Genomic DNA, 115,343 nt, shown 5'->3' on the forward strand with positions numbered 1-115,343 from the left:
TTTTGCATACTAAATAAATGCTTTATGGTCGATAGTCAAATGGTTGATAGACTGCTTACTCAGAATACTTGACTAAGAACTATTTGCCATGAAATTATCAACTCAAAATTAAAAGGCCATGGCCAGTTTTATATACTCCTAACCATAGACTTCTGACTCCGGACTTCCGACTTCGGACTAACTAAGGTTTATCATCTGTTAATTCAAAACCCCAGGTTTTCCCTTTTTCTGTTGCCGGAATTCCACTGGTCATCCAGGCAGGAGCTTTGGCACCTTTTAAATAATAATCGAAAAATTGCTGTTCACGGATTTGAATATCCTTACGGTTTTGGCGTTGAACCAGATTATGCGCTTCGCCATTATAATTTAACATCCAAACCGGTTTGCCCAGGCGGCGTAATGCGGTAAACATTTCGATACCCTGATACCACGGCACGGCTCCATCTGCATCATTAGCCATAATCACAACGGGAGTATTGACCTTCGGAAGCATAAATAAGGGAGAATTCTCGATATATAACTCTGGTTTTTCCCAAAGTGTTGCACCAATACGGCTTTGTGTTTTTTCGTACTGGAACTGGCGGTTCATACCGGTTTCCCAACGGATGCCACCGTAAGCAGAAGTCATGTTAACAACCGGTGCACCTGCCCAGGCGGCAGCATACATATTGTTTTGGGTGATGAGGTAAGCCACCTGGTAACCACCCCAGCTTTGACCCTGGATACCAATTTTACTGCCATCTACCCAACTGTTTTTCTTTAGGCTTTCTACACCCGAATTGATAAATTCAACTGCAGATTTACCCGGATGCCCTGTTTCGTAGCTGATATCTGGTGCAAAAACCAGGTAGCCATTACTCACGAAATAGGAAATATTTAAACGGGATGGAGTAGGAGCAGGTGCCTGATACGTATATAACCCGTCTGTTAGTTTTTCATAGAAATAAGCAATCATCGGATATTTCTTGTTCGGATCGAAATTTTCAGGTTTGTAGAGAATACCTTCGGCTTTATAACCTTTTGGCGTAGTCCACTTTACCAATTCAGCTGTACCCCAATTGTAGTCTTTTTGCTGAGGGTTGGTATTGCTTAATTTGGTTTCCGTTTTGAAATCGGTAGTGAGGTAAACATTTGGCGATTCTACATAATTGGCTTTGTCGTAGATGTAAATGTCTGCATCTTTAGCTTTTATCAGATCAGAATACTTAAATTTTGCCATTACTACCAGTTCCGGTGCTTTAGCAACACCTACATTTGTGCGGTAAAAGCCGTTTTCTTTAGTCAGATTATTAAAAGCAGACAACCAAACCAATTCATTTGCTTTAACAAATTTACTGGCGTTTCTGTCTGCTCGGTCTGGCCGTACGTTTTCGTAACGGAAAGTGATGTTGTTAGCCCTTCCGAAACCGGCAGTGATATTTTTAGGTGCCGATTTTCCATCTGGTGAGAACGACCAGATATCATATTTATCATTAATCAGCACCGCTTTATCACCTTCTGTCCAGGTGGCTAGGCCATAAGCAGAAGGCAGGTCCGGTACATCATTCTCCTCATCGACAAATTTTTCGGTTAAACCAGCGGTTAAAACGGTAACCTTTCCTGTGGCGATATGATAGCTGTTCCAACTGCCCTGTTTCCGATCGAAGTAAAGGATATAATTTCCCGCCGGTGAGGCCATGGCATAGCCATTAAGGTTTTCGATGATCTTCTTTTTCTGACCGTTTTTGGTGTCAACCAGGTAGTAATCTTTCGAGGTTGAACCGCTCCACTGGGATTCTATCCGCCGGCCGTAATCAGTAGAAGCCAAAACCTGTGCTACATCACCTTCCGCCATGATATTGGCATCAGGTAATTTTACATCTGTTAGTGGAACTACTTTTGGATCGCTGCTGTAAACGTCGATCACCGCCAGGTAACTTTTTTTGCTGTCTCTTTCTGCATTTTTAAGCTGCATAGGCTGTAAATAATCGTCTTTATAATTCCATACATCAACTTTAGCCACCTCAAAATCAACAATAGTGGTATCTTTTGGTTTTTTAACAGGGGATATGCCAAAAAATAATTTCTTGCCATCTTTACTAAAAGTAATTTTACCATCTCCATTAACCGACCATTTATCCGGTAATCCGGGCATATCAAAATCAACCAGGATCTGAGCCGTGTCCAGGGTTAACGAGTTGTAATAAATGTTGTAATTTTTTATTTCCTGTTTCTCCGGACTTTGTTCGCCTACAAAGGCTACATGTTCGCTTTCTTCATCAAAAGTAAAGTTTTTGAAACTTCCCTTGCCCTTAATCAGCGTTTTTAAGTTTCCTTTTTCGGTGTTGAGTAAGAAAACGCCTTGTGGGGCCGTTTTGTCTTTTTTAGATCCGCTGCAGGCAAAAACCAACTGTTTGCCATCTTTGCTGAAAAAGTAATCAGTAACAAATTTATAGGTCTGATCCGTACCTGTTAAAAGGTTTTTCACAACCAGATCTGTTCCTTCTTCTGTTTTACCTTTTCCGGCAGGTTCATCGTCAGCAAAATCAATTTCACTGTCTTTTTTTTCTGCTGATTTCGTGTTTTTTTGCGCGGTATCGGGCTTTTCAGTTAAATAAGCCAATACACCGGTACCATCTTCGGGAAACTTAAAAGATTTTACCCGTGCAACTTTGGTTACCGTATGGCTCGTGAGGTTGGCTATGCCCAATGAATCTTTAGGTAACTCGTCTGGCTTTTTCTTTTTTATTTTTGCCTGGCGCAGATCTTTATTGAGTGGACGGATGTTAAAAACCGCAAATTTGGAATCATTGCTGAATTGCGCATTCATCCCTCTGGGAACGTTAATCTTGGTATTTGTTTTAATATTGGTAAGATATAATTGCGCATCTCCTTCCTGTTGTAAGATGCTATACATCGCCCATTGTCCATTATTTGATAATTGCTTTGCTCCTATAGATTCCCAGGTATCATATACCGAATGATTTAAGGGCTTTTTTTGTGCGAAGGCAAAGCTGACAACGAAAAACAGAATAACAGTTAATCTCTTTTGCATTTTAAGTTAATTTGTTGGTTGAATTTAATCTTCTAAAATTGGAAATTTTTAGCTTATTAAGAAACTTGTATGCCAAATATTACAATTAAAGAAGGAATTTGTAAAATTTAGAGTGGAAATGAAATTTGTGAGGAATCATAGATTTAGCAATGAACGCTCAACACCAACACTAAACGCATTGCCCAAAACAGAAATCCCCGATCACTTTAAGTAACCGGGGATGCCGTATGGTGAAAAAGCAAAATTACCTTTTAGTTTGTTGTTGTTGTTGCTGCTGACGCATATAGTCATCTAAACGCTGTTGGAATTTAGATTTTTTCTTTTTCTCGTCAGCTGGTCTGGCTTTATTTTGTTGGATTAAAGCATGGATTTTGTCATCATCAACCATTTTACGGATCAGGAACTGCTGCCCGAAAGTCATTAAGTTAGCTAAGAAATAATAGTAGTTTAATCCGGCAGGGTAGCTGTTTAATACCCCTAAGAAAATGATTGGCATAATATAACCAATGTATTTCATCTGTCCGGTAGCGCCGGAAACCTGGTTATTGAAATAAGTCATAATCAGTGTGGACACGGTCATCAATACACACATTAAACTTAAGTGATCGCCAATAAAAGGGATTTTTACGCCAAATTTGATAAATTCATCATAGGTTGATAAATCTTTCATCCAAAGGAAACTCTCACCCCTTAACTCAAATAGGTTAGGGAAGAAGAAAAAGAAAGCCATTACCAAAGGCAATTGTAACACCATTGGCAAACAACCACCCAACGGGTTTACACCTGCCTTTTTGTACAGTTTTAAATATTCCTGCTGAACCAGCGTGGGGTTATCTTCACCTACTTTAGCTTTTATTTCGTCCATTTCTGGTTTCAATACCCGCATTTTGGCCATTGACAGGTATGATTTATAAGTAAGCGGCGATAAAGCAACCTTTAATAAAATGGTCAATACCAGAATGATTAAGCCATAATTCCAGCCAAAACTGTTTAAAAAATTGAATACGGGTAATACAATAAAGCGGTTAATGTACTTTAAAGGCCAGTAGCCCATATCAACCTGTTGTTCTAAATCATATCCCTGTGCTTTTAAGGCAGAAAATTTGTTGGTGCCAAAATAAAACTCCATTTCGTAAACCTGGTTTGCACTATGCGTATATGGCAATTGCATATTGGCATCATAAAACTTCACCTGGCCCGGAGCGGTTGGGATTTTTACTTCTAAACTCCCTTTTTCAAAAGCCTGTTTGGCAATTAGCGAAGCCGAGAAAAAGTGCTGTTTGAAAGAGAACCATTGGATTTTGCCTTTTGTTAACTCTTCTTTCTCATCTTTTGAAACACTTAAATGGTTTACATCACCATCTAAGTATTTGTAATATGGTGCAGAGTAACGGTGTTCGCTTTCGATCGATTTTTCTTGTTGCAATAAAGTAGTTTGCCAGTTCAGGCCGATGCTATTGCCAGCAATTACCTGCTGTAAGCCAACCAGATTAATGTTAAAAGCAACTTTATTACTTAATGCTTTTAAATCATAGACATACTCTACATAAGCATTTGCGCCATAATTGGCACGCATGGTAACCGTATTACCGGTTTTAGTTGGGGTAAAATATAAATCGTTGGTGTTAATTACTTTGCCGGCAGCATTAAGATTCAGGCCAAATTTATTCTGGTTACCATCAAATAAAATAACCGGTTTACCGGTAAATGTTTTTTGCCCTTTAACTTCAACCGATGTAATTTTACCACCTTTATTGCTCAGGGTAATTAGTAAATTCTCATTTTCAAGAACGGTATTGGCTTCGGTACCGTTTAAGGCGGTACCAAATGGACCTTTTAAGGCTGCAGAATCTGCAGCAGGGTTGCTTACGGCAGCTGTTTTGGTGGTATCTTTTTGTAGCGGTGTAACACCGGCTTTTTTCAAAGAATCTAAACGTTCCGTTTCTTTGGCTTTTTTGATCTCGGCCTCGTTCGGCTTCAAAAAGTAGAATGATCCTGCCAAAATGATCATAATCAGGAACAGTCCTGTAAAGGTATTTCTATCCATTATTTATGTATGTACTGCTTTTAATTCGTTTTCTTTTTTGCAAACTCCATTGCAGCGGCGACAAATTTAACAAAAAGTGGGTGAGGATTAGCAACTGTTGATTTTAATTCCGGGTGAAATTGTCCGCCAACAAAAAACGGATGGTTTTTAAGCTCTACGATTTCCACTAAATTGGTTTGAGGATTGATGCCAGATGCCGTCATCCCTGCATCTTCATATTGCTTTAAATAATCATTATTAAATTCATAACGGTGACGATGGCGTTCGTTGATATGCGATTTACCATAAATAGAAAAAGCTTTTGTACCTTTTTTGATATCGCAAGGGTAAGAGCCTAAACGCATGGTTCCACCTTTATTGGTAATCTTCTTCTGCTCTTCCATCATATTGATGACCGGATTTGCCGAATTTTCTTCAATTTCTGTAGTATGTGCATCTTTTAAACCCAAAACATTACGTCCGAATTCAATTACAGCGCATTGCATACCCAAACAGATGCCAAAGAAAGGAACATTATTTTCGCGAACATATTTGATGGCATCAATTTTACCCTCAATACCACGACTACCAAAACCTGGTGCAACTAAAACACCTTGTAAGTGACCCAATTTTTCTTTAACGTTATCTGGAAAAATACCTTCAGAGTGGATATACTCTACCTTAACCTTACACTCATTTTTCGAACCTGCGTGTACAAAAGATTCAATAATTGATTTGTAAGCATCAGGCAGCTCTACATATTTACCAATCAAGCCGATTTTTACCTCAGCAGTTGGGTTTTTCAAACGGCCCAAGAAATCTTTCCAGCTTTCCATATCCGGATCGTTTTTGGTAGGCAGTTTTAATTTCGATAAAACGGTTTTATCCAGTTGTTCTTTTAACATTAACAAGGGCACATCATAAATAGTAGACGCATCCATCGATTCGACAACTGCATTGATGTTAACGTTACAGAACAAGGCAATTTTTTTTCTCAGGTCAGCACTTAAATGATGCTCGGTACGGCAAACCAATATATCCGGCTGTATACCATATTCCAGTAAGGCTTTAACAGAGTGCTGTGTTGGCTTGGTTTTGAGTTCACCTGCCGCGGCTAAATAAGGCACCAGCGTTAAGTGGATTACAATAGCATTGGTACTGCCTTCTTCCCATTTAAACTGACGCACAGCTTCGATAAATGGTAATGACTCAATATCACCAACCGTTCCGCCTAATTCGGTAATTACGATATCATATTCACCACTCTCGCCCAGAATACGCATATTGCGTTTAATCTCATCGGTAATATGGGGAACTACCTGTACTGTTTTGCCCAGATATTCACCTTTGCGTTCTTTACTGATTACATTTTGATAAATGCGGCCAGTGGTGATGTTATTGGCTTGCGAAGTTGGAACGTTAAGAAAACGCTCGTAATGACCAAGATCCAGGTCGGTTTCAGCACCATCTTCAGTTACAAAGCACTCGCCATGTTCGTATGGATTTAAAGTTCCCGGATCGATATTAATGTACGGATCGAATTTTTGAATGGTTACACGGTAGCCCCGTGCCTGTAAAAGTTTAGCTAAAGATGCGGAAATGATGCCCTTACCCAAAGAGGAAGTTACACCGCCCGTAACAAAAATATACTTTGTCATGATTGATAATTTGTGATATTAACCAGGCTTTATGGGCCTGTTTAATTGTTTTTGTACGGGATACAAAGGTAAGAAAAATAATTGCGGCTTTTAGGTTGTGGTTAGAATATTTTTTGTTGATATTATTTAGTTGATATTGAAAGTTTTAACGAAAAATATTGGTTTAGAGAGTGAATGAATAAAGTTCCTTTTTGATGTCTTCTATCTTTCTGGGGTTCTTTTTATCATCATAACGCGTATAAAGATCAATCAGTTTTTTGAAATCCTTTTCTGTATCGGTTCTCTTTCCCTTGGTTGGAGGAGCGATGTTTAAGATCGGGACGTTTTGCGCTTCTAATTTAGTGGCAAACCAGGTGGTGTTATAACGTGGTATGGCTAAACCCAAAATCATTCCCGGTAAACCGGTAAAACCCTCTGGGCCACCTTTCAATAAAATCTCATCGGTATAAAAGGCTACAACAGTAACGGTATCGTTGATCGTAGCGATTGCTTTTCTGCATTCATAACCGGCAATTTTACGCAGATCATGCATGATTTTCCATTTCAGACGTGGGATACTGTCTTTCAGGATAAAATCATCACCCATTATGCTTTTTCTTTTCACACGGTTGCCTTTCGCAAAATTTGTAAACAGCTCATCGGTATTGTCAGAACTGAAGAAGAAGACGTTGTCGCCTAAATTTTCCTTTGGTTTAGCCCGGTAAACCGAGGTGCTGTCATTAAAAGTATATTCCCAGTTGGTGGTGCGGTATTTACCCATTTTCTCTTTGGCCTCGTCGTTCAGCCATTTGTTATTGGCGAGTTGCTCTTTAATGTTCACCTTTTTCTCAAAAGTAATCTTCGCGCTTTTGATGAATACCGTTTGAGCGGAAGTCGGCTGAAGGCCCAGCCATATGCTGAAGATCATGCTGAAAAAACAAATGTTATTTCTTTTCATTTTTAATAAAATTGCCGTTTAAATTATAAACTACACCTACCAACACATATCTCGGAATAAAACTGTAAGTGCTTTCGCCTACGCTGTTCCCATTTACATAACGGTTATAACCAACCCTTTGGCCAAGGATATCGGAAATGGAAACTTTGATCTCCATTTCTTCGGCCTTTAACATCCTTTTAGACAGATAGGCGTTCCAGATGGCGATGTCTACCGGAAGGGCAAATGAAGCATTGGCCGGCTGGTAAGACAAGGACACCGAAGTATTAAATTCGGTATGGTAGGGGAGATTGATGTTACCTGAAATCTCGTGATCATGACTGAAGTTCCTGCCATCATTCACCGTACCGATAGTAGAACGGCTTTTGGAAAAGTTTAGCGAAACGTTGTATTCCAGGCTAAACTTATCATGATAGATACTCACCCGTGGTCTTAAGGTCATGCTGTTACGGCTGGTTTTATTCAATTCTTTATTCAGAATAGAAACGTCTTCGCTAAAATTATAATTAAAACCCATATTCGTGTTCAGGTGGATTTTGCTGAAACTTTTCCCGATACTTCCTCCTGCATAAAGGCTTTTGCCACCATTCAGGTTGACAAAAGTGGTTACCGTCTTATTGGATTGGTCGACCGTTGTACTCGCTGAAACCGCATTTTGTACGAAGTTGTAGCTCAGGTAACTATAGGCATAAATTTCAGATTTCTGCTGGTAAGTATTGATGTTCAGGTTAAAGTTATTATTGAATGATGGCCTCAGGTTTGGATTACCGATTAACTGGTATAACGGACTGTTCACCTGCCTTAAAGGCTGCAGCTGCTCAATATCCGGCTGATCGGTACTGCCATTGTAACTCACTGATATACTGCCACTGCGACCCAGCTTATAACTCACGCTGGTTTCCGGTGCCCAGTTCACATACGAACGGTTCACCTGACGGTTCCGGTCTAGATCATCCAGGTGAAAGGTGGTCTGAATGGCCCGGGTTCCGCCCCGTAGCGTAAACCTTTTGCCTTTATATTGTAATACCGCATTCCCTACATTGGAGAAGTTATTGAATTTAAAAAAGTTACTTAATGAGTCGACCTTTTGCCGGCCCAGGTCCTGATTATAAGTATACTTTTGACTGCGGGAACGGATCGTTTTAAAACTATAGCCTGCCTGTAGGGAGAGTCTTTTGCTCAGGGGTTCGGTATAAGAGATTCGTGAAGCCAGTGATGTTTTACTCGCCTGGTCATCATTAAGGTAATTCCGGCGATCGGGAGTTAACATCACACCCGTTGAATCAAAGAGGTTGGTCTGGTTCAGGCTATTCCGTTCGTTATTATTGTGGTTGTTTTCCGGCTGTAGGTCGACCGTTAAAATCCGTCCTTTAGTTTTAAACTTCTTCACGTAGCCTATATTTCCATTAAAGGCGTCACTCCGTCCGTTAGCATCCCCATTTTCGCTGTTGCTATTTACCATAATACCACGTCCGTTTCTCGTTTCGCTGTTGCTGAAACTGTTCGCCGAATTGCGTTGCTGGCGCCCGGAAAAAGAAATCTTCAGGTTCGAAAGCGAATCCAGTTTCAATTCGACACTTCCCCGCAAACTCTGACCGGTGGTACGGTTTTCCTGGCGGCCGGACCCCTGGCTCAAGAAATTAGTCCCGTTAGGAATCAACGACTCATTACGACTGGTACTTTCGTTAAACGAACTGTTATCCGCACCTTTAAAATTCAGCTTCATGCCCACTTTGTTATCTTTCCATTTATTGGAGAAGTGACCGCCATAAGTGGTGATGTTTGGGATCCCTCCCCCGGATCCGAAATTTTCATCTTCGTTATTGCCATAACTGATCATGACGGAGCTGCCATCATCGCCAACCTCGATCACATCATATTCATCACCCTTCAGGCGGCTCATGGCATTGTTGGTTTTGGATTCGGTATTGATGTTGTTATTAAAGCCAAATGCTGCCACCTTCATTTTATTCTTATAAATCCCGGCCATGGCACCCACATTGCGGTATTTATTCAGGTCGCTACTGGCTTCTGTAGTACTGATATAGCCATTTTTGGCATTCTCCTTCAGCTTCACGTTGATCACCTTTTCCTTGGCATCTTCCTCCTTAATGCCTGTTAGTTCTTCGTTTTTACTCTTTTTATCATACACCTCTACCTCGTTCACTGCATTGGCTTTCAGGTATTTTGAGGCCAGTAAAGGATCGTCCCCAAAAAATTCTTCACCATCTACCAGCAAGGTATTTACATCCTTACCGCCGGCTTTGATGGCGCCGTTTTTATCAACCTCAATTCCAGGTAACCGCCTTAAAAGATCCTGTAAGTTGGCATGCGGCTTTACTGCAAAACTATCTGCCTGGTACGTGATCGTATCGCCTTTCATGCTAATAGCTTGTTTTTGTGCCTTAATTGTCACTTCATTCAAAAGTGTGGCCTTGCTATCCATGGCAATAGCCCCCAAATTAAACTTTGATGAATCTGACAACCGGATATCTCTGATAAAATCGGCCATTTTAGGGTAAGTGATGACTAGCGTATAATTGCCGCTTTTTAAGTTTGCCAGCTCAAAGCCGCCATTTGCTTTGGCCCTGATACTTTCAACCAAAATGGAATCTTTGCTGTTGATGAGCAGTATTGAACTGTTTGAAAGATTTTTCTTTTCTACAGTGTCGATAACAACACCTTTAATACTGGCCCTTTGAGCTAAAGCAGGAAGAAATAATACCGATAAGATAAAAACGGAGAGAAAATTTCTGAGCATGTATAGAGAAAACGTTGATAAATAGTTGTTTGGTTTTGGTGCGTGAAAATACAACTATTCGATTAGTTTAATTAAACTACGCGCAATATTTTTTTAAAGAATTGACTTTCATCATCAACTTATATTCGGTTTCGTTTTTTAGGTGAATTTTCTGATCAATACGATCTGACCCAAATGGTAATAACTGTGTTCAATGACACCTTCTATATTTCTAAGATAGGTGCCGTACTTTTCATCTACAAATACCTCATCTAATTTTTCATCCGGCATTTTTTCCACTTCATCGGCAAAAGCGGCAGAATGAGCTAAAAATGCTTCTAACAGTTTCTTCCAGTCAGTTTCAGAATGTATCGGGGGCAGATCGAAACTGTATTGATCTCTAATTTCCAGCAGACCTCCGTGAAATACGTTTAAAATACCCGATAGATAATAATTAATGTGATAGGTTAATGCAGCAATCGTATTTAAGTCTTCTATTTGATGAATGGCCTGTTCCCAGTTGATGTTTTCCAGTTGATCTTTATAGTTGGTATTGGCAATCCAATACCCGTTCAGAAAAATCTCCCTTAAGCGCTTTGCAAGTAAAGCTGATCTTTTCATCGCTAATTTTTAATTATTCAGATTAGCAGCAATTATAGTAAATCTTCACTTTTTGTTCTTTTTCACTCCAGGCAATGTAAATATTGTTTTCCTTTCCTAAACGATACTTAAAGCCGTTTAATCCCGATTTTTTTAATTCTTCGTAAAGCAATTTGTCTGGTGTATACTGGTCGGCCTTATCTTCTGGCATTACCGCAGGCTCTAGAAAATTGTCATCGCTAAAAAAATCATTTGCAATGGTTTTTAAGAAAACAATCTGGTCTTTTTCTTTTGAAAGATCAACATTTGGATCGGTGTTGCCCAGCAAATCAGCGCCTTTGATCTTTGTATTGTATATTTCTTTTCCATCGGCATTTCTGATCGTAAAATTCAACACCATTTCTTCGGGTTTTCTGCCGGTAAGTTCAATCTTAAAGGTATCCAGACGTTTCAAATCTGAAAAAGATTTAGCGATGCGCTGGTTAACATTTTTAAATTCAATAGTATTGGTTTCCTTTTTGTTTTTCGAATTGCAGGCTGTTAACAATATCAAACAGGTGGCAGCAAGGAGCGCTATATTTCTCATATCCAAAACTACAAATTTTATGTTTTAGTTCATATTCCTACATTTTATCATCATCATATTTAGAAAGAATAACCGATAGACAGCCATAGCTGAAAGTCAAAGTAACCACCAGGCAGCTTATTTTGTAAATTATTCTGAACATGATAATAATCTCCATAGCCCAGGCCCGTTATACCCTCTAAAAGGAAATGTTTTCCGGGAATAAAGGATACACCAAATGTTCCGCCATAACGTAACGAATTCGCTTTGAAATCCCGGTCATGACCCCAGCTAAAAAAGCCGGTATTATCTACCTTGCCATGTGAAACTACTGTTTGATTCAGGTTTCCAAAATAGGCACCATAAAAAGCATTAGCTTCTTTATTTTTAACAGGCCTGATGTATTTTTTCGCCCGGAGTAAAAAGCCATCATAATGGTAATAGTCGCGATAACCAAAATTTGTGAGTTCGCCAGAAGTATAAGCTGCTTCCAGTCCATAAAGATCAGCAAAGGTTTTTTCTAATGAAAGGGTAGGCCTTTTAGCCACCAAATTTAAAACATTGGTTTTTACAATCCATCCAGCCCTTTGCTGGGCAAAAATCGCTTTACTATATAAAATGGCGAGAATTAAGAGTGTGTGTTTTGACATAGACTAAAATACGAAATACAGCACCATTTTATATTGGATAATAAGATTATGTTTTTATATTTGCGTAACTGATTACGTAAATAGCTTTATTATGAATTTTTTTGAGGAGACTGGTAAGGTAGCCATCGGCAGTAGGCTAAGAATGTTGACGGATAAAGTAACTGAAGACGCTGCACAAATTTATAGGTTGTATCATATAGAGATGCAGCCAAAATGGTTTCCGGTATTGCATACGCTGAACAGGGAGCGGGAGAAAACAATTACCGAACTGGCTAAAGCTATTGGCCATTCTCACCCTTCAGTGAGTAAGATCATAAGTGAGATGTTGAAAAAAGGTTATGTTACAGAAAGTAGGGATAAAGCCGATGGACGTAGAAATGTAATAAGCCTTTCGAAAAAAGGGATGAAAATTTCAGAAGAATTAAAAGATCAGCTCATAGATGTAAACGCGGCAATTGAAGAAATCTCGGCACAGACACAGCACAAACTTTGGGAAGCAATAGGCGAGTGGGAATTTTTATTGGGGCAAAAAAGCTTGTTGAGAAGGGTAATGGAAAAGAAAAAAGAGAGAGCTAGTTTGAAGGTTGAAATTGTAGATTACCAACCCCAATACCAGGAAGTTTTCAGATCGCTAAATGTAGAGTGGATTTCGAAGTATTTTATCATGGAAGAATCTGATTATAAGGCGCTGGATGATCCTCAGGGCTATATTTTAGATAAAGGAGGGGTTATATTGGTTGCGCTTTACGAAGGTGAAGCCCTGGGTGTTTGTGCGCTAATTAAGATGAATGATGTTGAATATGATTTTGAACTGGCCAAAATGGCCGTATCGCCAAAAGCACAGGGAAAAAATGTAGGCTTTTTATTGGCAAATGCCATCATTGATAAAGCAAAATCATTAGGTGCAGCTAAAATTTATTTAGAAAGCAATACCATTTTGAAACCGGCCATTAACCTTTACCATAAGCTGGGTTTCCAAAAAGTGGCAGCTAAACCTACACCGTACGAGAGATGTAACATTCAGATGGAACTAGTGGTAAAATAGTCCGAAGTCAGTAGGTCGGAGAAGATTGATCGCAAGTTATTAATACTTGGCATGAACAAATGATCAATGACCAATGACTAATGACCAATAAACCTTACTCTTGCTTCAGTGCCACCAATAGCTTATTCAACTTCAATAAATCTTCTGGTGTATCAATAGCAACTGTTTCTAAATCAGTTACTTTTGTTTGGATATAAAAACCATTTTCAATCCAGCGTAATTGCTCCAGGCTTTCGGCAATTTCCAACGAAGAAGGCGGTAACTGGGTGATGGCTTTTAAGGCTTCTGTGCGGTAACCATAAATACCAATGTGTTTATAAAACTGGTGTTTTTCTGCCCATACGCCTGGTTCACCATTTCTGATAAAGGGAATCGGGCTTCGGCTAAAATATATGGCGCGCCCGTTTACATCAATTACCACTTTTGGACTGTTGGGGTTATAAATGCTTTCCTGGCTCTGAATCGGTTTAATTAATGTAGCCAACTCTACTTTGTCTGCTACAAAGCAGCTGGCCAGCAAATCGATTTGAGCAGGTTCGATAAAGGGTTCATCGCCCTGAACATTAATAACCACATCAAAACCAGGCATTTGTCCGATTACTTCCGCGCATCGATCAGTTCCGCTTTGGTGATGGGAAGCGGTAAAGGCATATTCTCCACTAAATCTTTTTACTTCGTTGGCAATCCGCTCATCATCAGTGGCTACCACTACTTTTGATAAACTTTTTGCTTTCAGAGCCTGTTCATACACCCGCTGAATCATCGTTTTCCCGGCAATATCAACCAAAGGTTTTCCCGGAAACCGGGTAGAGGCATAACGTGCAGGAATAATCCCTATCGCTTTCAGGTTTTTGTTGTTCATATGCCGTACTGATAAAACTGGTAAAAAACAAAAGTAAAAATCAATGCGGTAATGATGCAGGAAAAGGGATTGGCAAAATTAAATGTCCAGCCCAGTATTTTTATACGTTTGGGAACAACTAACCTATGGTCATTTTTATTGAAATAAAAAATACCCCATTTCCAGTTTTCCGGATTTTCATGCCCGAAATCTTTTTCCATATCTATCGCATTAAATATTAAACCATTTATCACGAATTCAACTTCCCTTTGGGGAAGGGATTAAAACAAACCGTTAATCTCCGCCTCTATAGATTGGATTACCGTACCTAAATCTTCAGGATTATTGGTGAAATCGAGTTTATCTTTATCCAAAATCAATAATTTGCCAAGTTTATATCCTTTAATCCAGGCTTCATATTTTTCGTTCAGTTTAGAAAGGTAATCGATTCGGATCCCTGCCTCATACTCCCGGCCACGGCGTTGGATATTGTTCACCAAAGTAGGTACCGATGCGCGCAGATAAACCAATAAATCGGGCGGTTTGATAAAAGAGGTGATATTATCGAAAATAGCCCTGTAATTATCATGATCACGGGTGGTCATTAAAGCCATATCATGCAGGTTTTCCGCAAAAATATGTGCATCCTCATAAATGGTTCTATCCTGGATAACATTACGTTTATTCACCTCGATATCAGTAATCTGCTGAAAACGGCTGTTCAGGAAATAAATCTGAAGGTTAAAACTCCAGCGTTTCATATCGCTGTAAAAATCTTCAAGATAAGGATTATTGTCAACGGCTTCGTACAAAGCTTCCCATCCGTAATTCTTGGCCAATAAGCCTGTTAAGGTAGTTTTACCGGCACCAATATTTCCTACAATTGCTATGTGCATATGTCCTTGCGTTTTGCGTTAGGCGTTGCGTTAGGCGTTGTTTCGCCAAACGCTAAGCGCTTACCGTAATATTAATTAAAAACTTTTAAACCCGATTAAACTACGGATTTCTCTGATGGTTTTTTGTGCACTTTCACGGGCCTTTAGTGCACCATGTTTAGCTACTTGTCTCAAATAAGCATCATCCCTGGCAATATCCTGTATACGCTCACGCATCGGTGCAGTAGCCAAAATCATATCTTCTGCCAGTTGTTTTTTGAAATCTCCATAACGGATCTGCATTTTGTTATATAAATCTTCAAAATGTGACAGTGTATCCGTACTTGATACCACTTTCATTAAATCAAAAAGATTCTGGATCGGTTCAGGTTTTGGCTGGTTTTCTACTGTCGGGCCACCATCACTAACCGCGCGCATTACTTTTTTACGGATGGTTTCGGGATCATCAGAAAGGTAAACAGCATTGGCCTCACCTTCTGATTTGCCCATTTTGCCTTTTCCGTCTAAGCCAGGTACTTTAACCAATTTATCCGTGTAGCTAAAAGCGTAAGGTTCAGGAAAATATTCCGTATGGTATAATCTGTTGAAACGGTTTCCGAAAGTGCGGGCCATTTCTAAATGTTGTTCCTGATCTTTTCCAACAGGTACTTTGGTAGCCTTGTGGATTAAAATATCGGCAGCCATTAATACCGGGTAGGTCAATAAACCTGCATTTACATTGTCCGGGTTGGCACGTACCTTATCTTTAAATGAAGTACTGCGTTCCAGTTCACCCATATAGGCATTCATATTCAGGTATAAATATAGCTCCGCAACTTCAGGTACATCACTTTGTATATAAATGGTGCTATTTTCCGGATCTATTCCACTGGCCAGGTATTCAACCAGAACATGTTTAATGTTTCCATGTAGGTCGGCTGGAGTAGGGTGTGTAGTTAAGGAATGTAAATCAGCAATAAAAAAGTAGCAGTTGTAATCGTTCTGCATTTGAACAAAGTTTTTAACTGCGCCGTAATAATTGCCTAAATGTAATTTTCCTGTTGAGCGGATACCGCTCACCACTGTTTCTTTCATAATGGCACGAAATTAAAAATAAAATGCAAGCAATCCACAAGTCGGCTCAATTTTCATCCGAAGATTTTTTCTAATGACACCTTATTATCAAAATTCGGTTATGTGATCGTCATTAATGCTTGTGTTTTGTACCACAACGACCGCAGGTAAGGTTTATGAAACTGAGAACTGCTAACTTAAAATTGCAAATTATTCTATGGCCGAAGTCGCCGCGACCGCTGTGAAGAGTTCTTTCTTTTTTGAAAATAAAAGTCAGTGTTTCGGGAACTGTAGTCCTTCTTTCCGTTGCTAGTCCTCGCTCGTACCTCGCTCCGGGCTATCCACTGCAATAAGGTTTATGAACCATGGCAGTGCAAATCATGCTGCCAACTGAAAACTGTAAACTGGCAACTATTCCGTCTAAGTGCTTGGTGTCGCAGCGACCGCTGTGAAGATTTCATTCCTCATTTGAAAATGAAAGCCAGTGGTTCATTGGGAACTGTAGTCCTTCTTTCCGTTACTAGTCCTCGCTCGTCCCTCACTCCGGGCTATCCACTGCAATAAGGTTTATGAACCATGGCAGTGCAAATCATGCTGCCAACTGATAACTGTAAACTGGCAACTATTCCGTCTAAGTGCTTGGTGTCGCCGCGACCGCTGTGAAGAGTTCTTTCTTTTTTTGAAAATAAAAGTCAGTGTTTCGGGAACTGCAGTCCTTCTTTCCGTTGCTAGTCCTCGCTCGTCCCTCACTCCGGGCTATCCACTGCAATAAGGTTTATGAACGAAGACCGGTGCAAATCATGCTGCCACACGATAACTGTAAACTGGCAACTGCCAGCTATTCCATCTAAGTGATTGGTGTCGCAGCGACCAGCTGATGATTTGATGTCTTTTTTGAAAATAAAAGTCAGTGTTTCGGGAACTGTAGTCTTTCTTTCCGTTGCCAGTCCTCGCTCGTTGCCTCACTCCGGGCTATCCACTGCAATAAGGTTTATGAACCATGGCAGTGCAAATTATGCTGCCAACTGATAACTGTAAACTGGCGCCTGTCAGCTAAAAACTTTAGTTTGAAATTTCAAACAATTTTATATTTTTGGTATATCTATGATCAACTTTTTAAGGCAAGTACACCGGACATGGTTTCTGTTCTGGATACTGTTTTTTTTCGCGCTCTTTTATCCATTATATTACGTTACTTCACGTAATGAGAAATATTACAGCACCCTTAACTTTTTCAGGAAAGCCAACAGCTTTTTATGTAGTCTGTTTTCAGGTATTTTCTTTCGTTATCGATATGAAGAAAAGTTGGATCATAAACAAACCTATATTTACTGTGCAAATCATACGTCAAACCTTGATATCATGATTTTTTGCATCATGGGCCATGGTAAATTCCATTTTATGGGCAAAGATGAGCTGCTAAACAATCCCATATTAAGTATTTTCTTTAAAACCATCGATATTTCTGTAAACCGCGACAGTAAGATTTCTGCTTTTAAGGCTTTTAAAAAAGCTGGCGAAAATCTCGAAAAAGGGATGAGCCTGATTATTTTCCCGGAAGGTAAAATTGACGACCATTATCCACCAAAGTTGGCCGAATTTAAAAATGGTCCTTTCCGTTTGGCTATTGATAAAAATATTCCGTTAGTGCCTGTAAGCATCGTGGATGTTTGGAAAATAAATTGGGATGACGGTTCAAAATATGGAAGTAAGCCGGGAATTTGCGATATTTACGTCCACAAACCGATCAATACCGCAATATTAGCTGATGTTGATGCTGATATATTGAAAGAAAAGGTTTACAGATTGATTGATAGTAAGTTGATATAGATATGAATTTAGACGCAAAAACCATCCATAAAATAGCCGATCTCGCCCGGATTCATATTGATGAAAAGCAGGTGGATACCTTGATTCCGGAAATGAATAAAATTCTATCTTTCATGGAAAAGTTAAATGAATTGGATACCTCAAATGTAAAACCTTTGGTTTACATGAACGAATCGGTAAATGTTTGGAGAGCGGATGTAGTGAAGCAGGAAATAACTACCGCTGATGGTTTGAAAAATGCCGCAAAACATACCGACCAGTTTTTTATGGTGCCAAAAATTATTGAAAAATAAAAGCTTATCGTCATACTGGTCCGATAACCATCCTCGTTATTCGGTATCCTTAAGCGTAACAGTTGTTTAATTTTCAACCCTCTTGTAACATCTTAACCATTACGCCTGTCTAAAAAAGAAAAAACATGGAGAAACCACTCATCACGATAAAAGAAATTGGCCGGAAATATGTAATTGGATCTGAAGTGATTCACGCTTTAAAATCAGTTTCTTTAGATATTTATAAAGGCGAATTTGTAGCATTGATGGGGCCATCTGGTTCTGGAAAATCAACCCTGATGAATATTTTAGGCTGTTTGGATACCCCATCAAGCGGCACCTATGTTTTAAACGGAACCAATGTGAGTCAAATGAGTGATGATGCCTTGGCAGAAGTGCGCAACAAGGAAATCGGTTTCGTTTTTCAGACTTTTAATTTATTGCCGCGCTCTACATCATTGGATAATGTGGCTTTGCCATTAATTTACGCTGGAACAAGTAAAAGGGACAGGGACGCAAGGGCGGCCAAAGCATTGGAAAATGTGGGTCTGGGAAACCGTATGGATCATAAGCCTAATGAATTATCCGGCGGTCAGCGTCAACGGGTGGCAGTAGCCAGGGCTTTGATCAATAACCCTTCTATTATTTTGGCCGATGAGCCAACCGGTAACCTGGATACCAAAACTTCGATTGAAATTATGGGGCTATTAGAAGAAATCCATAGTAAAGGCAATACCATCATTCTGGTTACACACGAGGAAGATATTGCGCAGCATGCCCACCGTATTGTACGTATGCGTGATGGTTTGATTGAAAATGATTATTTAAATACAGATATCAAAAATGTATCTCCACGTTTGCAGGCATTGAAAGAGACTGGCAGCGATTGGGAGAAAATTAATTAAGGCAGAAGGTTTTACCTTCAACCCGACACCCTTAACCTTTTTAAATGAAAATCTATACAAAAACAGGCGATAAGGGTCAAACATCACTGATTGGTGGTACCCGTGTTCCGAAATATCATCTACGTATTGAAGCTTATGGAACGGTTGATGAGTTAAACGCTCATATCGGTTTGATTATGTGTCAGGATATTGATGAATACGAACAGAAATTACTAAAAGAAATTCAGGACAGGTTATTTACCATCGGTGCATTACTTGCTGCAGATCCGGAAACTTCTAAAATGAAGATTCCCGATCTGCATGATGCTGACATTACCTTATTGGAGAAGGAGATGGATCTGATGAACGAAAAGCTGCCTGCTCTAAAACACTTTGTGTTACCTGGTGGAAACACTGTAGTGTCTTACTGCCATATTGCACGTTGTGTTTGCAGAAGGGCTGAACGTTTGACAGTAGCACTTGCAGAAAATAGCTTTGTAGATGAGCATGTAACCATTTATTTGAACCGTTTAAGCGATTATTTGTTCGTTTTGGCACGAAAACTGACCATACATTTCAAAGCGGAAGAAAACATATGGGTTCCGAGGGTGTAATAGTGGAAAAATAAGTTTGTTTTGCTCAAAAATTTTAATATAATTTGCGCAATAATAAGAACAGGAATTTAATTGAATTGACGATATGTATTGGACATTAGAATTAGCATCGCACTTGGAAGACGCACCATGGCCTGCAACTAAAGATGAATTAATTGATTACGGTATCCGTTCCGGCGCCCCGGTAGAAGTGATAGAAAACTTACAGGCGCTCGAAGATGATGGCGAACCTTACGAAACCATTGAGGAAATTTGGCCTGATTACCCAACCAAAGAAGATTTCTTCTTTAACGAGGACGAATACTAAAATTTAAAACAGATAAAAGGACCTTTCAGTAATGCTGGAAGGTTTTTTTATTTTGTTTAATTGATATTGTAAATCAGTATGATAACTAAAATATTTACATTTTCTAAACAAAAGCTTAAAACGGCGTGTTAATAATGCAAAAATATAAACTTGCTAAAAAATTAACACTATGGGAAATTTATTGTACTTAGTCGCAGTAGTATTGGTTATACTATGGGTGATCGGATTTATATTTCACGGCTTCGGCGACGTTGGCGGTATAATCCATGTTTTATTGGTAATTGCAGTTATTGCCATCTTACTAAAAGTGATCGGCAGGGCTGCGTAAGCGCTATCTGCCAGTAGTATTCATTCCTTTTAGAAGTTGTGGAAATACTGTGAATAGATGAATTAAAAGGAATTCCATTTTTGGGATTCCTTTTTTTATGATACCGGTGTGCAGAATAAGGTTTGTTAACCTGGAAGATATTATACTTTGATAACTTCGGCTGGCTTTTAGCGTAAAGTATTCCTCGCCCCGAACCTGGCTTTGGCGTACATACGGAAAGTAATATCATGGTTATTTTTTGCTACATAGATAATGACGATTCGCTCCAAAGCAGTGGGAACACTACGTGTGCCCGTCAGTTAAATCAGATCGCTATCGGTTCGATATGGCGAATTGTTCTGATCATTTCGTTTAGAACGGATTTCAGGCTGTCAGCTTTTTACTTCGCTACAGATCAGGCTAACGACCTTACGTATTCTGCAGCGTACACATGTCTGTCTATTTTTATCGAAATCAGGTTTCTAATTTTTTAACAACAGTTCTGCAAGCTCGAGATCAATCGGGTAGGTGATTTTAATATTTGCTCTTTCTCCCTCAATGATATTGATTTCTTGCCCGATGCATTCTACCACACTTGCATCATCCGTGAAATGAGTATTGAATTCCTGATTGTAGGCTTCCTTGAGAATGCTAAGGCTAAAAGTTTGTGGGGTTTGTACTAAATAGATTTCATCGCGTTTTAAAGCCGATGTTTTGTTGTTTTTGAGCAAACGTACGCTATCGCTTGATTGTACAGCTGCAATAACATTACCCTGTTTTGCGGCTTCACTATAGCAGCTATCAATTAATTTTTTTGAAACAAGCGGACGAACGGCATCGTGAATGGCCACATAACCCTCTTCTTCAATCGTGTAAACGGCATTTTTAACTGAGTAAAAACGTTCTGTACCGCCGTCGATAACCTCGTGGGGAATATGAAAATTAAATTCTTTACATAACCTGGCCCAATAGGCTTGTTGATCTTTATTTAAAACCAATAAAATTTTAGGTTGCGTATCACTTGTTGCGAAAGCTTTTATGGTGTGCATTAAAACCGGAAGGTTTTTAAGCAGTAGAAATTGTTTTGGGGTTTCTGTTTGCATCCGATTGCCAGAACCGCCTGCTACAATTATAGCGTAATGTTTCATAGGTGAGCGTTTAGGGCGTGGCGTTTAGCGCTAAACCGCTAAACGCCAACCTCAAAACTTATATAATTAGCATGGCATCGCCATAGCTGTAAAATTTATATTTTTCTTTCACTGCAACTTCGTAGGCGTTCATTACATTTTCATATCCGCCAAATGCACTTACCATCATCAATAAAGTAGATTCTGGTGTATGGAAATTGGTGATCATAGAGTTTGCAATGCTGAAATCGTAAGGGGGGAAGATAAACTTACTGGTCCAGTCGTTAGCTGCTTTTAGTGTTCTGTTAGCAGAAACAGCCGATTCGATCGCACGCATTGACGTAGTTCCTACCGCACAGATTTTTTTTCTGTCTTCTATTGCTTTGTTCACGATGTTGGCATCTTTTTGTTCGATGATGAACTGCTCAGAATCCATTTTATGTTTGGTCAGGTCTTCCACTTCAACCGTTCTGAAGGTCCCCAAACCAACGTGCAATGTTACTTCTGCAAATTCTACACCTTTAAGTTCAAGACGTTTCATTAGCTCGCGACTGAAGTGTAAACCTGCAGTTGGAGCAGCTACTGCACCTTCGTGTTTGGCGAAAATGGTTTGATAACGCTCTTTATCTTCGGCGGTAGCTTTGCGTTTAATATATTTAGGAAGTGGAGTTTCGCCTAAAATTTCAACATTTTTTCTGAATTCTTCGTCAGTACCCTCAAATAGGAAACGGATCGTACGTCCGCGTGATGTAGTATTATCTACAACTTCGGCAACCAATAGGTCATCGTCTCCAAAGTATAGCTTATTGCCAACGCGTATTTTACGTGCAGGGTCTACCAGTACATCCCATAAACGTAATTCCTTATTTAATTCACGTAGCAAGAAAACCTCGATGGTTGCACCGGTTTTTTCTTTATTGCCATATAAACGGGCAGGAAAAACCTTGGTGTTGTTTAATATCATGACGTCTTTGTCATCGAAATAACCTAAAACGTCTTTGAAAATTTTATGTTCAATTTTACCGCTGTCTTTATGTAAAACCATTAAGCGGGCTTCGTCGCGTTGTTCTGCCGGATTGTTGGCTACTAAAGATTCAGGTAAGTTGAATTTGAATTGTGATAATTTCATTCTTGATGAATTTTTTGAGGTGCAAAAATACGAATTTAATTTTTCTTTTTCGTATTTTATCAAACGCAATTTGTGTACATTATGTTTTGATCATTTAAAATCAAATTATACAATACGATTCATCTGTTAATAGACATAAAATTAATTAGTTTTGAAGATAAACTGTAACCTTTTAAAAGGCTTTGCATCTAACCTACAATTATGATCATCTTTAGGCTAATAGGCGAGAGTTTCCGTTTTGCATTTGATGCGTTGCGCCAGAATAAATTACGCACCATGTTATCGCTTCTAGCCATAACAATCGGTATATTCACTATTATTACTGTATTCTCGGCAGTAGATACCTTTCGTGGTAAATTACAGGCCAGTGTAGATAAGTTGGGCTCCAATACCATTTATATTCAAAAATGGCCCTGGAGTTTTGGCGATAATTATCCTTGGTGGAAATATATGAACCGCCCTCAGCCCTCGCTGCGTGATTTTGGCTCACTGCGGGAGAGAATTGAGCATGCACAGGGGGTTACATTTGAAATATCAAGTAGTAATAGGACCATTAAATATAGAAGTAATTCGGTAGAAGGCATTACGGTATGGGCAGCATCGCACGATTTTAACAAAACCTGGAATTTCGAGCTTCAGGACGGCCGCTATTTTACTGAAAATGAAAGTAGAAACGGATCGCCGGTTTGTATTTTAGGTGCCGACGTGGCTGAAGGGCTTTTTGATGGAGACACACCTGTTGGTAAACAGATTCAGATTTTGGGGAGAAGATTAACAGTTGTAGGCGTATTTAAAAAAGAAGGTGAGGATATGTTAGGTACTTCGCTTGATAAAAACGTAAATATCCCCATTGCTTTTGCAAAAGGAATTTTAGATATCCAAAACGAACGCTATGGTCCGCAAATTACCGTTCGTGGCAACGATGAAGTGAGCCTGGAAGAGGTAGAAAGCGAATTGAGAGGTTTAATGCGATCAATTCACAGGATTAAGCCTGGTCAGGAAGAAGATTTTGCATTAAATAAAACTACCATTATCTCTAACCAGTTAGATTCGATGTTTAAGATGGTAAATATTGCCGGCTGGGTAATTGGCGGGTTTTCGATTTTGGTTGGAGGTTTTAGTATTGCCAATATCATGTTTGTATCGGTTAAGGAGCGCACCAATATTATTGGAATCCAGAAATCATTGGGTGCAAAAAACTATTTTATATTACTTCAATTCATTTTCGAATCAATCTCACTTTGTATTTTAGGTGGTTTACTTGGTTTGTTACTGGTGTTTCTGCTCGCACTGGCCATAGGTGCAGCCACCGATTTCCATATTATACTCGGCCTGAACAATATTGCATTGGGTATTGGAATATCGATTATTATTGGTACTATCTCTGGTTTTTGGCCCGCGTATTCCGCTTCAAAACTAGACCCTGTTGAGGCGATCAGGAGTTAGAACAGTTTGCATTTGCCATTTTACAGTTATCAGGTGGCAGCATGCTTTGCACCGGTCTTCGTCCATCAACCTTATTGCAGTGGATAGCCCGGAGCGAGGCACGAGCGAGGACTAGTAACGGAAAGAAGGGCTACAGTTCCCGGTGAAATGCTGGCTTTCATTTTCCAAAAAAGAATGAAATCTTCATAGCGGCCGCTGCGACACCAATCACTTAGATGGAAAGCTGGCAGTTGCCAGTTTACAGTTATCGTGTGGCAGCATGCTTTGCACCGGTCTTCGTTCATAAACCTTATTGCAGTGGATAGCCCGGAGCGAGGCACGAGCGAGGACCAGCAACGGAAAGAAGGACTACAGTTCCCGATGAAATGCTGGCTTTCATTTTCAAAAAAAAGAAATAAAATCATCTATTAGTCGCTGCGACACCAACTTAGATGGAATAGCTGGCAGTTGCCAGTTTACAGTTATCATGTGGCAGCATGCTTTGCACCGGTCTTCGTTCATAAACCTTATTGCAGTGGATAGCCCGGAGTGAGGCACAAGCGAGGACTGGCAACGGAAAGAAGGACTACAGCTCCCGATGACACACTGGCTTTCATTTTCAAAAAAGACATCAAATCATCAGCTGGTCGCTGCGACACCAATCACTTAGATGGAATAGCTGGCAGTTGCCAGTTTACAGTTATCGTGTGGCAGCATGATTTGCACCGGTCTTCGTTCATAAACCTTATTGCAGTGGATAGCCCGGAGTGAGGCACGAGCGAGGACTAGTAACGGAAAGAAGGGCTACAGCTCCCGATGAAATGCTGGCTTTCATTTTCAAAAAAAGAAATAAAATCATCTATTAGTCGCTGCGACACCAAGCATTAGGATGGAACAGTTGGCAGTTGCCAGTTTACAGTTATCGCGTGGCAGCATGCTTTGCACCGGTCTTCGTTCATAAACCTTATTGCAGTGGATAGCCCGGAGCGAGGACTGGCAACGGAAAGAAGGGCTACAGCTCCCGATGAAATGCTGGCTTTCATTTTCAAAAAATAAATAAAATCATCAGGTGATCACTGCGACAACCAAGCACCAGGATGGAACAGTTGCCGGTTTACCATTTGCAGATGCACCGGTCTTCGTCCATAAACCTTATTGCAGTGGATAGCCCGGAGCGAGGCACGAGCGAGGACTAGTAACGGAAAGAAGGGCTACAGCTCCCGATGAAACACTGGCTTTCATTTTCAAAAAAAGAAATAAAATCATCTATTAGTCGCTGCGAAACCAAGCACCAGGATGGAACAGTTGCCGGTTGCACCGTCATTGGTTCAGATTAAACCAATAAAAATCCCCGGTTGAATTTAATAAACCGGGGATTTTCCTATATGCGGTTAACGAAAAGCTGTTAACTGATCATTGCTAATTATTAACTGATTAGGCTAATTTACCTAAAGCTTCCTTAATTCTTCTTAAAGCTTCAACTAAACTCTCGTCTGATGCAGCATAAGATAAACGGATGTAATTATTGTTTCCGAACGAATCGCCTCCTACAGTAGCTACGTGACCAACGTTTAATAAATATAAAGCCAGATCTGAAGAATCTTTGATTACATTTCCATCGGCATCTTTTTTACCAAAGAAAGAACTGATTTCAGGAAAAAAGTAAAATGCCCCATCAGGAAGGTTTGTTTTTACTCCGGGAATCTCATTTAACAGGTTGTAAACGAGTTCTCTGCGGCGTAAAAATGCTTCTTTCATTTCTAAAACGCTTGCCAAACCTTGCTCGTAAGCCACAATTCCGGCTCTTTGTGCAATGGAACAGGTACCAGAAGTTGTTTGTCCCTGTAATTTATCGTTAGCGGCAGCAATTTCTTTATTTGCTGCAATGTAACCCAATCTCCAGCCTGTCATGGCAAAAGCTTTGGAGAAACCGTTAACAATAATTACGCGATCTTTAATACTATCAAACTGAGCGATAGACTCATGCTTATCTATAAAGTTGATATGCTCATAAATCTCATCAGAAAGGATGTAGATGTTGGGATGTTTTTCGAAAACGGCCACTAAAGCCGCTAATTCTTCCTTACTATAAACCGAACCTGTTGGGTTACACGGCGAAGAAAACATAAATAGCTTTGATTTCGGAGTAATGGCTGCTTCTAACTGTGCAGGCGTAATTTTGAAATCGCTTTCAATATCTGTATCGATAAAAACAGATTTTCCTTCTGCCAGAGTAACCATTTCCGAATAAGAAACCCAGTAAGGTGTTGGTATAATCACCTCATCGTCCGGATCGATCAAGGTTAAAATAACATTTGATAAAGATTGTTTTGCACCGGTTGAAACAACGATCTGCGAAATATCATAATCCAGGTTATTTTCGGTTTTCAGCTTGTTTACAATAGCCTGGCGAAGGTCTGGATAGCCCGGTACTGGTGAATAACGGGTGTAATTTTCATCTAATGCCTGTTTAGCGGCATTTTTTACATGGTCTGGCGTATTAAAGTCGGGTTCACCAACGCTTAAACTGATTATATTAATACCTTTTGACGCTAATTCACGGCCAAGTTTGGTCATTTTAAGGGTTGCAGATTCTGATAGACTGTTGATTCTTTTAGATAAGGTGCTCATGGTTAATTACTTTGAGCGCAAATATATAAACCAAATATTATTCTGCACTAAAAAACACATAGTTTTTCGCATTTAATTTATCCGATAAGCGTATTTTTGAAAAAAATATTTTCGTGTCGGTAAAAAAGAAAGCAATAATAGTTTCACTGGTGGTAAGTGTGGTGTTGATGTTGGCCAAGTTTATTGCCTATTTCATTACGGGTTCTAATGCAATATTAACTGATGCCGCAGAGAGTATTGTAAATGTAATTGCCGGGAGTTTTGCCTTTTATAGTATTTACCTCAGTACACAGCCGCGTGATGAAAACCACCCTTACGGACACGGAAAAGTTGAGTTTTTCTCAGCTTTTGTTGAGGGGATTCTGATCCTGATCGCAGGAATTGTGATTATTTTTAAATCATCATACAACCTTATTTATCCGCACGTGGTAGAAGAACTACTAACCGGAACACTAATTATTGGTATTACAGGATTAATCAATATGGTTGTAGGGTTGTATCTCATCAATGTGGGTAAAGATGAGCATTCGGTTACCTTGCAGGCCGATGGCCGGCATTTACTAACCGATACTTACACTAGTGTAGCCATCGTGGTAGGTTTGATTCTGATTCAGCTGACAAATATAATTTGGCTGGATAGTTTACTTTCTTTCCTGGTAGGTTTTTACATTATTTATTCAGGTTATAAACTTACCCGCGGTTCGGTGGGTGGCTTAATGGATGAAAGCGATTTTACTTTGGTAGAAGAAGTGGTGGAGGTTTTGCAAAAAAACCGTCATAATCCCTGGATTGACGTACATAACCTGCGTACACAGCAATATGGGCCTGAGTTTCATATCGATTGCCATGTAACCTTACCCTATTATTTCGATTTAAATCAGGTACATCGTGAAATTTCTCAGATTGATGACCTGATTAATTCGAATGGTGTACGTAAAGCAGAACTGTTTATCCATGCCGACCCCTGCTTGCCAGAATGTTGTCATTATTGCCACATGAGCGAATGCAAGGTGAGGGCTGAAGCCTTTAAGAAAGAAATCGTCTGGACACCTGAAATCGTAATCAAAAATAAAAAACACTTCGAAAATGAGCTATTTTAATGTCCGCGTTTACGGACTTTTGATTAACCACAAAAACGAGATTTTGATAAGTGATGAAGAGGAGTATGGATTCCGTTTCAGTAAATTCCCTGGTGGCGGTTTAGAATTGGGTGAAGGTTTGATAGATGGGTTAAAGCGCGAGTTTATGGAAGAGTGCGAAGCTGAAATAGAGGTACTATCACATTTTTACACCACCGATTTTTACGAAAAATCATCATTTAACGATAGCCAGGTGATCAGTGTATATTATCTGGTCAGGGAAAAAGCACCCTTACAGCTGGCTTTTAAAGATACCATTTACGATTTCGATGGGGAAGGGGAGATCCTTCAGGCTTTCAGATGGGTGAAAATAGAAGAATTGAACATCGAAGATATCACCTTTAAAACAGACAAGACTGTTGCCCGGCTTTTAAAAAATCAATATAAATTATAAATCCTGATGTCCAATATCTCCAAACCCCAAATTCCGGGCTCCAAACTTAATTTAACTGAACGCGATAAAAAAGTTATCTGGCATCCTTATACACAAATGAAAAACGCATTGCCGCACATCCCGATCGTACGGGGCAAGGGCGTTTATGTTTTTGACGAAGATGGAAAAAGGTATATTGATGCAGTTTCTTCTTGGTGGGTGAACATTCATGGACATGCACACCCTTATATTGCACAAAAGGTAGCCGAACAGCTTAACGTGCTGGAACATGTAATTTTTGCAGGCTTTACGCACGAGCCTGCCGTTTTGCTGGCAGAAAGACTACTGCCTATCTTACCAGGCAAACAAGAGAAAGTTTTTTATACCGATAACGGATCAACAGCGGTTGAAGTAGCCTTAAAAATGTGTTTGCAGTTTTGGGACAATAAAGGGAAGCCTAAAACCCGGATCCTGGCTTTTAAAAATGCCTATCATGGCGATACTTTTGGTGCCATGTCGGTAAGCGGTCGCAGTATTTTTACTGATGCTTTCAATAGCTTGTTGTTTGATGTTGATTTTATTGATTTGCCTAATGAAGATAATATCTCAGCTCTCATCGCCCACATCTCCAATCTAACAAGCACTGCCTGCTTTATTTTCGAACCCCTTATTTTGGGGTCCGGCGGTATGCTGATGTATGAGGCAAAATATCTTGATGAACTGATTACTGCCTGTAAACAAGCAGGTATTTTAATTATTGCCGATGAGGTAATGACTGGTTTTGGCCGTACAGGTACTTACTTTGCCTGCGATAAACTGAGCAATAAGCCCGATATTATTTGCTTAAGTAAAGGTTTAACTGGGGGAACCATGCCTTTGGGAATCACCACCTGTACTAATGAAATTTTTGATGCTTTTTTAAGTGACGATAAATTAAAAACGCTATATCATGGGCATTCTTTTACGGCCAATCCAATTGCCTGTGCTGCCTCTTTAGCGAGTTTGGATATTTTATTGCAGGAAGAGACAACCAACAATATCAAAAGGATTGAGCACAAACATGCTTTGTTTCTACAGAAGATAAAAAACCATTCTAAAGTTAAAGCGGTGCGGCAAACAGGTACCATTATTGCCATTGAGTGGGAAACCGGTAATGAAACTTCTTATTTAAGTAATCTTCGTAACATACTGTATTCCTATTTTTTAGAAAAAGGAATTATATTGAGGCCACTGGGCAATATTATTTATATCCTCCCGCCTTACATCATCAGTGATGAAGATCTTGATTACATCTATGCAACCATAAAATCGGCCTTGGAAGAGGTGTAAATGTTTCAGGTCGTAGCGGAGGCTACGACCTGTTATCAGTTTAGAATTAAGGTTATTTTCCTAAGAAATAAATTTAACCTAAGGGCATTTTGCTCATGTCCATATAAAGGATACTCCATCTTTGACCATCCAGATCAATAAAACCACAGCCATACATCCAGCCATCCTTGTAACCGGGTTCGCCATAAAGTGTGCCACCGGCAGCCACCACTTTTTGTGCAAGGTTATCTACTTCTTCCGGACTTTCTGCATCAAAAGAAAATAATACTTCGCTGCCATTACGTTTATCGGCAACGCTTGTTCCTACAAAACCTTCATAGAGATCTTCTTCAAAAAGCATAATCACCAGATTGCTTTCTCCTACTATAAAGCAAGCAGAGTCTTCACGACTACCATATTGAAGATTGAGGGTAAAACCAAGTTGCGTAAAAAATGCTTTAGATTTATTGATGTCCCTTACCGGGAGGTTGATCCATAGTGATTTTATCATAACGTTTTATATTTAATTGCCGTAAATATAGCTAAGCAACAGATAGAATAGGCATGTTAAAAACGAAAAGTTACAGGGCTGTTTGAGACAATAAGTACGCAGTTTGTTTAGTGAATCGATAATGATTGGATTGTAAGTAATGACTTACGAAGAAAATTAATGACTATTGAAATATGCTTAGGCAATTGTTCGTTTATCGATAATGTTAATATTGGCAATTTTTCATTTATATCATGAAAATAGAGCGTGTTCGACTTTAACCTAAATGGAACTCTTCAGGCATATCAAAATAATATTGCGCCTCAACTTTTTTACCTGAATTGTAGAATACGAGCTTGCTCTTTCCATGGTAATACAATAGCAGCCTTTAATCTGCTAAATTCTGTAACAAAATAAATCTAATCTTGCTTTTTTGTCCATATTTTACCAAGATAAGCGCTTCTAAATCGCTTTCTTTAAATTTTAGAATGATAATTTTCCCAGGTTTTGCGGATTCAAATCAATATTTGAGCTATTGATACTTTGCCCCAACCAAGAGGATGAAATCATCAACAATTGTAAAATCGGAATAAGTTGTTTAACACCTGTAAGTTTCTACAATTTATATAATTTTTGCGGGTATTGTTCAGCGTAATTCAGAATTAAATTCAGGATGTAGCTATTTGACTGGTATGTAGATAAATTATTTTTAACTGGTGCCAACCCATCTGATAAGTAATTTTTATCTGTAAAATAACCCATCCCATAAAATTTCCCGTTTTCTACTACTAAACAGCTGAATTCGTCATCGTTTCTACCATCATCTACCAATGCAAAGCTGGGCTGCTGGGTTTGAATATCAATTAATGCTGCATTTAGTTTTTTATTGTAAACTGTCACCGTTTCTATTCCGCTGCATGCACCAAAACATTGCCCATTTTCGTGCGCGTAACATTTGGTTGCAGTTTTTTGCAGATAGCAGAGCTTGGCACAAAGCTGGTATTTATGCACCAATTGATTTAAAAAATTGTAACCTTCCAACAGGCTGTTAAAACTCTGAAGGGCATTATTGTTCTTTTTGTGTTTATCTATTGCTAAGCGTAGATAACCATTTTGGTCTTCAAAAACATATAAATCATATTTATGTTCATAGCGTTTCATTGCCCGGTTGTTTTCAGGCCACAGACGTTTAATTTCATTTGCTTCTAAAATCAGCGCCATCAGTTCGGTACCACAGGTAACATAGTCTACATGGTGGATATTACGTAAAAAATCCTGGCGCTGCCGGTTTGGTGTATTACCGGTAAAATGGCTGGTTACACGTTTCTTAAGATTTTTAGCTTTTCCAACATAAATAATTTTGCCCTTACTATCTTTAAAATAATATACCCCAGGCCGGTCGGGCAATCTCAAAACAGAAGCTTTATCTAAATGTGGGGGTAGGACCTGTTCTTTTGATGTCTTTTTCAGCATTTCTGCTATAATGCCCTCCTGATCGTATTCCAGTAATAAGTTGAACAGGATACTGGTTGCATCGGCATCTCCGGCAGCCCGGTGCCGGTTTTGTATCGGTATTTGTAAGGCTGTACAAAGTTTTCCTAAACTGTAAGAAGATTTGCCAGGAATTAACTTTCTGCTCAATCTTACTGTACAAAGTTTTTTGCATTGTAAATCGTATCCTGATGCAGCTAAATGATACTTTAAAAAAGAATAATCAAAGTTTACGTTATGTGCCACAAAAACCTTATCGCTTAGCAGTTGATGAATTTGTAGCGCAACATCATTAAAGGTCGGCGCATCGATCACCATATGGTCATCAATTCCGGTAAGCGCCGTAATGTGAGCAGGTATGGATTGTCTGGGATTAATTAAGGTAGTATAAGACTCAACAATTTTACTGCCATCATGAATATTAATGGCTACTTCGGTAATGCCATTTGCTGAAGCATGACCACCAGTGGTTTCGATATCTACAACTGCGTACAACATTAAAATAATTTAAATGCAAATCTATGCTAAAATAATTAGTATATAAAATATTTTGATTATTTCTTTAGCATAAAAAAAGCGGTTACTTATTTAACGTAACCGCTCCTTTGTTTAGCATATAGATACTATTTAAGTTTATTGAGCAATTTGCTTAAGTTGGGCTTGATACCAATCGAAATAGGTGCCGTATTAAAAGTTTTATTCTGGATTTTACTAAAGCCATACATGTAACTGCCTTCCACAAATAAATTGGCACCACCAATATTGTATTCAATTCCGGCGCCACCTTCTGCAATGCCCAATCCATTTGATTTATTATCCTGAGTAACCTGCAGGTTTGACGTATTTACCGATGCCTGTGGGGTCAGAATAAATCCGCCACCTGCACCCGCGAAACCATAAAATGCCCATTTATTTACAATTTTCCGGTAACCTAATGCCACATTCAACAAATAGGTTGTTGCCCTTCCTTTCTGCAGGGTATAGGTATATCCCGCATCCGGTGTAATCTGATTAAAAGTAAAAGCGTGCAGACTTACTTTTGGATATAGGAACAAGCCGCCATCGCCCAAACCTAAATTTAAACCCAATGATGTGGAGAATTTTGGTTTAAAATAATCTGAGGTTTCACCTAGAGGAAATGCAAATCCAATTCCACTCATTGAATAAAGCTTATCCGGTCTTTTTTGTGCTTGCACGTGGATTGATGCCATTACCAGTGGTAATATAAAAGGCATTAAAAGTTTTAGTTTCATATCTGTTTTTTTAGTTTTCCATTAAAGCATCTACCTTTCGAAGTAAATCTGCGATGTTGAAGGGCTTTTCCAAATAATCATCAGGATGATACTTTTGTGATGTGATGTAATTTTCATCGTACCTGGCCGATGCCATAATAATTGGTATGCCCGCTGTTTCAGGATTCAGCCTTAATTCTTTAAACACGGCGCGCCCATCCATTCCATTCAACATAATGTCCAGAATAATCAGATCGGGCCTAAAATCTTTAATGGTTTTAAAAATATACCGTGGTGAAAGTAATGGGTAAACCTTGTAATGTTCAGTTTCTAATACTTCCTGGAAGACTTCTAATACATCTGGATCATCATCCACAACCAACACTCTTTTCAAAACAGATAAATCAATTAATTAATAAATAGATTATCCTAATACAAAGTTTCGGGCGTAATGTTTCGATCCCGGATCAAAATGTAGCGGAAGTAAGGGCAACAGGTAGTTAAAGCCTAGGTAATGGTATCCGGACCAGGTTTTTCCTGTAGTGAATTATTCTTGATAAATTTTGCAAAAAGCGCTATATAGGTGTCTGAAACAGTAAAGGATGTTTCGCAGGAAAGCAGTATTTTGTTGTCGAGCACACTTTTAATATGCTGCTTCGCAATTACAACATGAGGCGTGATCTGAATAAAAGAGGGATTCTCTTTTAGTATTTTTAAAGTTTTGACAAAGTTATATTTCGAACTTAAAAAAGCATTCTTCGTAGTTGTAAATTGAATATCTTCACCTATCTCTTCAATAGCGATCAGCTCATTCAGATCTATTCTTACCAAATCGTTATTTTCTCCTTTTAGCGGGATGTAGAAGAAATGGTCATCCAGAATAGAAAAAGGATGTTTTGCTCTAGTCCCGGTTGGATATAGATTGTTTATTGTTTTGGCTAAATGAATAATAGAGTAGGGCTTAAGCAGATAAGCATCTGCCTGTACTTTAAAAGCGTCGATTGCATATCTTGTGTGTGCCGTGGTAAAAACCAGATATTTTGTTTTTTGTCTCAGCAGGCCCGCCAGTTCTATTCCGGAGAGCGAGGGCATTTCAACATCCATAAAAATAATATCGACGGGGTCAGATACCGATATTTGTGAAAGGGCCTGAAGCGGTTCCGTAAAAGTTTGGATAAGATTTAAATCAGGCAGCTTTTCCATATATGTCATCAAGCTCTCCAAGGAATGAGGATCATCATCAATCGCAATGCAACTTATTGACATTTTTTATTAGTTTAGTTGGTGCAAATTACAATTTCATTAAATAAAATAGGAAAAAAAACAATATTTTCGACTTATTTTGTTTATTTGGTATAAAAAGCAGCTTTTTTACTTAAGCTATTTTAATAAAAACCTTTCTTCTGCTTTTTTGTTTAAATTTTGTTCGATATATTTAAACAAAACAATGACCTACTCTATAGCAGATCTTGAGCAGCTTTCGGGCATCCATTCCCACACCATTAGGATTTGGGAGCAACGTTACAATGCATTGAGTCCCCTGCGATCTCAGGGCAACACCCGCGTGTATGATGATCAGCAGCTTAAAAAGCTATTAAATATTGTAAGTTTAAATAAAAGCGGCTTAAAGATCTCTAAAATCTGCAGTCTTTCAGATGGCGAAATGGATGAACTTCTCGATCGGCAGTTTGATTATTCTTCAGGTAATATACAATATGACTATTATGTCGCGCAGCTGATCAAGTATGGACTGGCTTTTGATGAATACGCTTTTAACCAATTGATTGAGGAAGGTATTGAGCAATTCGGACTTTCAGGCTGCTATCGGAAAATAATTTATCCATTATTGTTACGCTTGGGGTTAATGTGGCGAAAAGATGATATTTGCCCTGCGCACGAGCATTTTTTATCCAATATTATCCGTCAAAAAATATTTACCCATATTAATAATCTTCCGGTAAAGCGAGATTCTGGCCAAAGTTGGCTACTTTTTTTACCTGAGGACGAGGATCATGACATTGGGTTGCTTTTTGCCAGCTATATGTTGAGGGTGCAACATCATCACGTTATTTTTTTAGGCAGTAAAGTTCCACTGAATTCGGTTGAGAGGGTATTTTCAACCGTAAATGTAGATCATGTTCTGCTTTTTATGATAAAATCGCAATCAGTGCCTGTGGCACAACAATACATCAATCAATTGTCTGAAATTTGCTCAACCACGAAAATTCATCTTGCCGGAAACAGTGAACTTATTGGTAAACTAAACCATATTCACCATATCAACTGGATTAAAACGCTGGATGAGTTTGAAAAAACAATAGAATCACCATTTTATACATGAAAGAAATCTTTGATCAATTATCTGGCAATTGTAGCCGGCTTACCACTAAGTTATACAGCACCAGCTTTTCTTATGGTATTTATTTCCTCGGCAAAGAAATACGCCAACCCATACATGCTATTTACGGCTTTGTACGTTTAGCAGATGAAATTGTAGATAGCTTTCATCAATATGATAAGGAATTTTTATTAGAAAAATTTAAGAAAGATACTTTTGAAGCTATTAAACTGGGCATTAGTTTAAATCCCATTTTAAATTCCTTTCAAAAGGTTGTAAATCAGTACCAGATAGATGAAGAATTGATTGTTCTTTTTCTTAAAAGCATGGAGATGGACCTCTCTACACAAAAATATACGCTTCAACTTTATAACGATTATATTTTAGGTTCGGCAGAGGTAGTAGGATTGATGTGCTTAAAAGTATTTACACACGGAAGCAATGTTGATTATGAATATCTGAAACCTTACGCCATGAAATTGGGTTCTGCATTCCAGAAAGTTAACTTTCTAAGGGATGTTAAAGCTGATCATCAAACACTTAGCCGAAATTATTTTCCTAATGTTAACCTAGCAGCATTTTGCGATCAGCAAAAACAGGAAATTGAGCAAGAGATTGAAAATGAATTTGCTATTGCATTAACCGGTATTAAGCTGTTGCCCGGTACCTCGAGGAATGGGGTGTATTTGTCTTATATCTATTATAAAAAATTATTTGCAAAGATAAAGCGCTTAAGCGCCGAAAAGATCATGACCGAACGGATCAGGATTTCTAATACCCGTAAAGTAGGTCTGATGTTCGATTCGATTATCCGCAATAAGTTAAATGTTATTTAAATGGAAGAGCAAGTTATTCTGGTAGATGAGGAAGATTTGCCGAAAGGGCAGATGGATAAAATGGAAGCACACCAAAAAGGTTTATTACACCGTGCCTTTTCTGTTTTTATTTTCAATTCCAAGTGCGAACTGTTATTGCAGCAAAGAGCAATGAGCAAATATCATTCGAAGGGTTTGTGGACGAATACCTGCTGCAGTCACCCCCGGATTGGAGAAAGCAATATCCATGCAGCCAGAAGGAGATTGATGGAAGAAATGGGTATGGACTGCGAATTAAACTATCTGTTTAAATTTACCTACAAAGCAATATTTGAAAATGGCCTGATTGAACATGAGGTTGATCATGTTTTTTTCGGTATGAGTGATCAATTACCCGTGATCAATCATGAAGAGGTAGAATCTTTCAGATATGTGGATTTAGATACTTTGGCAAAGGATATTGCACACCAGCCGACCGCTTACACACCCTGGTTAAGAATCTGTCTGGATCATGTAGTTGCGCATGTTACAACGGCTAAAACAAAAAACGGGCATACAGCCTAAGCCATATACCCGTATCTAAATTAACGCTCTCGAGGACAAATATAGGACTAGTTTTGAAAATTCCTATAAATAAAAATATTTCTTTTACTTTAAGATTATAATTTGTTAATCTATCAAAAAATACATCTTTTAAGTGGTTAGTAAATAGTGGCTTACGTTTTATGATTCCTGAAATAGTCCGGCATTACTTTTTAGCTTCCGTATAAATTTTCTGGCATGTTTCGCAAAAGTAAGTTTGACGGTGTGTTTTTCCCAACTCTTTTTTTGTTACTTTATGTTTCAGCGGGCACTCTTTCTGGTTATACACCTCCCAATGTTTGCTTAGTGTATTCTCCTTTTTCCATTTTAAAAAATCAAAGCTATAATGTCTGGCTTCTTTAACCAATGCCCTCAATTTCGGAGTTGGTAAATTTTCAATTTTGGTTAATGGATGTATACGCGTACGGTATAAAACTTCATTTTTGATAATATTGCCTACTCCGCTAAAAATTTGTTGATCAAGCAATACATCGCAAACCATGAGCTGGGGATTTTCTTTCAGCTTTTTAATTGCTGCATCTCCATTCCATTCATCAGCCATAACATCATTCTCCCAGGTATAGTGCTTTCGAACGTTTCCCTCCAGAAGGTCAGCTTTACAGGTGTAGAAATTTAACTCATCGTTTTTAAAGATAAGCCCCAGTTTTAAAGGTGTTTTTTTTCGTGCGTTAATAAGATAACTGCCAAACAGCATGAAGTGGATACGGATAGTGAAATTCTCAAAGCAGATTAGGAAATGTTTTCCCCAGCTCTTAAAATCCTCTACCTTTTGATGTAATAATCTGTTCTTATCAAAATTTTTAATATTACCTGCAACTTCAAGCACTTCAGGTTTACCCAAATGCAGTTCCCTGATTAAATCTTTTAATATTACGATTGATGGACCTTCGGGCATATTACTCTTCTTCTATTTTCCGGAACTTAAATTTATCTTTAATGTAGCTGTTGAAATATCGGCCTTTAGAGCCTGATGCCTTTAACATCTTATAAACCTTTTCGGGAACATTTTCGTACAGGTAAACCATTTCGGTTACAAAAATGATTTTTAACGTTTTTGTATCTTCATCATAACTAAAATATCTGATTACTGATGACGGCATAAAAAGCAGCTTATCATTAAAAAACAGCAATTGTTACGATTGGTTTCAATCATTTTCGAGTTCGGACTCTTCTTTCTGGACTTTGATTTTTTCTTTTTTCAGATCAATGCGGATAATGTTATACAAACTCATGTAAACATTTGCCACCCATACAATTGAAAAAAAAGCGATGATATAGCCACGCCAGTCTGGATAAATCAAAGTAAATCTGGTGATAACAAGTAAGATCAAGGTTACATAGTGACTAAAGCAATATTCGCATGTAAATACATAAAAAAACTTTCTTTTTATCAGTTTATTGCAGTTTTTAGAACGGTTTACACAAAATTCACGCGCCTCTCTGAAAATCTCTTCCTTGGTAACAGTCCAGGCGATGCATGCTACAGGCAGAGCCATGAAAAAAAGATAATAAAGGTGTGTTTCCATATCAATCATATTGGGATATCATTACAACCTTAATCCCTTGAAAATGTTTAACTGACCCGTAAACATTTTAGTTGCAGGTATGTTAATTAAAATATAACTAATTGATAATGTTATGGAAAGATCAGAAATCATATCTCTACTTGAGGTAATCAATCAACAAGTTAGCTCTTCGGTTTTGGGAGGGATGGAAGAAGCATATGAAGAGTTAGAAAGTATGGGATTAATTAAGATTAACCGCGAAACGGTACAATGGTCAGCTGCCATAACGCCTGCCGGCATTGCCTATCTGGGGCATGATTAACATCAATTACAATAATTAAAAATAATGTTGATCACAAATATGGAGGTTGTCAGTCCGGAACCGTTTACCAAAACGAGTTCCTTATGAATAAAAATCTTTTTACATGGTTCAATGATTTCTTCCCGCCTGTCTGCACAGGTGGGAACTATGCGTTGCTTCGGGCGAGCCGATGGAATTTTTTATTAGTAGAATTCTGTTAATTTTGCAGCAGGTTTAGATTGTGCCTGAATAATCAGATGGCCATTCTACCTTCAGATATGAACGATTTACAACTGAGAACGGTAAATGTAACCAGGTACGTTACGCCCTTGCGCGAAGGTGGCTCTATGCCGGCCATTGCAGAGGCTGATGATAACTTTTTATATGTACTGAAGTTTAGAGGGGCAGGACAGGGACCCAGGGCTTTAATTGCCGAACTGATTGGCGGAGAAATTGCCCGCCATTTGGGATTACGCGTACCCGAATTGGTTTTTGCCCATTTAGATGAAGCCTTTGGCAGAACGGAGCCTGATGAGGAAATCCAGGATCTGCTTAAAGCCAGTGTAGGCTTAAATCTGGCACTGCACTACCTATCGGGAGCAATAACCTTCGATCCGACAGTAACGACCGTAGATGCCAGACTGGCCTCGCAGATTGTATGGCTTGATTGTTTTTTAACCAATATGGACCGCACCTGCCGAAATACCAATATGTTGTTATGGCATAAAGAACTATGGTTAATTGACCATGGTGCTGCATTGTATTTTCATCATTCGTGGCAAAACTGGAAAGAACAGGCCATTAAACCCTTCCTTTTGGTAAAGGATCACGTTTTGTTGCCGTGGGCATCTGAATTGGAAAGTGTAAATGAAGAGTTTAGTAAATTACTTAATCCTGAAAAGATTGCAACGGTAATTAACCTGATTCCTGATGACTGGCTGGAAGGTGAAACGAATTTTGAGAGCAGTGCCGTGCATCGCGATGCTTATAAGCATTTTCTTACCACCAGATTGGCAAATTCCGCTATATTTTTAAAAGAAGCACAGCATGCAAGGGAAATTCTTATTTGAGTACGCTGTGATCCGCGTAATGCCCAGGGTAGAACGCGAAGAATTTATCAATGTAGGCATTATTCTGTTTTGTGCCAGGCAAAAGTTTTTAAAAAGCGTTTTTGCCCTGGATGAGAAAAGATTAAAAGCCTTTTCTGCTGAATTAGATTTAACTGAGCTTAAAGAAAATTTATGTGCTTTTGAAAGAATAAGTTTGGCCGCAAAAGGATCAGGGCCTATCGGTCAATACGATCAGGCCTCTCGTTTCAGATGGCTTACCGCAACCAGAAGCACGGTAGTACAATGTTCAAAAGTGCACCCAGGTTTTTGTGATGATGCAGAGGAGACGCTATTACGGCTGCATCAGGAGCTGGTTTTATAGCGTTAGCTACTTGGCGCCTGCGACTAAGCGTTTAATTAAGAAATCAGTTTACAATTGATCGTTTTCAGTCATCAGGCAATTTAGCAATCAGCCAATCCATTTACAGTTTGCAATCTTCAGTTATCAATCGATCCATCCGTTAACAGATTTACACAATTATAACCCAGCTAACCTTGCCTAAAGAATATTTCAAAAAACTTCAGGATCTGCTCGATACCGAACGCAGCGAAGATTTACAATCGTACTTAAAACTTACTGAAAATACATCGGCTGCCGATAGGAGAGCTTTAGGCTTAACCTGGTATCCTATTGCCATCAGAAATACGGAAGTGGGCCGCGGCGATTATTTAACAGTGGAGCTGGAAAGGACTACCCATCAGGATTTTTCTCATCAGTTTCGTTTTGGTACTGCTGTGGCACTGTTTTCAAATCACGATGCCAAAGAGGATCGGCTGGAAGGGATTATCAATCATCAGAGTGGCAACAGGATGAAAATCAGCTTCCGTGTAGATGAACTGCCAGAATGGACAAGGGATGGTAAACTTGGCGTGGATTTACTCTTTGATAACAACAGCTATGAAGAGATGCAGCATGCACTTAAACAAGCCGCAAACTTAGCCCAAAATCAATCAGAAAATAAACTCATCCGTATTTTAACAGCGGGAGAAAAGCCATCCTTTCGTGGAGAAGAGAAGTTTATTATTCCCAACACGCTAAACGACTCACAGCAATTAGCGGTGAATAAAATTATTGCGGCAGATCAGCTTGCTGTAGTTCATGGCCCGCCAGGTACCGGAAAAACAACTACGCTGGTACACGCGATAAAATCATTGATAAAACATAGCGGTCAAAAAATTCTTGTAGTAGCACCAAGTAATACTGCTGTTGATTTACTTACGGAGAAGTTAGCTGCCGAAGGACTAAGAGTCATCCGTGTAGGTAACCCGGCAAGAGTTTCTGAAAAATTAATGGTGGCTACACTTGATCATCAAATGGCCGGTCATCCGGAGATGAAAACCATTAAAGCATTAAAAAAACAGGCGAGTGAATACAAAAATATGGCTCACAAATACAAGCGTAGTTTTGGCAAAGCAGAACGCGATCAACGTAAAGCCTTATTTGATGAAGCACATAAAATCGGAAAAGAAGTTGAAAAAACGGAACAGTATATCATGGACAGTCTGTTTACCAAAGCACAGGTTATTACCGCCACTTTAGTAGGCGCTAACCATTATACGGTTCGGAATTTAAGATATCATACCATTGTAATTGACGAGGCAGGCCAGGCTCTGGAACCAGCTTGCTGGATACCGATTTTAAAGGCAGAGAAAGTAATCTTGGCCGGAGATCATTTTCAGCTTTCACCAACTATAAAATCAAACGAAGCCGCCAGAAACGGCTTAAGTAATACTTTGTTAGAAAAAGCGGTATCTCTTCATCCTGAATCAGTTGTGCTGCTAAATGAACAATATAGAATGCACACTGCCATTATGGGTTATTCATCGCAGGTATTCTACAAAAATGCGCTTAAAGCCCATCAGTCTGTTGCAGATCATTTATTATTCGCTGGTGATGAACCAATTCAGTTTATCGATACGGCAGGTTGCAGCTATGACGAAAAATCAGACGGAACCAGCACTACCAATCCGGAGGAAGCTGCTTTTCTGGTCAGGCATTTGGCCCATTTGGTTTCAAATCTGACCGATCTGGGGTTAGCAGAAAGCTTTCCATCAATTGCGATCGTTTCTCCATATAAACAACAGGTTCAGCTTTTAAATACTTTGGTTCAGGAGAATGAATTGCTGACCCCGTATCATCATAAAATTGCAGTCAACACCATTGACAGCTTTCAGGGACAGGAACGGGATGTGGTTTACATCAGCCTGACCAGGAGTAATGATGATGGAAGTATTGGCTTTTTATCGGATACGAGGAGAATGAATGTAGCGATGACCAGGGCCAGGAAAAAGCTGGTTGTGATTGGTGATAGCGCTACATTATCGAAATCTGATTTTTATGCTGAACTGATCCGTTACACGGAACAGTTAAATGCTTACCATAGTGCCTGGGAATTTATGGACTTATAATCTAAACTTTTTCCATCTTCTTTTCTTCTTCGAGCTTGCCTGATATACTTGCACCGGCAATTAAGAGTTCTTGTGTGATGTTTTTGGTGTATTCCGTAATCTCAGATTTAAAATCTTTTACTGATGAACCTGAACGGATTTCTTCCAGTCTTTTTTCCCATTGCCCCGTAAGTTCAGCCTGTGCAATCTGTTTATCTTTTACCACTTCGTAAACAGCCAGGCCTTTATTGGTAGGTACAAGATTTCTTTTTTCCCTGGTGATGTATTCTCTGGTAATTAAAGTTTCTATTATGGATGCCCGTGTTGCCGGTGTACCTAAACCACTATCTTTCATGGCATAACGTAATTCTTCATCTTCAATCTCTTTGCCGCAGGTTTCGAGCGCTTTCAATAATGAAGCTTCGTTATACATGGGTTTAGGCTTGGTTTGTTTCTCCAAAAGGGATTTTTCCGTGATCGGCAATTGTTCGCCAACAGCAACCTTAGGCAATGCTGCGTTGTCTTCATCCTTTTTGTCATCTTCAGGATCGTTAAACACTGCCCGCCAGCCAGCAGAACGGATCACTGTTCCGTTAGCCACAAAAGTAACGCCTGATTGAATGGTTATTTTGGTTAATTCCTTCATACACTCCTGATGGAACGCCTCAATCATACGTCCAACAACCATATCATACACGGCCTGTTTATCCGGACTCAACCCATAAGCCTGCTCGCCAGTGGGCAGAATTGCATGGTGATCGGTCACTTTCTTAGCGTTAACACTGCGTTTATTCAAGGAAACAGTTTGCAGAAATCCCGCTTGTTTGCCAAAATCGGGGTGACCGGTAAACTTTCCAATCAGATCTGGAACGCCGGCAAAAATATCATCACCAATATAGCGCGAACCGGTACGGGGATAAGAAACCAGTTTACTCTCGTAGAGGTTCTGTAAAATGTTAAGGGTCTGATCGGCAGTATATCCTTTTTTCTTATTGGCTTCCTGCTGCAAACTACTTAAGTCATGTAATAGCGGAGGTGGCTCTTTCCTGGGTTTGGCTTCTACAGCGGTAATGTTGCCGCCAGCGGGGAAGCCAGAGGCCACATCTTCAACAAGGGCAAATAACTTTTCAACCTCTTCTTTTTCCTTATAGTTTGCGGTTGATATCGCTTTAAAAACCTGTTCGTCCTTAGTCAGTAAGATACTGATCTGATAATAGGTTTGAGGAACAAAATTTTTAATTTCTAAAAAACGCGCACAGATCATTGCCAGGGTAGGGGTTTGTACCCGCCCTAATGACAAAACAGTTCTGTTGCCGGCAGATATGCTGAGTGCCTGCGTAGCATTCATACCTACCAGCCAGTCAGACTCTGAGCGGCAATGGGCCGAATTAAATAGCGTATCGTAATCGGTTCCGGGTTTTAAATTCCTGAATCCATCTTTTATGGCTTCATCGGTTTGTGAAGAGATCCAGAGACGTTTAAATGGTTTTTTGCATTTCAGATAATAATAAATATACCTGAAAATTAATTCACCCTCACGCCCCGCATCCGTTGCCACAATAATTTCACTTGCCTCATCAAAAAGCTTTTTTATCGTATCTAATTGTTTGCGTACCGCCGGATCTTCTACAAAACCATCTTTTGTTTTGATCTTTCTGACCGCGAGTTTAAACTTTTGCGGAAGCATGGGTAAATGTTGCTTCCGCCAGCCAATAAAACCATAATCCTGAGGGGGAGCCAATTGTAATAAATGCCCGAATGCCCAGGTAAAAGAATATCCTTTACCTTCAATGTATCCATCTTTTCTGGTGGTTGCTCCAAAAACTTTAGCAAGTTCACGACCAACAGAAGGCTTTTCTGCAATTACAATCTTCATGAATGGGCTTATCTTTTCAAACGCAAAGATGATTAAAATATCGGCAATAGCTTTAAAAAATTACTCACACTGCCTTTTAACACAACTTTTGGTAAACAATTATCAGATATGTTTGTCACATCTTTTAGATCGGCCACTTTTATATCGGATTGACTAACAATTTACTAATACCTCCATCTAACCGTTATAATTATTTTGATGAATGGATAAAATTTACGAACTGAAAGGGCATCACATTAAAGTGGTGCTTGAGCCAAAGTTGATCCGTGTGTACAGTAATGCACAACTCTGGGCTTATCTTGAAGGGAATGCGGCTATCAGGCTAAAACGGTTTGAGCTTTTGGTAAACACCATTAAGGCCGATTATCAACATCATTTTGGAAATGCGCTTGCCATATCCAATGCCTCGCTGATTGTAGAAATTTTGGTGCATGTATATTGCGACTATCTGGGCTTGCACTTTAACCGTATGATACCTGTAAAGTGGATTCAGCAGATCGTTAAAAAACTGCTTAAGCGTGCCGAAGTTGTAGACTGTGGCGAGAAAGCGGTAGATACAAACCGTTGGTTTTGGGATTTGCTTGCGGGCGGCCAATTAATTTTAATCAGCATTTTGCCACGAAAACTAAATGCAAAATGTATTAAACATCATTAATCGATTTTTGATGCAAAAATCTGCGACTGGTTTAAAGCTACACTTGCCGCAAGCTTTTCGTTTAAGAAAGAGGAGTAATATAAGTGATCGGAGTTATTGATAAAAAGAACCGTTCGATCTGAAATGGTGTTAATGACATCATCAGCCAGTTTAGCCGGAACAGCAGGACAACCCTGGCTTCTGCCCAGCCTACCCAATTCATCGATACTTCTCTGGCTCACATAACTTGCACCATGCACCACAATTGATCTCTCTCTGGCGTTACTGTTGAAACCTTGATCCATGCCATCTAATTTAAGTGAACGGCCGTGTTTACCATAATATATTTCGCCAGTTAAATAAAAGCCTAAACTGCTTTGGTTAGAGTTGATATTGTTGGAAAAATAGGCAGGTTTATCGCCGCCACTGTTTACACCATGTGCCACCCAGGTATTTAAGATTAATTTTTTACTGGCCAGGTCAATAATGTATAGCCGCTTTTTAGTGCTTTCCTGATCGAAATCGACGATAGTTAAAATAGATTTGGCATGTAATAATCCGGAATATTTCATGTTATAAAACCCGGTTAAGGCTTTCTCAAAAACCTGTTCAGTTAATCCTGTAGAATCCAGATGGATTTCGCGATATATATTGGATATGAATTGGCTGTAAAGACTATCTGCCGCGATATGTTCAATAACATCATGTTGTGTTTGGGGAAGATCTATGGCTTTCCAACTTGTTCCGACAATGCTTATACCCACTAAAAAAATCGTAGCAATGCCCAGGATGTATTTCTTCATTCAGTTTGGTTTAGTTTGCTTTAGTTAGGTTTAAACGTTGGTGATTTATAAATATTGTACCACCCAAATTGTAATGCTAAAAATACATTATGTTTTGTGAAATAATTGCCTGTTGGCTTATTATATAGCTTTTAGGAATGTGAAGAATATTTTGAAGTAGATCTTCGTGATGATGGCAGGCCCTAATATTATCTTTTCTATTAATCTATTACGAAGTGAGTTCAATTGATAATTTAGCTTTAAAATGGCCCCATTTAAGATGTTTCCATTCAGAGTCGTCACCCTGAATTTCTTTCAGGGTCATTCATGTTAGAAGATGCTGAAATAAATCCGATAGCTATCGGATCAGCATGACGAATTCATATAAACTAGGCGCATTTAATGCACTATTTTAACAAATAACTATCGAATTCAGGTTATTTACTTATTTTTGTCGCATAAAGTAAACGCGAATGCCAAACAGCGACAATGATTATTCTTTCTGGACCAAATACAGGAAATTTGCCACCACAGAAATTTTGATGTACCTGATTATGATAATCGGTATTGGTCTTGGAATTATTTTTTTAAGCTAAGGGCTAATTTCAAATAGTCTGCAGCATTGACGTCGTTTATGAATTTCGAAAATTCTGCATATTGCGCTGCCGGGAATGTTCCGTCGTTTAACACAAATTTACGATAATAAGTTAATTTGTTTCCTGCTACACTTGCTTTGCAGCTATACTCGCCAAATGTACTTTTAAAGGTTTTATTTTGCTCAACAATTAATTCAGAAATTACATTATCAGGCAGTGTATAAATGATAGTGTCCACATCAGTATAACCACGGTTAATGTAAACGGGAAGGGTTCTGTTTTTTATTTCAGGAATGGTACGTTTTAAGTTAAAAGCATTGAGTTGTAAAAACATCTTATTCCCGTTCACCGGTGCATAATTTCTGATATCGACGGTGATATCTTCCATCAGTTCAGGATTGATATCTTTTTTCTGAGTGAACAAAACCGTTTCAAAATTGATATGATCAATATTGTAAGTTTCTTTCAATGATTTATGCTGTTCTGCTATCGGTTTACCGATTAAGGGTTCCTGGTTTTCGTATTGTGAGCCGGTATAAACCGTATTTATTCTGCCAGCTATGCTTCCATCTCGCTGTAGCGTTAACTCAGCCTTACGTATCTGCTGGTTTTCGGCAGTGGTGAGTTTTGGCGTATGCAACAGTTTTCCTCCGTCGGCCGTGCAGGCCAGTACCAGTCTATCGTCCGTAAAATCGCTTAAAAAACCAAATGGGATTTTTTGGCTGGTGCATTCCAGCCAGGTGGTATCACCCTTTAAAGGCATACAAAGAATAATATGATTTCCCTGTGCCATACTGGCATATCCTGGGTCCATGCTTTTCTTTTCGGAACCGGCCGATACCACGCAGTAGTAAGATGTTATGTTGACAGCCTGAAGTAAACTTTGCATGTAATTAACTAAAGCTTTGCAATCGCCATAACCCAACCGGTCTACTTCGTTTGCTGCAACAGGCTGAAGTCCACCAATCCCAATCTGAACGCTGATGTACCTGGTTTTGTCCTGTAAATACTGATAAATTTTACGGGCTTTATCTTTGTCGGTTTTTTCGTTTTTTACCAGATCTTTGATCATCTCAACCGTAGAAGGAGGCAAAGTTTTTCGCTCCACCAGCAAGTTGTCATAAATCCACTTGCCCAATTCTTTCCAATTGCTATAACTTCCTCTATGGTTATAATAATAAAACGTTTGTGGAGCAATTTGTACCCTGGTAACATAGGTTTCGCGTGCCGGGCTGTAGGGTTCAGGTTTAACTGCTAACACGTTATTTACTTTCCAGATTGATTTTTTCTGCTTCTCATCTGTTATAATTTCCGGATTTCCGTTATAATTTTGCGTTTTAATCCTTACTTCGTCTGTTGGCTTGCAGATAAAGGTATAAGTGCTTTTTTCCACCGAAACATCATTTGACGGTTTAGGGATCCATTCGGGGATGATCAGGTTTTGCTTACTTCTAATTTCATAATCGTAAACCAGCGTATAAGGATATTCGTTTATCGATGGCAGATAATGTTTAACGCGGCTATCCACAAAAAGTGAAAACCCATCTGCAGCGCTCATGTCAGAAAAATCATTTTGAGAGAATTTACGGGTCAGTTTTCCAACACTATTGTAAATTTCCCCTTTGATGCCCTTAATTGAGATGTTTTTATCGTAGAAAATTACCAAACGGGCTTCATCTTCACCGTTTTGGTTAAAAACGGTAATGGCTTTTTTTACATTCAGTAAAACGTTGTCGGGCGATCGCATGTCGACAATTGTTTCTTCATTACGGATACAGGCATTGGCACGGTTACGCAGGTTCGATGGAATTAAATCAACATCATAGTTATCTTGTGCAAAGCTTGCAACTGATCCTAAAAACAGGCAAAGCATAATCGTTAGGAATCTCATTTAATTAGCCTTTTTTAATAAAAACTCTGTTTTTTGATTCTGAATGATTTTACTGTAAAACTCCTTTAGGTAAAGGTATTCTTCTGGCTGATAAATAGCATTGTTGAGTTGTAAAATCTGGCTCATTGAAATGGTATCGTCTTCCATGGCAGTTTTCAATAAGTACTTTCCTCCGGCATCTGGCAACGCAATGGCCATATCTTTCGGCTTTTCCAGCATATGATATTTTTCTGGTAAAAGTATATTGACGGTGATGCGCTCGTCGGATGCTGCACCTAAATCAACAGGGTAGGTGCGTTCATTTAAGTTGAATGGGTTTTTGGAGATGGTATTTATAAAAAACGGACTAAAATAAAACTCATCCTTGTTTAAACCATCATTTATGGTGAACTCTACCTCATACTTTTCTATCAAAGAATTTTCAACACTATCCAGGTTTAAAATTTGATGATCCAATATTTTTATTCTGGTTAAGCGCTCATCGAGTTTCTCTACATACTCATCAGGAGAATTGTATCGAAGTATTTCTTTACGTTTTCCGTAAGCTGCATAACCCATGCTATAGGTGGTTAAAGTACCGATAACTTTTCCGTCAGTTGTCATTTTTCCAGTCATGATATAACTGGTGGTCGTTCTCTGGCTGGCCACCAGATCGATCCAGTAAGATGGCTTTTTTAAGTTGATTACCCTTCCCTGGTCATTTATGCACCGGAGAGGTAGAAGACCGAATGGCAATAATGGTTCTGTCGCATCTAATAAATAACTTTTATCGGCAATATTTACTTTTGCAATCAAATAGTTAAAATCGCTCATTACCGGATAAAGCTTGTTTACTGTTCCGTTATCGCGGGTTGATAGCATTACGGCTTCAGCATCCAAACCGGCAGCAGAAAGTGCTGCAATTAAGCTCAGGTTAACATCTGCTACATTGCCCGATCTACTGTCCAGTGCTTTCTTGATGTTATCTTCTGAGTACTTTCCGTAGTAATTATTCCACTTGATCTGCTTTTTGATATAATTATAAATGGACTTCGCTTTATCTAAATCTGATGAACTTCCTTTTGTGATTTCCGGGACAAGATCTTTAAAAACATCTTTTCTTTTCATCTGGCTGCCCAGTGTTTTATAAGATGACAGCTCGAAATCAATATCTTTCCAGGTTTTGGTATAGGAAGTTTTACTGCCGTTTAAATTCTGGACATCAGAAAGCTCAAAATAAATAGCCGATTTGAAGTTACTGGGCGCGGTCATATTATCTTCTTCGATAAATGCCGGAATATTCTTCATCGTGTAATTGATTTTGGAACAATCAACAGGTACGCCCGATAGCCTCAAACATTCCTTACTAAGTTCAACTTTTTGATCAGTGAGTTTCTGGAAACCACGTAACGATACATTGTAGTTATAAATGCCGGGAATATAAACCAGATACTCACTTATGACCTTCGGAATATTGCTCTGAAATTCCCATGTTCTGAAATTAAATAAGTTGGGCGATTTTAATTTATAACTGTATTCAATAACCGATCCTTCTTTAAGATTTGGAAGCGTAAATTTGGTTAGTCTGGTATATTTAGACCTATTCTCGACGAAAATGGCTTTTTTATCCATAATTGTTTCGGAATAATCATTACCGATATGATTAAACGTAGATCCCTTTATGTCACTGATCGTTTCCTCGCGAGATTCATCTTTATAGGTTGGAATCACAATATTGGCTTCTTTAAAGCCTTCTTTGTTAAAGATTTTGATTTTTACATGGTGTTCAAAAACCAGTTCTAAGCTGCCCGTAGCATCATCTTGCTGGATGGATGCGGTACCAAATTCTTTTAAAACGATGGCATTGGCATTACTGTCTAATTTCTTTTTGTCGAATTCGTAATCGTCGTAGGTAATCGAACCGAAGTTAAAGTTTTGAGCATGAATGTTTAGCGATAGGAAAAATAGAAATAATAGGGGTAGTATTTTATTCATTTGAGCGTAAGTAAATGCTGCAAGTTAAGCTTAGAAACTAAGATTCTGAAATAATTTGACAATTAAATTTATAAATTAATAAAGCTGTTTACCAAACTAATGAAACCTTTTTAGCACTTTTGAAAAAAAGAATTTGACATTCCGATCCATATCTAATGTCGCCAATCTCACACCTTAAGAAATGAAATTAAATTTAAAACGCCCTTTAGCATTTTTTGATTTAGAAGCTACCGGAGTTAATGTTGGAGCTGACAGAATCGTTGAAATAGCGATTTTAAAAGCCTTGCCTGATGGTTCTGAACTTGTTAAAACCTGGCGTGTGAATCCAGAAATGCCGATTCCCCTGCAAACTTCGCTGATACATGGTATTTATGATGAAGACGTTGCCGACAAACCTACCTTTAAAACACTTGCAGCAGAAATTGCTGACTTTATTGGAGATAGTGACCTGGCCGGATACAATTCAAATAAATTTGATATCCCTATGCTCTTAGAAGAATTTTTAAGGGCGGAAATAGATTTCGACATGAGCAACCGAAAATTTGTTGATGTACAGAATATTTTCCACCAGATGGAACAGCGTACCTTAAAAGCTGCCTATAAATTCTATTGTCAGGAAGATTTGGTTAATGCACACGCTGCTGAAGCCGATGTTATTGCCACTTACAAAGTTTTGTTAGGCCAGTTGGAAATGTATAAAGAAACCGAATTTGAGAATAAGCAAGGCGTAAAATGCATTCCGGTGGTAAATGATGTAGATGCCCTGCATATCTTTACAAACATTAATAAACCGGTAGATTTCGCCGGTCGTTTGGTTTACAATGACAAAGATGAGGTATGTTTTAATTTTGGCAAACACAAAGGTAAAACCACAGCACAGGTATTTTCGGTAGAGCCAAGCTATTATGCCTGGATGAAAAATGGCGATTTCCCCTTGTATACTAAAAAGAAATTAGACGAGGAGTGGGCAAAATTCAATGCAAAGAAAAATGAAAACAGGCCTGTACGACCTCAGCATAACGCACCTGCAAACAAACCTCAGTATCAACAGAAACGGCAGGAAAAGCCAGAAAAGCCCGCTCAACCGATCAATTCAGACATGTTGGAGCAGTTGAAAATGAAGTTTGGCAAGTAAATAGTTGGTTGGTAAATCGGTTATTGTTTAAACTGTTTAATTGACGTTAAATGCGATGCGCATCGCGCTTAGCCCTAAGCTCAAAAGATGAAATCTATAAAAATATTTAGCCTGTTATTTTGTACTGCGATCTATGTTAGTGCACAACCCCCCTTGCCGATAGCACCCGAGTTTCAGAAGGCCTATCAGAAAGAAACCAGAAATGTAAATGGCAAGCCCGGTAAGCATTATTGGCAAAACACCTCTAAATACGATCTGAATATTGATTTTAATCCTGCCAGCAGGTTGTTAAAGGGGAAAGTCCAGGTAACATACACCAATAACAGTCCGGATACGCTGAAAGAAATCTGGTTTAAACTGTATCCCAATTTATATAAAAAGGGAACGCCCAGAAAATCAAAGCTGTCACCTGCTGATCTCGGCGATGGTGTGGCTATAGAGAAAATGCTGGCGAACGGCAAATCAGTTACTGATTTTAAAATAGATGGAACAAATATGACCGTCGATGTTCCGGCGGTGATGCCAGGAAAAACCATTAGCTTTTCTATAGATTATAGTTATACTTTAAATAAAGGATCACATGTACGTACAGGTCAGGTAGATGAAGGTTCATATTTCGTGGCCTACTTTTTTCCCCGTATTGCAGTTTATGATGATATTGATGGCTGGAATAAATTTCCATATACCGGTGCGGAAGAATTTTATAATGATTTTGATCAGTTTAATGCTTCCATCACAGTGCCAGGGAATTATAGCCTTTGGGCAACTGGCGATCTGAAAAATGCTTCAGAAGTTTTTCAGAAAGAGATTGTTTCGAGGATCTTAACTGCAGAAAAAAATGACGCAGTAATTGATGTGATTACCGATAAAGATTTAGCGGATAAAAAAGTGACTAAGCCAAATTCCTTTAATACTTTTAAGTTTGAAGCCAAAAATGTTACTGATTTTGTATTTGCTTTGAGCGATCATTATTTATGGAAGTCAGGCAGTTTGGTAGTCGATCCTAAAACGAAAAGAAGAACCAGGGTAGACGCGGTTTTCAATCCTAAGCACAAGGATTATTATGAGGTGATAGATTTTGCACGTAAAACGGTAGAGGCCATGAGTTATACTTTCCCGAAATGGCCTTTTCCATATAATCATGAAACGATATTTGATGGTTTAGACCAGATGGAATATCCGATGATGGTAAATGATAACCCGGTAGACAACAGGGTGGATGCCATTACTTTGACCGATCACGAGATCTTTCATACCATGTTTCCGTTTTACATGGGAATCAATGAAACCAAGTATGGCTGGATGGATGAAGGCTGGGCTACTATTGGCGAGTGGCTCATATCACCAATGATCGACTCTACCATCGTGGATGAATATGGGGTACAACCCACGGCTTCATCTTCCGGCAGTAAAGACGATACGCCGATTATGACCTTAACAACTGATTTAAAAGGGGCGGGCTCCTTCACCAATTCTTATCCAAAACCTGCTTTAGGTTATTTATTTGTTAAAGATTATCTGGGGGATGAACTGTTTACAAAAGCGTTACACACCTATATCCAAAACTGGAATGGCAAACATCCAATGCCATACGATTTCTTTAACAGCATAAATGCAGGCAGTGGAAAAAATTTAAACTGGTTTTGGAAAGCCTGGTTTTTTGAAGACGGCGTAACCGATATGGCCATCAAAGCAGTAGATAAAACTTTAGGTGGATATACGGTAACTGTTGAAAATAAAAGCGTTAAGCCTTTGCCTATTGATTTGACGCTGATCTTTGAAGATGGTACTACAGAAAAAAAACATCGCACTATTGGGGTATGGGAAAAAGGCGACCGACTGGTAAAGATTGAAGTAAAGACTGAAAAAAACTTATCAAAAGTAGTGATGGGAAATCCGCACACGCCGGATAAGGTTAAAAGTGATAATAGTTTTTCGGTAAAATAGTTTACTATTGAGAAAAACTCAAGTCTTTTATTAATCTGCTTAGTTTAGCCTGATGCTTAATGTGGTCGAGTTTTACAGCGATCGTCATCCTGAACTTCCGCCCGGCCGGGCGGAAGGGGGGGGCAGGATTTGTTTAGTCGATTTTTGGTCCAACTGAAATAAATCCGATAGCTATCGGATCAGCATGACGTACGCATTAATTCGCTAACATCCGGATACACTACTCAGATTTCAAAAAGTCTATATTTCTTTTCAGACCTGTAAACTTCGTTCGCTTGACTGCTGAACCTTTAAAAACCTTTTTGAAAACATCTTCTGTAATTTCCATCAGGTCTTTTGCACTCAAATCCAGCAATCCATGCTCCGGCTTAAAGGCTTCTTCCTGGTGTGCTTTAGCGAAACGGTTCCAGGGACAAACATCCTGACAAATATCGCAGCCGAACATCCAGTTGCTCATTTTATCTTTAAATTCAGTTGGAATTTCATTTTTGAGTTCAATGGTCAGGTAAGAAATACATTTCGTTCCATCCACAACCTGTGGTGCAATAATGGCATCAGTAGGGCAGGCATCTAAACAGCGGGTGCAGCTTCCACAATAATCAGCCTGGTAAGGATGGTCGTAATCCAGTTCAAGATCAACGATTAATTCGGCAAGAAAAAAAAATGAACCATCTGTTTTACTAATGAGGTTTGAATTTTTTCCAATCCAGCCAATACCCGATTTTTTCGCCCAGGCACGGTCTAAAACCGGAGCAGAATCTACAAATGCCCTTCCTGAAACTTCTCCGATATTTTCTGCTATAAAATTGGTGAGTTCTTTTAATTTTTCTTTAATTACCGTGTGGTAATCCTGTCCGTAAGCATACTTGGAAATTTTCGGTGCATTAGGGTCAGCTTGTTTTTCTTCTGTATAATAGTTTAATGATAAGGAAATTACGGATTTAGCACCATCAACCAGTAATCTGGGATCGAGGCGTTTATCGAAATAATTTTCCATGTATTTCATTTCTCCGTGACGGTTCTGATTAAGCCAGTTTTCGAGTCTGGGCGCCTCCTCTTCCAGAAATTCGGCTTTAGCAATACCGCAAGAGATAAAGCCCAAACGGCAGGCTTCTTCTTTAATCAATTGGCTATATTTTGCTTTATTGTTATACACCGGTTTGCAAAGATAAGGCTTAGGATTTAAAACATTTTCATGAATCACTTGTTCTACATGCAGAAACTAAATTAATTAATTATGGTTCATCCTTATGGGCTAAAACCAGAAAAGGAGAGCTTTTAGTAAATCAACTATGGAAAATATAGATCCACAACATACGGAATCAGGAGCAGCTCCTAAACCGATTGAAAAAGATTACGAAAATCATAAAGAAGATCCGGGACCGGCAAAACCAGCGGTTACCGAAAAAGACGAAAACGGAGGTGGGCAAGCTTTAAAATGGGTGCTGCCTATAGCCGTAATCATAGGCCTGATTATATGGTTTGTGATGAGAAAATAATAAGCTTTAGATTAAAAACAAAATGCCGGTAAATCAATCTGACCGGCATTTTTTATGAGAACTATTTTAAGAGTTTAACCTGATAAAGATCCTTTCTACGGTCTTTTAAAATTTTCACGGTACCGTAATGATGAAGTTCATCCAGCAAGTGTAAGTCAACATCTACCACCAGAACCATCTCCGTGTTCGGAGTAGCTTCGGCTTTAATGGCATTGGTAGGGAAAGCAAAATCAGATGGGGTAAAAACGGCTGACTGAGCAAACTGGATATCCATATTATTCACCTTAGGTAAATTGCCCACACAGCCGGCAATGGCTACGTAACATTCGTTTTCTATGGCCCTGGCCTGCGCACAATGGCGAACGCGCGTATAACCATTTTGGGTATCGGTTAGAAATGGTACAAATAAAATCTGCATGCCCTGTTCTGCATAAATGCGGCTCAGTTCCGGAAACTCCACATCATAACAGATCAAAATTCCCACCTTACCGCAATCCGTATCAAACACCTGTACTTTATCTCCGCCAATCATGCCGTAATATTTTTGCTCATTAGGGGTAATGTGAATTTTCCTGTACTCATCTATTTTACCTGTACGGTGACAAAGGTAAGTGGCATTATATAATTTGCCGTCCTCAATAAGTGGCATGCTGCCGGTAATGATATTGGTATTGTAGCTCAACGAATATTCATGCATTTTCTGCACAATCTCTTCCGTTTTTTCAGCAAGCTTACGCATGGCCTCAATTTCTGGCAAGTGGTTGTATGGTTGGAGCAGGGGCGTATTAAATAGTTCAGGGAACATCACAAAATCTGATTTGTAGCCACTCAAAGCATCTACAAAAAATTCTACCTGTTCGTAAAAAGCTTCCATATTCGGGAACAAGCGCATTTCCCATTGCACTAAACCCAAACGTATGGTCATTGCCGAACGTGCCGAGGCATCTATACCCTGATAATAAATATTATTCCACTCAATCAGGGTAGCATATTCTTTTGATTCTTTGTCTCCCGGAAGGTAATTCTTTAATACTTTTCTGACGTGGAAATCATTCGAAATCTGAAAAGTAAGCGTGGGGTCGTAAATTTCTTTCGCTTTTACCTTATCTATATATTGCCTCGGACTTAGCTTCTCTGCATATTGATGGTAACCCGGAATCCTTCCACCAGCGATAATACTTTTGAGATTAAGGCTTTCACAAAGTTCTTTTCTGGCTTCATATAATCTTCTTCCTAAGCGCAAACCTCTGTATTCAGGATGTACGAAAATTTCTATGCCATACAGGGTATCGCCATTTGGATCGTGTGTGGTGAAAGAATAATCACCAGTGATCAGTTTATAGGTATGCCGGTCTCCATACTCATCGTAGTTTACAATAATAGCCAATGAACAGGCTACCACTTTATCATCAACAGCGATACAAAGCTGCCCTTCAGGAAAGATATTTAAAAGTTTTGCGATGCTGGATTTTGGCCAGATAGAACCGCCCATGCTATCATAAGCCTGTAGCATTGATTCTTTAAGGTCGGCGTAATCTTCGAGCGTTAATTTACGTAATACAATATTCATAATGTTTGATTTCTATGTTATGAACACCAAAAGGCCTTAAATGTTCAGATTGATTATACATTTTCAAAGTGGCGTCACCCTGAACTTGTTTCCAGCTATTAATAAATTTAATTATCTTTTGATTACAAATGGTGTAATCTATTGATATGAGAAGCGATCTTCAGATGCTTTTTCGAAGGAATTTCCATTCTGTTTCTCACTACCTAATAGCTATTATATAGATGTTTTATCCAGATGCGTTAAGGTTCACGCCTGCGGCGGAATGAGGTTTAATTTTTATAATACGGTCGTCCTCTCCACAGTGCCCGTACGGACGTTACGCTGCAGGCCAATAGCAGTAACAAACTCACCAGGATAGGGACGTTTGTAGATATTAAAACAATTTCCCGGTTTGTCCAGGAAAATTTTTCTTCAAATGTTTATATGCGGCTTCTGTTACTTCACGTCCACGGGAAGTGCGCATGATATAACCTTCCTGGATTAAAAATGGTTCATAAACCTCCTCAATAGTACCTTCATCTTCTCCAACAGCCGTGGCAATGGTTTTTAAACCTACCGGACCACCTTTGAACTTATCGATAATCGTAACCAGGATCTTATTGTCCATCTCATCCAAACCGTGTTCATCTACGTTCAGTGCATCCAATGCGTAACGGGCTATTTCGGTGTCGATAGTTCCATTCCCTTTTATCTGTGCAAAATCTCTTGTTCTGCGTAAGAGTGCATTGGCTATACGGGGTGTACCACGACTTCGGCGGGCAATTTCATAGGCACCTTCATCGCTGATGGGCGTTTTTAATATTTCTGACGAGCGTAATACAATTGTAGTAAGTAATTTAGCATCATAGTAAGCCAAACGGGCATTAATGCCAAAGCGGGCCCTTAAAGGTGCTGTTAACAACCCGGAACGCGTGGTGGCGCCAACCAATGTAAAGGGATTAAGCGATATCTGTACCGAGCGGGCATTGGGGCCAGTTTCGAGCATAATATCGATTTTAAAATCTTCCATGGCCGAATACAGGTATTCTTCTACCAGAGGAGATAAACGATGGATTTCATCAATAAAAAGAATATCACCTTCATCCAGGCCTGTTAATAAGCCCGCCAGATCACCAGGTTTATCCAACACCGGGCCTGATGTGACTTTAATGCCGGTAGCCATTTCATTGGCAATGATATGAGAAAGCGTGGTTTTACCTAATCCCGGAGGGCCATGCAATAACACATGGTCTAGCGCTTCGCCACGAAGTTTTGCTGCCTGAACGAAAATCTTCAGGTTTTCCATCACTTTCTCCTGTCCGGTAAAATCTTCGAAAGCCTGCGGCCTTAAAACCCTTTCAATATCGCGATCGGTAGGGGTCAGGTGGCTTGCTTCAGGATCCAGATGCTCATTCATACTACAAATATAAAATTAAATGCTAAAAAAATTAGGATTTTTTAAATTTATCTGAAACAGTAAGATCTTTAGATCCTGAAATATATTGATAAAAACCTTCGCCCGATTTAGCACCTTTTTTACCTGCTGCCACCATGTTTACCAGTAATGGGCAGGGCGCATATTTGGGATTGCCAAAACCATCATTTAATACTTTTAGTATGGCCAGGCAAACATCCAGGCCAATAAAATCGGCTAACTGCAGGGGCCCCATGGGGTGTGCCATTCCGAGTTTCATTACGGTGTCGATTTCGTGAACGCCAGCTACTCCTTCATATAAGGTATAAATGGCCTCATTAATCATGGGCATTAGAATGCGGTTGGCCACAAAGCCCGGATAATCGTTTACCTCCACGGGAACTTTTTCCAACTGTTGAGATAGCTGCATAATGGCATTTGTGGTCTCATCACTTGTGGCATAACCCCGTATGACCTCGACTAATTTCATCACCGGCACAGGATTCATAAAATGCATACCGATTACCTGGTCACCTCTACCGGTTACAGCAGCAATCTGCGTAATCGAAATAGAAGAAGTATTTGAGGCAAGAATAGCATGTGCAGGTGCATATTCATCTAAATCCTTAAAAATTTTCAATTTCAAGTCTACATTTTCAGTAGCAGCCTCTACAATTAAATCACAACTTTGAACCCCCTCTTGTATTGAAGTGTAAGTGGTGATACCATTCAGGGTGTTTGCCTTTTGCTCTTCTGTTACGGTTCCTTTGGCAACCTGTCTATCCAGATTTTTGGTAATGGTTTGTATGGCCTTATCCAATGCAGATTGATTGATGTCAATCAGGTTGACCTTATAATTAAATTGTGCAAAGGTATGGGCAATTCCATTTCCCATGGTTCCGGATCCTATAACTGCGATTTGTTTCATCCTTTTAAATTAAAGAGGAAATTTCTAATGAACGATTGTGAAAAAAAAATCCTGTAATGTTAAGCGCTATCGATTCTTCTGAACGAGGTTAAGGTGCCAATCTGGTTCTTGTCCAGCTTCCTTTTACCCGTTCAAAGTTTATCCTGTCGTGCAAACGGCTTCTTCTGCCTTGCCAAAACTCTATTCGGGTTGGTTTTACAATATAACCGCCCCAATGCGCCGGTTTAGTCACACTCTTGCCAGCACTTTTAGCTTTAAGTTCTTCCACTTTTTCTTCCAGAAATGCCCTGTTCGGAATAATCTGGCTCTGCGGAGAAACTACAGCACCAATCTGACTGGCTATCGGCCTGGTATTGAAATAGGCTTCCGAAGTTTCTTTATCCAGTTTTTCTACTGTCCCTTCAATTCTAACCTGTCTTTCCAATTCAGGCCAGAAAAAAACCAAAGCTGCATAAGGGTTGCGTTTTAGTTCTTTCCCTTTGGCACTCAGGTAATTGGTGAAAAACCTGAACCCATCAGCATCAACACCTTTAAGTAAAACAATACGGGCATCGGGCCGGCCAGCTTTATCTGCTGTGGCCAATGTCATTACATTAGGTTCGTATATCTGGGCATCAACAGCATGTTGAAACCACTTTTGAAACTGGACAATCGGATCCGGATCAACGTCAGATTCATCTAGCGAAGCACTTTTGTAATCTTGGCGCAGGTTTTGTAGAAATTCATTTGTAACTTGCATTTAACAAAAATAGACATCTTTTACGGTGTAACAAATGATTATCATCATGCTGAACAATATTAAACCAAAAACCGGCCGTTTGCTCATTTCAGAACCGTTTATGGCCGATCCCAATTTTAAAAGATCAGTTGTGTTGTTAGCAGAACATGGTGAGGATGGAACGGTAGGTTATATTCTTAATCAGGTAGGCAACCTGGTACTGAACGATGTTATCCATGATTTATGGGATGCCAAAAATTATATTTATTTCGGCGGACCTGTTGCTGCCGATACCTTGCATTTTATTCACCGGTGTTATGACAAGTTACAAAGTGGCGAACCCATTGGGGATGGTTTATACTGGGGCGGAAATTTTGAAACACTTAAAATCCTGATCAATACGAATGCAATACAACAGGATGAAGTGAAATTTTTTATGGGTTATTCAGGCTGGGATCAGGGGCAACTTGACCGTGAAATAGAACAGAATGCCTGGATGGTAAGCGATGCTTTTAATCCTGATCTTATTTTTGGCAATGATGATGAAAAACTTTGGCGCGATGTAATTGTGAACTTAGGCCCAAAGTATGCACATATTAGCAATTTTCCGGCTGATCCGAGTTTGAACTAGTTTGGGGTTGGGTGCTTGGAGTCTCGAGTTAATATTGCTCCAAACTCCCAACTTGTGACTTCAAACTACATGCTATCAGCGCTTTCCTCAACTTTTTTTCTCAACTCATCTTTATAAGCCTGCATTTTAGCTGTTAAAGATCCATCAGCAGTGGCTAGAATCTGAGTGGCCAGTAAACCGGCATTTTTAGCAGCGTTTAAGGCTACAGTGGCTACCGGAATACCATTAGGCATTTGTAAAATGGATAAAATGCTATCCCAACCATCGATAGAATTCGATGACTTAACCGGAACACCGATTACGGGCAGGGTAGTGATAGAAGCAACCATCCCTGGCAGGTGGGCAGCACCGCCCGCACCTGCGATAATAACCTTTAAGCCACGGCCCTGGGCTTCTTTAGCATAATTAAACATACGTTCTGGTGTTCTGTGTGCAGAAACAACCGTAATTTCGTAGTTGATTCCAAATTCTTTTAATACATCAGCAGCGTCTTGCATCACAGGTAGGTCTGATTTGCTACCCATAATAATTCCCACCAATGCTGAATTTGAATTTCCTTGACTCATATCTATTTTATTTCTTCTTTTTTAAATATTATTTACCCTTGTAATTGGCTTACCTTCGGGGAGTTTATGCAATTACTTTTAATGTTTTTTGTACAAACCGTGCTTTCTCAATCGCTTTTTCCCTGTCGATATCAACAACGGTTACATGGCCCATTTTACGGAAAGGTTTAGTATATTTTTTGCCATACAGGTGAACATAAATACCATCAATGGCGAGTACCTTTTCCAGATTTTCATATTGGGCAACACCTTCAAAGCCTTTTTCTCCCAGAAGATTGATCATAATGGCATTGGTAATGCTGCTTGTATCGCCTAGTGGCAAGTTATAAATAGCACGTAGATGTTGTTCGAACTGAGAAACATAATTACCCTCAATGGTATGGTGACCACTATTGTGCGGGCGGGGAGCAACCTCGTTTACCAGCAATTCTCCATCTTTACATACAAACATCTCTACCGCTAAAATTCCGGTGATATTCATAGCGGAAGCGATATTCTTGGCGATGTTTTCTGCCTTATGTTGCAAACTTTCGGCAAAAGTTGATGGTGAAATCAAAAACTCAACTAAATTGGCTTCCGGGTTAAATTCCATTTCTACCATTGGGAAAGTTTTTACATCGCCATTGGCGTTTCGTGCTACAATTACGGCCACTTCTTTTTCAAAATCGACCAGTTTTTCAACAATACAAGGTGCATCGAACGCCTTGTCCAGATCGGCAGCGCTATTGATTTTCATTACGCCTTTGCCGTCATAACCATCTTTACGCAGCTTTAAAATATATGGAAATGGGATATTACAGTTTTCCATATCTTCCTTGGTATTAACAATCTGAAAAGGAGAGGTGGGAATATCGTTCTCTTTGAAAAACTGTTTCTGTACGCCTTTATCCTGGATTAAACGGATTACCCTTGATTGAGGAAATACTTTTTTCCCTTCTTTCTCGAGCTGCTCAAGCGCATCAATATTTACCTTTTCAATTTCAATGGTAATGATATCAGCTTTCTTGCCAAAATTGTAAACGGTGTCGAAATCGGTAATGGAGCCATTTTCGAAGTAATTGGAAATGTGTTTACAGGGAGCATCAGGATCCGGATCTAAAACCAACGTCGTTACGTTGTAATTAATAGCTTGCTGAATGAGCATCCTGCCCAGTTGTCCGCCACCTAAAATACCTAATTTTAATTCGCTAATCTGTTTTGCCATGCGCTTGAAAATAATGCTACTTTTGTGCAAAAGTAACCATAATAAATTTTATTGATGAATGCTGATGCAATAATTATTGGGGCAGGTGCCTGTGGATTAATGTGTGCGGTGCAGGCAGGCTATCTGGGCAAGAAAGTTATTGTGCTGGAGAAAAACGAAAAGCCTGGCGCCAAAATTTTAATATCAGGAGGTGGACGCTGTAATTATACCAACCAATATGCATCGGCAGAGCAGTTTATATCTGCCAATCCGCATTTCGTAAAATCAGCTTTTAACCAATGGACGGTTGAAGACACTATTAGTTTTTTTGAAACCTACGGTATCACTGGCAAAGAAAAAACTTTAGGGCAATTATTTCCTGATTATAAAAATGCCAAAGATGTGGTACAGGTTTTTACGTCCATTTGTGAAGATTTTGGTCAGGAAATCAGGTGTAACGCTAACGCCAAAGACATTGAGCTATTGCCTGACGGTTTCAAAATAAGTTATGAGAAAAATGGAAAAACACATACTTTAATGGCCGGAAGTTTAGTGATTGCCACAGGTGGATTGCCTATCCCCAAGATGGGCGCTACTGACTTTGCGCTGCGTTTTGCCAGGAAACACGGGCTGAAGATCATTGAAACTGCACCCGCGCTGGTTCCGTTAACCATTACCGGAAAAGAAGAAGAATGGTTTGCACAGCTCTCTGGCAATACTGTTTTTTGCGAAGTGAGTAACGACGAAGTTTCGTTTGAAGAAAATATTCTTTTTACGCATTGGGGGTTAAGTGGCCCGGCTATTTTGCAGATTTCTTCTTTTTGGAGAAGGGGGGAGACGATTAATTTAAATTTGCTACCACACCAAAATATGGTTTCCTTATTGGATGAAGAAAGAAAAACAAATGGTAAAACTTTATTGTCAACACTGCTGAACCGGATATATACCAAAAAATTGACCGAAGCATTAGGCAGATTTTTACCTTTAAATAAACCGGTTGCCTCGTTAACAAATTCGGAAATTGATTTAATCGAACAGACCATTCATCATTTTAAAGTTAAACCTGCGGGCGATAAAGGTTATGATAAAGCAGAAGTAATGCGTGGAGGGATCGATACCAACGAAATTTCTTCTAAAACCTTAGAATGTAAAAAAATTCCCAACCTGTTTTTCGGTGGCGAGTGTATGGATGTAACCGGTTGGCTGGGCGGTTATAATTTTCAATGGGCCTGGGCCAGTGGCTTTGTAATTGCGCAGCATATTTAAGGGTTATTAAACCTATCAGTTTTTAAAACCTGATAGGTTTGCAAGAATGCTCCATATTTTTTCGGAAATGAACGTCGTGATACTTCGGTTACTGCATCCCTGCTATCCCTTCAAGTCAACGCTGCACTACGGGTTTCCGTTCCATCAGGTTTATTTAATAAAAACGGTAGCTTTCGGGTAAAATGCAAAAGTTAAGAGTTTAACGCTAAAAGAACTTGTCCCGCAGGTTTTGTCATTGCTAAAATCAAATCTTAAAGCTGGCGCTAACGTTATTACTTACAAATAAACATTCGGCATAATTTCCCAGGCCCAGGGTTTTTTAAATGTCTTGAAAGTCCTTAACTGTGAAAAATATAAAACTTCGCTGGTTTTCCGGTTGGCAATATCTCTTCTGTGCAGGTTGCCAACAGTCGTAAATAATTCCCTGGTTTTAAAATCATAAACGCGTTCAGTCATATCTCCGGTATTCTGGTTAAAGTAAAGGTTGATGGCACTGGTTAAAAACCAGTCTTTGTTTTCAAATTTAAAGGTGTAGCCCAATTCCCAGCGCCATTCAGAACCACCCTGAAAACGAAGATAAAGCTGTTGATCTTTAATGACAATCTGCTGTAGCGGATCTCCTAATTTACCGCCCTCTTCTGAACGTAAAATAAAATCATTATTCTGTGTAGATAGATGATATGCACCTGTTGACCGATCTTTGAAAAAAATAGCCAGAATCCTTGGTTTCTGTGTTTCCTTAATAATCGCACTATTGTTATCGCCATATACCCGGGTTTCGTTTATTGTTTTATGGTATTCAAAAATTACCGCTAAATCAGCTGAACCATCCTTATTTAAATCGCCATCAGCCTGATCTATGGCCGTCCAGTTGGCAGGGGTAAACTGTTCAACAGAAGTTCCCTGTGTTTTAATTTTGGGAAAAATAAATGTTTTTTGTGCAAAGCCGAGTTGCACGCAGAGCATCAGGAAGTAAAAGCAAAAGATCTTCATTCAGGTAGCAAAAAGGTGTTATCGTAGGTATAAAACGTGTTAATCGGGCTTTTAGTTTATCATTAAGCTCAAAGACAATAATAGCCACAGAATTACAGAAAACACGGAAAATTAATTGCAGCTCATTATCAGTTAGCGCAGTAGTATTAAAATTACCCCACTAAACTTCCAGAAATCACGTACTTTTGCAAAAAAACAATTCCTTTTGAAAACCGAAATTTTTGCCATTACGCCACCTTTTACGCAACTGAATACTCCATATCCGGCAACGGCGTATATAAAAGGTTTTCTGAATACCAAAAATATCAGTGCTACACAGGCCGACTTAGGGATTGAAGTGATTTTAGAACTGTTTTCAAAAAAGGGATTACAGGATTTATTTCATCACGCTGAACGGATCGTAGACGATAAAAAAAACATAAGCGACAATGCCAGGCGGATCATTGCTTTACAAGATGAATATATTAAAACCATTGATGCTGTAATTGCTTTTTTACAGGGCAAAAATCCAACATTAGCTTTACAGATTTGTAGTGATGATTTTTTGCCACAGGCTTCCCGTTTTTCGCAATTGGAAGAATTAGACTGGGCTTTTGGCGCGATGGGTACGCAGGATAAAGCGAAACATTTGGCCACGCTTTATCTGGAAGACATATCAGATTACCTTGTAGAATGCATCGACGAGAATTTTGGTTTTAGCCGCTATGCCGAACGTTTGGGAAGAAGTGCTAATTCTTTTGATGAGTTATATGCTACTTTATTAAATGAGCCTACATACATCGATCATATATTGATTTCAATTTTAAAAGATAAAATTGAAACGGTTGAGCCTAAATTATTTTTGATTTCGGTGCCTTTTCCAGGCAACCTATACAGTGCTTTTCGCTGTGCTCAATGGGTAAAAGCAAACTACCCGGAAATCAGAATTTCGATGGGTGGAGGTTTTCCCAATACCGAATTGAGATCTTTGTCTGATCCGCGTGTGTTTGAGTTTTTCGATTATATCACGCTTGATGATGGCGAGCTTCCCATCGAATTGATATATCATAATATCATACATTCCATCCCTGAAGAGGCCCACTTTTATAAACGAACTTTTCTGCTCGAAAATGGGAAAGTCGTTTATCGGAATGATGCTTTCAGAAGCGATTATAAACAAGCTGATGTGGGTACGCCGGATTATACTGGTCTGCTTTTAGATCGCTATATTTCTGTAATCGAGATTGTGAACCCGATGCACCGCATGTGGAGCGATGGGCGTTGGAACAAACTCACCATGGCTCATGGCTGTTACTGGGGCAAATGTACTTTCTGCGACATTTCTCTGGATTATATTAAAGTTTATGAACCTGTTGCAGCCAGGTTAATTGTTGACCGCATGGAAGATTTGTATGACAAAACCGGACAGAATGGTTTTCATTTTGTAGATGAGGCTGCACCGCCGGCACTGATGCGGGAAGTGGCGCTTGAAATTATCCGAAGAAAACTCGCGGTTACCTGGTGGACCAATATCCGTTTCGAAAAAAGCTTTACACGGGATTTGTGTTTGTTGTTAAAGACATCAGGATGCATTGCGGTTTCAGGTGGATTGGAAGTTGCATCAGATCGTTTATTAAAACTGATTGATAAAGGGGTAACGGTAGAACAGGTAACAAAGGTTACCCGAAACTTTACCGAAGCAGGCATAATGGTACATGCTTATCTGATGTACGGCTATCCAACGCAAACGGTACAGGAAACAGTTGATAGTTTAGAGATGGTACGACAGTTATTTGAAGCTGGCATCTTACAATCTGGCTTTTGGCACCAGTTTGCCATGACAGCGCATAGCCCGGTAGGAATGTATCCCGAAAAATTCGGAGTAGTTAAAGATTCCGAAATCATCGGAACCTTTGCAAATAACGACATTAACTATACAGATAAAACAGGTATTGATCATCAGAAATTCAGTTACGGATTAAAAAAATCACTTTTCAATTTTATGCATGGAATCTGTTTGGATTACGAACTGCAGGAATGGTTTGATTTTAAAATACCGAGGACTAAAATTCCTGCTAATTTCATTGAACAGGCATTGGCCGATAACGATCAGTTTAATACTAAACCGACTGCAAAAATTGTATGGATAGGAGGAAAGCCTTCTTCAGCATATTTTACAAAATCGAAAAAAGGAAATACCTGGGAAATGGCCTCACTCACCTTCCATCATAAAAAAGAAACCTTTACTATTCAGACGAATAAAAAAGAAGGCGAATGGTTAACTGCCATTTTGGATAAAATTTCGATCTCGAATGAAAAAGTCTATACTTTTCAGGAGGTTAAGGCGAATTTTGAACAGGAAATGGAAAATTTTGAGCTTTTCTGGTATGCTAAACCCATCAATACCTTGCGGGAATATGGTCTTTTAGTATTGTAAATAAATGCTCATGCTCGTTTCCAGTGAGCGTGAAACAGCCCGACGATTCAATCGTCTTTCTATAGCTGCACTCGTTAGAAACGAGCGCAAACTGCAATATGTAAATAAGTGCTCACGCTCGTTTCCAGTGAGCGTGAAACAGCCTGACGATTCAATCGTCTTTCTATAGCTGCACTCGTTAGAAACGAGCGCAAACTTGAATATATTTTTTTTGTATGGTAAATAAATGCTCACGCTCGTTTCCAACGAGCGTGAAATAGCCTGACGATTCAATCGTCTTTCTATAGCTACACTCTTTAGAAGCGAGCGTAAACCTGATCAAAATTACATCTTCATTTTAAAGTGTGTTAGGAAGTAAATGATGCAAATGAGTACAATCGAATTTATGATTAGAAGCAGCCAGGAAATAACCGATTTTCTATCTTTCATTACGGCTAGAAAGGCAGTGATATAAGCCATTGCGATCAGTGCTAAAAATAAGTTTACAGTCTGGATTCCCAGGATGTAATACCCGCTGTATGAGAAAACCGCTATGCTTAAGATTAAGAATATAACTGATGCTACGGTATAGAGTTTGTTCGGTTTCATATCTGATTAAAAAAGCTTGATTAGCCTGTTTAACATATCTAAAGTAGTTGCACTTAATCATTCCTGCTTACGCTTGTTCCAACCAGCGTAAAACAGCCTGACGGTTGAATGGTCTTTCTAATTGCTGGAGTTAATCTGAATCTTATCTTCCTGCATGGTTAGAAAATTGTTCATATTTTTTTATTAATCGCAATGGGGCACCGTAAACGTCCAGGTTTCTGATTCCCCGTTTGGAATAATGTAGCCGTTACCTTTTGCATTTTCGAACCACAATTTGCCGCGAAGTTTTTCCCGCGTACCTACTTCGTTTAAGGTGGCGCTATCGTAAAGCCGGCCATTGATCATTACATATTTGATTTTTTCAGAGTTGCGGATATCATCCAAAGGATTGGCATCCATGATGACCATATCGGCCAGTTTACCCACTTCCAATGAACCGATTTCCTTATTCATGCCTAAATAGCTTGCGCCATTGAATGTGGCCGCCCTGATCGCCTGCAGCGGACTAAAGCCACCCTGAACCAGCATCCACAATTCCCAATGTGCTCCCAAACCTTGAATCTGACCATGCGCACCAAGGTTAACCTTCGTACCACCATCAGCAATTTGCTTGGTGGCTTTTGCCACCTCAATGTGATTGTAATCACTATATTCCGAAGTGGTTCTGCGCCTTGCTCTTGCGTCAATAATGGAACGGGGGGTATAAGTCATCAATTTTTCATTTTCCCAAACATTGGTCCTGTCGTACCAATAATTTTCACCCCACTGGCCACCATAAGCTACAATTAAAGTAGGGGTATAGGCAACTTCTGTATTGTTCCAAAGCGTGGTCACATCTTTGTAAACCGGCAAAACAGGAATACTGTGCTCAATGCCGGTATGTCCATCTGCAACCATGTTCATATTGGTAAAAAATGTAGAGCCACCTTCTGGTACCACTTCCATTTTAAGCTGACGGGCGGCTTCTAAAATCTGTTGCCGTTGCTCTCTGCGAGGCTGATTGTACGATTTAACTGAAAATGCACCCACCGCTTTTAACCTGCGCAGGTTGGCTAAGGCGTCATCTAAACTATTAATCACCACTTTAAAGTCGCCATCTGCACCATACAAAATAGATCCTGTAGAGTAAACCCTCGGACCAACCATTCTGCCAGCTTTCAGCATTTCACTTTGGCTAAAAACCATTTCGGTATTGCTCGATGGATCGTGTGAAGTGGTCACGCCAAAAGCCAGGTTAGCCATATAACTCCAGTCGCTTTGCGGCGTTATGCCATCCGGACTGGTCCGCAGGTGGGCATGAACATCAACAATGCCCGGCATAATCGTTTTACCATTAACGTCAATAACTTTGGCATTTGCGGGAATGCTTACTGCATCTGTTTTTCCTATTGCGGTAATTTTATTTCCATCGGTAATGATGGTTCCGTTTTCGATAACCTCATCGCCTTTCATCGAGATAATTCTTGCCCCTTTCAGTGCAACTGTTCCGGTAGGGATGTCAGACTTTAATACCAGGTTAATGTCTATTGCGGAAGCTTCAGTTTTAGGCGTATTTCCATCGAAATTGAAGGCACTGTTTACATCAATAGTAAAATATTTTGGACCTAATGTCCAATGCAGGCTTTTGCTATCTGCGCTCCATTGCATGTATGTTCCGCCATCAGTAGTGACTTTGGTAACCGGGATAGCCTTATTGCCTGCAGATGCATCCTGCGGCGTACCGATATTAATCATCGGTGTAATGTAAACATTAAATAACTCGTTAAAGGCCAGCCATTTATTGTCCGGGCTGATCACAAACTGATTCGCATACTGAGATGTAAAATGAGTTCTTTCATTTGCGCCATTCAAGTCGATACTTTTCAGTGCTTTTTTGCCATCGGCATAACTCTGAAAATAAATACGGGTATCTGTATTATTAAATTGCGGTCGGATTCCATTGTCTGAAATCAAAGTTTTAGCACCGCCATTGGCCGGCATGACAAAAATACCCGTACCACGGCCAAAGTTATATCCTAAAACATCGTTTCCGCTTCCTTTTCTGAAAACAATTTTATCTCCTTTAGTAGAATATTGGGGCGAATAATAAAATCCTTTTTCATCACTTAGCATAATTGTTTTTCCCGATTTCACATCTGTACGTTTTATTGCTCCACGTAATTCATCGCTCCAGGTAGTGTAAACAACGTATTTTCCATCAGGGCTAAAGGCCGGTTCAAATTCAAAATCCAGTCCATTGGTTAACCTTTCCGGTGTGCCTGCTGGTAATTCCTGTTTGTAAAGATACCCTGCTGCATTAAAAACAATTATTTTTCCATCAGGCGAGGTAGTTAGCTGCCTTAACATTTTTGCCGAAAATTCATTACTGAAAACCTGCTGCTCAAAATGTAAGGCTTTTTGTACGGTTTGGATCGTATTGGCCTGAAAGGGGATAGTAGTATTGATCAAGGTAGCAATTTCCGTTTTTCTGATTTTCCCTTTTGCATAAAAAACGATGCTTTTACTATCCGGTGTCCAGGCAAAATTTGGGTAGACTCCAAAAATAGCCCATGTTTCCTGTTGATCATGGGATAAATCTTCATTTATAGGCCACTCTTCTCCGGTTTTAAGATTTTGTACGTACAAGGTAGATTTTAATCTGACCCGTTTTACAAAAGCAATTAAATTTCCGTCAGGAGAAACCTGCGGACGGCAAGCACCACCCTGTTCATCAATTAAGGTAATTAATTTTCCAGTAGTTAAATCCAGCTGGCGGATGGCATAAATGGTTCCGTTGGGGTCTTTACTGTATTCGAAATTAGGTCCGGGACTTACGTCTTCACTAAAATAAACATACCTGCCATCAGGAGATACGTTGGGCTCACCTGCATCCTGTTGGTCGTTTTTACGCTTGGTTAACTGTACACCATCACCGCCATTGATGCTATACATCCACATTTCACCTGCGCCTAAGGAACGGCTTGCTGTAAAATGCTTACGTGCAATGATATATTCACTGTTTGGCATCCAGGTGGCATTGTTCAATAACCTGAAGCTTTCTTTAGTGATTTGTTTTTTACCGGAGCCATCCCGGTTCATGATCCAGATGTTATCTCCGCCACTTTTATCACTCGTGTAGGAAATATATCTTCCGTTAGGGCTAAAGCGCGGCTGAACATCCCATGCAATACCTCCGCTAATCAGCTTTGCCACACCTCCGGTAACTGGCATTACATAAATGTCGCCCAATAAATCAAAAACAATTTCCTTTCCGTCGGCACTTACATCCAGGTTCATCCAGGTACCTTCATCCGTATTTAAGGTAAAGTTTTTGGTTGTTCCCTGGTATTTTTCAATATCCCATTTTTTTTCCTGGGCATTAGCAATAAAAAACAATAGCGAAAGAGCGGCTAGAAAATAAAGGTGTTTCATTATATATTGGATGGTTATTTGGACAATTCGTGTATTTTCTTGAATATTTTTTTTAAGAATGTATCTATTTCAGCACTGCTGAACATTAATGTTTTTCACCTACATTTCGATAAAAAATGCAATTTAATCGTATCATCATACTGATCCGATAGCAATCTGATTTATTTCAGCACCTTTCCTGCTATTCAGATCCTGGAACAAATTCAGGGTGACGACACTAAACAAAAGGGAATAATCTGCAACTGCGTTTTTAACATAAAACCTGTCTTATCGAACAAAGTTAATAATCTTTTCTGAAGATGATTTTTCAATTTCCAACAATAATAAGTGGCGATTTTGGATTAAATGTATAGTTTTGATATCGCCGATTTATGACAGCAGTAGAGATTTTACAAAAATATTGGGGGTACCAGGCTTTCAGACCATTACAGGAAGACATTATCGCTTCGGTTTTGGAGGGCAAAGATACTTTAGCACTTTTGCCAACAGGGGGTGGTAAATCAATCTGTTTTCAGGTGCCGGCACTGGTAAAGGAGGGAATCTGTATCGTGGTTTCTCCTCTGATTGCCCTGATGAAAGATCAGGTAGAACACCTGAAATCGAAAGGAATCGAGGCTATAGCTATTTATGCTGGCATGGGGAAGCGCGAAATCGATATTTTGCTGGATAACTGCATTTATGGTAAAGTGAAATTCCTGTATCTTTCTCCTGAAAGATTGCTGTCAGAGTTGGTTCAGGTGAGGATTTCTTACATGAATGTAAATCTGATTGCGGTTGACGAAGCGCACTGTATTTCGCAATGGGGGTATGATTTTCGTCCACCTTACCTACAGCTATCCAAACTGCGCGAAATTTTACCTGATATCCCGGTTGTGGCACTTACGGCAACCGCGACCGAATTTGTACGACAAGATATCGTAGCGAAACTGGAAATGAAAGACCCACAGGTTTTTGTAAAAAGTTTTGCCAGGGATAATTTGAGCTATGTGGTTGTTGGTAATGAGGATAAATATAAAAAGCTGATCGATATCTGTAAAAATGTGAAAGGTACCGGTTTGGTATATGTTCGTAATCGAAGGGAAACCGCAGAAGTAGCCAATTTTATCAATCGAAACGGAATTAAAGCTGATTTTTACCATGCCGGCCTGGAACGTGATGTACGCTTTTTAAAGCAGGAAAAATGGAAGAACAACAAAATCCGGATTATGGTGGCTACCAATGCTTTTGGGATGGGGATAGATAAGGCAGACGTTCGTTTTGTGGTGCATTTGGATCTGCCGGAAAGTTTAGAAGCCTATTACCAGGAAGCCGGCAGGGCAGGGCGCGATGAAAAAAGAAGTTATGCCGTTTTATTGGCCAATCATGCGGATATTATTGGCTTAGAATCAAGGTACTTAGACAGTTTTCCTTCATCAGAAGAAATCAGAAAAACATATCATTACCTGGGCAATTATTTTCAATTGGCATTTGGTGCGGGCGAAGGTTTAACCTTTCCTTTCGATATCGCTGATTTTTGCAAACGATTTAATGTTAATGTTTTAAAAACAATTTCTGTACTGAAATTTCTGGAACATGATGGCTATATTACCTTTTCAGAAAGTGTTTTCCTGCCTTCCAGGATCATGTTTATCGCCAGTCACGAGGATATTTATCGTTTTCAGATCGAAAACAAGGCCTATGACGGGATTATAAAGACAATTTTACGCTCGTATGGTGGAGCTTTTGATGGTTTTGTTAAAATCAATGAAGCAGATTTGGCCAAAAGAACAGGGTTGTCTTATCAGGATGTTGTTGTTCTGCTGGATAAATTACAAACAATCGAGTTGCTCACTTATATCCAACAAACAGATCAGCCTCAATTGCAGTATATCAGGCCGAGGGTAGATATGGATCATTTTGATCTGGATGTGAAGTACCTGGAATTGAGAAAGGATATCCTGCACAAACAGATCAATGCTGTGGTAGCTTATGCTTCGTCTAATTTATGCCGAAGTATTCAGCTACTTCATTATTTTGATGAACACCAAGCGGCAAAGTGCGGCGTTTGCGACGTTTGTCTGGCTGAAAAAAGAGCGGAGAACCATCATTCGCTACGTGAAGAGATAGATTATGACATTATTTCTTTACTTCAGCAACAACCTTTAAGTCTCGATGATTTGGTTGGTCATATTAAAAATGGTACAGAAACAGATAGAATTGATGCCATAAGAGAACTGTTGGATGCAGGCAAGATTAAAACTGATGGGAAGAAGTATTATCTGGAGATGTGAGATGTGAGAAAAATGCCGCTCAGGTTAGCAATAAAATATTAGTTTTGTAATGAACTATTTAATCCTTACAAAAAAACATCATTATAATCTTCCGCGAAGCGAAAAAACAAATGATAACAAAAAACAATAAGAAAACCATCCGTTCGTGGGCATTTTTCGATTGGGCGAACTCTGCCTATAATCTAGTCATCACTTCTACCATTTTTCCTGCTTATTACACCATTATCACTACTACTAAAGAACATGGTGATAAAGTAGACTTTTTTGGCAGAACCTTTGTAAATACCTCGCTTTCCAATTATGCCCTATCGTTTGCATACCTGGTTATGGCTTTTGTCCTGCCCATACTTTCGTCTATAGCGGATAGAAGAGGCAACAAAAAATCGTTCATGAAATTCTTTACCTATATAGGTGGGGTGGCTTGTATCGGGTTATATTTTTTCAAATTAGATACACTCGAAATGAGTATTATCTTGTTTGCCCTGGCAGCAATGGGTTATATTGGCGGTGTATTGTTCAGTAACTCCTACTTGCCTGAGATCGCAACAGAAGAACATCAGGACCGTGTAAGTGCACAGGGTTTCTCGTATGGGTATATCGGTTCTGTTCTGCTTCAACTCATCTGTTTTCTATTTGTGTTAAAGCCCGAATGGTTTGGCATTACTGATGCCTCATTCCCGCCAAGGTTATCTTTTTTACTGGTTGGGTTATGGTGGATCGGATTTTCACAGATCCCTTTTAACGTACTGCCAAACGGAACACCCCAGCAAGATAAAGTGAAAACCAATATTTTTAAAGATGGCTTTAGCGAACTATCTAAAGTTTGGTCGCAGTTAAAACAAATGAAGGTTTTAAAGGGATTTTTAATTTCCTACTTTTTCTATTCGATGGGGGTACAGACCATTATGCTTGCGGCGGCTGGTTTTGCTGAGAAGACATTAAAATTAGGTACTGCCAAACTGATTGCGGTGATATTGATTATTCAATTGGTCGCTATTCCGGGAGCGATGCTGATGTCGTTTTTTGCAAAAAAGATTGGCAATATAAACGTACTGATTATGGTTGTTTTGGTGTGGATAGGTTGCTGTATTTACGGTTACTATATTACAAACGAGTATCAATTTTATTCATTGGCAGCAATTGTTGGACTGATTATGGGCGGAATCCAGTCTTTATCACGCTCTACCTATTCTAAATACCTTCCTGTTGATACTAAGGATACTACCTCATTTTTTAGCTTTTACGATGTAACAGAAAAGCTGGCGATTGTAATTGGTCTTTTCAGCTTTGCCTATATTGAAGATTTAACCGGAAATATTCGTTATTCTATTATTGCTTTGGCATCATTTTTTATTGTTGGATTGGTTCTTTTAATACTTTTAAGAAAAAACGAACGCAAAGCCTCGTTAAAATTGTAAGTTTGCAGCTGTAAAGAATATGATGAAAGTAGAATTATTTGTACCCTGTTTTGTAGATCAACTTTATCCGGAAACTGCTTTTAATACCCTAAGATTACTGGAGAAATCGGGATGTGAGGTAACCTACAATTCAAAGCAGACCTGTTGTGGTCAGCCAGCTTATAATGCTGGTTATTGGGACGAAGCGAAACAGGTGGGTACTAAATTCTTGAACGATTTCTCTGAAAATACCTATATCGTTGCTCCCTCTGCATCCTGTGTGGGAATGGTTAAAAGCGGTTATAACGACCTATTTACGAATACCATTGTGCACAATAAATGCAGAAGCCTGCAATCTAACATCTGGGAGTTATCAGACTTTTTGGTTAAGGTGGCCAAGAAAGATTATTTTGGTGCTGAGCTGGAAGGAAAAGCGGTATACCATGATTCTTGCAGTGCCTTGCGCGAGTGTAAAATAAAAGATGAACCCCGTCATTTACTTTCAAAAGTACATGGTTTGGAGATGATCGAAATGGAAGATACTGATATGTGCTGTGGCTTTGGCGGAACATTTGCAGTTAAATTTGATGCCATCTCATCGGCCATGGCCGAGCAGAAAGTAAACCATGCCCTGGCGCAAGGTGCCGATTATATTATATCTACTGATTTATCCTGCCTTTTACACCTTCAGGGATACATCGAAAAAAACAACCTTCCGATTAAAACCATGCACATTGCCGATGTACTTTGTAATGGCTGGCTGGAGAGTACGGAATATTAACCCCGGCCCCTAAAAGGGGCTTAAGTTTCGAATCGCAATCGCTGACTGGCGGCTCAGCAGCCGATGGATCTTATTCAACAGAAAACTCCGGATTTGCGGCCAGGATTTTATTTTTCGCCATTACGCCGAAGCATTCATAAAAGTTTGTGTAAAACAAATTACAAGATGTGTTTAATTCGTTAAGGTACTCATTTAGCTATTAATGACCACTTTATCTCAGGGCCCTGATCGAAGTTTTCGGTCAATCAGGGCACAGACCGGGAAAACATCGGCGTTGAAATAAATTCACGTTATAGCGAAATTATGCCTGCAGCGTTTTCCGGTAAAAAAGAATTACAGTTTTTGCAAAATAAACCTGACCGCCAGCGTTATCCCGATTGGAAGATCAATTTAAATTAAAGGTTTTGTTTTATCGGGATTAAGCAGAGGGCAGGACTAACCCAACCGAAGAACTGCTGCATTTGCTTTTCAAAAAACAATTGTAAAAATTAAATTACATCGGCCATTTGACAGCTGAACCAGGTCATCCAGGCATCAGCTTTAACACAATTTAATACGTTTTCTATTACAATCTAAAATATCTTTGTTAAACCTTTTCTATGCTTTGCTATCTAAGCTACAAAACAAAATCATCATGAAAAAAATAACCGTTGCTTTACTTGGGTTTTTATCAATTGTATCTGTGGCGAATGCACAAAAGAAAAAAACTTCAGGAGCTATACAGTTTGAAAACACCATAGATCCTGCAGCCATGGCTTCAGCCAATGGCATACAGTTAACCGATCAGATGAAAGCGAGGATGCCTTCATCAAGCAAAACCAATTTTGAATTATTATTTACGGCAACCCATGCCAGTTATATGCCTGTTGAAGAAACGGAAGATAGTAACGGTGCAGGTGGCGGTGGCGGCGGAATGGGCCGGATGATGATGCGCTTTGGTGGTGGCGGTGGCAACCGGGAATATTATTATAATTTTGCTGATAAAAGCTTAACAGAAGTATTCGACCTGAACGATACCACTTACTATATGCCGAGTAAATTAACCCTATCTACTTCGGGTCCAATTTCTTCTTTCAGAACGGGTGGTGGCAATCCAAATGATACTGCAAGAGCAAAAATGGCCCAGGCTCCAAAAATTGAAGTGGTTAAAACTGATTCAACCAAACAGATTCTGGGTTTTACCTGTCACCAGGCCATTGTAAGATCAACCAGGGCCATCAAAATTTTAGATATGGATAAAAATGTGGTGGAAGAAACCAAAATCTGGTATACCAACGATTTAGGTTTTGATTTTTCTCCTAATCCAAACATGTGGACAGAAGGTGCGGTATTGGCTATTGAGGGTAGAGGAAACAGCTCCATAGCCAAGAGTATTGAATATAGAAACGTTAGTGCCAAAGACGTTACTGCTCCTAAAAAAGCAAAATTGATTACTCCTGAGGAGTATAAAGCCAAGATGGAGAATATGATGAAGCGTTTTAGACAGAACAGGCCAGGTGGCGGTGGTCAGGGAAGAGCCTTTGGAATGAATTAGTAGAAAATCACTGTAATTTAATCAAGGCCCGGAGTGTTAGCTTCCGGGCTTTTTTGTATCATTTTCGAAGCGATTAACCGTAATGCATACATATTTCATATAATTGGGTTCAGATACAAGCCTAACCGAAGTGATCATAGCAGAAAACAAAACAAATTTATTAGCGGGCAAACAGCATTTCGAAATCTTAGATGGATTAAGAGGAATAGCTGCTATTGTAGTGGTAATTTATCATTTTATGGAAATTGCCATTACCGATTATAACAAGAATTTTCTGTCGCACGGTTTTCTGGCTGTCGATTTCTTTTTCTGTTTATCGGGCTTTGTAATTGCTTATGCTTATGATAGCCGGGCACCGCATCTTGGTTGGTTACAGTTCGTTAAAGTGAGGCTGATCCGTTTGCATCCCCTGGTTGTGATAGGTTCAGTTTTGGGGCTGCTCACGTTTTTATTTGATCCTTTCAGTGATTTTTATCCAGTTTACGGTTTCGGGAAAACCTTATTCTTGTTTTTAGCTTCGGTATTTCTAATCCCTTATCCGCTAATGCCCGAGCGCTATACCAACCTGTTCTGCTTAAATGCTCCGGCGTGGTCGCTATTTTGGGAATATATTGCCAATATTTTTTACATCCTGATACTTTACAAACTGAATAAAAAAGTGTTGATTGTTCTGGCATTAGCTGGAGCAGCATGCCTTGTTTATATAGGAGTAAAGGTTCCCAATGGCAATTTAGGTGGTGGCTGGGGTGGACAAAATTTTTGGGATGGTGGGGCGAGGGTACTTTACTCATTCACCGCCGGAATGCTGGTTTATCGGTTCAATTGGATCATTAAAAATAAATTGGGCTTCCCGGGCATGATTGTACTCTTACTGGCCGCTTTCCTGTTTCCTTATGCTGATGCTTATAACTGGATTACTGAACCCATCATCGTCGTATTATATTTTCCACTTTTGGTGGCTTTGGGTGCAGGTACGGCGGTAAACCCCGCTTCAAAAAATATCTGTAAACTTTCTGGTGAAATTTCCTATCCCTTATATATGACACATTACCCATTTGTATGGGTGTTTTTAACTTACGTGGCCGTGGTTAAGCCAGGTGTGGATACGCTGTGGAGCGTTATTCCCGTTTCTGTAATATTTTTAATTGTTTTGGCTTATCTTGTGATGAAGTTTATCGATATTCCACTGCGTAAATATTTGAAAGCTAAATTTTTGACGTAGTATTGTAAACGTTTCGTGGAGACAAAAACCATTGATTAAAATCCATGAAATGATGCACCCATGGCATGGGATGAAAATATGACTCATTAAAAAAAATAAAATTAACCGTTTATGAAATCTCTAAAAACCGCTTTGCTTTTGCTTTCCTTACTATTGCTGTTCAGTTGCACATCATCAACCAGCAACTATGCCTACAATGAAAAAGTAACTTCTGTTTTTCTAAGCCAGATGAGACAGATTGATGAAGCAGACAGTGCTTTTAAAGATACTTCGAAGGTTTACTCAAAAGGTCTTACTGATTCAATTTTCTTATCAATCAAAGCAGATAACCTGGTCAACAATTCAAAAATGGAACTTGCAGAGATAGCAGATTTGAATCCGGGTAAAGAAGCTAAAAAATTTAACGACGAGGTTGTAGCCTACCTTAAGGCCATAACTGATTATGGAGAAACAGCTCAACAAATGTTAAACTCAAAAACTGTTGACGAAAGGAAAAAACTACATGAGCAGCTGATGTTGAAATATGAAAAACTGAATACTTACCCTGACAAGGTATTGGAGATTCAGAAAACATATCTGAATGAAGTTGGCCTGCAACCGAAGTAGAATTTCAGTTTTCTATCAATTAAATTATAAAAATCGTATCTTTGCACGAAATAAAATCACATTGTAAGTGATCTTTAACACTTTTTTTATTTAAAATTTAAATCATAGTTGTAGATGATTAACATTACTTTACCTGACGGTTCTGTCCGTCAGTACGAAAAGGGCACTTCTGCCCATCAAATTGCATTATCAATTTCTGAGGGCCTGGCCCGTAACGTGTTAGCCGCTGAAGTTAACGGCGAGGTTTGGGATTCGACAAGACCGATCGAGGCGGATTCAGCAGTAAAATTATTGACCTGGAATGACGCAGCCGGAAAATCGACCTTTTGGCATTCATCTGCCCACTTAATGGCCGAAGCTTTAGAAGCACTTTATCCGGGTACCAAATTTGGTATCGGTCCGGCGATTGAAACCGGTTTTTATTACGATGTAGACTTTGGAGACCGCGAATTCTCGTCAGATGATTTCAAAGCCATTGAAACCAAAATGATCGAACTGGCCAAACAAAAGGAGACTTTTGTTCGCGAAAGTGTAAGCAAGGCTGATGCAGTAAAATATTTTACTGAAAAGGGTGATGAATATAAATTAGATTTAATCGACGGCCTGGAGGATGGTAAAATTACCTTTTATACCCAAGGTTCATTTACCGATTTGTGCCGGGGTCCGCATATTCCAAATACCGGTTTTGTAAAGGCCGTTAAACTGATGAACGTGGCCGGGGCTTACTGGCGTGGCGATGAAACTAAAAAACAGTTAACCCGTATTTATGGTGTAACTTTCCCTAAAGCGAGCGAGCTTACTGAGTATCTTTTAATGATTGAGGAGGCGAAAAAACGCGATCACCGTAAGTTAGGTAAAGAGTTAGAACTGTTTGCTTTCTCAGAAAAAGTTGGAATGGGCCTGCCTTTGTGGCTGCCTAAAGGAACTGCTTTGCGTGAGCGCCTGGTGAACTTTTTAACTAAAGCACAGGCTAAAGCGGGTTATGAGCAGGTCGTAACGCCACATATCGGTCATAAAAACTTATATGTAACTTCTGGTCACTGGGAGAAATACGGTAAGGATTCTTTCCAGCCGATTAAAACACCACAGGAAGGAGAGGAGTTCTTTTTAAAACCGATGAACTGCCCGCACCACTGCGAGATTTATAAAACCAAGCCGCGTTCCTATAAAGATCTTCCGGTTCGTTTTGCCGAGTTTGGAACAGTTTACCGTTACGAACAAAGTGGCGAATTACACGGTTTAACCCGTGTACGTGGCTTTACCCAGGATGATGCGCACTTGTTCTGTATGCCGGAACAGGTTAAAGATGAGTTTAAAAAAGTGATCGATCTAGTGCTTTATGTATTTAAATCGTTGGGTTTTGAAAATTATACGGCACAGGTTTCGTTAAGAGACCCGGAGAACAAAGCCAAGTACATCGGCTCTGATGAAAACTGGAAATTATCAGAAACTGCGATTATCGAAGCCGCTGCAGAAAAAGGCCTGAATACCGTGGTTGAATATGGCGAAGCTGCTTTTTATGGCCCTAAACTCGATTTTATGGTTAAAGATGCTTTAGGCAGGAAATGGCAGTTGGGTACCATCCAGGTGGATTACAATTTACCGGAGCGTTTCGAATTGGAATACACCGGTAGCGATAACCAGAAGCACAGACCGGTTATGATTCACCGTGCACCATTTGGTTCACTGGAAAGATTTATTGCCGTGTTGATTGAACATTGCGCCGGAAACTTTCCTTTATGGTTAAGTCCTGAACAGTTTATTATTCTTCCTATTTCAGAAAAATATGAAGAATATGCAAAAAAAGTTTTGGATGAATTAAATAATTCCGATATTCGCGGGCTGATTGACTTTCGTGATGAGAAAATCGGTCGCAAAATACGGGACTCGGAAGTTAAAAAGATCCCTTACATGCTCATTATCGGGGATAAGGAAATGGCAGAAGGTAAAGTTTCTGTTCGTAAACATGGTGAGGGAGATTTAGGTGAAATGACTTTGGAAGAGTTCAATAATTTATTAAGAAAAGAAATAACAGTTTAAATTAAAATAATACAAATTTGGCATTAGGAAGACCAGGATTTAATAGGGGGCCACGTCCACCTTTTAAGAAAAAAGAAGCAGAGCATAACATTAATCAGTATATAAAATCGCCCGAAGTGCGTTTAGCTGGCGATAATGTTGAACCGGGGATTTATCCTTTGGCGAAAGCTTTGGCACTTGCTGATGAACTGGAACTGGATTTGGTAGAGATTTCTCCAAATGCTGTACCGCCAGTTTGTAGAATTATTGATTACAGTAAATTTGTTTACGAGCAAAAGAAAAAGCAGAAAGAAATTAAAGCTAATGCAAAGCAGACTGTAATCAAGGAGATCCGTTTTGGTCCTAATACCAACGATCATGATTTCCAGTTTAAATTAAAACATGCAGTAAGCTTTTTAGAGAACGGAGAGAAAGTTAGGGCTTATGTGCATTTTAAAGGCCGGGCAATTGTTTATAAAGAGCAGGGAGAGATTTTGTTACTAAAATTTGCCCAGGCTTTAGAAGATGTAGGAAAAGTAGAGCTTTTACCGAAGTTAGAAGGTAAGCGTATGTTCCTTACAGTTGCACCCAAAGTAGCAAAAAAATAAAAATAGGTTTATAAATTAAAAAACAGGTTATGCCAAAAATGAAAACCAATTCCAGTGCTAAAAAGCGTTTTTCGCTTACTGGAACAGGTAAAATCAAAAGAAACAACGCATACAAAAGTCACATCTTAACCAAGATGAGTACTAAACGTAAACGTGCCTTAGGTCAAGCAAGTATCGTATCTGATGCTGATATGGGTAACGTTAAACGTATGCTTTGTATCGGAAAGTAATTTATTAATTCACCAGGTATCAGGCTTTAAGTTTCCGGTTGAACGGAACGCCGCTTACCAAAAAACAACAACAACATGCCACGTTCGGTAAACGCAGTAGCTTCGAGAAGAAGAAGAAAAAAGATCCTTAATTTAGCCAAAGGTTATTGGGGAGCAAGAAGTAAGGTTTATACTGTTGCTAAAAACACAGTAGAAAAAGGTTTGCAATATGCATACCGTGACCGTAAAGTTAAGAAAAGAGAATTCCGCGGATTGTGGATCCAACGTATCAACGCTGGTGCACGTCAACACGGTATTTCTTACTCTCAATTAATCGGTAAACTTGCTTCAAAAGAAATCGGTTTAAACCGTAAAGTATTGGCTGATTTAGCAATGAATCACCCAGAAGCTTTCAAAGCTGTAATTGATGCAGTAAAATAGAAATTTTCGCTTAGGCGATAATCATATTTTAAAAAGGTTCCGATGCAAATCGGAACCTTTTTTTGTTAAATGGACTTTCGAGGCCTGATCTGGATGATGCACATCAGACCCCATAAGTCTTGCAACGTAAATAATGGCATGATACCTATTGAAGTTAATTAGGTATGATGGATTTATCCAAAAACGGGTCGTCATCTCCTGCAGCAACGCGGAGTGGAGAGATCTGTCCAGGCAAATTTGGTTTCTCTGAGTCTGCGGATTATCCACTTTGTTACCGGTGTACAATCGGTACAGGTATTATTCCGACTGAAATACGGAGACATACAAGTTCAGCTGCATTTTGCTCCCCGTTCTTTTTAATTAAACTAAAGCATGACGGCAGGATATTATAAGTGCTGCGTGTCAAAAACTAAACGCTCAGCTCTTACCCTAAACTATTGGTAAACTTCATCCTGATTCCACTCTGAAAGTTGAGGATTATTTTAAAGATTTCAATTAGCGTTACCTTCTCAATTTTGGTTAAACTATCAATTTCAATAAAGTTATTGGGGGCAGCCTGATCATTGATGATCAGATTGGCCTGATGTTTTAATCTTAAACCCATCAGGTAATAATATGATTGGGAAAGTTCATTAAATTGCTGTTCGCTAAAAACACGCAGATCTCTTAAAGCCTTTAAGCGCTCACCGGTATTTTCTTTCTGGAAAATCCTGTTTTGTAAAGCGTAAACCCTCGCTAGGTCTACAATTGGCGTCATGGCTGTTTTAATATCAAATACCTCTTTTTTGTGGATCTTTTGTGTTCGGATATTTTTAAAATAGGTAAGGGGCGGCTCATAAAGCAAAGCATTTTTGGCCAGGTATACATAAAATTTTTCAATTGGTTTTTGCAGTTCCTCATCAACAAAAGCCCTTAAACTTTCCATGATGGCCAAATCGCCGTAGATAGCCCTGCAATCAAAAAAAGCGGCAAATTTTACAGCAGTTTCGGGCAAAGCTTCTTCAATCCAGTTTTTATAATTGTACTTCCAGTGCGATAAGGAATGGGTCCAGTTTGGATTGGTGGCCATATAATCGCCATCACAATATACAAAGCCTACAAAATTTAGTTTATCCGAAACCTGTGTGGCCAGATCGAGAAAATAAGAACGTACAGCCGCCCTGTTTTCTTCTTCGGTGTCTTCATATATTATGGCATTGTCCTGATCGGTTTTTAAGCTCAGTTCTTTTCTGCCCTCACTACCCAAAACCATAAATACAAATTTTGCTGGCGGCGGACCTAATTTGGCTATAACATCTTCAATAATTTTAAAAGAAATGGTATCGGCAATAGTGGTAACCACTTCGTTTACAATTTTCGAATGCACCCCTCTGGATAGCAGCTTAGATACGATGCCTGGTACTTTTTGCCATTTTGATTTTAAATCGCCCGCATTCACAGCTGATTTTACCGATTGGATAAAAACCAATGGAGACTCTGCCTGTTCGCTTAACAGACGGTTTCTGCTCAGAAATCCAACAAAATTTCCGTTGTCGTTTACCAATAGATAACGTGATTTTTTGCTGAACATCATTAATATCGCTTCGTAAACATAAGCATCTGGCTTAATGGTTACAATATCGGTATCCATCACCTCATCAATCGGCAGGCCAGCACTTAGTTGCCTGGCGATTACATTATCTCTTAAAGTAATATCAGTTACAAAGCCCAGATAATCGCCCAGATCATTTTTAATAAAAAGACAGCTGGTTTTCTGTTCCGACATCTTAATGGCAGCTTCAAAAATTGGTGTGCCAGGACTGCAACTCACAATTTTTCTAAAAGTAATATCGCCAATACGGGCTGTATAAATTTGATCGGCTAGTTTATCTTCCATTCAAAAATCCCTGTAAAATTCTTCTAAAAGAAAATTCTTTTCGCTTTTCTTTGTCCATGTTAAAAGTATGCTCCTGTTGGTACACTGAAGTTAAACTAATTTTGCCTGTTTTTAAAAGATGAAAGAAAATTTTTGCCGTATTTAACGTATCCGATAAGGCATTATGAATATTTTCAGGCACTTCATTGAATAAAATGGTGTAAAATTTATCCAGTTTTAAATGACTGATAACGGTATTTGTGATATATGGCGCGCTTGCCTTCATGGTACAGAAAAAGGAGAGGTTTTTAAAGATGTTTCCTTTGCCGATGCGGTATAGTTCAACATTTACCATGTGATAATCGAGTTCGATAAAATGCCCGACAACCAAAGGTTTATATTTTTCTATATCTTCCGAAAACTGCAGCATTACCTGCTCTTTGTTTTCTCCATGATCATGTAGATATTCAGGGGTAATTTGGTGAATTTTTAACGCGGCCTTATCAATGGTGAAATCGGTATTTTTAATGTAGTGATTTTCGCGCTTAATTTCGCGATAGGATTGGTCGTAAATTACCCAGGCAATCTGGACAATATAAGGCCAGTTCTTTTCTTTAGAATAAGGGGCCGTCCAGTTTTTTGGCAGACCTGAGGTTTCGGTATCAACAACGAGGAAGTATGCTTGCAATTCTGATTGGTTAGATAAATAGTAGCAATGTGGTTTCAAAGATAACTATTATTTGGTAGCTGCGTAAAAGAAAATATTCATAACCCGGTTGCCAATGAAAGAAGTAGAGACTAAACAATCTAAAAGTACGGGCATTAAAAGATTGTTTCCGAACAAATCATTATTCACTAATCAGCATAAATACCATAGCTGCTAAAACGGATCCGATAATCGGCCCTATAATGGGTATCCAGGCATATGCCCAGTTGCTATTTCCTTTTCCCTTCATTGGGATCAAAAAGTGAATTGTCCGCGGGCCTAAATCTCTCGCCGGATTGATGGCATATCCGGTTGTTCCCCCTAGTCCCAGGCCAATTACCCAAACTAAAAATGCTACCGGGATTGCGCCGATTGAGCCTAAACCAATGGGTGTCGTAACCGTTTCTTTCGTACCCATGCTCGCATCTGTAAAGTAAAAAATCACAAATATTAAAACGAAAGTGCCAATAATTTCCGATAACAAATTTGACGGTGTGTTTCTGATGGCAGGAGCGGTGGCGAAAGGTGCGGCCTTTAAAGCCTGATCGTCAGTAGCATCAAAATGATCCTTATACAAAAGCCAAACCAGAAAAGATCCTGTCATCGCTCCGGCTAACTGGGCCATGATATAAAATGGAACCAGGGCCCAGCTAAAGCCCTTTCCGATGGCAAGTCCGAGGGTTACGGCCGGATTTAAATGTGCCCCGCTGTAGGGACCGGCAACAACAACGCCTATAAATACAGCAAGCGCCCAAGCTGTTGTAATGGCCATCCACCCACCATCATTACCTTTAGTGCCTTTGAGTACTACGTTAGCTACCACACCATTTCCTAGAAGAATCATTAGTGCTGTACCAATAAATTCTGCGAGATATACATTCATCACATTTAAAATCTTATTAATGCCCTAGTTAGTTTTCTGCACTTACCCTTGCTGCTTTTACAGCCCTGTTCCAGCCTTTTATTCTTTCTGTATGATCGACGCCTTCCTCAGCAATAAAAGTCCTGCTAATTTTCCATTGTGCACGGATCTGATCGATACTTTTCCAGAAACCGGTAGCTAAACCAGCAAGATAGGCAGCACCAATAGCGGTAACTTCTGTCACGTCCGGTCTGATTACTTTACAGTTTAGCAGATCGGCCTGAAACTGCATTAATAAATCATTGGCGGTAGCGCCGCCATCCACTCTTAACTCGGTAATATTTACGCCTGCATCTGCTTCCATCGCTTTCAATACGTCCATCGTTTGATAGGCAATACTTTCTAACGCTGCCCTGGCAATATGCGATTTGTTTGTACCCCGGGTTAATCCGGTTATGGTGCCTCGCGCATGTTGATCCCAGTGTGGGGCACCTAAGCCAGCAAAAGCAGGAACAATGTAAACACCATCGGTATTATTTACTTTTTTAGCTAAAGTTTCCACATCGGCCGATTTGGAAATTAATCCCATTTCGTCGCGAAGCCACTGTACAACAGCGCCTCCAATAAAAATACTCCCTTCTAAGGCGTAATTTACTTTGCCATTAATCTGCCAGGCAACGGTGGTTAATAGGTTATTGACAGAAATTTTTGGCTTTTCTCCAATATTCATCAGCATGAAACAACCCGTACCATAGGTATTTTTTACCATGCCGATTTCGGTACACATTTGACCGAACAAGGCCGACTGCTGGTCGCCGGCTATACCTGCAATTGGAATTTTTGCGGCTAATATCCGTCCAGCGGTTACGCCGTAAACCTCGCTCGATGATTTTACTTCGGGAAGCATTGCTTTTGGGATAGAGAAAAGCTCCAGTAATTCTTCATCCCAGCTTAAAGTATTAATGTTGTAAAGCATGGTCCGGGAGGCGTTGGTGATATCAGTTACATGTTTTTCGCCTGCTGTTAATTTCCAGATTAACCAGGTATCAATGGTGCCGAAGGCCAGTTTTCCTGCTTCAGCCTTTTCACGTGCGCCGTCAACATTTTCCAAGATCCACCTGGCTTTGGTTGCAGAAAAATATGAATCAATGATCAGGCCTGTTTTTTCCTGTATCTTCCCGGCCATTCTCTGGGCCTTAATTTCATCGCAATAGGCAGAGGTACGCCTGTCTTGCCACACAATGGCATTATAAATCGGTTTTCCGGTTTCTTTATCCCAAAGTACAGTGGTTTCCCGTTGATTGGTGATTCCGATAGCATCAATATCGCTTACGGTTAAGCCTGCTTTAACAATTACTTCTGTTACAACAGCCAATTGTGTCGACCAGATCTCCATTGGATCATGTTCTACCCAGCCAGCTTTAGGGTAAAGCTGTGTAAATTCCCTTTGTGCAATAGCAACAATTTCGCCATTGTAATTAAAAATAATAGCTCTCGAACTTGTGGTTCCCTGATCGATAGATAAGACGTGTTTACTCATAATTAAAAATTTGGTTAGCGGGCTATGCCTTTTATGTTATGGGGTAGATTGATGATAAAGATAACCATCGGCTAATTGATTAAAAGTTTCAATTTGATCGGCCTCCCACTTCTCATCTGCCGATAATTCTTTGGAAAGGAGGGAGGCTACCTTCGGTGCCACATCTTTTGCAGCCTGTGCGTCAATAAATAATATCCTCAGTCTTCTGCTTAAAATATCTTCTACAGTTTCTGCCATTTCGTTCCTCGCAGACCAGACCACTTCTGCTTCAACAAAAGGAAAAGAAGGGTGTAATGGTTTTCCAAGGCCAGGGTTTTCTTTAATTAAGGCTCTAATGTTATTGCAGTCAGTTCCATATATGGCTAAATGGCTATCTTCTTTAATTGTTGTGTTGCCATGTATACTTAAATTTTGTGTTAAACATGCTTTCGGTTTTAAACCTGCATGAGCAATGGCTAAATCGACTGTTTCTTCTGCCATTAGGCGATAAGTAGTCCATTTACCTCCTGTTATGGTAATCAATCCCTTCGCAGAAACAATTAGTTTATGGTCTCTGCTGATTTCCTTCGTGCTATTTGTATCGCCATTGGCAGGGGCGGCCAAGGGGCGCAGACCTGAGAATACGCTTAAGATATCTTCTGCGAGGGGCTTGCGGTTGAAATAGCCTGCTGCCGTACCCATAATAAAATCTACTTCTTCTTTTAATGCCCGGGGTTCTAAACTGTGTTCGTTTAAGGGGGTATCTGTGGTGCCAACCAATAAATGTTCGTGCCAGGGGACGGCAAATAAAACCCGGCCATCAGCAGTTTTTGGAATCATAAGTGCAGATTCACTGTTTAAAAAGCTTTTGCTTAGCACCACATGCACACCCTGACTGGGCCTTACCATCTTTTTTGTAGCGGGATTGTTCATTTGCAGGATATCATCAACAAATACGCCTGTTGCATTAATGACAATTTTACCGTTGTATTTGGCTGTTGAGCCAGTTATCATATCCAGTGTTTCGATACCGGTAACCATATCTCCGCTTTTTAACAGGCCTTTCACTTTAGTATAGTTCAATAATGAAGCGCCATTTTCGATGGCAGTTTGTGCAATATTGACAGCCAGACGGGCATCATCAAACTTTCCGTCATAATACCTGATGCTCCCTTTTAATCCCTGAGCTTTAATGCCAGGCATCATACTTAAGGTTGTTTTTTTAGAGAAAAATTTAGATTTGCCGAAGCTATATTTCCCCGCTAGCCAATCGTAAAGGGTAAGTCCGGTTAAATATTTCACAACAGAAAACCAATTATAGCAAGGAATGAGAAATTCTTCCTTATTGACCAGGTGTTTGGCGTTTTGTTGTAACAGGCCACGCTCCTTTAAAGCATGTTTAACCAAGCCGATATCGCCCTGTGCAAGATACCGGACACCACCATGCACCAGTTTGGTACTCCTGCTGGATGTTCCTTTTGCAAAATCAGATTGTTCTACCAATAGTGTTTTAAAACCCCGGCTTGCGGCATCTAATGCTATACCTAAGCCTGTAGCACCTCCGCCGATGATGATAAAATCCCAATTAATATGATCGGATAGATGATGTGCATGTAATCTCTTCATCAGGTTCTAAAAATAATAAAACGAAACTATTCGCAATTATAAGAAATCGTAATCGAAATAATATATAGAGTGGGTTAAAAATTTATTAAATATTTGTTTAAAATATTTTAAAGAATGTTTTTATTGCTAATTTGCGACATGCTAATTTAAGTTACTATGATGAATTTGGCTGAGAGGCATCAGTTTATTTTAAGTCGTCTGCAACGTGATCAATATATAAATGTTGTGGATTTGTGTAAGGAATTGAAAGTGTCTTCCGTAACCATAAGAAAGGACTTAAAACTATTGGAAGACAAGAGTCTGCTGTTTAGAACACACGGTGGCGCAACTGTAAACAATCCCTACACGGTAGACCGTCCGGTTAACGAAAAAGAGAAAATACAATCAGCGGAAAAGAATAAAATCGGGATTGCTGCAGCTGCATTACTGAACGATAACGATTCTATTGTAATTGCTTCAGGTACCACAGTACTATATTTTGCGAAGAACATCGCCCCCGCAACAAATTTAACGGTGGTTACTTCTGCATTAAACGTAGCACTCGAATTAATGCGCGAACCCAGTATAGAAGTGATACAATTAGGTGGCTTACTCAGAAAAAGTTCTTCGTCCGTTATGGGTGCTTATGCGGAGCAGGTTTTGCAGGATTTTTATTTCAATAAACTGTTTTTAGGGGTGGATGGCATTGACCTGGATTTTGGCATTACCACTACAAACGCCATGGAAGCACATTTAAACCGTAAAATGATCGGTGCATCGCAAAGAACAATTGTACTGGCCGATTCAACAAAATTTGGAAAAAGAGGCTTCGGGAAGATATGCGGATTGGAAGAAATTGATCATATTATTACCGATAAAGGAATTTCTGAACAAATTGTAAAACATTTAGAAGGTTTGGGTGTTACTGTTACTATCGTATAGCGAATTCCACGCGGACGGTACATCCCAAACATATAATTTGAACATGGAAAAAAAACGAATACACATTTTAGAAGACGATCAGGAGATTAGAAACGTAATTGAAATCCTGTTGAAAGAAGAGGGTTTTGAATTACAGCTTTCCTCATCTTTTGCAGAGCTGAAGAAAAATATCCAGGATGCAATGCCTGATCTTTTCTTATTAGATGTAATGTTACCAGATGGAAACGGAGCAGAAATCTGCGAAGATTTAAAAACTGATATTTTCACCAAACACATCCCGATTATCGTCATGTCTGCTCAGAACAATAGCGAGCAAAAAGCGATTGATGCATTCGCCGATGATTATATCAGCAAACCATTCGATATTTATAACGTTTTGGAGCGCATTAATACGCAGTTGAAGAAAAGTTCAGAAAGCAGGACGAAAGTTTAACTGAAATCCGATATAAAAAAAGAGAGAAGCCGGATAAGTTTCTCTCTTTTTTTTACTTTATTTAATATTCGATTACTACTTTTCCAATAGTTTTACCGCTTTCCAGTAAGCGGTGCGCTTCCTTCAAGTTTTCAACCGTAAAGCCATTAAAGGTTTGAGTTAATGTAGACTTGATGATGCCGTTGTCTAATAATTTTGTCAGCTCATTCAAAATTTGGCGCTGTTTTTCCATATCATCAGTTTGATACATCGAACGGGTGTACATTAATTCCCACGAAAAGGTTACGCTTTTGTTTTTTAATTTATTAAGGGCAATTGGCGTGGCAGAACCAGTTATCGATACGATATGCCCCTGGGGTTTAATCAGCTCTACCAAGATATCCCAATAGCTGTTCAGGTCGACAAAATCGAGTATAAAATCTATTTCCTTAAAACCTGCAGCATGTACTTCTTCTACCAGGTTTTTATGATTGACCACCACATCGGCACCCATGGCCTTACACCATTCTTTAGTTTCTGCTCTGGAGGCCGTAGCAATCACTTTTAATCCACTTATTTTCTTTGCTAGTTGTATGGCGATAGAACCAACGCCACCTGCACCACCAATAATCAGGATACTCTTTCCCTTATCCTTTTGATCATTGATGCGGATGCGATCGTAAAGTGATTCCCAGGCTGTAAGTGCTGTTAACGGCATGGCGGCTGCTTCGGTATAGGTTAATGTTGAGGGTTTTAATCCTACTATGCGTTCGTCAACTAACTGATATTCGGCATTTGAGCCGCTTCGGGTTAAATCTCCGGCGTAATATACTTCATCCCCAGGCTTAAAAAAGGTAACACCTTCACCAATAGCTTCAACTGTGCCAACAGCATCCCAGCCAATTATCTTTGGAACTTCCAGTACGGTATCTTTAGCGCTGTTCTGGCGGATTTTAAAATCAACCGGATTTACGCTGATGGCTTTTATCTTTACAAGTAAATCCCTTCCTTTTGGTTCCGGAACAGGCGTTTCGAACATGATAAAACTTTCGCTTTCGTTTATCGGGAGTGAGGTTTTAAATCCTATTGCTTTCATGGAGTGTCGTTTTAATATCTTGAGATATGATCTTTTATGTCAAAAATATAAAACGGTTATGATATTGATGGGCGTATAGCTGTTTTTAAAGTCATTCAGACGTTAAAAATTCAAGGCTTTTAATCAAAAAAGCGAATATCGCTTCTTCGCATACCAGAGGCTCAGGTTAAATTGTTGAATAAGAGCTCATTTTTTGGAGCTAGCCATATTTAAATGCCATGGCTTTTGTAAAAATTTAAAGCATCAAGAGTCGGCCAGTATAAAAATCATTTTTCCAAATGACATTTATGTATGCGCTAACCATCCATTTAACCAGTATCATAGTAAAAAGTGATCCAGGTCAGAAAACAGCGGCGTCTGCCTATTGATATTTGTTACTGTAAATCAATCTGTTATGTTGAGTAAAAATTTTAATCAAAGCGTCAGCACTGTCAAGGCGATTTTTGTTTCATTAACGCTGGTTTGTGCTTTCCTATTGGTGGTTAATACATTTGGATTTGCTGTGAGAACAGAAGATACCGTAAAAATCGATTCGCTCTCCCTTAAGAAAAAGATTTTTAGTTTACGTCCAAAATTGAATTATCCTAATCTTGTCGACCGTTTTTATCAGGACAGATTTTACAAGTGTGCCTGGGTAATGCAGGATACGGTTCAATCAGACGTCTGGACGTCGATGTTACTGATGGATTGCGTATTACAGTTTGGTTTGAACCGAAACGATTTCCATCCCGATCAGCTTACGTATGATGCGCTTCAGCCTCTTACCAGGCCAAAGGCTAAATTACAGGAACAGGAAATTTTTGATATTTATTTAACAGATGCACTGATTACATTGATCAATCATCTTCATTACGGCAAATTCAATCCCGTAGTAACCACCGAACGTTTAGAGTCGAAAGTTTCATTGAATTTTGATCCGGTAACACATCTTGAGAAAGCCATCGGACATTCTAATTTTATGAGCAATGTTACCTCGGCGCAGCCGCAGGCAGATATGTATAAAATGCTTCAGGATTATCTTCATCTGGTTAAGGGACAGTATATTGATGACTGCTATGAATTTCCGGAAGGTGATGCCAGAAAAATGGCCATTAATATGGAGCGCTTACGGTGGATAAATACTGGCGATCGTTATTTCATACAGATCAACATTCCTTCCTATACGCTTAAACTGGTGAAGGATGATCGCGTAGTGATATTTAAAACCGTTGTTGGTAAGCCCTCCAGCCCGACGCCAGAATTGCAAAGTAAAGTTAAGTACATCACCACATCGCCAGACTGGAAAGTGCCTCATAAAATATTTACGACTGAACTGTTACCCAAAATATGGAAAGACTCCACTTATCTGATCCATAACCATTACAGTATTTACGATCGAAAACAAAACGTGGTGCCGCTAACCAAAGATAATATAGCTGCTATCAAAGCTAATCCTAACTTGTATGATGCCAGACAGTCATCCGGTTGCGATAATGCATTGGGTAAGGTCGTATTCCGGTTTCCGAATGTTTTTGATATTTACCTGCACGATACCCCCGAACAGAAATTATTCAAAAAACAAAAAAGATCGTTCAGCCACGGCTGCATCAGGGTAGAAAACGCCGGTTTACTTGCCGAACTGTTGTTACGCAACGATGGAGTAAGTGGTCAGGTACCGGCTTTGAAAACATCAATGCTGAACGCGACTAAAAAAGATTTTCATCTGAAAAATCCGGTTCCTTTGAAAATCACTTATATCACCTGCGAGGTTAATGAGGGTCAGCTGCGTGTATTCCCGGATATCTATCACCGGGATCCGGTTTTGGAAAGTTTGATGTTTCCCATTGATAATAAACTGCTAAAGAAGTGAAGATCTTTTGATCAGTCGGTTTTCTGCTCGTTAATCATTTAAAAACTGATTATGCCCGTATTTCCGTCCAGTGCCTATTGCAAACTTTATACTAAAATAAAGCCAATATGAAAAAGATTCTTGTACCTGTTGATTTCTCTGCAACTGCAGAAAATGCAGCTGACTATGCAACTGAACTGGCCTAATGGTATTGGTGCCAGGGTAGAATTGGTAAATGTTTTTCAGGTGCCTGAGTTCTCGCCAGCAGCTGCATCGCTGGTTTGGCCCCAAGAAGAATATAAAGTTCTTCAAGAAGATGCTAAAAAAGCCTTAAGCAAACTGGTAGAAAAAGTGGAGGAAAAATTTAATAAAACTCACCATGAACTGAATTTTAAAGCAGAAGTATTTGGCAGATTACTTCGCGGTGAGGTTGATCAGGAAGTAGGTAAGTATTTCGCCGAATGTAAAATGAACCTTATTGTAGCTGGATTGAACCATTCAGACCGGCTGACGAAAACGCTTATGGGCAATATTGCAAAGAAAATAATCAATCTTGAATGGCCAGTGCTATTGATCCCACCAGGCTTTCGGTTTACTACTCCGAAAAAGATTGCTTTTGCGACCGATTTAAACCCAAGTGATATTTCAGTTTTAGGCACGCTTGTCGAATTTGCCAGGTCTTTTAAAGCCGATATTCTGATTATGCATTCAGATAATACTCAAAACGAACCTAATCGTAAAAACAAGCAGATAGCACATTTCTTGAATCTGGTTGCCGATAAGGTGGACTACAGAAAAATATATTACCGACATGTAAACAGTGAGCGGGTGAAGGATGGTTTGGACTGGATTGTAGAAAACGGACAGATTGATATGCTGACCATGTTACCCCGAAAACACAGTTTCTTTCATCATCTTCTTAAAGGTAGTTACACCGCTAATATGTCTGGTCATATACCGATTCCACTTTTAGTTTTACCTGCTGCACACCATATTCCCATCTAAATTTAATTTTAGTCGATTTTGGCGTGCAGCGTAATGCCATTGGTTAAGCCTTAGAAGTGGTAAAGTACCATTAGCTTTCGCTTTCTTTCAGGAGGTCTAAGATTTAGCGGACAAAAAACATATTTAATCCTCAATTTAGGCGCGGCCGAATGAATTTATGATGTTCTTTTGCGAAAAAGTGATCGCGATCATTTTTTGCTTTGAGCCTTGTCATCGTCAAAATTATAGAACTCCGGTAGTTTTGTTTTGAAATTATCAGGCCTTTCCGTTTGTAAGAGGCCGTTTTATTTAAACATACATGTCACATTCATTTCATATTCCCGTTTTGGGCCTGGGTTACTCCATTGATACCCCTTTAAAAGTTGCCAGATATGGCATCTCCTCTGTACTTTCTATTGTAGATGATGAACTGGTGGAGCGTATGCGTGCATATCATTCGCAAAACAGATCAGTAGATTATAATGCGATTGGTAAATTGGAAAATAATAGCCGTAGCCGGCGCATTACCGCTTACCTCAACTTTTTATCGGATTGCATCAACCAGGATTTTAAAGCTTTAAAACAGCAGGATTTTACTGATGGGAGTGATATCTGCCGTTATTTCGAACTACTGCCTGACACTTCAAAATTAAAGCATGGATATGAACTGATGATGGAGTACCCTGAAGGAGATGCCAAACAGGTTTTCAAATCTGTACTTAAAAATACGATGCGAATGGGTAGCATTGATGTTAATATTATGGCCAAGGTAGATAAAATGAACTACATCGATGGTAAATTTACCGGTGATCTTCATACCGATGCCCTGGCTGCCTTAAAGGGTTTTGCAGAAAGTAAACTCCAAGCTTCGGTAGTACTCTCTGCAGGCATGAATCCGAAATTATACAGTTACATGGAGAACTTTAAAGATTTTTTTCCGGATGAAAACAATACACTGAAAAAGAAGATTATCTTAAAAGTGAGCGATTTCAGGTCAGCCTTGATCCAGGCTAAGTTTCTGGCCAAAAAAGGCTTATGGGTATCAGAGTTTAGAATTGAATCGGGTTTAAATTGTGGAGGCCATGCGTTTGCTACCGAAGGTTATCTGTTGGGCCCGATCCTGGAGGAATTTAAAACTAAAAGAAACGACATGTACCAGGAGCTTTTTGAAATGTATCAGCTCGTTTTGAAACAAAAGGGCACTATTGTAGCAAAAGAACCTAGACAAAAGATCACCGTGCAGGGAGGAATCGGAACCGCTTCAGAACATCAGTTTTTGCTGCAACATTACCAGCTTGATGCCACAGGCTGGGGAAGTCCTTTTTTATTAGTGCCGGAAGTAACCAATGTTGATGTGCATACGTTGACACAACTTACCGGCGCAACTGAACAGGATTTTTACTTAAGCGATGCTTCACCCTTGGGCATCCGTTTTAATTATTTTAGTAACAGCACCATAGAGCAGCAGCGGATCGAGCGGATTAAAAAGGGCAGGCCAGGAAGCCCCTGTACCAAGAAATACTTGTGCAACAATACCGAATTTACCGAACAGGCTATCTGCACCGCATCACGGGAGTATCAGCACTTAAAAATCAAAAGCCTTCAAACGGCCGGCTTAAGTGCTGAAGAATACGAAAAACAATTTAAGGAGGTTACCGGAAAAATATGCCTTTGCGAGGGACTCTGTTCTTCAAACTACCTAAAATACGATATGCTTAAAGCTAAAGAAAATAAAGCTGTAGCCATCTGCCCGGGACCAAACCTGGCCTATTTCGCCGATGTATATTCTCTTGATGAAATGGTCGGACATATTTATGGTAAAATTAACCTTTTGGAGCAGGTAGAACGTCCTCATGTTTTTATCAAAGAGCTTAACCTTTATATCGATTACCTACAGGAGGATATTAAACAACAATTACAGCAGTTTAGTGATAAAAAAATAAAACAGTTAAATGGATTTAAGCTGCAGCTGGCGGAAGGGATCGATTACTATAAAAAGCTTTTCAGCGAAATGGCAGATCAGGCTTCTGACGAGTTTAGGCAATTATATGAACAATTGGCAAATTCGAAAAATAAACTCGACACCCTGATTGTTGGCTAAGAAAAAAGATCGGTAATACTTTTTCTATATTTACAGGTATATACTTGAAGTAAAATAATGGATAGGTCGAAATTTTTGGATGCGATTATTGAAAATGCTATTGATGGAATTATTACCATTGATGAAAAGGGGATTATTGAACATTTAAATCCTGCAGCATTGGAGCTTTTCGGTTATGGCAGGGAGGAATTAGTGGGTAGCAACATCTCGGTTCTGATGCCCGAACCCGATCAATCGCGCCACGATGAATACCTTTCCAGGTATGAACATACCGGGCAGAAACATATTATCGGTATCGGAAGGGAAGTTTCGGGCAAACGTAAAGATGGCTCTGTATTTCCGTTCACACTTGGGGTAAGTGAGATTAAATTTACCGACCGTAAAATTTATACGGGTTTTATCCACGACTTAAGTAAGGAAAAGGCCAATGAAGAACAGATAAAAAGTTATACCGAAAAGCTGGAAGTTAAGATAAAGGAACGTACACGTGATCTGGTTAAGCTTGTTTCGGAACTGGAAATGGCGAAAGAAAATATGCGCGCACTTTTTCAGAAAGAAAAAGAACTCAATCAGCTTAAAACCAGATTTGTTTCTATGGCCTCACATGAGTTTAGGACACCACTCAGCGCCATTCAGTTATCCGCATCCCTGATTGATAAATATGCCACGAAACATGATGTGGCCAGTGTAGAAAAACATACCTTAAAAATCAAAAATTCGATTAATAACCTCACTACGATATTGAACGATTTCCTTTCACTCGAGAAATTGGAGGCGGGGAAAGTGGAGGCTTCGGCACAGGCTTTTAACATCATCAGCTTTGCTGAGGAAATAGCAGAAGAGATGCAGATGATGACCAAGCAGAATCAGCATATTATTTACGAACATACCGGAACAACTGCCGAGGTTTACCTGGATCCAAATCTTTTGAAGAATTGTATCATCAACCTGATCTCCAATTCGATCAAATATTCAGGCGAAGATACGCTCATCCAGTTTAATTCCATTTTAAATGATGACGAACTGATTTTAGAGGTAAAAGATAATGGTATCGGTATTCCTGCAGCCGATCAGGGTAATCTATTCGAACCATTTTTCAGGGCACATAATACCGGCGATATTCCTGGAACGGGGCTAGGGCTTAACATTGTAAAAAGATATGTTGGCCTGATGAACGGGACGGTAACCTGCAATAGCGAACAGCATTCGGGTACAGTATTTACGCTTACTTTCCCTGTTGAAACCATTTTATAATTTGAGATCCATCCGATGAACAAAAAAGTTTTAATTATTGAAGATAATGACGATATCCGGGAAAGTACTGCTGAAGTACTTGATTTGGCAGGTTATACAACCTTTACGGCTAAACACGGAAAAATTGGTGTGGAAATGGCTGTTAGTCATTTGCCTGATGTAATCTTGTGTGATATCATGATGCCGGAACTCGATGGGTATGGTGTTTTGTATTTACTGAACAAAAATCCGAAAACGGCTAACATTCCTTTTATTTTCATTACCGCAAAAACGGAGCGGGCAGACATGAGAAAAGGCATGGAAATGGGTGCAGATGACTACCTGACCAAACCATTTGACGATACAGAGCTTTTTAGGGCGATAGAAAGCAGGTTTAAGAAAAAGCAACAGGCCGCAGGCTTTAGCTCAATAGATGGGCATGATGAAACAGTAATGGAAGAACTGCGTAAAAAGGGTAAACCGAGAACGGTAAATAGTAAGCAGGTGATCTATATTGAAAGTGATGAACCCACGCACCTGTATTACATCAATAAAGGACAGGTGAAAACCTACAAACGTTTTAAAGATGGAAGGGAACTTTCTTCAGGGCTTTACCACGATGGTGATTTTTTTGGTTACGAAAGTTTATGCAATGGCGAGCTTTATGCAGAAAATGCTGCCACGCTAACCGAGTCGGAAATTATTCATATTCCGAAAGCTGATTTTATGGAATACCTGCTCAACCATCAGGCCGTATCAAAAACATTTATTGGCCTGTTATCCGGAAATGTGCGTGATAAAGGGAAACAAATGCTCCAATTGGCTTATTCATCAGTGAGGAAACGGGTAGCTGAAGCATTATTACAGGTGGCTGCAAAATTTGGCGATGGAATGGCCGATGCCTGCACCATCCGTATCTCGCGCGATGATCTTGCTGCACTCGTGGGTACAGCCAGTGAAACCGTAAGCAGAATGCTGGCTGATTTTAAAGAGGAAAAATTAATTGATAAAACCGGTAATGCCATTAATATTTTATCTATCCAGAAACTGAAGAATATTAAGCAATAACGGTATGTCTGCGGTGTCTGGTGTTTGCATCTGACACGGCGAAGTCTTAATCTCATTCATGCTGTTTTAGAAAAGCAATGCCGGTAGTGCTTCGGTTACATCAGTCCGGCCCTTTGCTTAACCCGATTAAATGATTGGCAAGTAGGAGATACTAATAAATCGGGATAACGCTGTGGTTCGCCGCCTGGAACTACATAAGCCAACCTGCTTTATCAAAAGCATAAAAACTTATACTGATGCAGTTTTAGTCGGCTTAAGACTACAGACTCAAGACTCGAGACTAAAAAAGTAACCAATATCATTTTTTTCTCTAAGCATTCTCATCTGTTGCCTTACGCTTCCTCCATAGTTTTGTATATATAAATATTGTATATGAAAGCTATAGCTTACAACATTAAGCCCGATGAAAAGGAATGGTTGGTACTGGCCAATTACAAAAAACACGATATCACGATAATTGCCAATAGCTTAACAGCCGATACGCTTTCATTTGCAACCGGTAAAGAAGTGCTCCTGGTTTTTAACAATGATGAGTTAAGTGGTAACATGATATTAGGTCTTAGATCATTGGGTATCAAATATATTGCAACTTCATCTTCACAAACAGATCATCTTGATCTTACCGCGGCAGGGCTTGCCGGTATGAAGGTTGCCAATGTTCCGTTGGTAGCCGATCAGGCCGATACCAAGGCAAGGATGGAGCAGGTAATCAAAAACCTCGATCAGTGGGCAGCCGGTAAATGCGTAGGCAAAGCCTGCTGTTGCCAAAGTGATTGTGCAACTGCTAAAAAGCTTTAAAAATGGAGAATGCAGAATTACTTAAAAAATATAATGTTGCTGCTCCACGTTATACCAGTTATCCAACTGTTCCATATTGGGATATTGAAGACTTTAATACTGAGGAATGGCTAAACAGGGTAAGTAAAACCTATGCAGTCCATAAAGAAGAAGGGATCAGCTTATATGTTCACCTCCCATTCTGCGAAAGCCTGTGCACCTATTGCGGCTGTAATACCCGTATTACCAAAAATCATTCAGTAGAGGTGCCCTATATCTTAGCCGTGCTTGCCGAATGGCGTATGTATGTAGCTGCCTTGCAGGAGAAACCTAAAATAAAAGAGCTGCACCTAGGTGGTGGAACACCTACTTTTTTTAGTGCAGAAAACCTCGATCTGCTGATTAGCGGCATAATGCAAAACGCAAGTCTGGCGCCGGATGCCGAACTCTCTTTTGAGGCTCATCCGGCCAATACTTCGAAAGCGCATTTAACAACGCTTTACCAACTCGGGTTTAGGAGATTGAGTTTGGGAATCCAGGATTTTGATCCTAAAGTACAGTTTTTGATCAACCGCTTTCAGACGCCTGCACAAGTAGCTCAGGTCACAAACCAAGCGAGGGCAATCGGTTATACTTCCATTAATTTCGATCTGATTTATGGTCTGCCCGGCCAATGTATTGATGGGTTGGAGCGTACGGTAAATGATGTAACTGGCATGCTGCCAGACCGTATTGCCTTTTACAGCTATGCACATGTGCCCTGGTTAAAACCCGGACAGAGGCATTATACCGAAAAGGATATTCCCACGGGCGATGAAAAATTTGCGCTTTACCAGTTTGGCAGAAAGTTACTGATTGATGCCGGTTATGAAGATGTTGGTATGGATCATTTTGCCTTGAAAAGCGACCTTTTGTTCCAGGCAATATCAGCAGATAAGCTTCACCGTAATTTTATGGGCTATACCAGTCAGCATACGCATTTACTTATTGGATTGGGCGTCTCATCGATCAGCGATAGCTGGACGGCCTTTGCACAAAATCCTAAAACAGTAGAAGCTTACCTGGATAAAATTTCGCAGCAGTTATTGCCGGTAGAAAAAGGACATTTTTTGACTGATGAAGACCTCGCTATAAGAAAGCATATTCTTAATATCATGTGTAAGGCTAACACCGTGTACAATGATAAAATTCCGGAAAAAGTATATGAGCGGCTTTTGCCTTTACTCAACGATAAACTGATATTGTTAACTGAAAAAGAAATCAGTATTACCACAACCGGAAAATCCTTCCTCAGGAATGTGTGTATGGCGTTCGACGAAAAATTGTGGCTTAAGCAGCCTAAAACACAACTGTTCAGTTCATCAATATAAACAAAGATTACAATGGAAGATCAACATCAAACCGCAACCAAGGCCATTTGCTACCACTGTGGAGAAGATCTGCCCAAGGTAAAATATCAAACAAACGATAAAGATTTTTGCTGTGCGGGCTGTATGGCCGTTTTCAAGATTCTTTCAGAAAACAACCTCTGCAATTATTATGTATATAACAATACTCCTGGCAGGCAGTTAAAAAACGATAGTCATTTAGAATACCTCGACGATCCCCAAATTATTGATCAATTGATCGATTATAAACATGAAAATTCGAGCATCATTACATTTTATATTCCCGCCATCCATTGCAGCTCTTGCATCTGGTTGTTAGAACATCTCTATAAAATTAATGCGGCTATTTTCAGCTCGAGGATCGATTTTCTCAAAAAGCAGGTAACTATTCAGTTTAACCATGAAGAAATTTCGCTAAAACATCTGGTCGAAACCTTAAACCAGATTGGTTACGAACCTTTAATTAGTCTTCAGGATGTAGTGAAGGCACACAGCAGTTCGGTGGATAAAGCTTTAGTGCTGAAAATTGCTGTTGCGGGGTTTTTAATGGGGAACGTGATGCTTTTCAGCTTTCCGGAATATTTTGGTTTATCGGGTCTTGAAAAACAGTTCCGGTACCTATTTGGTTGGTTAAACCTGACATTTTCTATCCCTGCAGCTTTCTACTGTGGACGCGATTATTTTACTTCGGCCATTACCAGTATCAAACATAAACACATCAATTTAGATACACCTTTGGCATTGATTATTGCTGTATTGTTCTTACGTACCGCATTTGAAGTTATTTTTGCCATGGGCCCTGGTTTTGCCGATACTTTGACAGGTCTGGTTTTCCTTCTTTTAATGGGCAAGTGGCTTAAACAGCGAACTTACCATCACATTTCTTTCGACCGAGATTATCGATCATATTTCCCCATTGCGGTAACTACCTTACAAAATGGCAAAGAAAAACCGGTACCTATTAATGACGTTAAAATAGGTGACAGGTTGTGGATCAGAAATGGAGAACTGGTACCGGCAGACGCCATTTTAATGAAAGGGGAGGCCTGGGTAGATATGAGTTTCGTGACCGGCGAATCGGAACCGATACATAAAGTGCTGGGCGAAATCATTTATGCCGGAGGAAGACAGACTACAGAGGCCATCGAACTTGAGGTAATTAAACCGGTTTCACAGAGTTACCTCACCGGACTCTGGAACAATGAACACTATAAGAGCAATGTAGAAAAAAAGAATTTTAACGATTCTGTCGCGAAATACTTTAGTATCGGCGTTTTTCTGATTGCCTTTGCCGCTACGGGCTATTGGTTGTTTCAGCAAGATAGCCATAAAGCCTGGTCGGCATTTACCGCCGTCATTATTGTAGCCTGTCCATGCGTACTGGCTTTAAGCACACCCTTCACTTTATCGGCCATTTTATCTGTTTTTGATAAAAAAGGATTTTATGTTAAAAATACAGATGCCGTAGAAGAACTGGCCAAATGCAATACGGTTATTTTTGACAAAACCGGTACTTTGACCAGTAATGAAAACGCGGAAATTTCTTTTAGCGGATATTTGACAAACGACGAAGAACTGATTGTGGCTTCGCTGTTGCGTAATTCAACCCATCCGCTAAGCAGGCATATTCTTAAGGCTTTAAATGTGGAAAGATATTATTCACTTAATGATTATAAAGAAGTGACAGGCAAAGGATTATCAGCTAAAGTTAACCATCATATTGTTTATGCCGGGCATTTATCCATGCTGCCTGTAACTGTGAAGCCGGCTGGTGAAACCGGTGTGCATATTGTGATCGACCATACATATAAAGGTTGTTTTAATATCAAGCAGCAATGGCGGCCCGGATTGAGACAGTTGGTTTCGAAACTTGCTAAATTTGAACTCCAGGTTTTATCAGGCGATACTGATAAAGATCATTCGATGTTGAAGACTATCTTCCCTGAAACCACAACCATCGGGTTTCATCAGCGTCCGCACCAGAAATTAGACGCCGTTTTGAGGCTTCAGAAAAGCGGGAAGAATGTGATGATGTTAGGTGATGGGCTAAATGATGCCGGTGCTTTAAAACAAAGCAATTTTGGGATAGCCTTAACCGATAACATCAATAATTTTACACCAGGTTGTGATGCCATTTTACAGGGGAGTACATTAAACCTTCTGCCGAACTTTATCCGGCTCAGCAAAGATGGTCTTACAGTGATTAAAATTAGTTTTGCCATTGCCACAGCCTATAACTGCATTGGTATCTATTATGCTGTACAGGGAACACTTTACCCATTGGTTGCAGCGGTGCTGATGCCCGTTAGTACCGTTACGATCATTTTATTTACCACCCTGGCTACCCGCTGGTTTGCCCGTAAAAACAAACTGATATGAATATCCTTTACTTTTTGGTTGGCTGCAGCGTTTTAATGGCACTCATTTTTTTGGGTGCTTTCTTTTGGGCCTATAAAACCGGGCAGAATGATGATGTACACACCCCTGGCATACGCATCTTGTTCGATGATGAAATGACCGATGAAAAAAGTGAAGAAGATCACTTTTCCAGCTAACCGCTATCATCCTTTATCTCTGTGCTGCAGGATACCTTTGGTGTACAAAACATACAAAATTCCGCTTCTATTATGCAGCTAGAAAAATTTACTTACGATAACAGGATTGTCAGAAACTTTGGCATTGCCACCCTGGTTTGGGGAATTATCGGGATGACCGTTGGACTGCTTGTGGCCATGCAGCTCTTTAAACCAGCCATGAATATGGGTAGCCAGTATACCACCTTTGGCAGGATCAGGCCCTTGCACACCAATGCTGTGATTTTCGCCTTTGTTGGAAATGCCATATTTATGGGCGTTTATTATTCGCTTCAGCGTTTACTTAAAGCCAGGATGTTTAGCGATGTACTCAGTAAGATCCATTTTTGGGGCTGGCAGCTTATTATCCTATCCGCCGTAATTACCCTTCCACTGGGTTTTACTACCTCGCACGAATATGCTGAACTCGAATGGCCAATTGATATTGCGATTACCATCATCTGGGTTGTCTTTGGAGTGAACATGTTCGGTACCATTATTAAAAGGAGAGAACGACATCTTTACGTGGCGATCTGGTTTTACATCGCCACTTTTGTAACCATTGCAGTATTACACATTGTAAATTCTTTTGAGCTACCTGTTTCTTTTATGAAAAGCTACTATTTGTATGCTGGCGTTCAGGATGCACTGGTACAATGGTGGTATGGACATAATGCCGTTGCGTTTTTCCTGACTACACCTTACCTGGGGATGATGTATTATTTCTTACCAAAAATGGCTGGCCGACCTGTTTATTCTTACAAGCTGAGTATACTGCACTTTTGGTCGCTCATTTTTATTTATATCTGGGCAGGGCCCCATCACTTATTATACACCTCATTACCGGGTTGGGCCCAATCATTAGGGGTTGCTTTTTCCATCATGTTAATTGCGCCAAGCTGGGGCGGCATGATCAACGGTTTGTTAACCCTTCGCGGTGCCTGGGATAAAGTGAGGGAAGATGTAACCCTTAAATTCATGGTGGTTGCCCTTACGGCCTATGGTATGGCTACTTTCGAAGGACCAATGTTATCGTTAAAACAGATTAATGGCGTAGCACACTTTACCGATTGGATCGTGGCCCACGTACATGTTGGCGCTCTGGGCTGGAACGGCTTCTTAACTTTCGGAGTGTTGTACTGGTTAATCCCACGCATTTACAAAACCGAACTTTACTCTAAAAAGTTAGCTGGTTTCCACTTTTGGATCGGCACTTTGGGAATCCTCTTTTATGCCATCCCAATGTATTGGGCAGGGTTTACACAAGGATTGATGTGGAAAGAATTTACCCCTGAAGGTTTATTGAAATACCCGAATTTTCTAGCCACCACACTACAGATTATCCCCATGCATGTTTTACGTTCAATTGGCGGTACACTGTATTTGGCCGGGGTAATTGTGATGACCTACAACCTCGCCAAAACCATGCTCGGTGCTAAACTGGTAGCCAATGAAGCTGCCGAAGCCATGCCTTTAACCAAAATTGTAGTTGATAGCAGCCCGGCAGATAAAGCCTGGCATAGGATACTGGAACGTAAACCCATGAAATTCATGGTGCTATCGCTCATCATTATTCTGATTGGGGGAATGGTAGAAATGATGCCAACATTCACCATCCAATCTAACGTGCCTACTATTGCCAGTGTAAAACCATATACCGCACTGGAGTTGCAGGGCAGGGATTTGTACATCAGAGAAGGTTGTGTAAACTGCCATTCGCAAACGGTTAGGCCTTTTCGTTCAGAAACCGAACGTTATGGCGAATACAGCAAGGCGGGAGAATTTGTTTACGATCACCCATTTTTATGGGGCAGCAAACGTACCGGTCCAGATCTTCACCGCGTAGGTGGAAAATATTCTGATGCCTGGCACTACAATCACCTCGTTGATCCGACATCGATGTCGCCAGGCAGTATTATGCCTCCGTATCCTTGGCTTATTGAACAGCAATTGGATATCAGCACCACTGCAAGTAAAATCAAAGCGATGCAAACATTGGGCGTTCCGTATGCTGAAGGCTATGAAAAACAGGCCAATGGAGATTTAAAAATACAGGCTGAAAAAATTGCACTAGAACTAAAGCAAAATAACATTAAAGTTAAAAGCGACCGTGAAATTGTAGCCATTATTGCTTACCTGCAACGATTGGGTACTGATATCAAAGCCAATACAGAAACTATTCCTTCAAATCAATAAAATATGTTTAATCAGATCAAAGATTTAGCCGGTGGCGAAATATACCTCGTTACCTCTCTGCTTATGTTCATGTTGTTTTTTGTAATTGTTGGAGTTTACCTCTTTAAATTAAGTAAAAACCATATCAAAAACATGAGCGAAATCCCTTTTCAAGACCACAAAACCAAATCATATGAAGAAGATTAAACTATTATTATTTTCACTGTTTTTATCGGCAGCCACTCACGCGGCAGATCAAAAAACAGCAGAAGCAATAGCACCTTCTCAGCCAGGATTAGGACTTAACCAGTCAGAGTTACTCATTGTGTTGCTATTGTTATTCGCACTTGTTCTGCTTTTTGTTTCGATAACGCTGCTTAATGCTTTTAAAGTAATGTACCAGGAGCAGTTAAACCCAACCAAATACACCGGCCCCCTAAAAGAAGAGTCACTTGATTATGACAGCTGGCTGAAACAAAAAACGGTAAAACCGTCCATCTGGTCAAAATTATTGGGTTTAAAACCGATTGAAGAGGAGAAGAACCTGGTTATCGATCATGCTTATGACGGTATCAAAGAGTTGAACAATCCAGTGCCCGGCTGGTTTAATTTCCTGTTTTTCGGCACCATGATTTTTGCTGCAGGTTATCTCTTCTATTTTCACATCGGCGGTTATGGCGATCTCCAGGATAAGGAATATGAAAATGAAATGGCCAGGGCGAAGATAGAAAAAGCAGCATATCTGGAAAAATCAGCTAATACCATTGATGAAAACTCAGTAAAGGTTGATAACACCCCAACGGTATTGGAAGAAGGAAAAACCATTTTTAATGCCAACTGTGTAGTTTGCCATGGCGATAAAGGACAAGGTATAATAGGTCCCAATTTAACAGACGACTACTGGTTGCATGGCGGAGGCATTAACAATGTATTTAAAACGATAAAATATGGTGTTCCCGAAAAAGGGATGATCAGCTGGGAGAAAAACCTCAACCCTAAACAGATCAGTGCAGTTGCCAATTTCATTCTTTCGTTACATGGAAGTAATCCTGCCGGAGCAAAAGCACCGCAAGGCGAAAAGTACGAAGCGAAAGATCTGAAGGATAATGAGATGAAAGCAGCAAAAGACAGTGTAAATCAAACCGATGTTATCAAGAAATAAACCTGGAAGTAAGGGCAGGGGCAGAAATTTCATTTACCCTAAAAAACCGTCGGGGAGATTATACACTTACCGGAAAAGGGTAAGTTATATACTGCTGTTGTTTTTGTTCTCCTGTCCGTTTCTAAAACTCAATGGCGAGCAATTGGTGCTGCTAAATTTCATCGAAAGGAAATTTGTTTTTTTCGGGCTGATTTTTACCCCACAGGATTTCTACCTGTTTGCGCTTGCTATGCTCGTCTTTATCATCTTCATTGTCTGTTTTACCGTGGTATTAGGCAGGTTATGGTGCGGGTGGGCCTGTCCGCAGACTATTTTCATGGAAATGGTTTTCCGCAGGATAGAATACTGGATAGAGGGAGACGCAAGTAAGCAAAAGAAACTGGATGAGGGGCCTTGGACCGCTGAAAAAATTGGGAAAAAGGGCAGCAAACATTTTATTTTCCTGTTCATCTCTTTTGTCATTGCCAATACTTTTCTCGCTTATGTGATCGGTTCTGATGTGCTGTTTAAGATCATCACAGAACCTATCTCCAAGCATGTTTCAGGCTTTATATCCATATGGCTCTTCACCTTAATTTTTTTTAGCGTATTTGCTTATGCGCGCGAAGTAGTATGCACAGTAATCTGCCCTTATGGTAGACTTCAGGGCGTTTTGCTTGATAACCAGAGCCTGGTAGTAGCTTACGATTTTATCAGGGGCGAACCCCGCGGGCGTATGCAGCGAAAGGCAAATGAACAAAAAACAGGCGATTGTATTGACTGTGGCCTTTGTGTGCAGGTTTGCCCGACCGGGATTGATATCCGTAAGGGAACGCAACTCGAATGTGTGAATTGTACGGCCTGTATCGATTCATGCAATGAGGTGATGCTAAAAATAGGAAAGCCAAAAAACCTGATCGGTTTCTTTAACCAGGAATTTATTGCAGCACGTAAACCTTATAAAATTGCGTTGAAATCTTACGGTTATGCCGCGGTTTTATTTGTGGTTATTATGGTTTTCTCTTCGCTTATGTATAAAAGAGAAAATATTCAAACCACTGTTTTAAGAGCAAGTGGAACCTTATACCAACGTAGGGGGACAGATAAAACCAGTAATCTTTATAATGCAGAACTCGTAAACAAAACCAATAAGGCGGTAAAATTTACTTTTAGGTCGCAGGATAGTGAAGATCAGATCGATTTTATTCAGAAGGCGGTTATTTTGCCAAAAGAGGGAACCGTACACCTCACTTTTTTTCTGATCAGGAAAAATAATTTGATTAAAAGATATAAAACAGATGCGGTTTTCGAGGTGATTGCCAATGGCGAAGTGGTGAGTACCACAACAACTAGTTTTTTCGCGCAGCCGGAAAGCGAATGATAGAAGGAGTGAAGGATAGATTGACTGAATTTAAGCAATCATTCATTAAAGACTAAAAAATATGAACTGGGGAACGAAAATAATAATGGGGATGTTTGCATTTATGCTGTTTATCGTGGCAATGGTGATTTACATGTTCCATATGCATGGTAGAGATGCCCTAATTGAAGAGAATTATTACGAAAAGGGAATCAACTACAATGCAGAATACGATGCCAGGCAAAATGTTTTACAGGATGACGCCAAACCTAGAATTACCATTACCAATACCCAGCTGGTTATACAGTTAAAAGATAGCGCGCAATACGAGCTGATACTGATGCGTCCAGCCAACAGCAATGATGATATTAAACGGGAAGGATATACAACCGGACCATCAAATCTTATTCTGGTAGATCGGGCTAAAATGGTTAATGGCATGTGGTTTCTAAACCTTTCGTGGCGTAACCACGCTGGAAAAAAATATATGTTTAAGAATAACATTACCTTATGACAGGTTATTTGCCATTGGCGTTTTTAATGGGGTTATTCGGAAGCCTTCACTGTGCGGTTATGTGCGGCCCTATTATATTGGGTATGCCTTTCAGAAAACAGTATCTTTTTTTAAGTGCACTTCAACTGCTCTTATACCAGTTTGGTAGGGTTACGGTTTACACCATTTTAGGTTTGACGGTTGGTTTTTTGGGAAGCAGCATACGCTTGTTCAGCGATCAGAAAACCCTGGGTATTGTTATTGGTTCAATATTAATCCTGTTTACTTCCTTACAATTTAACAAAAGGTACAGAAACCGGTTTTCGATGCTTCAGTTAAAAGCCACGAATCCATTAAGCAAAATAATGGGCAAGGTATTTCATTTAAAATTTTGGGCATTTTTCGCAGGCATGCTTAATGGCATCGTTCCCTGTGGAATGGTTTACTTAGCTCTGGCCACGGCTTTAAATACCGGTAATGTTCAATCGGGCGCTACATTTATGTTTCTTTTTGGCCTGGGTACCACTCCATTGATGTTGATGATCTCCCTGGGCGGAATCTTTTTGAAAAAGTACATCCGTATAAACACAAATAGGCTGATCCCCTGGCTGATGCTTTTTATGGGTGCGTTGCTCATTTTGCGCTCGGCCGATTTGGGGATTCCGTTTTTTTCTCCAAAAAATACAGGGGGCTATGGCCATTCGATAGAGTGTAAATAGGTAAGTCCTGACTTTGGTGTTCGGCGTTTGGAGACAACTAACCCGATACTAGCGCAAGTATTAGTGCAGTGCATAATTGGGAGGTTGATTTGTGCCTTTGAGGTTGACCAAGCGCAAGTCAGGCCACACTTTAAATACTGTGGCGCTAAGACTTGCGCTAGAAATGGCCTGATAAAATATTGACCAATCAACCAATGAACCCGTTCTACTGTGCGCGTTTCTTTTCTTCCTCGCTGGCAGAAGTCCGTTTTCTGGCCGCTGTCGGGTTTCCGCCCAGCCGGTAAGAAAAACTCAAAGTAGCACTTCGGGTATCGCTTTTCTCCACAAAGCCATTGCGTTGGTTATCATAATTTACATTAATGCGATAAACATTGCTATAGAAAATATCGTTTACTGCCAGCCTTAAAGTTCCCTTGTTTTTGAATACACTTTTGCTCATGCCTGCGCTCACATCATAAAGTTCTGCCAGTTTATAAATACCCTGTATGGTAGGGGAAGAATACCATGCGCTGATTTCTGCTTTTAAACCCAGGGCCTTATTTAAGGTAAAAGCATGGTTAGAACTTAGGTAGATGCCCCAAACGCGGTAATCGTAGCGTGCCTGTAAATAGCCCGACTTTTCCTGACGATAGGAACCCTGCCCATAATTGTTTATTTCCCACCACCTAAACACCTTAACGGGAAAGGATGCCGAAAAACCCATCTCCTGGCTTAAATCAAGATTTCTCTGGGTATCATAAAAGAGTTTCGACGAATTATCCTGTACGGTGATATTGCTAAAATAATCAACTACCCGCCTGAGGTAAAATGAAATGTTATATTGCTGCTTGTAGGTATAGCCTAACTCGCCGTTGTATATAAAAGCTGGTTGTAATGAAGGATTTCCTTCCAGATAGGTATACGGACTGGTGTAGGATTTAAAAGGATTGAGTCTCCAATATTCAGGCCGGCTAATCCTGGAACTATAGTGAAGATTGATTTCATGATTTTTATTCACCTTATATGCCACGAAAAGTGTCGGAAATAATTTAAAATAGTTATTCTGGCTATTGGTATTTAATGCGATCGATTTACCATTTGTTCGGGTATATTCGCCCCGTAAACCGCCTTCAAAACTCCATTTGTTTATATCACCGGTTATACTGGCATAAATAGCTGATATATTTTCAGCATATTCAAAGCGGTCGCTGCGGTTGTTCACCAATTCGCGGCCACTAGCTGGATTGTTATAAAAATCAAAGCTGTTACGCGTCCGGATGCTGCTATATTTCAAGCCAGTCTCAAATGTCCATTTCTTCCAGAACTTATCCGTGTAATCTATTTTTCCGGAATAAATATCAATATTTTGGTCAGATGGCGTAAAAATATGATACTGATCAGGCAGTGGACTGCCATTACCTGAAATCCCATAAGTATCTACCTGCTGGCTATTTTTATTCTGGTAGGGTACATAATCAAGATCCACATTGATATTCCTTCCATTGGTATCTATTTTGATCTTGTAATTAAGATTAAAACTATATTGGCCAGCTTGTCCATTGGAAACATTTTGGGTTTGAAGAATTGAATCGGGTAATGCCGCGTGGTTGTTAAAAATAGTAGTTAATGTGCTATTTGGTCTGTTACTTGCACCATTGTAGCCATTTACCAAAATACCGATCACTTGTTGTTTAGTCATATTGTAATCGGCGCCAATTTTATAACTATTGGCATTGCCCAGGCGTATGCCTGACTTTTCATTTCTCCAGTCGGCATAATTTCCCGGCGAATCAAAAATAACATATTCACTTTCAGTGTGGTCCTTTTTACGGCGGCTATAACCATAATTTCCATACACATTCCACTTATCCTGCCGATAATTAAATACCATACTTGGATTATAGCTACTGTAGGTGGCTTGGGTATAACCACCAGAAAGTGTAACGTTGTAACCATCGCCCTTTGGCTTTTTAGAAATGATGTTGATTACCGCACCTCCCTGGGCATCATATCTGGCCGTAGGATTGGCAATAATTTCTATTTTGGCAATATTGTCTGATGGTAAGCTGCGGAGATAAGCAGCCAGATCTTCGCCTGATAGTCTGATAGGTTTATCATCCATGTAAATAACCACGCCTTTGTTGTTGGCGGTTATTCCGCCATCAAATTTTGTTTGTACACCTGGTGCTTTAGCCAATGCATCCCATACAGTGGTACCACTGGCCACTATACTATTTTCCACATTGAATATTACCCTGTCAATTTTCCTAACAATAACTGGTTTTGAGGCTGATACTGTTACCTGATCCAGTGTCTTCTCATCACCTGTCATGATGATGATAACGGAATCTGCCGGCAAAATAAGTCTTTTCATCAGGTTCTTATAGCCAATTGCCTTTAACGCTATAACATAATTGCCTTGTAATGGCTGAGGAAAACTGAACAGACCAGTTTTTGAAAGCTGCACGGCTATAGTAGAGTCTGCATGCCGAAGGCTAATGGTAACGCCGTCTATAGGATGACCATTTTTATCGGTTACCAAACCGTTGCGCAATTGAGCAAAAACCATTAACGGGAGGGATAAGAATAGGAGTAAGGTTAACTTTTTCATGTTTCAAAGCTAACGGCTAACTATGTAAAGCAAAGTTAAGCTCGGTTAAATAAGGTTAAATCTTCAGTTTGTACTTCCATCAATAAAATGATTTGTTCATTTTAGGGGAATGAAATGGCTTACATCCAAATATGTTTTTCCATTAGCGGTCATTACGCTGATCATTAGTCTCTGCCTGCAGTGTGCCTGGATCAGGCAGTTATACCTGGCGCAAAAACAAGATGTCAAATCCAGACTCGAATCTATTGTAAGCGATGCCTCCAAACAAATCGTTTACCGAAGTGTGGCGAAGGGACGCGAACGGAGCAGTCGTTTTAAGCAGTTTTTTCTTTCTTCAGAATGGTTTGCATTGCGGCAGGCTTTTGATGAACTGAAATTGGACAACCTGCACAGCCAGTTTCATTATGGAATTGATAATGACAGCACTGTTGTAGAAATGAAGATGTCTTTTCTTAATGATCCGAAAAAACATTTCAAAATCTCCTCATCTGCAAAAACAGACAACATGTCTCCACGTCAGGTTTCATCAGATGATCAAAGGGATTTGAAAAGTCTGGATAGCCTGGTAGACCGTCAACTTAAATTGTTAGGACTAAGCGTCCGTAAAAATTATGCGCTATACGATTATTCTAGTGGAAACCTGGTCAAGTCAGTTCCTTTCTCCAAGAGCAATATCTCTTTTACCAGCGGGCGTTATACCTATAACCTCAAGTTCTTACACAGATACCAGCTTGTAGTGGCCAATATTTTTTGGATTGTTGTTTTTCAGATGCGTTATTACCTGATTTCCTCTTTTATGATGCTGGTACTTACCGCTGCGGCATTTTATCTCCTCATCAGACTGATGAAAAACCAGCAGCTCTATGCACAGGCGAAGATCACTTTTACCAGTAATATGACACATGAGCTGCAGACTCCAATCTCGACCATTTCCGTAGCGCTGGAATCCATTAAAAAATATCATTTAGTCGATCAGCCCGAAAAACTGGAAAATTACCTCAATATCAGCGTTCACGAGTTGCAGCGTTTACAGGGCATGATTGAAAAGGTGCTCAAACAGGAGCAGATGGATCTGGGAGAAACGAAATTGCAGTTCAGCCTGATTGATGTACAGCCGATACTGCAACAGGTCATTCAGACTATGGAGGTGCAGGTACAGGAGAAAAATGCTTCGATCATATTTTTGCCAACAACTGAACCGTTATTTATTAAAGGCGATGCCATGCATATTTCTAACGTATTTTATAACCTGATTGATAATGCATTAAAGTATTCTCCGCCTTATGCGAAAATTGAAATATCGTGCAGTATTGCTGATCATCAATTAACCATCAGTTTTAAAGACAACGGTCCGGGGATAAATGAAATGTATCAGCAACAAGTTTTTGAGCGTTTTTTCAGGATTTTTAATCAGGATAATATACATAATGTAAAAGGATCTGGTTTAGGTCTTCATTATGTAAAACAGGTGGTAGCGCTGCATGGTGGCTGTGTTGAATTGTACAGCAAAGCTGGAAAAGGATGTAATTTTATGGTTATTTTGCCTTTGTATGAAGAAAATTAAGGTTTTGTATGCTGAAGATGAGCCTTTTTTGGCGCGTATCGTTTTTGATGGTTTAAGCAGTAGCGGTTATGAGGTAAATCTGGCTTTGGATGGACAGCTGGCCTGGACGCAATTTCAAGAAAATAAACCTGATATCTGCATCCTTGACATTATGATGCCGCAAAAGGATGGCTATACGCTGGCTACTGAAATTAGAAAATCTGACCCCAATATTCCGATTATATTTCTAAGCGCAAAAGCGCTCACTGAAGATGTAGTGAAAGGCTTCAAAAGCGGAGGAAACGATTACCTTAAAAAGCCATTTAGTATTGATGAACTCCTGGTGCGCATGGAATCGCTCTTAAAAAGATTTGGCCATACGCAGAAAGATGAAAAAAATGTAATTAGGAAATACCAATTTAGGAATTGTGAATTGGATGTCCTCACGCAAAGGTTAAAAACTTCAGTTGGTGAATATTCGCTTTCTTATAAAGAAACCATATTGCTCGAATTATTATTGAAAAACCGCAATAACACCTTGGCGCGTGAGCTTGCACTGATTAAAATCTGGGGTGAAGACAGTTTTTACAACGGCCGTAGTATGGACGTTTTTATGGCTCATCTGCGCAAGCTGTTAAAAACCGAACCAGAAATTCAGATCATGAGTTTGAGGGGAGTGGGGTACAAGTTGATCTGTTAATTGTTGTTTAGAAAAATGAAGCAATTGTTTCGGATCAGGTCTTAACAAATTCACCATATTCAGACACTACATTATTGCCACATTTCGTAATAGCCTCCAGAACGGGAATAAATCCTTTACCGAAATTTGTTAAACTATAGATTACCTTAATTGGCGGCTTTTTGCCATAAACTTTTCGAAGTACCAGACCATCTTTCTCCAGCTGTTTTAATTGGAGGCTCAATGTCATTTCGGTAATAGTGGGTATTTCCTTACGAAGTTCGTTGTAGCGTCTGGAGCCACTTTTCAAATGATACAAAATCACAGCCTTCCATTTTCCGCCGATTAAGTCCATTGCCAGACTTACCGTACAAGGGTATGTCTTGCCTTTTAGCTTCACGTAATCGCCTACACATTCTGTTTTCATCATGGTTTCTGTTAAACTATCTATTTTGATAGTTATTGCAAATTTATATTACTAAAAATACTTTTGCGACTAAAATAATGATAGTATAAATAAAAAGAAAAATGTCACATACTTTATCAAAAAACAAAGCAATTTCACCAGCCGAAAAACCGCTAGTCGTGATCGTTGGAATTCTGGGCAAACAAGGTTATAGTGTTGCCGGTACGCTGCTGGCAAGCGGCGCTTATCGGATACGGGGCATCACCCGCCGGCTTAACGCTCCGGAAGCCATTAGATTAGCGGAACAAGGCGTTGAGCTTGTGAGCTTACCACTTAGCCTCGGGTATAAAAAAGAGTTTACAGAGGCCTTTCGTGGAGCTGAAAGTGTTTTTCTGATGACACCGAACATTGCTCCACCGGCAACCTACGAATTTGATTTAGGTAAAGAACTGGCAGACGCAGCCGTTGAGGCAGGTGTACAACAGATAATTTTCAGTAGTTTAGAAAATGTAGACAAGTTAACAGGTGGAAAATTATTTGCCCCGCATTTTACTGATAAAGCCAGGGTAGAAGCGTATATCCGTAAATTGCCTGTAAAAAGTTCGTTTATATACATGGCTTTTTTTTTCACTAACCTGATGGAATTTTATACCCCAAAATTATCAGGTGATACACTTATATTTCCAATTTATTTACCAGAAGATTTCGCAGCGCCGTTTGTAGATCCGCTAACTGCAACCGGACCTGCCGTTTTCGAGATTCTTTCAAACCCAGCTAAATATACAGGTCAATCCTTACCTGTAATCGGCGATGTTATCTCCCCACAGGAAATGGTTAAAACCTTTACCAAAGTTACAGGTATAAAAGCTGAGTACAGTTCGGCCTATAAAAGGAAGGAAATGCTCCAACATTTCCCGGAATTTGCTTCAAATGAAATCTTAGTGCGTGAGATTTTAGGTATGGCAGAATTTGCGGTAGAATATGGTTACTTCAGTAAGGAGCGTAATCTGAAATGGAGCCGTCAGATTAATCCTGGGAGCCTAAATTGGGAAGCGTTTTTACGCACAACCAAATGGAAGGGCCAGAAATGGATATACTAAAAAAATGATGTGAATTTAAACGAAAATGTGGCCGAATTATAGAAACCTGTCTCCCAAATTAATTCACGTAGGAACCGACGATCTCATTTGTTATCGATAAAAATTTAAGCAGATTGTTCCTGTCAAACAGAAGGGTGATAAAACGATCCCCCTTCTTAAAACTTAGCCTCAAACCTCCAGGATATAAACTATCATCGCCAAGCTTTTCTTGCCTGATTTTATACCTGCTGAATTTTAACATACCCTGTTTAGGAGTCGTACCGTTCATTACTAAATTAAAGGGCAAACCTGCTACCACAATAGGCTGATCCTCTGGAATATCGAAAAACATTTCAGTTATACTTTTGTCTTCCCCGAGGCTACAGTATAGTTCCAACCCTGATTTAGTTAACCATTTTGCATAGGGCTGCTCGTTGGCATCTTCGTAAAAAACAGTTTTTACACCTAATATTGCCGAAACCCTTTCAGGTGTTTGAGGGAAAATAAACTCCTGATTTTTATTTAAAAGCGTTTTAAATCCGGCATTTTTCTGTGCATAAGAAATTAATGCTAAAAATTGAAAGAGCAATATTAATCTGGATACGCTGGTTTTCATATGGTTCACAAATAAATAATCAGCTATAATTTCATAACAATTGTTGTTGGTGTGCAGCTGCTATCAGTTCAGCCACATTCTTCACTTCGAATTTCTGTATCAGGTTTCTCCGATGGGTATCTACCGTCAGTGGACTTAAAAACAGCTCCTGGGCAATATTTTGACTGGTTTTTCCCTCCGCTAGAAGCGATAGAATCTGTTTTTCCCTCCTGGTAAGCTGTGGTGTATTGCGCAGCTGGTTTTTAGTCGGACGGCTAATAATCTCCACCACTTCCTTACTGTAACAGATATTTCCGCTTATTGCCGATGCAATACATTGCCGGAGTTCATCCAGTGAACTGTTTTTAAGCAAATAGCCACTTGCCCCATTTTGTATGGTTTGCATAATAATACTCCGTTCAGTATGGTTACTGAGGATGAGTATAGTGGTATCAGAGTATTGTGTTTTGATGATCTGGCAGAGTTCCATACCACCAATATCTGGTAATGTAACATCCAGCAATACCAGATCTACAGGGTTACTGTTTAAATAATCAAGTAGCTGTGTGCCATTTGAAAAACCGCCCACAATCTCGAGGTTATCTTCATTTTTAAGGAGGGTTTTAAGTCCTTCAATAACAATAGGGTGGTCATCTACAATAACGGTACGCAGTTTATTCATCGATACTGGTTTTAAGTTCTATATCAATACTTGTTCCTTCACCAGGAGCAGAATGTACTTCAAATTTCCCTTGCAAAAATGCGATACGGTTTTTCAGATTATCCAGTCCCATGCCTTTTTTCTCGGAAAGAGTGGCTATATCGAACCCCCTGCCGTTGTCTTCAAAGGTAATAAAAATGGTATTT

Annotated in this window: 103 protein-coding genes (1 of these 103 only partly in view); 56 read left to right on the plus strand and 47 right to left on the minus strand. The window is 39.6% G+C overall.

Translation table 11 applies throughout. From position 1 onward, the window contains the following. Window positions 1–181 precede the first annotated feature (181 nt). From ACK1I8_RS06850 to ACK1I8_RS06885, 8 genes are all read right to left on the minus strand, one after another. Complete coding sequence (locus ACK1I8_RS06850) at window positions 182–3,034, minus strand: prolyl oligopeptidase family serine peptidase (protein WP_412468595.1); 2,853 nt, start codon at window positions 3,032–3,034, stop codon at window positions 182–184. A gap of 244 nt (window positions 3,035–3,278) precedes the next feature. Continuing rightward, on the minus strand, window positions 3,279–5,081 hold the full coding sequence (yidC, locus tag ACK1I8_RS06855; RefSeq protein WP_412468596.1) for a membrane protein insertase YidC: 1,803 nt from the start codon (window positions 5,079–5,081) through the stop codon (window positions 3,279–3,281). 20 nt (window positions 5,082–5,101) lie between these two features. After that, window positions 5,102–6,718 (minus strand): CTP synthase, encoded by a 1,617-nt coding sequence (locus tag ACK1I8_RS06860; protein ID WP_412468597.1) that lies wholly within the window; start codon window positions 6,716–6,718, stop codon window positions 5,102–5,104. Window positions 6,719–6,881: 163 nt separating this feature from the next. Beyond that, a complete protein-coding gene (locus tag ACK1I8_RS06865; RefSeq protein ID WP_412468598.1) occupies window positions 6,882–7,655 on the minus strand; it encodes a GLPGLI family protein in 774 nt (257 codons plus the stop codon). Continuing rightward, window positions 7,642–10,416 (minus strand): outer membrane beta-barrel protein, encoded by a 2,775-nt coding sequence (locus ACK1I8_RS06870; RefSeq protein WP_412468599.1) that lies wholly within the window; start codon window positions 10,414–10,416, stop codon window positions 7,642–7,644. Before ACK1I8_RS06870 ends, ACK1I8_RS06865 begins: the two co-directional genes overlap by 14 nt. A 138-nt stretch (window positions 10,417–10,554) precedes the next feature. Next, a complete protein-coding gene (locus ACK1I8_RS06875; protein ID WP_412468600.1) occupies window positions 10,555–11,016 on the minus strand; it encodes a DinB family protein in 462 nt (153 codons plus the stop codon). 22 nt (window positions 11,017–11,038) lie between these two features. Next, window positions 11,039–11,581, minus strand: coding sequence for a hypothetical protein (locus ACK1I8_RS06880; protein ID WP_412468601.1), 543 nt, complete (start codon window positions 11,579–11,581; stop codon window positions 11,039–11,041). Between the two features lie 59 nt (window positions 11,582–11,640). Next, window positions 11,641–12,210: a hypothetical protein gene (locus ACK1I8_RS06885; protein WP_412468602.1), complete on the minus strand. Its 570-nt coding sequence runs from the start codon at window positions 12,208–12,210 to the stop codon at window positions 11,641–11,643. A 91-nt stretch (window positions 12,211–12,301) separates the two neighbouring features. Between ACK1I8_RS06885 and ACK1I8_RS06890 the strand changes: the two genes are divergently transcribed. Beyond that, a complete protein-coding gene (locus tag ACK1I8_RS06890; RefSeq protein WP_412468603.1) occupies window positions 12,302–13,255 on the plus strand; it encodes a GNAT family N-acetyltransferase in 954 nt (317 codons plus the stop codon). A gap of 94 nt (window positions 13,256–13,349) precedes the next feature. Here ACK1I8_RS06890 and kdsB read toward each other — a convergent pair whose 3' ends face one another. From kdsB to trpS, 4 genes are all read right to left on the minus strand, one after another. Then, entirely contained in the window at window positions 13,350–14,102 is a 753-nt protein-coding gene (kdsB, locus tag ACK1I8_RS06895; protein ID WP_412469353.1) for a 3-deoxy-manno-octulosonate cytidylyltransferase, read from the minus strand. Window positions 14,103–14,113: 11 nt separating this feature from the next. Further along, the gene (locus tag ACK1I8_RS06900; RefSeq protein WP_412468604.1) at window positions 14,114–14,317 is read right to left on the minus strand and encodes a DUF5808 domain-containing protein; all 204 of its coding nucleotides are present in this window, start codon (window positions 14,315–14,317) and stop codon (window positions 14,114–14,116) included. 60 nt (window positions 14,318–14,377) lie between these two features. Continuing rightward, window positions 14,378–14,992 (minus strand): deoxynucleoside kinase, encoded by a 615-nt coding sequence (locus tag ACK1I8_RS06905; RefSeq protein WP_090500686.1) that lies wholly within the window; start codon window positions 14,990–14,992, stop codon window positions 14,378–14,380. A gap of 75 nt (window positions 14,993–15,067) precedes the next feature. Beyond that, the gene (gene trpS / locus ACK1I8_RS06910) at window positions 15,068–16,066 is read right to left on the minus strand and encodes a tryptophan--tRNA ligase (protein ID WP_412468605.1); all 999 of its coding nucleotides are present in this window, start codon (window positions 16,064–16,066) and stop codon (window positions 15,068–15,070) included. Between the two features lie 1,083 nt (window positions 16,067–17,149). On the opposite strand from trpS, the gene ACK1I8_RS06915 reads away from it, so the two are divergent. From ACK1I8_RS06915 to ACK1I8_RS06940, 6 genes are all read left to right on the plus strand, one after another. Then, complete coding sequence (locus ACK1I8_RS06915; protein ID WP_412468606.1) at window positions 17,150–17,875, plus strand: lysophospholipid acyltransferase family protein; 726 nt, start codon at window positions 17,150–17,152, stop codon at window positions 17,873–17,875. Between the two features lie 2 nt (window positions 17,876–17,877). Next, complete coding sequence (gene gatC, locus ACK1I8_RS06920) at window positions 17,878–18,168, plus strand: Asp-tRNA(Asn)/Glu-tRNA(Gln) amidotransferase subunit GatC (RefSeq protein ID WP_293787979.1); 291 nt, start codon at window positions 17,878–17,880, stop codon at window positions 18,166–18,168. A gap of 125 nt (window positions 18,169–18,293) precedes the next feature. Beyond that, window positions 18,294–19,052, plus strand: a complete 759-nt coding sequence (locus ACK1I8_RS06925; RefSeq protein WP_412468607.1) for an ABC transporter ATP-binding protein — start codon at window positions 18,294–18,296, stop codon at window positions 19,050–19,052. 44 nt (window positions 19,053–19,096) lie between these two features. Continuing rightward, entirely contained in the window at window positions 19,097–19,645 is a 549-nt protein-coding gene (locus tag ACK1I8_RS06930; RefSeq protein ID WP_412468608.1) for a cob(I)yrinic acid a,c-diamide adenosyltransferase, read from the plus strand. An 85-nt stretch (window positions 19,646–19,730) separates the two neighbouring features. Beyond that, window positions 19,731–19,952: a DUF2795 domain-containing protein gene (locus ACK1I8_RS06935; protein ID WP_010603503.1), complete on the plus strand. Its 222-nt coding sequence runs from the start codon at window positions 19,731–19,733 to the stop codon at window positions 19,950–19,952. A 169-nt stretch (window positions 19,953–20,121) separates the two neighbouring features. Then, complete coding sequence (locus ACK1I8_RS06940) at window positions 20,122–20,280, plus strand: lmo0937 family membrane protein (RefSeq protein WP_139180130.1); 159 nt, start codon at window positions 20,122–20,124, stop codon at window positions 20,278–20,280. Window positions 20,281–20,741: 461 nt separating this feature from the next. Here the strand turns inward: ACK1I8_RS06940 and ACK1I8_RS06945 are convergent, their stop codons facing one another. Both ACK1I8_RS06945 and queA read right to left on the minus strand, forming a co-directional pair. After that, window positions 20,742–21,407, minus strand: coding sequence for a 2-C-methyl-D-erythritol 4-phosphate cytidylyltransferase (locus ACK1I8_RS06945; protein ID WP_412468609.1), 666 nt, complete (start codon window positions 21,405–21,407; stop codon window positions 20,742–20,744). A gap of 58 nt (window positions 21,408–21,465) precedes the next feature. Continuing rightward, on the minus strand, window positions 21,466–22,515 hold the full coding sequence (gene queA, locus ACK1I8_RS06950; protein ID WP_293787989.1) for a tRNA preQ1(34) S-adenosylmethionine ribosyltransferase-isomerase QueA: 1,050 nt from the start codon (window positions 22,513–22,515) through the stop codon (window positions 21,466–21,468). A gap of 201 nt (window positions 22,516–22,716) precedes the next feature. Between queA and ACK1I8_RS06955 the strand changes: the two genes are divergently transcribed. Beyond that, complete coding sequence (locus ACK1I8_RS06955; protein WP_412468610.1) at window positions 22,717–23,961, plus strand: ABC transporter permease; 1,245 nt, start codon at window positions 22,717–22,719, stop codon at window positions 23,959–23,961. Window positions 23,962–25,374: 1,413 nt separating this feature from the next. Here ACK1I8_RS06955 and ACK1I8_RS06960 read toward each other — a convergent pair. After that, the gene (locus ACK1I8_RS06960; RefSeq protein WP_412468611.1) at window positions 25,375–26,571 is read right to left on the minus strand and encodes a pyridoxal phosphate-dependent aminotransferase; all 1,197 of its coding nucleotides are present in this window, start codon (window positions 26,569–26,571) and stop codon (window positions 25,375–25,377) included. 113 nt (window positions 26,572–26,684) lie between these two features. Here ACK1I8_RS06960 and ACK1I8_RS06965 point away from each other — a divergent pair, with 113 nt between their 5' ends. The 3 genes from ACK1I8_RS06965 to bioA are packed head-to-tail and all read left to right on the plus strand — an operon-like array spanning window position 26,685 to window position 29,412. After that, the gene (locus ACK1I8_RS06965) at window positions 26,685–27,671 is read left to right on the plus strand and encodes a cation diffusion facilitator family transporter (protein ID WP_412468612.1); all 987 of its coding nucleotides are present in this window, start codon (window positions 26,685–26,687) and stop codon (window positions 27,669–27,671) included. After that, window positions 27,658–28,104: an NUDIX domain-containing protein gene (locus tag ACK1I8_RS06970; RefSeq protein ID WP_412468613.1), complete on the plus strand. Its 447-nt coding sequence runs from the start codon at window positions 27,658–27,660 to the stop codon at window positions 28,102–28,104. The genes ACK1I8_RS06965 and ACK1I8_RS06970 overlap by 14 nt, the downstream gene beginning before the upstream one ends. A 6-nt stretch (window positions 28,105–28,110) precedes the next feature. Next, a complete protein-coding gene (bioA, locus tag ACK1I8_RS06975; RefSeq protein WP_412468614.1) occupies window positions 28,111–29,412 on the plus strand; it encodes an adenosylmethionine--8-amino-7-oxononanoate transaminase in 1,302 nt (433 codons plus the stop codon). Between the two features lie 73 nt (window positions 29,413–29,485). Here the strand turns inward: bioA and ACK1I8_RS06980 are convergent, their stop codons facing one another. The 5 genes from ACK1I8_RS06980 to ACK1I8_RS07000 form a co-directional block, all read right to left on the minus strand. Further along, window positions 29,486–29,902 (minus strand): VOC family protein, encoded by a 417-nt coding sequence (locus ACK1I8_RS06980; RefSeq protein ID WP_412468615.1) that lies wholly within the window; start codon window positions 29,900–29,902, stop codon window positions 29,486–29,488. Window positions 29,903–30,496: 594 nt separating this feature from the next. Then, window positions 30,497–31,870 carry an exonuclease domain-containing protein gene (locus tag ACK1I8_RS06985; protein ID WP_412468616.1) on the minus strand — a complete coding sequence of 458 codons (1,374 nt, stop codon included), beginning with the start codon at window positions 31,868–31,870 and terminating at the stop codon, window positions 30,497–30,499. A gap of 125 nt (window positions 31,871–31,995) precedes the next feature. Beyond that, window positions 31,996–32,625, minus strand: coding sequence for an autotransporter outer membrane beta-barrel domain-containing protein (locus tag ACK1I8_RS06990; protein ID WP_412468617.1), 630 nt, complete (start codon window positions 32,623–32,625; stop codon window positions 31,996–31,998). A gap of 10 nt (window positions 32,626–32,635) precedes the next feature. Next, the gene (locus ACK1I8_RS06995) at window positions 32,636–32,989 is read right to left on the minus strand and encodes a response regulator (protein WP_412469354.1); all 354 of its coding nucleotides are present in this window, start codon (window positions 32,987–32,989) and stop codon (window positions 32,636–32,638) included. A gap of 122 nt (window positions 32,990–33,111) precedes the next feature. Beyond that, the gene (locus tag ACK1I8_RS07000) at window positions 33,112–33,870 is read right to left on the minus strand and encodes a LytR/AlgR family response regulator transcription factor (protein ID WP_412468618.1); all 759 of its coding nucleotides are present in this window, start codon (window positions 33,868–33,870) and stop codon (window positions 33,112–33,114) included. A gap of 181 nt (window positions 33,871–34,051) precedes the next feature. On the opposite strand from ACK1I8_RS07000, the gene ACK1I8_RS07005 reads away from it, so the two are divergent. From ACK1I8_RS07005 to idi, 3 genes are read left to right on the plus strand one after another with little or no spacing between them, the layout of a single operon-like run. Beyond that, a complete protein-coding gene (locus ACK1I8_RS07005) occupies window positions 34,052–34,945 on the plus strand; it encodes a MerR family transcriptional regulator (RefSeq protein ID WP_412468619.1) in 894 nt (297 codons plus the stop codon). Then, window positions 34,942–35,778 (plus strand): phytoene/squalene synthase family protein, encoded by an 837-nt coding sequence (locus ACK1I8_RS07010; protein WP_412468620.1) that lies wholly within the window; start codon window positions 34,942–34,944, stop codon window positions 35,776–35,778. The genes ACK1I8_RS07005 and ACK1I8_RS07010 overlap by 4 nt, the downstream gene beginning before the upstream one ends. Further along, window positions 35,779–36,321, plus strand: coding sequence for an isopentenyl-diphosphate Delta-isomerase (gene idi, locus ACK1I8_RS07015; RefSeq protein ID WP_412468621.1), 543 nt, complete (start codon window positions 35,779–35,781; stop codon window positions 36,319–36,321). A gap of 184 nt (window positions 36,322–36,505) precedes the next feature. Here the strand turns inward: idi and ACK1I8_RS07020 are convergent, their stop codons facing one another. Genes ACK1I8_RS07020 through ACK1I8_RS07030 form a run of 3 tightly spaced genes read right to left on the minus strand, consistent with a single transcriptional unit; the run spans window position 36,506 to window position 37,886 of the window. Beyond that, window positions 36,506–37,255 (minus strand): DNA-formamidopyrimidine glycosylase family protein, encoded by a 750-nt coding sequence (locus ACK1I8_RS07020; RefSeq protein ID WP_412468622.1) that lies wholly within the window; start codon window positions 37,253–37,255, stop codon window positions 36,506–36,508. A 1-nt stretch (window position 37,256) separates the two neighbouring features. Continuing rightward, entirely contained in the window at window positions 37,257–37,460 is a 204-nt protein-coding gene (locus ACK1I8_RS07025; RefSeq protein ID WP_412468623.1) for a KTSC domain-containing protein, read from the minus strand. A 45-nt stretch (window positions 37,461–37,505) separates the two neighbouring features. Beyond that, window positions 37,506–37,886 (minus strand): hypothetical protein, encoded by a 381-nt coding sequence (locus ACK1I8_RS07030; RefSeq protein ID WP_412468624.1) that lies wholly within the window; start codon window positions 37,884–37,886, stop codon window positions 37,506–37,508. 112 nt (window positions 37,887–37,998) lie between these two features. On the opposite strand from ACK1I8_RS07030, the gene ACK1I8_RS07035 reads away from it, so the two are divergent. The 4 genes from ACK1I8_RS07035 to ACK1I8_RS07050 all read left to right on the plus strand — a co-directional run bounded on the left by ACK1I8_RS07035 (window position 37,999) and on the right by ACK1I8_RS07050 (window position 41,684). Continuing rightward, window positions 37,999–38,187: a hypothetical protein gene (locus ACK1I8_RS07035; protein WP_412468625.1), complete on the plus strand. Its 189-nt coding sequence runs from the start codon at window positions 37,999–38,001 to the stop codon at window positions 38,185–38,187. 257 nt (window positions 38,188–38,444) lie between these two features. Continuing rightward, window positions 38,445–39,236 (plus strand): HipA family kinase, encoded by a 792-nt coding sequence (locus ACK1I8_RS07040; RefSeq protein WP_412468626.1) that lies wholly within the window; start codon window positions 38,445–38,447, stop codon window positions 39,234–39,236. Beyond that, on the plus strand, window positions 39,214–39,597 hold the full coding sequence (locus ACK1I8_RS07045) for a DUF3037 domain-containing protein (protein ID WP_412468627.1): 384 nt from the start codon (window positions 39,214–39,216) through the stop codon (window positions 39,595–39,597). Before ACK1I8_RS07040 ends, ACK1I8_RS07045 begins: the two co-directional genes overlap by 23 nt. A gap of 173 nt (window positions 39,598–39,770) precedes the next feature. After that, window positions 39,771–41,684 (plus strand): AAA domain-containing protein, encoded by a 1,914-nt coding sequence (locus ACK1I8_RS07050; protein ID WP_412468628.1) that lies wholly within the window; start codon window positions 39,771–39,773, stop codon window positions 41,682–41,684. Between the two features lies 1 nt (window position 41,685). Here the strand turns inward: ACK1I8_RS07050 and ACK1I8_RS07055 are convergent, their stop codons facing one another. Then, window positions 41,686–43,539, minus strand: a complete 1,854-nt coding sequence (locus ACK1I8_RS07055; protein WP_412468629.1) for a DNA topoisomerase 3 — start codon at window positions 43,537–43,539, stop codon at window positions 41,686–41,688. 202 nt (window positions 43,540–43,741) lie between these two features. Between ACK1I8_RS07055 and ACK1I8_RS07060 the strand changes: the two genes are divergently transcribed. Further along, window positions 43,742–44,194 (plus strand): hypothetical protein, encoded by a 453-nt coding sequence (locus ACK1I8_RS07060; protein WP_412468630.1) that lies wholly within the window; start codon window positions 43,742–43,744, stop codon window positions 44,192–44,194. Here ACK1I8_RS07060 and ACK1I8_RS07065 read toward each other — a convergent pair. From ACK1I8_RS07065 to ACK1I8_RS07075, 3 genes are all read right to left on the minus strand, one after another. Then, window positions 44,191–44,976 (minus strand): murein L,D-transpeptidase catalytic domain family protein, encoded by a 786-nt coding sequence (locus ACK1I8_RS07065; protein ID WP_412468631.1) that lies wholly within the window; start codon window positions 44,974–44,976, stop codon window positions 44,191–44,193. The two genes, ACK1I8_RS07060 and ACK1I8_RS07065, sit on opposite strands and share 4 nt — an antisense overlap. Before the next feature lie 558 nt (window positions 44,977–45,534). After that, the gene (locus ACK1I8_RS07070) at window positions 45,535–47,442 is read right to left on the minus strand and encodes a DUF3857 domain-containing protein (protein WP_412468632.1); all 1,908 of its coding nucleotides are present in this window, start codon (window positions 47,440–47,442) and stop codon (window positions 45,535–45,537) included. Then, a complete protein-coding gene (locus tag ACK1I8_RS07075; RefSeq protein WP_412468633.1) occupies window positions 47,443–49,416 on the minus strand; it encodes a transglutaminase domain-containing protein in 1,974 nt (657 codons plus the stop codon). It lies immediately after the preceding gene. Window positions 49,417–49,597: 181 nt separating this feature from the next. Here ACK1I8_RS07075 and ACK1I8_RS07080 point away from each other — a divergent pair, with 181 nt between their 5' ends. Both ACK1I8_RS07080 and ACK1I8_RS07085 read left to right on the plus strand, forming a co-directional pair. Continuing rightward, window positions 49,598–50,551 (plus strand): exonuclease domain-containing protein, encoded by a 954-nt coding sequence (locus tag ACK1I8_RS07080; protein WP_412468634.1) that lies wholly within the window; start codon window positions 49,598–49,600, stop codon window positions 50,549–50,551. Between the two features lie 87 nt (window positions 50,552–50,638). Continuing rightward, complete coding sequence (locus ACK1I8_RS07085; protein WP_412468635.1) at window positions 50,639–52,498, plus strand: M1 family metallopeptidase; 1,860 nt, start codon at window positions 50,639–50,641, stop codon at window positions 52,496–52,498. A 220-nt stretch (window positions 52,499–52,718) separates the two neighbouring features. On the opposite strand, the gene queG is transcribed toward ACK1I8_RS07085, so the two are convergent. Further along, complete coding sequence (queG, locus tag ACK1I8_RS07090) at window positions 52,719–53,654, minus strand: tRNA epoxyqueuosine(34) reductase QueG (protein WP_412468636.1); 936 nt, start codon at window positions 53,652–53,654, stop codon at window positions 52,719–52,721. Window positions 53,655–53,790: 136 nt separating this feature from the next. On the opposite strand from queG, the gene ACK1I8_RS07095 reads away from it, so the two are divergent. Next, window positions 53,791–53,997, plus strand: a complete 207-nt coding sequence (locus ACK1I8_RS07095; protein WP_412468637.1) for a hypothetical protein — start codon at window positions 53,791–53,793, stop codon at window positions 53,995–53,997. 61 nt (window positions 53,998–54,058) lie between these two features. Here ACK1I8_RS07095 and ACK1I8_RS07100 read toward each other — a convergent pair whose 3' ends face one another. The 4 genes from ACK1I8_RS07100 to pdxH all read right to left on the minus strand — a co-directional run bounded on the left by ACK1I8_RS07100 (window position 54,059) and on the right by pdxH (window position 58,627). Next, window positions 54,059–55,567, minus strand: coding sequence for a GNAT family N-acetyltransferase (locus tag ACK1I8_RS07100; RefSeq protein ID WP_412468638.1), 1,509 nt, complete (start codon window positions 55,565–55,567; stop codon window positions 54,059–54,061). A 373-nt stretch (window positions 55,568–55,940) separates the two neighbouring features. After that, complete coding sequence (gene ruvB / locus ACK1I8_RS07105) at window positions 55,941–56,963, minus strand: Holliday junction branch migration DNA helicase RuvB (protein ID WP_090979571.1); 1,023 nt, start codon at window positions 56,961–56,963, stop codon at window positions 55,941–55,943. Window positions 56,964–56,994: 31 nt separating this feature from the next. Continuing rightward, entirely contained in the window at window positions 56,995–57,888 is an 894-nt protein-coding gene (locus tag ACK1I8_RS07110) for a 3-hydroxybutyryl-CoA dehydrogenase (protein ID WP_412468639.1), read from the minus strand. An 88-nt stretch (window positions 57,889–57,976) separates the two neighbouring features. After that, window positions 57,977–58,627 carry a pyridoxamine 5'-phosphate oxidase gene (gene pdxH, locus ACK1I8_RS07115; protein WP_412468640.1) on the minus strand — a complete coding sequence of 217 codons (651 nt, stop codon included), beginning with the start codon at window positions 58,625–58,627 and terminating at the stop codon, window positions 57,977–57,979. 34 nt (window positions 58,628–58,661) lie between these two features. On the opposite strand from pdxH, the gene ACK1I8_RS07120 reads away from it, so the two are divergent. Next, window positions 58,662–59,237: a YqgE/AlgH family protein gene (locus tag ACK1I8_RS07120; protein WP_412468641.1), complete on the plus strand. Its 576-nt coding sequence runs from the start codon at window positions 58,662–58,664 to the stop codon at window positions 59,235–59,237. Window positions 59,238–59,302: 65 nt separating this feature from the next. On the opposite strand, the gene purE is transcribed toward ACK1I8_RS07120, so the two are convergent. Continuing rightward, window positions 59,303–59,803 carry a 5-(carboxyamino)imidazole ribonucleotide mutase gene (gene purE / locus ACK1I8_RS07125; RefSeq protein ID WP_412468642.1) on the minus strand — a complete coding sequence of 167 codons (501 nt, stop codon included), beginning with the start codon at window positions 59,801–59,803 and terminating at the stop codon, window positions 59,303–59,305. A gap of 64 nt (window positions 59,804–59,867) precedes the next feature. Then, window positions 59,868–61,007 carry a 5-(carboxyamino)imidazole ribonucleotide synthase gene (locus ACK1I8_RS07130; RefSeq protein ID WP_412468643.1) on the minus strand — a complete coding sequence of 380 codons (1,140 nt, stop codon included), beginning with the start codon at window positions 61,005–61,007 and terminating at the stop codon, window positions 59,868–59,870. Between the two features lie 54 nt (window positions 61,008–61,061). Here ACK1I8_RS07130 and ACK1I8_RS07135 point away from each other — a divergent pair, with 54 nt between their 5' ends. Beyond that, the gene (locus ACK1I8_RS07135) at window positions 61,062–62,252 is read left to right on the plus strand and encodes an NAD(P)/FAD-dependent oxidoreductase (RefSeq protein ID WP_412468644.1); all 1,191 of its coding nucleotides are present in this window, start codon (window positions 61,062–61,064) and stop codon (window positions 62,250–62,252) included. A 276-nt stretch (window positions 62,253–62,528) separates the two neighbouring features. On the opposite strand, the gene ACK1I8_RS07140 is transcribed toward ACK1I8_RS07135, so the two are convergent. Next, window positions 62,529–63,245, minus strand: a complete 717-nt coding sequence (locus tag ACK1I8_RS07140; protein ID WP_412468645.1) for a hypothetical protein — start codon at window positions 63,243–63,245, stop codon at window positions 62,529–62,531. Between the two features lie 205 nt (window positions 63,246–63,450). On the opposite strand from ACK1I8_RS07140, the gene ACK1I8_RS07145 reads away from it, so the two are divergent. Continuing rightward, on the plus strand, window positions 63,451–65,661 hold the full coding sequence (locus ACK1I8_RS07145; protein WP_412468646.1) for a B12-binding domain-containing radical SAM protein: 2,211 nt from the start codon (window positions 63,451–63,453) through the stop codon (window positions 65,659–65,661). A gap of 771 nt (window positions 65,662–66,432) precedes the next feature. Here ACK1I8_RS07145 and ACK1I8_RS07150 read toward each other — a convergent pair. Beyond that, window positions 66,433–69,660, minus strand: coding sequence for an amidohydrolase family protein (locus tag ACK1I8_RS07150; RefSeq protein ID WP_412468647.1), 3,228 nt, complete (start codon window positions 69,658–69,660; stop codon window positions 66,433–66,435). Between the two features lie 371 nt (window positions 69,661–70,031). Between ACK1I8_RS07150 and ACK1I8_RS07155 the strand changes: the two genes are divergently transcribed. The 10 genes from ACK1I8_RS07155 (at window position 70,032) to rplT (ending at window position 80,747) form a co-directional block, all read left to right on the plus strand. Next, entirely contained in the window at window positions 70,032–71,930 is a 1,899-nt protein-coding gene (locus ACK1I8_RS07155; protein WP_412468648.1) for an ATP-dependent DNA helicase RecQ, read from the plus strand. A 110-nt stretch (window positions 71,931–72,040) separates the two neighbouring features. Further along, the gene (locus tag ACK1I8_RS07160; RefSeq protein ID WP_412468649.1) at window positions 72,041–73,348 is read left to right on the plus strand and encodes an MFS transporter; all 1,308 of its coding nucleotides are present in this window, start codon (window positions 72,041–72,043) and stop codon (window positions 73,346–73,348) included. Between the two features lie 22 nt (window positions 73,349–73,370). Then, entirely contained in the window at window positions 73,371–74,108 is a 738-nt protein-coding gene (locus ACK1I8_RS07165) for a (Fe-S)-binding protein (protein ID WP_412469355.1), read from the plus strand. Between the two features lie 634 nt (window positions 74,109–74,742). Continuing rightward, window positions 74,743–75,642 (plus strand): hypothetical protein, encoded by a 900-nt coding sequence (locus tag ACK1I8_RS07170; RefSeq protein WP_412468650.1) that lies wholly within the window; start codon window positions 74,743–74,745, stop codon window positions 75,640–75,642. 130 nt (window positions 75,643–75,772) lie between these two features. Further along, window positions 75,773–76,864: an acyltransferase family protein gene (locus ACK1I8_RS07175; RefSeq protein WP_412468651.1), complete on the plus strand. Its 1,092-nt coding sequence runs from the start codon at window positions 75,773–75,775 to the stop codon at window positions 76,862–76,864. Between the two features lie 111 nt (window positions 76,865–76,975). Then, window positions 76,976–77,470, plus strand: coding sequence for a hypothetical protein (locus ACK1I8_RS07180; RefSeq protein ID WP_412468652.1), 495 nt, complete (start codon window positions 76,976–76,978; stop codon window positions 77,468–77,470). 114 nt (window positions 77,471–77,584) lie between these two features. Further along, on the plus strand, window positions 77,585–79,510 hold the full coding sequence (thrS, locus tag ACK1I8_RS07185) for a threonine--tRNA ligase (protein WP_412468653.1): 1,926 nt from the start codon (window positions 77,585–77,587) through the stop codon (window positions 79,508–79,510). A gap of 17 nt (window positions 79,511–79,527) precedes the next feature. Continuing rightward, entirely contained in the window at window positions 79,528–80,097 is a 570-nt protein-coding gene (infC, locus tag ACK1I8_RS07190) for a translation initiation factor IF-3 (protein ID WP_051691975.1), read from the plus strand. Between the two features lie 29 nt (window positions 80,098–80,126). Beyond that, the gene (gene rpmI / locus ACK1I8_RS07195; protein ID WP_029279105.1) at window positions 80,127–80,327 is read left to right on the plus strand and encodes a 50S ribosomal protein L35; all 201 of its coding nucleotides are present in this window, start codon (window positions 80,127–80,129) and stop codon (window positions 80,325–80,327) included. A 75-nt stretch (window positions 80,328–80,402) separates the two neighbouring features. After that, window positions 80,403–80,747 (plus strand): 50S ribosomal protein L20, encoded by a 345-nt coding sequence (gene rplT / locus ACK1I8_RS07200; protein ID WP_025144714.1) that lies wholly within the window; start codon window positions 80,403–80,405, stop codon window positions 80,745–80,747. A gap of 424 nt (window positions 80,748–81,171) precedes the next feature. Here the strand turns inward: rplT and ACK1I8_RS07205 are convergent, their stop codons facing one another. From ACK1I8_RS07205 to ACK1I8_RS07225, 5 genes are all read right to left on the minus strand, one after another. After that, window positions 81,172–82,623: a DUF294 nucleotidyltransferase-like domain-containing protein gene (locus ACK1I8_RS07205; RefSeq protein ID WP_412468654.1), complete on the minus strand. Its 1,452-nt coding sequence runs from the start codon at window positions 82,621–82,623 to the stop codon at window positions 81,172–81,174. Then, window positions 82,613–83,290: an exonuclease domain-containing protein gene (locus ACK1I8_RS07210; protein ID WP_412468655.1), complete on the minus strand. Its 678-nt coding sequence runs from the start codon at window positions 83,288–83,290 to the stop codon at window positions 82,613–82,615. The genes ACK1I8_RS07205 and ACK1I8_RS07210 overlap by 11 nt, the downstream gene beginning before the upstream one ends. Before the next feature lie 160 nt (window positions 83,291–83,450). Next, window positions 83,451–84,191 (minus strand): MIP/aquaporin family protein, encoded by a 741-nt coding sequence (locus ACK1I8_RS07215; RefSeq protein ID WP_412468656.1) that lies wholly within the window; start codon window positions 84,189–84,191, stop codon window positions 83,451–83,453. Between the two features lie 28 nt (window positions 84,192–84,219). Then, window positions 84,220–85,710 carry a glycerol kinase GlpK gene (gene glpK / locus ACK1I8_RS07220; protein ID WP_412468657.1) on the minus strand — a complete coding sequence of 497 codons (1,491 nt, stop codon included), beginning with the start codon at window positions 85,708–85,710 and terminating at the stop codon, window positions 84,220–84,222. A gap of 36 nt (window positions 85,711–85,746) precedes the next feature. Beyond that, window positions 85,747–87,315: an FAD-dependent oxidoreductase gene (locus tag ACK1I8_RS07225; RefSeq protein WP_412468658.1), complete on the minus strand. Its 1,569-nt coding sequence runs from the start codon at window positions 87,313–87,315 to the stop codon at window positions 85,747–85,749. Between the two features lie 156 nt (window positions 87,316–87,471). Here ACK1I8_RS07225 and ACK1I8_RS07230 point away from each other — a divergent pair, with 156 nt between their 5' ends. Next, window positions 87,472–88,236 (plus strand): DeoR/GlpR family DNA-binding transcription regulator, encoded by a 765-nt coding sequence (locus tag ACK1I8_RS07230; RefSeq protein ID WP_412468659.1) that lies wholly within the window; start codon window positions 87,472–87,474, stop codon window positions 88,234–88,236. 43 nt (window positions 88,237–88,279) lie between these two features. Continuing rightward, on the plus strand, window positions 88,280–88,669 hold the full coding sequence (locus ACK1I8_RS07235) for a response regulator transcription factor (protein ID WP_412468660.1): 390 nt from the start codon (window positions 88,280–88,282) through the stop codon (window positions 88,667–88,669). Window positions 88,670–88,730: 61 nt separating this feature from the next. Here ACK1I8_RS07235 and ACK1I8_RS07240 read toward each other — a convergent pair whose 3' ends face one another. Further along, window positions 88,731–89,744 (minus strand): zinc-binding alcohol dehydrogenase family protein, encoded by a 1,014-nt coding sequence (locus ACK1I8_RS07240; RefSeq protein WP_412468661.1) that lies wholly within the window; start codon window positions 89,742–89,744, stop codon window positions 88,731–88,733. A gap of 394 nt (window positions 89,745–90,138) precedes the next feature. On the opposite strand from ACK1I8_RS07240, the gene ACK1I8_RS07245 reads away from it, so the two are divergent. The 16 genes from ACK1I8_RS07245 to ACK1I8_RS07320 all read left to right on the plus strand — a co-directional run bounded on the left by ACK1I8_RS07245 (window position 90,139) and on the right by ACK1I8_RS07320 (window position 107,584). Beyond that, window positions 90,139–91,593, plus strand: a complete 1,455-nt coding sequence (locus ACK1I8_RS07245; protein ID WP_412468662.1) for a L,D-transpeptidase family protein — start codon at window positions 90,139–90,141, stop codon at window positions 91,591–91,593. 107 nt (window positions 91,594–91,700) lie between these two features. Next, entirely contained in the window at window positions 91,701–91,778 is a 78-nt protein-coding gene (locus ACK1I8_RS07250) for a universal stress protein (protein ID WP_412469356.1), read from the plus strand. Next, complete coding sequence (locus tag ACK1I8_RS07255; RefSeq protein ID WP_412468663.1) at window positions 91,759–92,577, plus strand: universal stress protein; 819 nt, start codon at window positions 91,759–91,761, stop codon at window positions 92,575–92,577. Before ACK1I8_RS07250 ends, ACK1I8_RS07255 begins: the two co-directional genes overlap by 20 nt. Window positions 92,578–92,875: 298 nt before the next feature. Then, window positions 92,876–94,657, plus strand: coding sequence for a hypothetical protein (locus ACK1I8_RS07260; RefSeq protein ID WP_412468664.1), 1,782 nt, complete (start codon window positions 92,876–92,878; stop codon window positions 94,655–94,657). 57 nt (window positions 94,658–94,714) lie between these two features. Then, a complete protein-coding gene (locus ACK1I8_RS07265; protein ID WP_412468665.1) occupies window positions 94,715–95,911 on the plus strand; it encodes a PAS domain S-box protein in 1,197 nt (398 codons plus the stop codon). 15 nt (window positions 95,912–95,926) lie between these two features. Then, a complete protein-coding gene (locus tag ACK1I8_RS07270) occupies window positions 95,927–96,958 on the plus strand; it encodes a response regulator (RefSeq protein WP_412468666.1) in 1,032 nt (343 codons plus the stop codon). Window positions 96,959–97,330: 372 nt separating this feature from the next. Then, window positions 97,331–97,756 (plus strand): lactate dehydrogenase, encoded by a 426-nt coding sequence (locus tag ACK1I8_RS07275; RefSeq protein WP_412468667.1) that lies wholly within the window; start codon window positions 97,331–97,333, stop codon window positions 97,754–97,756. Window positions 97,757–97,758: 2 nt separating this feature from the next. Continuing rightward, window positions 97,759–99,105 (plus strand): oxygen-independent coproporphyrinogen III oxidase, encoded by a 1,347-nt coding sequence (hemN, locus tag ACK1I8_RS07280; RefSeq protein WP_412468668.1) that lies wholly within the window; start codon window positions 97,759–97,761, stop codon window positions 99,103–99,105. 12 nt (window positions 99,106–99,117) lie between these two features. Further along, window positions 99,118–101,502: a heavy metal translocating P-type ATPase gene (locus ACK1I8_RS07285; RefSeq protein ID WP_412468669.1), complete on the plus strand. Its 2,385-nt coding sequence runs from the start codon at window positions 99,118–99,120 to the stop codon at window positions 101,500–101,502. After that, window positions 101,499–101,678: a cbb3-type cytochrome oxidase assembly protein CcoS gene (ccoS, locus tag ACK1I8_RS07290; RefSeq protein ID WP_412468670.1), complete on the plus strand. Its 180-nt coding sequence runs from the start codon at window positions 101,499–101,501 to the stop codon at window positions 101,676–101,678. Before ACK1I8_RS07285 ends, ccoS begins: the two co-directional genes overlap by 4 nt. A gap of 72 nt (window positions 101,679–101,750) precedes the next feature. Continuing rightward, complete coding sequence (ccoN, locus tag ACK1I8_RS07295) at window positions 101,751–103,892, plus strand: cytochrome-c oxidase, cbb3-type subunit I (protein ID WP_412468671.1); 2,142 nt, start codon at window positions 101,751–101,753, stop codon at window positions 103,890–103,892. Between the two features lie 3 nt (window positions 103,893–103,895). Beyond that, entirely contained in the window at window positions 103,896–104,078 is a 183-nt protein-coding gene (locus ACK1I8_RS07300; protein WP_412468672.1) for a hypothetical protein, read from the plus strand. Next, window positions 104,065–105,033: a cbb3-type cytochrome c oxidase N-terminal domain-containing protein gene (locus ACK1I8_RS07305; protein WP_412468673.1), complete on the plus strand. Its 969-nt coding sequence runs from the start codon at window positions 104,065–104,067 to the stop codon at window positions 105,031–105,033. Before ACK1I8_RS07300 ends, ACK1I8_RS07305 begins: the two co-directional genes overlap by 14 nt. After that, window positions 105,017–106,393 (plus strand): cytochrome c oxidase accessory protein CcoG, encoded by a 1,377-nt coding sequence (gene ccoG / locus ACK1I8_RS07310; protein WP_412468674.1) that lies wholly within the window; start codon window positions 105,017–105,019, stop codon window positions 106,391–106,393. The genes ACK1I8_RS07305 and ccoG overlap by 17 nt, the downstream gene beginning before the upstream one ends. 61 nt (window positions 106,394–106,454) lie before the next feature. After that, a complete protein-coding gene (locus tag ACK1I8_RS07315; RefSeq protein WP_412468675.1) occupies window positions 106,455–106,886 on the plus strand; it encodes a FixH family protein in 432 nt (143 codons plus the stop codon). A gap of 26 nt (window positions 106,887–106,912) precedes the next feature. After that, window positions 106,913–107,584 carry a sulfite exporter TauE/SafE family protein gene (locus tag ACK1I8_RS07320; protein WP_412469357.1) on the plus strand — a complete coding sequence of 224 codons (672 nt, stop codon included), beginning with the start codon at window positions 106,913–106,915 and terminating at the stop codon, window positions 107,582–107,584. A 205-nt stretch (window positions 107,585–107,789) separates the two neighbouring features. Here the strand turns inward: ACK1I8_RS07320 and ACK1I8_RS07325 are convergent, their stop codons facing one another. Next, window positions 107,790–110,174: an outer membrane beta-barrel protein gene (locus tag ACK1I8_RS07325; RefSeq protein ID WP_412468676.1), complete on the minus strand. Its 2,385-nt coding sequence runs from the start codon at window positions 110,172–110,174 to the stop codon at window positions 107,790–107,792. Window positions 110,175–110,283: 109 nt separating this feature from the next. On the opposite strand from ACK1I8_RS07325, the gene ACK1I8_RS07330 reads away from it, so the two are divergent. After that, on the plus strand, window positions 110,284–111,738 hold the full coding sequence (locus tag ACK1I8_RS07330; RefSeq protein ID WP_412468677.1) for a sensor histidine kinase: 1,455 nt from the start codon (window positions 110,284–110,286) through the stop codon (window positions 111,736–111,738). After that, a complete protein-coding gene (locus ACK1I8_RS07335) occupies window positions 111,725–112,417 on the plus strand; it encodes a response regulator transcription factor (RefSeq protein WP_412468678.1) in 693 nt (230 codons plus the stop codon). The genes ACK1I8_RS07330 and ACK1I8_RS07335 overlap by 14 nt, the downstream gene beginning before the upstream one ends. Before the next feature lie 34 nt (window positions 112,418–112,451). On the opposite strand, the gene ACK1I8_RS07340 is transcribed toward ACK1I8_RS07335, so the two are convergent. After that, on the minus strand, window positions 112,452–112,826 hold the full coding sequence (locus ACK1I8_RS07340) for a winged helix-turn-helix transcriptional regulator (RefSeq protein WP_412468679.1): 375 nt from the start codon (window positions 112,824–112,826) through the stop codon (window positions 112,452–112,454). 98 nt (window positions 112,827–112,924) lie between these two features. Between ACK1I8_RS07340 and ACK1I8_RS07345 the strand changes: the two genes are divergently transcribed. Further along, window positions 112,925–113,902, plus strand: coding sequence for an NmrA/HSCARG family protein (locus ACK1I8_RS07345; RefSeq protein WP_412468680.1), 978 nt, complete (start codon window positions 112,925–112,927; stop codon window positions 113,900–113,902). A gap of 58 nt (window positions 113,903–113,960) precedes the next feature. Here the strand turns inward: ACK1I8_RS07345 and ACK1I8_RS07350 are convergent, their stop codons facing one another. The 3 genes in view from ACK1I8_RS07350 to ACK1I8_RS07360 are tightly spaced (at most 31 nt apart) and all read right to left on the minus strand, a layout consistent with a single transcriptional unit that may run on beyond the window. Continuing rightward, complete coding sequence (locus ACK1I8_RS07350; protein ID WP_412468681.1) at window positions 113,961–114,497, minus strand: hypothetical protein; 537 nt, start codon at window positions 114,495–114,497, stop codon at window positions 113,961–113,963. Between the two features lie 31 nt (window positions 114,498–114,528). Then, window positions 114,529–115,158, minus strand: coding sequence for a response regulator (locus tag ACK1I8_RS07355; protein ID WP_412468682.1), 630 nt, complete (start codon window positions 115,156–115,158; stop codon window positions 114,529–114,531). Next, window positions 115,151–115,343, minus strand: the final stretch of a protein-coding gene (locus tag ACK1I8_RS07360) for an ATP-binding protein (RefSeq protein WP_412468683.1). Its footprint extends 1,811 nt past the window's final position; the window shows 193 of its 2,004 coding nt (coding positions 1,812–2,004); the start codon falls outside the window, past its right edge; it ends in the stop codon at window positions 115,151–115,153. Before ACK1I8_RS07360 ends, ACK1I8_RS07355 begins: the two co-directional genes overlap by 8 nt.

Source organism: Pedobacter sp. KLB.chiD, assembly GCF_047040275.1.
GTDB lineage: Bacteria > Bacteroidota > Bacteroidia > Sphingobacteriales > Sphingobacteriaceae > Pedobacter.

Coding starts and splice junctions, on each gene's coding strand:
- ACK1I8_RS07110 (WP_412468639.1), bottom strand. CDS start 57,888: ATGAAACAAATCGCAGTTATAGGATCCGGAACCATGGGAAATGGAATT.
- yidC (WP_412468596.1), bottom strand. CDS start 5,081: ATGGATAGAAATACCTTTACAGGACTGTTCCTGATTATGATCATTTTG.
- ACK1I8_RS06915 (WP_412468606.1), top strand. CDS start 17,150: ATGATCAACTTTTTAAGGCAAGTACACCGGACATGGTTTCTGTTCTGG.
- ACK1I8_RS07340 (WP_412468679.1), bottom strand. CDS start 112,826: ATGATGAAAACAGAATGTGTAGGCGATTACGTGAAGCTAAAAGGCAAG.
- ACK1I8_RS06850 (WP_412468595.1), bottom strand. CDS start 3,034: ATGCAAAAGAGATTAACTGTTATTCTGTTTTTCGTTGTCAGCTTTGCC.
- hemN (WP_412468668.1), top strand. CDS start 97,759: ATGGAGAATGCAGAATTACTTAAAAAATATAATGTTGCTGCTCCACGT.
- ACK1I8_RS06955 (WP_412468610.1), top strand. CDS start 22,717: ATGATCATCTTTAGGCTAATAGGCGAGAGTTTCCGTTTTGCATTTGAT.
- ACK1I8_RS06935 (WP_010603503.1), top strand. CDS start 19,731: ATGTATTGGACATTAGAATTAGCATCGCACTTGGAAGACGCACCATGG.
- ACK1I8_RS06875 (WP_412468600.1), bottom strand. CDS start 11,016: ATGAAAAGATCAGCTTTACTTGCAAAGCGCTTAAGGGAGATTTTTCTG.
- ACK1I8_RS07275 (WP_412468667.1), top strand. CDS start 97,331: ATGAAAGCTATAGCTTACAACATTAAGCCCGATGAAAAGGAATGGTTG.
- ACK1I8_RS07025 (WP_412468623.1), bottom strand. CDS start 37,460: ATGCCGTCATCAGTAATCAGATATTTTAGTTATGATGAAGATACAAAA.
- ACK1I8_RS06890 (WP_412468603.1), top strand. CDS start 12,302: ATGAATTTTTTTGAGGAGACTGGTAAGGTAGCCATCGGCAGTAGGCTA.
- ACK1I8_RS07100 (WP_412468638.1), bottom strand. CDS start 55,567: ATGAATATTGTATTACGTAAATTAACGCTCGAAGATTACGCCGACCTT.
- ACK1I8_RS07225 (WP_412468658.1), bottom strand. CDS start 87,315: ATGAAGAGATTACATGCACATCATCTATCCGATCATATTAATTGGGAT.
- glpK (WP_412468657.1), bottom strand. CDS start 85,710: ATGAGTAAACACGTCTTATCTATCGATCAGGGAACCACAAGTTCGAGA.
- ACK1I8_RS07260 (WP_412468664.1), top strand. CDS start 92,876: ATGTCACATTCATTTCATATTCCCGTTTTGGGCCTGGGTTACTCCATT.
- ACK1I8_RS07140 (WP_412468645.1), bottom strand. CDS start 63,245: ATGAAGATCTTTTGCTTTTACTTCCTGATGCTCTGCGTGCAACTCGGC.
- ACK1I8_RS07345 (WP_412468680.1), top strand. CDS start 112,925: ATGTCACATACTTTATCAAAAAACAAAGCAATTTCACCAGCCGAAAAA.
- ACK1I8_RS07080 (WP_412468634.1), top strand. CDS start 49,598: ATGAAATTAAATTTAAAACGCCCTTTAGCATTTTTTGATTTAGAAGCT.
- pdxH (WP_412468640.1), bottom strand. CDS start 58,627: ATGCAAGTTACAAATGAATTTCTACAAAACCTGCGCCAAGATTACAAA.
- ACK1I8_RS07240 (WP_412468661.1), bottom strand. CDS start 89,744: ATGAAAGCAATAGGATTTAAAACCTCACTCCCGATAAACGAAAGCGAA.
- ACK1I8_RS07245 (WP_412468662.1), top strand. CDS start 90,139: ATGTTGAGTAAAAATTTTAATCAAAGCGTCAGCACTGTCAAGGCGATT.
- bioA (WP_412468614.1), top strand. CDS start 28,111: ATGTCCAATATCTCCAAACCCCAAATTCCGGGCTCCAAACTTAATTTA.
- ACK1I8_RS07135 (WP_412468644.1), top strand. CDS start 61,062: ATGAATGCTGATGCAATAATTATTGGGGCAGGTGCCTGTGGATTAATG.
- ACK1I8_RS06870 (WP_412468599.1), bottom strand. CDS start 10,416: ATGCTCAGAAATTTTCTCTCCGTTTTTATCTTATCGGTATTATTTCTT.
- ACK1I8_RS06980 (WP_412468615.1), bottom strand. CDS start 29,902: ATGATAAAATCACTATGGATCAACCTCCCGGTAAGGGACATCAATAAA.
- ACK1I8_RS07120 (WP_412468641.1), top strand. CDS start 58,662: ATGATTATCATCATGCTGAACAATATTAAACCAAAAACCGGCCGTTTG.
- ACK1I8_RS06960 (WP_412468611.1), bottom strand. CDS start 26,571: ATGAGCACCTTATCTAAAAGAATCAACAGTCTATCAGAATCTGCAACC.
- ACK1I8_RS07060 (WP_412468630.1), top strand. CDS start 43,742: ATGGATAAAATTTACGAACTGAAAGGGCATCACATTAAAGTGGTGCTT.
- ACK1I8_RS07130 (WP_412468643.1), bottom strand. CDS start 61,007: ATGGCAAAACAGATTAGCGAATTAAAATTAGGTATTTTAGGTGGCGGA.
- ACK1I8_RS07010 (WP_412468620.1), top strand. CDS start 34,942: ATGAAAGAAATCTTTGATCAATTATCTGGCAATTGTAGCCGGCTTACC.
- ACK1I8_RS07265 (WP_412468665.1), top strand. CDS start 94,715: ATGGATAGGTCGAAATTTTTGGATGCGATTATTGAAAATGCTATTGAT.
- ACK1I8_RS06970 (WP_412468613.1), top strand. CDS start 27,658: ATGAGCTATTTTAATGTCCGCGTTTACGGACTTTTGATTAACCACAAA.
- ACK1I8_RS07215 (WP_412468656.1), bottom strand. CDS start 84,191: ATGAATGTATATCTCGCAGAATTTATTGGTACAGCACTAATGATTCTT.
- ACK1I8_RS07320 (WP_412469357.1), top strand. CDS start 106,913: ATGGGGTTATTCGGAAGCCTTCACTGTGCGGTTATGTGCGGCCCTATT.
- ACK1I8_RS07355 (WP_412468682.1), bottom strand. CDS start 115,158: ATGAATAAACTGCGTACCGTTATTGTAGATGACCACCCTATTGTTATT.
- ACK1I8_RS07180 (WP_412468652.1), top strand. CDS start 76,976: ATGAAATCTCTAAAAACCGCTTTGCTTTTGCTTTCCTTACTATTGCTG.
- ACK1I8_RS06925 (WP_412468607.1), top strand. CDS start 18,294: ATGGAGAAACCACTCATCACGATAAAAGAAATTGGCCGGAAATATGTA.
- ACK1I8_RS07030 (WP_412468624.1), bottom strand. CDS start 37,886: ATGGAAACACACCTTTATTATCTTTTTTTCATGGCTCTGCCTGTAGCA.
- ACK1I8_RS07330 (WP_412468677.1), top strand. CDS start 110,284: ATGAAATGGCTTACATCCAAATATGTTTTTCCATTAGCGGTCATTACG.
- rplT (WP_025144714.1), top strand. CDS start 80,403: ATGCCACGTTCGGTAAACGCAGTAGCTTCGAGAAGAAGAAGAAAAAAG.
- ccoN (WP_412468671.1), top strand. CDS start 101,751: ATGCAGCTAGAAAAATTTACTTACGATAACAGGATTGTCAGAAACTTT.
- purE (WP_412468642.1), bottom strand. CDS start 59,803: ATGAGTCAAGGAAATTCAAATTCAGCATTGGTGGGAATTATTATGGGT.
- ACK1I8_RS07270 (WP_412468666.1), top strand. CDS start 95,927: ATGAACAAAAAAGTTTTAATTATTGAAGATAATGACGATATCCGGGAA.
- ACK1I8_RS06860 (WP_412468597.1), bottom strand. CDS start 6,718: ATGACAAAGTATATTTTTGTTACGGGCGGTGTAACTTCCTCTTTGGGT.
- gatC (WP_293787979.1), top strand. CDS start 17,878: ATGAATTTAGACGCAAAAACCATCCATAAAATAGCCGATCTCGCCCGG.
- ACK1I8_RS07325 (WP_412468676.1), bottom strand. CDS start 110,174: ATGAAAAAGTTAACCTTACTCCTATTCTTATCCCTCCCGTTAATGGTT.
- thrS (WP_412468653.1), top strand. CDS start 77,585: ATGATTAACATTACTTTACCTGACGGTTCTGTCCGTCAGTACGAAAAG.
- ACK1I8_RS07065 (WP_412468631.1), bottom strand. CDS start 44,976: ATGAAGAAATACATCCTGGGCATTGCTACGATTTTTTTAGTGGGTATA.
- ACK1I8_RS06905 (WP_090500686.1), bottom strand. CDS start 14,992: ATGCACATAGCAATTGTAGGAAATATTGGTGCCGGTAAAACTACCTTA.
- ACK1I8_RS07075 (WP_412468633.1), bottom strand. CDS start 49,416: ATGAATAAAATACTACCCCTATTATTTCTATTTTTCCTATCGCTAAAC.
- ACK1I8_RS06990 (WP_412468617.1), bottom strand. CDS start 32,625: ATGAAACTAAAACTTTTAATGCCTTTTATATTACCACTGGTAATGGCA.
- ACK1I8_RS07350 (WP_412468681.1), bottom strand. CDS start 114,497: ATGAAAACCAGCGTATCCAGATTAATATTGCTCTTTCAATTTTTAGCA.
- ACK1I8_RS06940 (WP_139180130.1), top strand. CDS start 20,122: ATGGGAAATTTATTGTACTTAGTCGCAGTAGTATTGGTTATACTATGG.
- ACK1I8_RS07205 (WP_412468654.1), bottom strand. CDS start 82,623: ATGGAAGATAAACTAGCCGATCAAATTTATACAGCCCGTATTGGCGAT.
- ACK1I8_RS06900 (WP_412468604.1), bottom strand. CDS start 14,317: ATGGAAAAAGATTTCGGGCATGAAAATCCGGAAAACTGGAAATGGGGT.
- ACK1I8_RS07160 (WP_412468649.1), top strand. CDS start 72,041: ATGATAACAAAAAACAATAAGAAAACCATCCGTTCGTGGGCATTTTTC.
- ACK1I8_RS07040 (WP_412468626.1), top strand. CDS start 38,445: ATGAACGATTTACAACTGAGAACGGTAAATGTAACCAGGTACGTTACG.
- ACK1I8_RS07020 (WP_412468622.1), bottom strand. CDS start 37,255: ATGCCCGAAGGTCCATCAATCGTAATATTAAAAGATTTAATCAGGGAA.
- ruvB (WP_090979571.1), bottom strand. CDS start 56,963: ATGAATGAGCATCTGGATCCTGAAGCAAGCCACCTGACCCCTACCGAT.
- ACK1I8_RS07235 (WP_412468660.1), top strand. CDS start 88,280: ATGGAAAAAAAACGAATACACATTTTAGAAGACGATCAGGAGATTAGA.
- ACK1I8_RS07070 (WP_412468632.1), bottom strand. CDS start 47,442: ATGAGATTCCTAACGATTATGCTTTGCCTGTTTTTAGGATCAGTTGCA.
- ccoS (WP_412468670.1), top strand. CDS start 101,499: ATGAATATCCTTTACTTTTTGGTTGGCTGCAGCGTTTTAATGGCACTC.
- ACK1I8_RS07285 (WP_412468669.1), top strand. CDS start 99,118: ATGGAAGATCAACATCAAACCGCAACCAAGGCCATTTGCTACCACTGT.
- ACK1I8_RS07170 (WP_412468650.1), top strand. CDS start 74,743: ATGAAAAAAATAACCGTTGCTTTACTTGGGTTTTTATCAATTGTATCT.
- ACK1I8_RS07335 (WP_412468678.1), top strand. CDS start 111,725: ATGAAGAAAATTAAGGTTTTGTATGCTGAAGATGAGCCTTTTTTGGCG.
- ACK1I8_RS07000 (WP_412468618.1), bottom strand. CDS start 33,870: ATGTCAATAAGTTGCATTGCGATTGATGATGATCCTCATTCCTTGGAG.
- ACK1I8_RS07305 (WP_412468673.1), top strand. CDS start 104,065: ATGAAGAAGATTAAACTATTATTATTTTCACTGTTTTTATCGGCAGCC.
- ACK1I8_RS07045 (WP_412468627.1), top strand. CDS start 39,214: ATGCAAGGGAAATTCTTATTTGAGTACGCTGTGATCCGCGTAATGCCC.
- ACK1I8_RS07250 (WP_412469356.1), top strand. CDS start 91,701: ATGAAAAAGATTCTTGTACCTGTTGATTTCTCTGCAACTGCAGAAAAT.
- ACK1I8_RS07095 (WP_412468637.1), top strand. CDS start 53,791: ATGGAAAATATAGATCCACAACATACGGAATCAGGAGCAGCTCCTAAA.
- queA (WP_293787989.1), bottom strand. CDS start 22,515: ATGAAATTATCACAATTCAAATTCAACTTACCTGAATCTTTAGTAGCC.
- ACK1I8_RS07055 (WP_412468629.1), bottom strand. CDS start 43,539: ATGAAGATTGTAATTGCAGAAAAGCCTTCTGTTGGTCGTGAACTTGCT.
- ACK1I8_RS06985 (WP_412468616.1), bottom strand. CDS start 31,870: ATGTTGTACGCAGTTGTAGATATCGAAACCACTGGTGGTCATGCTTCA.
- ACK1I8_RS06865 (WP_412468598.1), bottom strand. CDS start 7,655: ATGAAAAGAAATAACATTTGTTTTTTCAGCATGATCTTCAGCATATGG.
- rpmI (WP_029279105.1), top strand. CDS start 80,127: ATGCCAAAAATGAAAACCAATTCCAGTGCTAAAAAGCGTTTTTCGCTT.
- ccoG (WP_412468674.1), top strand. CDS start 105,017: ATGTTATCAAGAAATAAACCTGGAAGTAAGGGCAGGGGCAGAAATTTC.
- idi (WP_412468621.1), top strand. CDS start 35,779: ATGGAAGAGCAAGTTATTCTGGTAGATGAGGAAGATTTGCCGAAAGGG.
- ACK1I8_RS07155 (WP_412468648.1), top strand. CDS start 70,032: ATGACAGCAGTAGAGATTTTACAAAAATATTGGGGGTACCAGGCTTTC.
- ACK1I8_RS06945 (WP_412468609.1), bottom strand. CDS start 21,407: ATGAAACATTACGCTATAATTGTAGCAGGCGGTTCTGGCAATCGGATG.
- ACK1I8_RS07255 (WP_412468663.1), top strand. CDS start 91,759: ATGCAACTGAACTGGCCTAATGGTATTGGTGCCAGGGTAGAATTGGTA.
- ACK1I8_RS07035 (WP_412468625.1), top strand. CDS start 37,999: ATGGAAAGATCAGAAATCATATCTCTACTTGAGGTAATCAATCAACAA.
- ACK1I8_RS07165 (WP_412469355.1), top strand. CDS start 73,371: ATGAAAGTAGAATTATTTGTACCCTGTTTTGTAGATCAACTTTATCCG.
- ACK1I8_RS07150 (WP_412468647.1), bottom strand. CDS start 69,660: ATGAAACACCTTTATTTTCTAGCCGCTCTTTCGCTATTGTTTTTTATT.
- ACK1I8_RS07230 (WP_412468659.1), top strand. CDS start 87,472: ATGATGAATTTGGCTGAGAGGCATCAGTTTATTTTAAGTCGTCTGCAA.
- ACK1I8_RS06880 (WP_412468601.1), bottom strand. CDS start 11,581: ATGAGAAATATAGCGCTCCTTGCTGCCACCTGTTTGATATTGTTAACA.
- ACK1I8_RS06930 (WP_412468608.1), top strand. CDS start 19,097: ATGAAAATCTATACAAAAACAGGCGATAAGGGTCAAACATCACTGATT.
- trpS (WP_412468605.1), bottom strand. CDS start 16,066: ATGAAAGAAACAGTGGTGAGCGGTATCCGCTCAACAGGAAAATTACAT.
- ACK1I8_RS07315 (WP_412468675.1), top strand. CDS start 106,455: ATGAACTGGGGAACGAAAATAATAATGGGGATGTTTGCATTTATGCTG.
- ACK1I8_RS07085 (WP_412468635.1), top strand. CDS start 50,639: ATGAAATCTATAAAAATATTTAGCCTGTTATTTTGTACTGCGATCTAT.
- ACK1I8_RS06885 (WP_412468602.1), bottom strand. CDS start 12,210: ATGTCAAAACACACACTCTTAATTCTCGCCATTTTATATAGTAAAGCG.
- ACK1I8_RS07300 (WP_412468672.1), top strand. CDS start 103,896: ATGTTTAATCAGATCAAAGATTTAGCCGGTGGCGAAATATACCTCGTT.
- ACK1I8_RS07005 (WP_412468619.1), top strand. CDS start 34,052: ATGACCTACTCTATAGCAGATCTTGAGCAGCTTTCGGGCATCCATTCC.